101 protein-coding genes and 2 pseudogenes (1 of these 103 running past the window's edge) are annotated in these 115,343 nt (G+C 71.0%); 61 read left to right on the top strand and 42 right to left on the bottom strand.

Features of this window, described 5'->3' with window-relative positions; translation table 11 throughout:
• The 9 genes from FB157_RS29265 to rfbC all read left to right on the top strand — a co-directional run.
• Positions 1–6,289 carry the 3' end of a non-ribosomal peptide synthetase gene (locus FB157_RS29265; protein WP_145883664.1) on the top strand. It extends 11,780 nt beyond the left edge of the window, so 6,289 of the gene's 18,069 nt are visible here — the last part of the coding sequence; the start codon falls outside the window, past its left edge; the stop codon is at positions 6,287–6,289.
• Positions 6,286–7,530 (top strand): crotonyl-CoA carboxylase/reductase, encoded by a 1,245-nt coding sequence (ccrA, locus tag FB157_RS29260; protein ID WP_145883663.1) that lies wholly within the window; start codon positions 6,286–6,288, stop codon positions 7,528–7,530. Before FB157_RS29265 ends, ccrA begins: the two co-directional genes overlap by 4 nt.
• 128 nt (positions 7,531–7,658) lie before the next feature.
• Complete coding sequence (locus FB157_RS29255; RefSeq protein WP_145883662.1) at positions 7,659–8,963, top strand: glycosyltransferase; 1,305 nt, start codon at positions 7,659–7,661, stop codon at positions 8,961–8,963.
• Positions 8,944–10,161 carry a DegT/DnrJ/EryC1/StrS aminotransferase family protein gene (locus FB157_RS29250; protein ID WP_261386591.1) on the top strand — a complete coding sequence of 406 codons (1,218 nt, stop codon included), beginning with the start codon at positions 8,944–8,946 and terminating at the stop codon, positions 10,159–10,161. Before FB157_RS29255 ends, FB157_RS29250 begins: the two co-directional genes overlap by 20 nt.
• Positions 10,162–10,182: 21 nt before the next feature.
• A complete protein-coding gene (locus FB157_RS29245) occupies positions 10,183–11,070 on the top strand; it encodes a hypothetical protein (RefSeq protein ID WP_145883661.1) in 888 nt (295 codons plus the stop codon).
• Positions 11,067–12,134 (top strand): glucose-1-phosphate thymidylyltransferase, encoded by a 1,068-nt coding sequence (locus FB157_RS29240; protein ID WP_145883718.1) that lies wholly within the window; start codon positions 11,067–11,069, stop codon positions 12,132–12,134. Before FB157_RS29245 ends, FB157_RS29240 begins: the two co-directional genes overlap by 4 nt.
• Complete coding sequence (rfbB, locus tag FB157_RS29235; protein ID WP_145883660.1) at positions 12,131–13,114, top strand: dTDP-glucose 4,6-dehydratase; 984 nt, start codon at positions 12,131–12,133, stop codon at positions 13,112–13,114. The genes FB157_RS29240 and rfbB overlap by 4 nt, the downstream gene beginning before the upstream one ends.
• Positions 13,111–13,995, top strand: coding sequence for a dTDP-4-dehydrorhamnose reductase (gene rfbD / locus FB157_RS29230; RefSeq protein ID WP_145883659.1), 885 nt, complete (start codon positions 13,111–13,113; stop codon positions 13,993–13,995). Before rfbB ends, rfbD begins: the two co-directional genes overlap by 4 nt.
• Positions 13,995–14,588 (top strand): dTDP-4-dehydrorhamnose 3,5-epimerase, encoded by a 594-nt coding sequence (gene rfbC, locus FB157_RS29225; RefSeq protein WP_145883716.1) that lies wholly within the window; start codon positions 13,995–13,997, stop codon positions 14,586–14,588. The genes rfbD and rfbC overlap by 1 nt, the downstream gene beginning before the upstream one ends.
• Positions 14,589–14,652: 64 nt before the next feature.
• On the opposite strand, the gene FB157_RS29220 is transcribed toward rfbC, so the two are convergent.
• From FB157_RS29220 to FB157_RS29210, 3 genes are read right to left on the bottom strand one after another with little or no spacing between them, the layout of a single operon-like run.
• Positions 14,653–15,687, bottom strand: a complete 1,035-nt coding sequence (locus FB157_RS29220) for a Gfo/Idh/MocA family protein (RefSeq protein WP_145883658.1) — start codon at positions 15,685–15,687, stop codon at positions 14,653–14,655.
• Positions 15,684–17,066 carry an NDP-hexose 2,3-dehydratase family protein gene (locus FB157_RS29215; protein ID WP_145883657.1) on the bottom strand — a complete coding sequence of 461 codons (1,383 nt, stop codon included), beginning with the start codon at positions 17,064–17,066 and terminating at the stop codon, positions 15,684–15,686. Before FB157_RS29215 ends, FB157_RS29220 begins: the two co-directional genes overlap by 4 nt.
• The gene (locus tag FB157_RS29210) at positions 17,063–18,340 is read right to left on the bottom strand and encodes a glycosyltransferase (RefSeq protein ID WP_145883656.1); all 1,278 of its coding nucleotides are present in this window, start codon (positions 18,338–18,340) and stop codon (positions 17,063–17,065) included. Before FB157_RS29210 ends, FB157_RS29215 begins: the two co-directional genes overlap by 4 nt.
• A gap of 192 nt (positions 18,341–18,532) precedes the next feature.
• Between FB157_RS29210 and FB157_RS29205 the strand changes: the two genes are divergently transcribed.
• From FB157_RS29205 to FB157_RS29125, 17 genes are all read left to right on the top strand, one after another.
• The gene (locus tag FB157_RS29205) at positions 18,533–19,813 is read left to right on the top strand and encodes a glycosyltransferase (protein WP_261386590.1); all 1,281 of its coding nucleotides are present in this window, start codon (positions 18,533–18,535) and stop codon (positions 19,811–19,813) included.
• A gap of 37 nt (positions 19,814–19,850) precedes the next feature.
• Positions 19,851–20,060 (top strand): MbtH family protein, encoded by a 210-nt coding sequence (locus FB157_RS29200; RefSeq protein ID WP_145883654.1) that lies wholly within the window; start codon positions 19,851–19,853, stop codon positions 20,058–20,060.
• Complete coding sequence (locus FB157_RS29195) at positions 20,057–20,749, top strand: 4'-phosphopantetheinyl transferase superfamily protein (RefSeq protein WP_145883653.1); 693 nt, start codon at positions 20,057–20,059, stop codon at positions 20,747–20,749. The genes FB157_RS29200 and FB157_RS29195 overlap by 4 nt, the downstream gene beginning before the upstream one ends.
• Positions 20,750–20,781: 32 nt before the next feature.
• Entirely contained in the window at positions 20,782–24,486 is a 3,705-nt protein-coding gene (locus FB157_RS29190) for an ABC transporter ATP-binding protein (RefSeq protein ID WP_145883652.1), read from the top strand.
• Positions 24,483–25,481: a 4-hydroxy-3-methylbut-2-enyl diphosphate reductase gene (locus FB157_RS29185; RefSeq protein WP_145883651.1), complete on the top strand. Its 999-nt coding sequence runs from the start codon at positions 24,483–24,485 to the stop codon at positions 25,479–25,481. The genes FB157_RS29190 and FB157_RS29185 overlap by 4 nt, the downstream gene beginning before the upstream one ends.
• Positions 25,482–25,489: 8 nt before the next feature.
• Positions 25,490–27,364, top strand: a complete 1,875-nt coding sequence (locus tag FB157_RS29180; RefSeq protein WP_145883650.1) for a 1-deoxy-D-xylulose-5-phosphate synthase — start codon at positions 25,490–25,492, stop codon at positions 27,362–27,364.
• A gap of 39 nt (positions 27,365–27,403) precedes the next feature.
• A complete protein-coding gene (ispG, locus tag FB157_RS29175; RefSeq protein ID WP_145883649.1) occupies positions 27,404–28,531 on the top strand; it encodes a flavodoxin-dependent (E)-4-hydroxy-3-methylbut-2-enyl-diphosphate synthase in 1,128 nt (375 codons plus the stop codon).
• Positions 28,532–28,833: 302 nt separating this feature from the next.
• Positions 28,834–29,274, top strand: coding sequence for a hypothetical protein (locus FB157_RS29170; RefSeq protein WP_145883648.1), 441 nt, complete (start codon positions 28,834–28,836; stop codon positions 29,272–29,274).
• 210 nt (positions 29,275–29,484) lie between these two features.
• Positions 29,485–30,315, top strand: coding sequence for a F0F1 ATP synthase subunit A (atpB, locus tag FB157_RS29165; protein WP_145883647.1), 831 nt, complete (start codon positions 29,485–29,487; stop codon positions 30,313–30,315).
• An 83-nt stretch (positions 30,316–30,398) separates the two neighbouring features.
• On the top strand, positions 30,399–30,641 hold the full coding sequence (gene atpE / locus FB157_RS29160) for an ATP synthase F0 subunit C (protein ID WP_097252404.1): 243 nt from the start codon (positions 30,399–30,401) through the stop codon (positions 30,639–30,641).
• Positions 30,642–30,682: 41 nt separating this feature from the next.
• The gene (locus tag FB157_RS29155; protein ID WP_145883646.1) at positions 30,683–31,228 is read left to right on the top strand and encodes a F0F1 ATP synthase subunit B; all 546 of its coding nucleotides are present in this window, start codon (positions 30,683–30,685) and stop codon (positions 31,226–31,228) included.
• The gene (locus tag FB157_RS29150) at positions 31,225–32,040 is read left to right on the top strand and encodes a F0F1 ATP synthase subunit delta (protein ID WP_145883645.1); all 816 of its coding nucleotides are present in this window, start codon (positions 31,225–31,227) and stop codon (positions 32,038–32,040) included. The genes FB157_RS29155 and FB157_RS29150 overlap by 4 nt, the downstream gene beginning before the upstream one ends.
• Before the next feature lie 129 nt (positions 32,041–32,169).
• Complete coding sequence (gene atpA / locus FB157_RS29145; protein WP_145883644.1) at positions 32,170–33,762, top strand: F0F1 ATP synthase subunit alpha; 1,593 nt, start codon at positions 32,170–32,172, stop codon at positions 33,760–33,762.
• A gap of 21 nt (positions 33,763–33,783) precedes the next feature.
• Positions 33,784–34,701 (top strand): F0F1 ATP synthase subunit gamma, encoded by a 918-nt coding sequence (locus FB157_RS29140; protein WP_145883643.1) that lies wholly within the window; start codon positions 33,784–33,786, stop codon positions 34,699–34,701.
• Positions 34,701–36,137 (top strand): F0F1 ATP synthase subunit beta, encoded by a 1,437-nt coding sequence (atpD, locus tag FB157_RS29135; protein ID WP_145883642.1) that lies wholly within the window; start codon positions 34,701–34,703, stop codon positions 36,135–36,137. Before FB157_RS29140 ends, atpD begins: the two co-directional genes overlap by 1 nt.
• Positions 36,138–36,266: 129 nt before the next feature.
• Complete coding sequence (locus FB157_RS29130; protein ID WP_094216090.1) at positions 36,267–36,644, top strand: F0F1 ATP synthase subunit epsilon; 378 nt, start codon at positions 36,267–36,269, stop codon at positions 36,642–36,644.
• A 138-nt stretch (positions 36,645–36,782) separates the two neighbouring features.
• On the top strand, positions 36,783–37,229 hold the full coding sequence (locus tag FB157_RS29125) for a DUF2550 domain-containing protein (RefSeq protein WP_145883641.1): 447 nt from the start codon (positions 36,783–36,785) through the stop codon (positions 37,227–37,229).
• A gap of 5 nt (positions 37,230–37,234) precedes the next feature.
• Here the strand turns inward: FB157_RS29125 and FB157_RS29120 are convergent, their stop codons facing one another.
• The 3 genes from FB157_RS29120 to FB157_RS29110 form a co-directional block, all read right to left on the bottom strand.
• Positions 37,235–39,055: a glycoside hydrolase family 18 chitinase gene (locus tag FB157_RS29120; protein WP_145883640.1), complete on the bottom strand. Its 1,821-nt coding sequence runs from the start codon at positions 39,053–39,055 to the stop codon at positions 37,235–37,237.
• Positions 39,056–39,181: 126 nt separating this feature from the next.
• Complete coding sequence (locus FB157_RS29115) at positions 39,182–39,832, bottom strand: response regulator transcription factor (RefSeq protein ID WP_145883639.1); 651 nt, start codon at positions 39,830–39,832, stop codon at positions 39,182–39,184.
• The gene (locus FB157_RS29110) at positions 39,829–41,001 is read right to left on the bottom strand and encodes a sensor histidine kinase (RefSeq protein WP_145883638.1); all 1,173 of its coding nucleotides are present in this window, start codon (positions 40,999–41,001) and stop codon (positions 39,829–39,831) included. The genes FB157_RS29115 and FB157_RS29110 overlap by 4 nt, the downstream gene beginning before the upstream one ends.
• A 151-nt stretch (positions 41,002–41,152) precedes the next feature.
• On the opposite strand from FB157_RS29110, the gene FB157_RS29105 reads away from it, so the two are divergent.
• A complete protein-coding gene (locus tag FB157_RS29105) occupies positions 41,153–41,722 on the top strand; it encodes a hypothetical protein (protein ID WP_145883637.1) in 570 nt (189 codons plus the stop codon).
• Here FB157_RS29105 and FB157_RS29100 read toward each other — a convergent pair.
• From FB157_RS29100 to FB157_RS48705, 3 genes and pseudogenes are all read right to left on the bottom strand, one after another.
• Positions 41,719–42,291 (bottom strand): cob(I)yrinic acid a,c-diamide adenosyltransferase, encoded by a 573-nt coding sequence (locus FB157_RS29100; protein WP_145883636.1) that lies wholly within the window; start codon positions 42,289–42,291, stop codon positions 41,719–41,721. The genes FB157_RS29105 and FB157_RS29100 overlap by 4 nt on opposite strands.
• 34 nt (positions 42,292–42,325) lie before the next feature.
• Positions 42,326–43,633 (bottom strand): RNA-guided endonuclease IscB, encoded by a 1,308-nt coding sequence (gene iscB, locus FB157_RS29095; RefSeq protein ID WP_145883715.1) that lies wholly within the window; start codon positions 43,631–43,633, stop codon positions 42,326–42,328.
• A gap of 559 nt (positions 43,634–44,192) precedes the next feature.
• A pseudogene (locus FB157_RS48705) lies at positions 44,193–44,599 on the bottom strand (IS5/IS1182 family transposase); the annotation flags it as partial.
• 34 nt (positions 44,600–44,633) lie between these two features.
• On the opposite strand from FB157_RS48705, the gene FB157_RS29090 reads away from it, so the two are divergent.
• Positions 44,634–45,017 (top strand): GrpB family protein, encoded by a 384-nt coding sequence (locus FB157_RS29090; RefSeq protein WP_145883635.1) that lies wholly within the window; start codon positions 44,634–44,636, stop codon positions 45,015–45,017.
• 108 nt (positions 45,018–45,125) lie between these two features.
• Here FB157_RS29090 and FB157_RS29085 read toward each other — a convergent pair whose 3' ends face one another.
• Positions 45,126–45,875 (bottom strand): ABC transporter permease, encoded by a 750-nt coding sequence (locus FB157_RS29085; RefSeq protein ID WP_145883634.1) that lies wholly within the window; start codon positions 45,873–45,875, stop codon positions 45,126–45,128.
• Between the two features lie 36 nt (positions 45,876–45,911).
• Positions 45,912–46,700 (bottom strand): ABC transporter ATP-binding protein, encoded by a 789-nt coding sequence (locus FB157_RS29080; RefSeq protein WP_145883633.1) that lies wholly within the window; start codon positions 46,698–46,700, stop codon positions 45,912–45,914.
• 79 nt (positions 46,701–46,779) lie between these two features.
• On the opposite strand from FB157_RS29080, the gene FB157_RS29075 reads away from it, so the two are divergent.
• The 5 genes from FB157_RS29075 (at position 46,780) to FB157_RS29055 (ending at position 52,588) form a co-directional block, all read left to right on the top strand.
• Entirely contained in the window at positions 46,780–47,421 is a 642-nt protein-coding gene (locus tag FB157_RS29075) for a TetR/AcrR family transcriptional regulator (RefSeq protein WP_145883632.1), read from the top strand.
• A 78-nt stretch (positions 47,422–47,499) separates the two neighbouring features.
• The gene (locus FB157_RS29070) at positions 47,500–47,823 is read left to right on the top strand and encodes a hypothetical protein (RefSeq protein ID WP_145883631.1); all 324 of its coding nucleotides are present in this window, start codon (positions 47,500–47,502) and stop codon (positions 47,821–47,823) included.
• Between the two features lie 521 nt (positions 47,824–48,344).
• Positions 48,345–49,193 carry a 3-hydroxyacyl-CoA dehydrogenase family protein gene (locus FB157_RS29065; RefSeq protein ID WP_145883630.1) on the top strand — a complete coding sequence of 283 codons (849 nt, stop codon included), beginning with the start codon at positions 48,345–48,347 and terminating at the stop codon, positions 49,191–49,193.
• Between the two features lie 170 nt (positions 49,194–49,363).
• On the top strand, positions 49,364–49,687 hold the full coding sequence (locus FB157_RS29060; protein ID WP_030656141.1) for an STAS domain-containing protein: 324 nt from the start codon (positions 49,364–49,366) through the stop codon (positions 49,685–49,687).
• A 288-nt stretch (positions 49,688–49,975) separates the two neighbouring features.
• The gene (locus FB157_RS29055; RefSeq protein WP_145883629.1) at positions 49,976–52,588 is read left to right on the top strand and encodes an ATP-binding protein; all 2,613 of its coding nucleotides are present in this window, start codon (positions 49,976–49,978) and stop codon (positions 52,586–52,588) included.
• 70 nt (positions 52,589–52,658) lie between these two features.
• Here FB157_RS29055 and nucS read toward each other — a convergent pair whose 3' ends face one another.
• Positions 52,659–53,330, bottom strand: a complete 672-nt coding sequence (gene nucS, locus FB157_RS29050; protein ID WP_031171882.1) for an endonuclease NucS — start codon at positions 53,328–53,330, stop codon at positions 52,659–52,661.
• A 299-nt stretch (positions 53,331–53,629) separates the two neighbouring features.
• On the opposite strand from nucS, the gene FB157_RS29045 reads away from it, so the two are divergent.
• Positions 53,630–54,022 carry an SCO5389 family protein gene (locus FB157_RS29045; RefSeq protein WP_030656147.1) on the top strand — a complete coding sequence of 131 codons (393 nt, stop codon included), beginning with the start codon at positions 53,630–53,632 and terminating at the stop codon, positions 54,020–54,022.
• Between the two features lie 116 nt (positions 54,023–54,138).
• Here the strand turns inward: FB157_RS29045 and FB157_RS29040 are convergent, their stop codons facing one another.
• Complete coding sequence (locus FB157_RS29040) at positions 54,139–55,167, bottom strand: LLM class flavin-dependent oxidoreductase (protein ID WP_145883628.1); 1,029 nt, start codon at positions 55,165–55,167, stop codon at positions 54,139–54,141.
• A gap of 221 nt (positions 55,168–55,388) precedes the next feature.
• Here FB157_RS29040 and FB157_RS29035 point away from each other — a divergent pair, with 221 nt between their 5' ends.
• The gene (locus tag FB157_RS29035) at positions 55,389–55,721 is read left to right on the top strand and encodes an ATP/GTP-binding protein (protein WP_145883627.1); all 333 of its coding nucleotides are present in this window, start codon (positions 55,389–55,391) and stop codon (positions 55,719–55,721) included.
• A gap of 1 nt (position 55,722) precedes the next feature.
• On the opposite strand, the gene FB157_RS29030 is transcribed toward FB157_RS29035, so the two are convergent.
• From FB157_RS29030 to FB157_RS29015, 4 genes are all read right to left on the bottom strand, one after another.
• Positions 55,723–56,601 (bottom strand): ABC transporter permease, encoded by an 879-nt coding sequence (locus FB157_RS29030; RefSeq protein ID WP_145883626.1) that lies wholly within the window; start codon positions 56,599–56,601, stop codon positions 55,723–55,725.
• A complete protein-coding gene (locus tag FB157_RS29025; RefSeq protein ID WP_145883625.1) occupies positions 56,598–57,845 on the bottom strand; it encodes an ABC transporter ATP-binding protein in 1,248 nt (415 codons plus the stop codon). The genes FB157_RS29030 and FB157_RS29025 overlap by 4 nt, the downstream gene beginning before the upstream one ends.
• A 131-nt stretch (positions 57,846–57,976) precedes the next feature.
• Positions 57,977–58,750 carry an ABC transporter permease gene (locus FB157_RS29020; protein ID WP_145883624.1) on the bottom strand — a complete coding sequence of 258 codons (774 nt, stop codon included), beginning with the start codon at positions 58,748–58,750 and terminating at the stop codon, positions 57,977–57,979.
• Between the two features lie 5 nt (positions 58,751–58,755).
• Positions 58,756–59,709, bottom strand: coding sequence for an ATP-binding cassette domain-containing protein (locus tag FB157_RS29015; RefSeq protein ID WP_145883623.1), 954 nt, complete (start codon positions 59,707–59,709; stop codon positions 58,756–58,758).
• Between the two features lie 253 nt (positions 59,710–59,962).
• On the opposite strand from FB157_RS29015, the gene FB157_RS29010 reads away from it, so the two are divergent.
• Complete coding sequence (locus FB157_RS29010) at positions 59,963–60,235, top strand: hypothetical protein (RefSeq protein WP_145883622.1); 273 nt, start codon at positions 59,963–59,965, stop codon at positions 60,233–60,235.
• On the opposite strand, the gene FB157_RS29005 is transcribed toward FB157_RS29010, so the two are convergent.
• The 3 genes from FB157_RS29005 to mce all read right to left on the bottom strand — a co-directional run bounded on the left by FB157_RS29005 (position 60,236) and on the right by mce (position 65,850).
• Positions 60,236–61,171, bottom strand: coding sequence for a cellulose-binding protein (locus FB157_RS29005; RefSeq protein WP_145883621.1), 936 nt, complete (start codon positions 61,169–61,171; stop codon positions 60,236–60,238). It lies immediately after the preceding gene.
• 183 nt (positions 61,172–61,354) lie between these two features.
• Positions 61,355–65,203 (bottom strand): polarized growth protein Scy, encoded by a 3,849-nt coding sequence (gene scy, locus FB157_RS29000; RefSeq protein WP_145883620.1) that lies wholly within the window; start codon positions 65,201–65,203, stop codon positions 61,355–61,357.
• A 206-nt stretch (positions 65,204–65,409) separates the two neighbouring features.
• Positions 65,410–65,850: a methylmalonyl-CoA epimerase gene (mce, locus tag FB157_RS28995; protein WP_145883619.1), complete on the bottom strand. Its 441-nt coding sequence runs from the start codon at positions 65,848–65,850 to the stop codon at positions 65,410–65,412.
• 149 nt (positions 65,851–65,999) lie between these two features.
• Here mce and FB157_RS28990 point away from each other — a divergent pair, with 149 nt between their 5' ends.
• The 3 genes from FB157_RS28990 to FB157_RS28980 all read left to right on the top strand — a co-directional run bounded on the left by FB157_RS28990 (position 66,000) and on the right by FB157_RS28980 (position 69,636).
• On the top strand, positions 66,000–67,199 hold the full coding sequence (locus tag FB157_RS28990) for an acetyl-CoA C-acetyltransferase (protein ID WP_145883618.1): 1,200 nt from the start codon (positions 66,000–66,002) through the stop codon (positions 67,197–67,199).
• Positions 67,200–67,236: 37 nt separating this feature from the next.
• Positions 67,237–68,193, top strand: coding sequence for a methylmalonyl Co-A mutase-associated GTPase MeaB (gene meaB / locus FB157_RS28985; RefSeq protein ID WP_145883617.1), 957 nt, complete (start codon positions 67,237–67,239; stop codon positions 68,191–68,193).
• A 213-nt stretch (positions 68,194–68,406) separates the two neighbouring features.
• Entirely contained in the window at positions 68,407–69,636 is a 1,230-nt protein-coding gene (locus FB157_RS28980) for an MFS transporter (protein WP_145883616.1), read from the top strand.
• A gap of 60 nt (positions 69,637–69,696) precedes the next feature.
• Here the strand turns inward: FB157_RS28980 and FB157_RS28975 are convergent, their stop codons facing one another.
• The 4 genes from FB157_RS28975 to FB157_RS28960 all read right to left on the bottom strand — a co-directional run bounded on the left by FB157_RS28975 (position 69,697) and on the right by FB157_RS28960 (position 72,359).
• Positions 69,697–70,173, bottom strand: coding sequence for a MarR family winged helix-turn-helix transcriptional regulator (locus FB157_RS28975; RefSeq protein ID WP_145883615.1), 477 nt, complete (start codon positions 70,171–70,173; stop codon positions 69,697–69,699).
• A gap of 92 nt (positions 70,174–70,265) precedes the next feature.
• Positions 70,266–71,027, bottom strand: a complete 762-nt coding sequence (locus FB157_RS28970) for an AIM24 family protein (protein ID WP_145883614.1) — start codon at positions 71,025–71,027, stop codon at positions 70,266–70,268.
• Positions 71,028–71,068: 41 nt separating this feature from the next.
• Positions 71,069–71,719, bottom strand: coding sequence for an AIM24 family protein (locus FB157_RS28965; RefSeq protein ID WP_145883613.1), 651 nt, complete (start codon positions 71,717–71,719; stop codon positions 71,069–71,071).
• A 1-nt stretch (position 71,720) separates the two neighbouring features.
• Positions 71,721–72,359, bottom strand: coding sequence for an AIM24 family protein (locus FB157_RS28960; RefSeq protein ID WP_145883612.1), 639 nt, complete (start codon positions 72,357–72,359; stop codon positions 71,721–71,723).
• Positions 72,360–72,558: 199 nt separating this feature from the next.
• Here FB157_RS28960 and FB157_RS28955 point away from each other — a divergent pair, with 199 nt between their 5' ends.
• From FB157_RS28955 to FB157_RS28920, 8 genes and pseudogenes are all read left to right on the top strand, one after another.
• A complete protein-coding gene (locus tag FB157_RS28955) occupies positions 72,559–72,909 on the top strand; it encodes a DUF3817 domain-containing protein (RefSeq protein ID WP_145883611.1) in 351 nt (116 codons plus the stop codon).
• Positions 72,906–73,199 carry an MTH1187 family thiamine-binding protein gene (locus FB157_RS28950; RefSeq protein WP_145883610.1) on the top strand — a complete coding sequence of 98 codons (294 nt, stop codon included), beginning with the start codon at positions 72,906–72,908 and terminating at the stop codon, positions 73,197–73,199. The genes FB157_RS28955 and FB157_RS28950 overlap by 4 nt, the downstream gene beginning before the upstream one ends.
• A 147-nt stretch (positions 73,200–73,346) precedes the next feature.
• Entirely contained in the window at positions 73,347–74,105 is a 759-nt protein-coding gene (locus tag FB157_RS28945) for a hypothetical protein (protein WP_145883609.1), read from the top strand.
• Positions 74,106–74,149: 44 nt separating this feature from the next.
• Positions 74,150–74,308, top strand: a pseudogene (locus FB157_RS47490) (DUF4166 domain-containing protein); the annotation flags it as partial.
• Positions 74,309–74,331: 23 nt separating this feature from the next.
• A complete protein-coding gene (locus FB157_RS28935) occupies positions 74,332–74,982 on the top strand; it encodes a TetR/AcrR family transcriptional regulator (protein WP_145883608.1) in 651 nt (216 codons plus the stop codon).
• Between the two features lie 150 nt (positions 74,983–75,132).
• Entirely contained in the window at positions 75,133–75,642 is a 510-nt protein-coding gene (locus FB157_RS28930; RefSeq protein ID WP_145883607.1) for a MarR family winged helix-turn-helix transcriptional regulator, read from the top strand.
• 43 nt (positions 75,643–75,685) lie between these two features.
• Positions 75,686–76,024, top strand: coding sequence for a DUF3817 domain-containing protein (locus FB157_RS28925; protein WP_145883606.1), 339 nt, complete (start codon positions 75,686–75,688; stop codon positions 76,022–76,024).
• A 96-nt stretch (positions 76,025–76,120) separates the two neighbouring features.
• A complete protein-coding gene (locus FB157_RS28920) occupies positions 76,121–77,821 on the top strand; it encodes a methylmalonyl-CoA mutase (protein WP_145883605.1) in 1,701 nt (566 codons plus the stop codon).
• 81 nt (positions 77,822–77,902) lie between these two features.
• Here the strand turns inward: FB157_RS28920 and FB157_RS28915 are convergent, their stop codons facing one another.
• Complete coding sequence (locus FB157_RS28915; RefSeq protein ID WP_145883604.1) at positions 77,903–78,520, bottom strand: TetR/AcrR family transcriptional regulator; 618 nt, start codon at positions 78,518–78,520, stop codon at positions 77,903–77,905.
• A gap of 210 nt (positions 78,521–78,730) precedes the next feature.
• Here FB157_RS28915 and FB157_RS28910 point away from each other — a divergent pair, with 210 nt between their 5' ends.
• From FB157_RS28910 to FB157_RS28895, 4 genes are all read left to right on the top strand, one after another.
• Positions 78,731–79,702, top strand: a complete 972-nt coding sequence (locus tag FB157_RS28910) for a tetratricopeptide repeat protein (RefSeq protein WP_145883603.1) — start codon at positions 78,731–78,733, stop codon at positions 79,700–79,702.
• Positions 79,703–80,323: 621 nt separating this feature from the next.
• A complete protein-coding gene (locus FB157_RS28905; protein ID WP_145883602.1) occupies positions 80,324–80,971 on the top strand; it encodes a DUF6230 family protein in 648 nt (215 codons plus the stop codon).
• Positions 80,972–81,090: 119 nt separating this feature from the next.
• Complete coding sequence (locus FB157_RS28900) at positions 81,091–81,642, top strand: DUF6114 domain-containing protein (RefSeq protein ID WP_145883601.1); 552 nt, start codon at positions 81,091–81,093, stop codon at positions 81,640–81,642.
• Positions 81,632–82,969, top strand: coding sequence for a hypothetical protein (locus FB157_RS28895; RefSeq protein WP_186581727.1), 1,338 nt, complete (start codon positions 81,632–81,634; stop codon positions 82,967–82,969). Before FB157_RS28900 ends, FB157_RS28895 begins: the two co-directional genes overlap by 11 nt.
• A gap of 229 nt (positions 82,970–83,198) precedes the next feature.
• On the opposite strand, the gene pyk is transcribed toward FB157_RS28895, so the two are convergent.
• The 3 genes from pyk to pta all read right to left on the bottom strand — a co-directional run bounded on the left by pyk (position 83,199) and on the right by pta (position 88,058).
• Complete coding sequence (gene pyk, locus FB157_RS28890; protein WP_145883599.1) at positions 83,199–84,626, bottom strand: pyruvate kinase; 1,428 nt, start codon at positions 84,624–84,626, stop codon at positions 83,199–83,201.
• Positions 84,627–84,738: 112 nt separating this feature from the next.
• A complete protein-coding gene (locus tag FB157_RS28885; RefSeq protein WP_145883598.1) occupies positions 84,739–85,971 on the bottom strand; it encodes an acetate kinase in 1,233 nt (410 codons plus the stop codon).
• The gene (gene pta / locus FB157_RS28880; protein WP_145883597.1) at positions 85,968–88,058 is read right to left on the bottom strand and encodes a phosphate acetyltransferase; all 2,091 of its coding nucleotides are present in this window, start codon (positions 88,056–88,058) and stop codon (positions 85,968–85,970) included. Before pta ends, FB157_RS28885 begins: the two co-directional genes overlap by 4 nt.
• Before the next feature lie 231 nt (positions 88,059–88,289).
• Here pta and FB157_RS28875 point away from each other — a divergent pair, with 231 nt between their 5' ends.
• Positions 88,290–89,315 (top strand): ATP-dependent 6-phosphofructokinase, encoded by a 1,026-nt coding sequence (locus tag FB157_RS28875; RefSeq protein WP_145883596.1) that lies wholly within the window; start codon positions 88,290–88,292, stop codon positions 89,313–89,315.
• 57 nt (positions 89,316–89,372) lie between these two features.
• On the opposite strand, the gene FB157_RS28870 is transcribed toward FB157_RS28875, so the two are convergent.
• From FB157_RS28870 to FB157_RS28845, 6 genes are all read right to left on the bottom strand, one after another.
• Positions 89,373–90,080 carry a helix-turn-helix domain-containing protein gene (locus tag FB157_RS28870; RefSeq protein WP_398947423.1) on the bottom strand — a complete coding sequence of 236 codons (708 nt, stop codon included), beginning with the start codon at positions 90,078–90,080 and terminating at the stop codon, positions 89,373–89,375.
• A 137-nt stretch (positions 90,081–90,217) separates the two neighbouring features.
• On the bottom strand, positions 90,218–91,045 hold the full coding sequence (locus FB157_RS28865; RefSeq protein ID WP_145883594.1) for a carbohydrate ABC transporter permease: 828 nt from the start codon (positions 91,043–91,045) through the stop codon (positions 90,218–90,220).
• Between the two features lie 8 nt (positions 91,046–91,053).
• Positions 91,054–91,917, bottom strand: a complete 864-nt coding sequence (locus tag FB157_RS28860; RefSeq protein WP_145883593.1) for a carbohydrate ABC transporter permease — start codon at positions 91,915–91,917, stop codon at positions 91,054–91,056.
• A complete protein-coding gene (locus FB157_RS28855) occupies positions 91,914–93,281 on the bottom strand; it encodes an extracellular solute-binding protein (RefSeq protein ID WP_145883592.1) in 1,368 nt (455 codons plus the stop codon). Before FB157_RS28855 ends, FB157_RS28860 begins: the two co-directional genes overlap by 4 nt.
• 70 nt (positions 93,282–93,351) lie before the next feature.
• Positions 93,352–95,343: a tetratricopeptide repeat protein gene (locus FB157_RS28850; RefSeq protein ID WP_145883591.1), complete on the bottom strand. Its 1,992-nt coding sequence runs from the start codon at positions 95,341–95,343 to the stop codon at positions 93,352–93,354.
• 52 nt (positions 95,344–95,395) lie between these two features.
• The gene (locus FB157_RS28845) at positions 95,396–96,238 is read right to left on the bottom strand and encodes a 5'-methylthioadenosine/S-adenosylhomocysteine nucleosidase (RefSeq protein ID WP_145883590.1); all 843 of its coding nucleotides are present in this window, start codon (positions 96,236–96,238) and stop codon (positions 95,396–95,398) included.
• 33 nt (positions 96,239–96,271) lie between these two features.
• On the opposite strand from FB157_RS28845, the gene FB157_RS28840 reads away from it, so the two are divergent.
• The gene (locus tag FB157_RS28840) at positions 96,272–96,829 is read left to right on the top strand and encodes a hypothetical protein (protein WP_145883589.1); all 558 of its coding nucleotides are present in this window, start codon (positions 96,272–96,274) and stop codon (positions 96,827–96,829) included.
• A 379-nt stretch (positions 96,830–97,208) separates the two neighbouring features.
• Here FB157_RS28840 and FB157_RS28835 read toward each other — a convergent pair whose 3' ends face one another.
• Positions 97,209–97,904 (bottom strand): response regulator, encoded by a 696-nt coding sequence (locus tag FB157_RS28835; RefSeq protein WP_145883588.1) that lies wholly within the window; start codon positions 97,902–97,904, stop codon positions 97,209–97,211.
• On the bottom strand, positions 97,901–99,529 hold the full coding sequence (locus FB157_RS28830) for a sensor histidine kinase (RefSeq protein WP_145883587.1): 1,629 nt from the start codon (positions 99,527–99,529) through the stop codon (positions 97,901–97,903). The genes FB157_RS28835 and FB157_RS28830 overlap by 4 nt, the downstream gene beginning before the upstream one ends.
• Positions 99,530–99,680: 151 nt before the next feature.
• Here FB157_RS28830 and FB157_RS28825 point away from each other — a divergent pair, with 151 nt between their 5' ends.
• Positions 99,681–101,069, top strand: a complete 1,389-nt coding sequence (locus FB157_RS28825; RefSeq protein WP_145883586.1) for a cation:dicarboxylate symporter family transporter — start codon at positions 99,681–99,683, stop codon at positions 101,067–101,069.
• A 206-nt stretch (positions 101,070–101,275) separates the two neighbouring features.
• Here the strand turns inward: FB157_RS28825 and FB157_RS28820 are convergent, their stop codons facing one another.
• On the bottom strand, positions 101,276–101,899 hold the full coding sequence (locus FB157_RS28820; RefSeq protein ID WP_145883585.1) for a TetR/AcrR family transcriptional regulator: 624 nt from the start codon (positions 101,897–101,899) through the stop codon (positions 101,276–101,278).
• Positions 101,900–102,016: 117 nt separating this feature from the next.
• Between FB157_RS28820 and FB157_RS28815 the strand changes: the two genes are divergently transcribed.
• Positions 102,017–103,708, top strand: coding sequence for an MFS transporter (locus FB157_RS28815; protein ID WP_145883584.1), 1,692 nt, complete (start codon positions 102,017–102,019; stop codon positions 103,706–103,708).
• 100 nt (positions 103,709–103,808) lie between these two features.
• Positions 103,809–104,576 (top strand): DUF2127 domain-containing protein, encoded by a 768-nt coding sequence (locus FB157_RS28810; protein ID WP_145883583.1) that lies wholly within the window; start codon positions 103,809–103,811, stop codon positions 104,574–104,576.
• 21 nt (positions 104,577–104,597) lie between these two features.
• Here FB157_RS28810 and FB157_RS28805 read toward each other — a convergent pair whose 3' ends face one another.
• Entirely contained in the window at positions 104,598–105,491 is an 894-nt protein-coding gene (locus FB157_RS28805; protein ID WP_145883582.1) for an aldo/keto reductase, read from the bottom strand.
• A gap of 1 nt (position 105,492) precedes the next feature.
• Positions 105,493–106,404 (bottom strand): NAD-dependent epimerase/dehydratase family protein, encoded by a 912-nt coding sequence (locus tag FB157_RS28800; protein ID WP_145883581.1) that lies wholly within the window; start codon positions 106,402–106,404, stop codon positions 105,493–105,495.
• A 45-nt stretch (positions 106,405–106,449) separates the two neighbouring features.
• Here FB157_RS28800 and FB157_RS28795 point away from each other — a divergent pair, with 45 nt between their 5' ends.
• The 5 genes from FB157_RS28795 (at position 106,450) to FB157_RS28775 (ending at position 110,894) form a co-directional block, all read left to right on the top strand.
• Entirely contained in the window at positions 106,450–106,971 is a 522-nt protein-coding gene (locus FB157_RS28795) for an Lrp/AsnC family transcriptional regulator (RefSeq protein ID WP_186581726.1), read from the top strand.
• 29 nt (positions 106,972–107,000) lie between these two features.
• On the top strand, positions 107,001–107,429 hold the full coding sequence (locus FB157_RS28790) for a MerR family transcriptional regulator (protein ID WP_145883580.1): 429 nt from the start codon (positions 107,001–107,003) through the stop codon (positions 107,427–107,429).
• Positions 107,402–107,758, top strand: coding sequence for a thioredoxin (trxA, locus tag FB157_RS28785; RefSeq protein ID WP_145883579.1), 357 nt, complete (start codon positions 107,402–107,404; stop codon positions 107,756–107,758). Before FB157_RS28790 ends, trxA begins: the two co-directional genes overlap by 28 nt.
• A gap of 182 nt (positions 107,759–107,940) precedes the next feature.
• The gene (locus FB157_RS28780) at positions 107,941–110,175 is read left to right on the top strand and encodes an AAA family ATPase (protein ID WP_186581725.1); all 2,235 of its coding nucleotides are present in this window, start codon (positions 107,941–107,943) and stop codon (positions 110,173–110,175) included.
• A 239-nt stretch (positions 110,176–110,414) separates the two neighbouring features.
• Positions 110,415–110,894 (top strand): CAP domain-containing protein, encoded by a 480-nt coding sequence (locus FB157_RS28775; RefSeq protein WP_145883578.1) that lies wholly within the window; start codon positions 110,415–110,417, stop codon positions 110,892–110,894.
• A 122-nt stretch (positions 110,895–111,016) separates the two neighbouring features.
• On the opposite strand, the gene glgB is transcribed toward FB157_RS28775, so the two are convergent.
• The 3 genes from glgB to FB157_RS28760 all read right to left on the bottom strand — a co-directional run.
• Positions 111,017–113,512 (bottom strand): 1,4-alpha-glucan branching enzyme, encoded by a 2,496-nt coding sequence (glgB, locus tag FB157_RS28770; RefSeq protein ID WP_145883577.1) that lies wholly within the window; start codon positions 113,510–113,512, stop codon positions 111,017–111,019.
• Entirely contained in the window at positions 113,509–114,933 is a 1,425-nt protein-coding gene (locus FB157_RS28765; RefSeq protein WP_186581724.1) for a maltokinase N-terminal cap-like domain-containing protein, read from the bottom strand. Before FB157_RS28765 ends, glgB begins: the two co-directional genes overlap by 4 nt.
• A 93-nt stretch (positions 114,934–115,026) precedes the next feature.
• On the bottom strand, positions 115,027–115,343 hold a 317-nt coding region (locus FB157_RS28760), incomplete at its 5' end, for an alpha-glucosidase C-terminal domain-containing protein (protein WP_186581723.1).

The following is a 115,343-nucleotide window of genomic DNA, read 5'->3' as shown; positions in this document are numbered from 1 at the left end:
GGCCGTACCCGGCATCCCGCCGATCGGCGGCGCGCTGCCGAACCTGCGCCTGCACGTCCTCGACGAGCGCCTCGAACCGGTGGCCGACGGCGAGCCGGGCGAGCTGTACGTGGCCGGCGCCGGCGTGGCCCGCGGCTACCTCGGCCGGCCCGCGCCGACCGCGGAGCGGTTCGTCGCCGACCCGTTCGGCCCGGCGGGCACCCGGATGTACCGCACGGGTGACGTGGTCCGGCGCCGCCCGGACGGGGCGCTGGAGTTCGTCGGCCGCGCCGACGGCCAGGTCAAGATCAGGGGCCTGCGCATCGAGCTCGGCGAGGTGGAGACGGCGCTCGCGTCCTGCCCCGGGGTGGGACAGGCGGTGGCCGCCGTCCGCGAGGACGAGCCCGGCCGCCCCCGCCTGGTCGGCTATCTCGCCGCGGCCCCCGGCACCGGCCTGGACACCACCGCCGTACGGGCCCGGCTCGCCGAGGTGCTGCCCGAGTACATGGTGCCGTCGGCGCTCGTGGTGCTCGACCGGATCCCGCTGACCGTCAACGGCAAGGTCGACCGGGCGGCGCTGCCCGCCCCGGCCGCGACCGCCGGGGCCGCCGGCCAGGACGGCACCGACGGTGCCCCGCGCACCGACCGCGAGGAACTGCTGTGCCGGGTGATGGCCGGCGTGCTGGGCCTGCCCCGGGTGGGCGTGGCCGACAACTTCTTCTCCCTGGGCGGCGACAGCATCACCGCGCTCCAGGTCGCCAGCCGGGCCCGGGAGGCGGGCCTGGCCGTGTCGCCGCGCGACATGTTCCGGCACCAGACGGTCGCCGAGCTGGCCGCCGCGGTCACCGACACCCGGCCCGGCCCCGCCGCGCCCGCCGACGACGGCGTCGGCGCCGTACCGCCGACCCCGGTCGTGCGCTGGCTCGCGCAGCGGCGCGGCCCCATCGCCGGGCTGAACCAGTCGGTGCTGCTGCGGGTCCCGAGCCTCGGCCGGGACGCCCTCGGCCGTGCGCTCCAGGCGGTCGTCGACCACCACGACGCGCTGCGCATGCGGCTGTCGGGCTCCGCCGCCTCCGTCACCTGGGGCCTCACCGTGCGGCCGGCCGGCGAGGTCCGGGCCGACGAACGCATCACCCGCGTCGACGTGAGCGGCTTCCCCGACGACCCGGCCGACCCCGCGCTGACCGCCCTGGTCACCGCGGAGGGCGAGGCCGCACGCCGCCGCCTCGACCCGGAGGACGGTGTGCTGTTCCAGGTCGTCTGGTTCGACGCAGGCACCGGCCGGCCCGGCTGGCTGCTCGTCGTCGCCCACCATCTGGTCGTGGACGGCGTGTCCTGGCGGATCCTGGTGCCCGACCTGGCCACCGCCTGGCAGGCCGCGGCCGACGGGCGGACCCCGAGCCTCGCGCCCGTCGGAACCTCCCCGCGCCGCTGGGCCCAGCTGCTGCTGGCCGAGGCCCAGACGCCCGAGCGGGCCGCGGAACTCGACCTGTGGACCCGGATGCTGGAGGAGCCCGAACCCCGCCTCGGCGCCGAGGCGTTCCGCGCCGCCCGCGACACCCGCGAGAGCGCCCAGCACCTCTCGGTCAGGCTGCCCGCCGCGACCACCGGCACCCTGCTCACCGCCGTACCGGAACGCTTCCAGGCGCGGATGGACGACGTACTGCTCACCGGTTTCGCCCGCGCCGCGGCGCGCTGGCGCGAGCGCAACGGCTGGGGCTCCGGCTCCGCCGTCCTCGTCGACGTCGAGACCCACGGCCGTGAGGAGATCGCCGACGACGTCGACCTGTCCCGTACGGTCGGCTGGTTCACCGCCATCCACCCGCTGCGCCTCGACCCCGGCGCCCACGGCCCGGCCGCCGCGCTGAAGCGGGTCAAGGAGCAGATCCGGGCCGTGCCCGACAACGGCCTCGGCTACGGGCTGCTGCGCTACCTCAACCCGGACACCGCCGGACTGCTCGCAGCCCACCCCACCCCGCAGATCGGCTTCAACTACCTGGGCCGCGTCAACGCGACGGCACTCGGCGACAGCACCGGACGCGGCGTCCCGGGCTGGTCCGGAGAGCCGCGCATGGACACCCGGGTCGTGCCCGCCGACGCCGGACTGCCGTTCGCGCACCCGCTGGAGATCAGCGCCGTCACCCGTGAGACGGCCGAGGGACCCCTGCTGGACGCCACGTTCTCCTGGCCCGGGGCCCTGTTCACCCGGGACCAGGTCCGGCAGCTCGCCGACGACTGGTTCGCGGCGCTGGGCGAGCTGGCCGCCGCCGCCGAACGTGCGGACGCCGGCGGGCTCACCCCGTCCGATCTGCCGCTGGTCTCCCTCACCCAGGCCGAGATCGACGCGCTGGAGAGCGCGCCGGGCGGCGTCGAGGACGTCCTGCCGCTGTCCCCGCTCCAGGAGGGCCTGCTCTTCCACACCCTCTACACGGACACCGGCCCCGACGTGTACGCGATGCAGCTCAGCGTCGACCTGGAAGGGCCGCTGGACCCCGTGGCGCTGCGCGCGGCCGGGCAGGCCCTGCTGGACCGCCACCCCAACCTGCGGGCCCGCTTCGTCCACCGCGGCGACGGCCACCCCGTCCAGGTCATCGCCCGCCGGGTGGAACTGCCCTTCGAGGAGGCCGACCTGAGCGGCCTCGGCGAGGCGGCCCGGGAGGCCGAGCTGGCCCGGCTCACCGACGCGGCCCGCGACCACCGCTTCGACCTGGCCACCGCCCCGCTGGTGCGGCTGCTGCTGATCCGGCTGGGCGAGGAGCGGCACCGGCTCGTCATCCTCAAGCACCACATCGTGCTCGACGGCTGGTCCATGCCGCTGTTCCTGCGCGACCTGGTCGCCCTCTACCACGGTGAACGGGCCGCCCTGCCGCCGGTCGTGCCCTACCGCGACTACTTCGTCTGGCTGGCCGGACAGGACCGGACGGCCACCCAGGAGGCCTGGCGCCGGGCGCTCGACGGGCTGGGCGAGCCGTCCCTGCTGGCCCCCGCCGGATCCGGGGCGCCCACGCAGATGCCCCAGGACGTCGGCCGGTCGCTGTCCGCCGAGACCACCGCCGCGCTCCAGACGTACGCGGCTCAGAACGCGGTCACCGTCAACACCGTGCTCCAGGGAGCCTGGGCGGTGCTGCTCGGCCGGCTGCTCGGCCGCGACGACGTGGTGTTCGGCACCACGGTCTCCGGCCGTCCCCCGGAGATCCCCGGCATCGAGTCCATCGTCGGGCTGTTCATCAACACCCTGCCCGTCCGGGTCCGCCTCGACCCGGCCGAGGACTGGCGCGCGCTGTTCACCCGGCTGCAGGACGAGCAGTCCGCGCTCACCGCGCACCACCACGTCGGGCTCGCCGACATCCAGCGGCTGACCGGCGTCGCCGGGGACCTCTTCGACACCCTCGTCGTCTACGAGAACTTCCCGACCGCCTCCGGCGGCGGGCGCGAGGGCGCCCTGCGCGCGACGGCCGTGGAGGGACGCGCCGCGGCCCACTATCCGCTGGCCCTGATCGCCTCCGTGGGCGACGGCCGCCTCCGGCTGCGCCTCGACCACCGGCCCGAACTGTTCGACACCCGGACCGTGCAGACGCTGCTCGACCGGCTCGTGCACGTCCTGGAGGGCATCACCGCAGCGCCGGGACAGTCCGTCGCCACCGTCGACATCGCCGCCGCCGACGAGCGGGAACAGCTGATCGACGGCTGGAACGGCGGCCCCCTCGACATCCCCGCCGACCCGCCGACCATGACCCGCCGGTTCGCGCAGGCCGTCGCCGAGGGCCCGGACGACATCGCCGTACGGCTCGGCGACACCCGCCTGACCTACCGCGAGCTCGACGAGCGCGCCAACCGCACGGCCCGCCGGCTCATCGAGCTCGGGGTGCGCCCCGAGACCCGGGTCGGTGTGCTGCTGGACCGCTCGGTCGACCTGATCGTCAGCGTGCTGGCCGTCCTCAAGGCGAGCGCGGTGTACGTGCCGCTGGAGCCGACCTACCCCGACGAGCGGGTGCGGCTGCTGCTCGACGAGACCCGCTCCCCGGTGCTGCTGACCGACGGCGAACGCGCCGCCCACTGGACCGGGCAGCTCTCCGGCAGGGTCACGGTGGTCGCCGTCGACACCGACCCCGGCATCCCGGCCCAGGCGGACACCGCGCCGGACGTGACCGTCCTGCCCGACCAACTGGCCTACGTCATCTACACCTCCGGCTCCACCGGCACCCCCAAGGGCGTCGCGGTCAGCCACCGCGCCGTCGTGGAGCTCGCCGCCGACCACTGGTGGCAACTGGACGCCACCCGGCGCGTGCTGTTCCACTCGCCGCACGCCTGGGACGTGTCCACCCTCGAGTGGTGGGTGCCGCTGCTGAACCACGGCGAGGTCGTCATCGCCCCGCCCGGCAAGGTCGACCTGGAGGCCATCGCCTCCCTCGTCGTCGAGGAGGGCATCACCGGGCTGTGGGCCTCCGGAGGCCTGTTCCGGCTGCTCGCGGAGACCCACCCGGAGTGCTTCCGGGGCCTGGCCGAGATCCGCACCGGGGGTGACGTGGTCCCCGCCTACGCCGTCCGCCGGGCCCTGGAGGCCTGCGTGGGCACGGACACCGTGGTCACCGCCGGCTACGGTCCCACCGAGACCACCGTGTTCTCCACCCGGCACTCGATGCGGCCCGGCGACGAGGTGCCCGAGAGCGTCCCCATCGGCGCCGCGATCGACGCCACCCGGGCCTATGTGCTCAGCCCCGGACTCCGGCCCCAACCGGTCGGCGTGGTCGGTGAGTTGTACCTCGCCGGGACCGGTGTGGCCCGCGGCTACGAGAACAACCCGGGCCTGACCGCCGAGCGCTTCGTCGCCGATCCCTTCGGCGAGCGCGGCACCCGGATGTACCGCACCGGCGACCTGGTCCGGTGGCGCGCCGACGGGCTGATGGAGTTCGTCGGCCGGACCGACGAACAGGTCAAGCTGCGCGGCTTCCGTGTCGAACTGCGCGAGGTCGAGGTGGCGCTCAGCGCCTACCCCGGCATCGGGCAGGCCGTCGCCCTGGTCCGCGAGGACCGCCCCGGCGACAAGCGGCTGGTCGGCTACGTGGTGCCGGACGCCGGCGCCCCGGCCCCCGACCTGGCCGCGCTCCAGGCCCATCTGGCCGTCAGGCTGCCGGAGTTCATGGTGCCGTCCGCGCTGGTGGTCCTCGACAGGCTGCCGCTGACCTCGCACACCAAGCTGGACCGCAAGGCCCTGCCCGCACCCGACCAGCGGCGCAATGACGACTCCGCCGGACGGCCGCGCAGCCCGCAGGAGACGGTGCTGTGCGAGCTGTTCGCGGACGCCCTCGGTGTGCCCGGCCTCGGCATCGACGACGACTTCTTCCTGCTGGGCGGCAACTCCCTGCTGGCCGCCTCCCTGGTCAGCCGCGTCCGCTCGGTGCTCGGCTGCGAGCTGAGCATCCAGGCCCTGTTCACCTCGCCGACCGTGCGCGCGCTCGCCGAACGGCTGGCGGGCGGCGGACCCGACGAGCACAACGCCCTCGACGTGCTGCTGCCGCTGCGCGCCAAGGGGAGCGGCCCCGCCCTGTTCTGCTTCCACGCGGGCGGCGGTCTGAGCTGGCGGTACGCGGGACTGCTGCGCCATCTGCCCGCGTCCGTACCGGTGTACGGCGTGCAGGCCAGGGCGTTCGGCACCCCCGGCTACCGGCCCGGCGGCATCGAGGAGATCGCCGAGCACTTCGCCGAGCGGATCCGGGCCGCCCAGCCCGAGGGCCCCTACCACCTGCTGGGCTGGTCCTTCGGCGGGCTCGTCGCCCAGGCGGTGGCGACCCGGCTGCAGGCGGACGGGGCCGAGGTCGGCCTGGTCGCCGTCCTCGACTCCTTCCCCGTCTCCTCCGCCGTGGCAGCGCCCGCCGCGCCCCCGTCCGGGGAGCAGAACCTGATGGCTGCGCTGCTGGAGGCGACCGGTCTCGGCGAACAGCTGCCCGGCGGCGCCGAACCGGACGAGGAGACGGTCGCCGCGGTGCTGCGCGCCCAGGGCAACCCGCTCACCGACCTGCTGGCCGACCACCTGGTCACGGTGGCGCAGACGTTCCAGGACAACGTGGAGCTGCGCCGGGGCTTCACCCCGAAGGTCTTCCGGGGTGACCTGCTGCTCCTGGCGGCCGGCGCGGACGGCCCCGGCGCCGACGCCGGGACGGCGCGCTGGCAGCCGTACGTCGACGGCCGCGTCGACGCCCGCACCGTCCCCGGCCGGCACGAACAGATGCTGCTGCCCGGACCGATCGCCGAGGTCGGCCGGATCGTCACCGAGCGGCTGGAGAACCTCGGCGAGGAGGAGGGACGATGACCCGCGACATCTACGAGATCGGTGAACTGCCCCCGCTCGGCGAGGTCCCCAGCCACATGTACGCGGCCCTCATCCGGCCCGAGCGGTACGGCCCGCCGCGGCAGGCCATCCAGGTCGAGCCGGTCGAGGTGCCGCCGGTGGGCCGCGGCCAGGTGCTGGTCATGGTGATGGCGGCCGGCGTCAACTACAACGGGGTGTGGGCCGGCCTCGGCACCCCCGCCGACGTGATCGCCGCCCGTCGCAAGCAGGGCGACCCGCACGACTTCCACATCGCCGGCTCCGAGGGCGCCGGCGTGGTGTGGGCGGTCGGCGAGGGCGCCACCCAGTACAAGGTCGGCGACCAGGTGATCATCGCCGGCGTCCAGTGGGACGAGTCGGCCCCCGACATCCGCATGGGTGTCGACCCCACCGCCTCCAAGTCCCAGAAGGCCTGGGGATACGAGCTCAACTTCGGCTCCTTCGCCCAGTTCACGGTCGTCGACGAGTACCAGGTGCACCCCAAGCCGCCGCACCTGACCTGGGAGCAGGCCGGCTGCTTCCTGGGCGGCGGCTCGACCTCGTACCGGATGCTCACCGGCTGGGCCCCGCACACCGTGCAGCCCGGCGACCCCGTCCTGATCTGGGGCGGGTCCGGGGGCCTCGGCTCCATGGCCATCCAGATCACCGACTACTTCGGCGGCATCCCCATCGCTGTGATCTCCGACGACGACAAGGCGGAGCACTGCCTGCGCCTCGGGGCCCGCGGGGTGATCAACCGCCGCGATTTCGACCACTGGGGCAGGCTGCCGGACGCGGGCGACGCCGCGGCGTACCGGCAGTGGCAGTCGGGGGCCCGGGCCTTCGGGCGCCGGATCTGGGACATACTCGGCGAACGCAGATCGCCCCGGATCGTCCTCGAACACCCGGGCCGCGACACCCTCGCCACCTCCGTCTACGTCTGCGACAACGCCGGCATGGTGGTCACCTGCGCGGGCACCAGCGGCTACAACGGCGACATCGACCTGCGGTTCCTGTGGATGTTCCAGAAGCGTCTGCAGGGTTCGCACGCGGCCAACGTCCGGGAGACCCGGGCGGCCATCAACCTGGTGGCCTCCGGCCGGGTCGACCCGTGTCTGAGCCTGACGCTCCCGTTCCGGGAGATCGCCGACGCCCACCAGCTCGTCTACGACAACCGTCATCCGGCGGGCAACACGGCCGTCCTGGTCAACGCCCCCGAACCGGGTCTCACCGCATTGCCCTGACCCTCCGGGACCATGGTCCCTTTTCACCTTCCGCCGGGGGCAGTTGGGCGTCGAGGCGGCGTCCAGCTCCCCGGCACTTCCCTCTCCTAATGTGACAGCGATCCGAATGACGAACAGACGGGGGACGGATGAAGGCGCTTGTCTACTGCCATGGAAGCCGGGGGGACGTCGAGCCTTATCTGGCGCTTTCCGTGGCGCTGCAACAGGCCGGACACAGTGTGGTCCTGGCGGCCCCCCGTCTTTTCTCCCCGTCCGCGGAGAAATACGGAGTTCCGTTCGCGGCGCTGAACGACGAACTCGTCCAGCTCATGACCAGGCCCGAGTTCAGGGACGTCATGCAGCGCAGCGACGCTCTGACGGAAGCCGACCGGGAGCTCAAGAAGAAGATCTTCGTCGAGTCGTTCCCGCGCATGTACCCCGCGGTTCTCAGGGACATGTGGGAGGTGGCCGCGGACGGCGGCGCCGACATTGTCGTCCATTCGCACAACCACCGTGAAGCGGTGCCCCAGATAGCCGAAAGGCTCGGCGTACCGCACGTTCTGGCGACCCTTTACCCCAACTTCGTACCGTCCCGGGAATACACGTTCTTCGAGCGGACCTACCGAATTCCCGAAAAGCCCGGGCAGGAGGAGAACGTCTTCACGGCGCTTCCGGCCCGTGCGCTTGCCGAGTGGCGGTCCGAGATCCTCGGACTGCCGCCGCGGGAGAACGCCCAGGACTTCCGGTACCGCGCCGACGGCACCCCGGCCAGGGTCCTGCACGGCTTCAGCCCGCAGGTGGTGAAACCGTCCGCCGACTGGCCGGAGTGGGTCCACACCACCGGGTTCTGGTCACTCCCCCCGGCCGTCGACTGGACCCCGCCGGAGGATCTGCGGCGGTTCCTGGAGGCCGGTGAGAAGCCGGTGTTCGTCGGTTTCGGGAGTTCCCTGGCCCCGGACCCCAGGGCCACCGGCCGCCTGGTGCAGGAGGCGGTGCGGCGCGCCGGAGTGCGCGCCGTGGTGGTGGCGGGCTGGGGCGGGATCGAGATCCCGGAGCCGGGCACGGACATCCTCACCGTCACCGAGGTCCCCTACGACCGGCTGTTGCCGCGGGTGCGGGCAGCCGTCCACGCGGGCGGCGTCGGCGCCCACAACGCGGCTCTCGAGGCCGGCGTCCCGCAGGTCAGCTGCCCCTTCCACAAGGAACAGCTGGTGTGGGCCGGGCGCCTGCACGAACTCGGCGTCGCTCCCGCGCCCCTGCTGCAGCGCGACCTGACCGCCGACGCCCTCGCCGAGGCCATCCGGGTCGCCGTCACCGATCCCGGCATCGCGCGCACCGTTGCCCGGGTCGCCGCCCTGGTCCGGGAGGAGGACGGCGCCCGGAACGCCGTCCGGGTTCTGGAACGAGTCCACCACGAGCAGACAGGAGCACGCCGTGTCGCTCACCACGCATGACGGCATCGGGAGCGCGGTCGACCAGGAGCGGCCCGTCCCGGCCCCCCTCCGTGAACACCCCGCCTTCGACCGGCCGCTGCACGTCGGCACCCCCAACATTCCGGACCGCCGCCGCCTGTTCGAGCGCATCTCACAGGCCCTCGACCAGGGCTGGCTGACCAACAACGGCCCGCTGGTGCGCGAGTTCGAGGACCGGCTCACCCAACTCACAGGTGCCGCGCACGTCCTGGCCACCAGCAACGGCACCTCCGCCCTGGAGGTACTGGCCCGGGCCCGCGGTCTGACCGGCGAGGTCATCGTGCCGTCGTTCACCTACGTCGCCACCGCCCACGCACTGCAGTGGCAGGGACTGACCCCGGTCTTCGCCGACATCGACCCGCACACCGGCACCCTGGACCCCGCCCACGTGCGCCGGCTCGTCACCCGGCGCACCAGCGGCATCGTCGGCGTTCACCTCTGGGGCCGGATCTGCCCCGACGACGAACTGCGGGCGATCGCGGACGAGCACGGGCTCGGCCTGCTCTACGACGGCGCGCACGCCCTGGGCTGCGAGCTGGACGGCCGCGCGGTCGGCGGCTTCGGCGACGGCGAGATCCTCAGCTTCCACGCGACCAAGTTCATCAACGCGTTCGAGGGCGGCGCCGTCGTCACGAACGACCCCGAACTCGCCGAACGCGTCGACCGCATGCGCAACTTCGGGTTCGGACCCGGCCGGGAGGTCCTCACCTTCGGCACCAACGCCAAGATGAACGAGATCTCCGCGGCCATGGGACTCACCGCCCTCGAGCACATGGACGAGATCACCGCGGCCAACGCCCTGCGGTACGAGCACTACCGGGCCGGGCTCACCGGTGTCCCCGGCGTGCGGCTGCGCGGCCCCGGCCCGGGGGAGCGCAGCAACCACCAGTACGTCGTCATGGAGATCGACGCCACGGTCACCGGAGTCCACCGCGACCGGCTGCTCTCCGCACTCCATCAGGAGAACGTGCTGGTCCAGAGGTACTTCCACCCGGGCTGCCACCGCATGCGGCCCTATGCGCAGCGGGCCGACATCCACACGCCGCTGCCGCTGCCCGGCACCGAGGCACTGGCCGAACGCGTCCTGGTCCTGCCGTCCGGGCCGGCCTTGGCCCCGCAGGACGTGGACCGCGTCTGCGAGGTCGTACGGCAGGCGCTCGGGGCAGCGCCGGCGCACTGACAACCAAGGGAGAAAGACCACATGGCGATCACCACCGAGGCCACCAGCGAAGCCGTCGCCGGGCCCGCCGCCGGCCGCCGGCTCACCGGATTCAGCGGCGACCCCGACTACTTCCGCTTCAAGGAGTACCGCACCTTCGACCCCCGGGCCGTCGTCGACGTGCTCAGGGGCAGGAGCGCGGGCGTCGTCTTCCGCGGAGCGGTCGATCCGGAGATCTGCGCGGAGCTGTCCGCACGCTTCTGGGACAGCGACGACCGGGAGAAGCGGACCGCCGTCGCGCCCAGCTACTACCTGGGCACGTACCACTTCCACAAGACGACCGAGGAGTACCTCGACGAGTCCGAGCGCACCACGCCGGCGCTGGAGGAGGTGCTCGGCATCGAGCGGGATCCGCTGACCGAGTTCTACGACGGACTTGCCGGGGCCCTCGCCCCGCAGGGCGTCACGGTGCGCCGCGCCGAGCACGGTGGCCGCCAGGCGTGCCGAGGGCTGCTGCGCTCCTGGCACGCGGCCGGCGAGTACACCCTGGACCCGCACGAGGACAGCTCCCAGTGCGCCCACCCCGGGCAGGCGGACTTCGAGATCCAGCGCGTGCTCGACCACCAGATCTGCGCGCTCAACATATGCCTGGAGAACGGCGACGGCGGCCGGCTCGCCCTGTGGAACATCCAGCCGGACGAGGCGAGCAAGCGCCGCCTGGGCCTGGAGCACACCGGCTCCCCGTACCCGATGGACACCCTCGACGGCATCGAGTGCCAGTGGCTCGAGATCAACGCCGGTGACATCTACGTCTTCAACGGTGCGCACATCCACGCGGTGGAGCCCAACACCAGCGCCGGGAGCCGCCGCACCACGCTCGCCGGCATCTTCGGCTTCGTCGACCGCGACACGGTTGTGTCGTGGACATGAAGGCCCTCGTCCTGGCGGGCGGCACCGGCAGCCGGCTGCGGCCCATCACCCACACCTCGGCCAAGCAACTGGTCCCCGTCGCCAACAAGCCCGTCCTGTTCTACGTGCTGGAGGCCATCGCCGACGCGGGCGTCAAGGACGTGGGCATCGTCGTCGGGGAGACCGCGGACGAGATCCGTGCGGCCGTCGACGAGGGTGGATTCGACGGCCTGCGCATCACGTATCTGCCCCAGGAGGCCCCGCTGGGTCTCGCCCACGCGGTGCGCATCGCCCGGGACTTCCTCGGTGACGACGACTTCGTGATGTACCTCGGCGACAACTTCGTCGTCGGCGGCATCACCGCACTCGTCGAGGAGTTCCGCACCGGGCGGCCCGACGCGCAGATCCTGCTCACCCGGGTGCCCGACCCCACCGCCTTCGGCGTCGCCGAACTCGACGAGCGGGGAAGGGTGGTGGGCCTCGTGGAGAAGCCCGCCGAACCCAAGAGCGATCTGGCCCTGGTCGGCGTCTACCTGTTCACCCCGGCGATCCACGAAGCGGTCGCCGCCATCACGCCCTCCGCCCGCGGAGAGCTGGAGATCACCGACGCCGTCCAGTGGCTGATCGACCGGCGGCGCGACGTACGCTCCACCACGATCTCCGGCTACTGGAAGGACACCGGCAACGTCGGCGACATGCTGGAGGTCAACCGCACCGTCCTCGAGACCATCGAGCCCATGGTCGCCGGGGACGTCGACGAGGCCACGGAGATCGTCGGCCGGGTGCGGATCGCGGACGGGGCGACGGTCCGCGGCTCCCGGATCGTCGGCCCGGTGGTCATCGCGTCGGGTGTGGAGGTCAGCGGCTCCTACGTGGGTCCCTTCACCTCGATCTCCGAGCGGTGCCGCATCGAGGACAGCGAGATCGAGTTCTCCATCGTGCTGCCCGGTTCCTCCATCACCGGGGTGCGCCGCATCGAGGCGTCCCTGATCGGCCGGAACGTGGAAGTCACCCCGGCGCCCCGGGCTCCCGCAGCACACCGGCTCATCCTCGGCGACCACAGCAAGGTGCAGATCTCCCCATGACGACCAGCATCCTCGTGACGGGCGGAGCCGGTTTCATCGGCTCCCACTACGTACGGACCCTGCTCGGCCCGCAGGGCCCGGGCGACGTCCGCGTCACCGTCCTCGACGCCCTGACCTACGCCGGCAACCCGGCGAACCTCGACCCGGTCAGGCAGGACCCCCGATTCACCTTCGTGCACGGCGACATCTGCGACGCCGCGCTCGTCGGGCCGCTGACGGCCCGCAGCGACCAGGTGGTGCACTTCGCGGCCGAGTCGCACGTGGACCGGTCGATCACGGGCGCCGCGGAGTTCCTGCGCACCAACGCGCTCGGCACCCAGACCCTGCTCGACGCGGCCCTGCGCACGGGTCTTCGCACCTTCGTGCACATCTCCACCGACGAGGTGTACGGCTCGGTGCCGACGGGTTCCACGCCGGAGACCGCGCCGCTGCTCCCCAACTCCCCGTACGCGGCGTCGAAGGCGTCGAGCGACCTGGTCGCACTGTCGTACCACCGCACGCACGGCCTCGACGTCCGGGTCACCCGCTGTTCCAACAACTACGGCCCGCACCACTTCCCGGAGAAGCTCATCCCGCGCTTCGTCACCACGCTCCTGGACGGCGGCGACGTGCCGTTGTTCGGCGACGGCGAGCACGTACGGGACTGGCTGCACGTCGACGATCACGTCCGGGGCATCGAGCTGGTCCGCACCGGTGGCAGGCCCGGCCGGGTCTACAACATCGGGGGCGGTACCGAGCTGACCAACAAGGAGCTCACGTCGATGCTGCTGGAGGCCTGCGGCGCCGGCTGGGACCGCGTCAGTCACGTCGAGGACCGCAAGGGCCACGACCGGCGCTACTCGGTCGACTGGAGCAGGATCCGCGACGAGCTGGGCTACCGGCCGCACAAGGACTTCGCCACCGGCCTGGCGGAGACCGTCCGCTGGTACCGGGACAACCGCTCCTGGTGGGAACCGCTGCTGACGCGGGCGGCCCTGTGAGCGCGCCGTGGCTGGTCGTCGGCGCCACCGGCATGCTGGGCCGCGACGTCACGGCCCAGCTGCGGCGCGACGGCGAGGAGGTGATCGGCCTCGGCAGGGCCGGGCTGGACATCACCGACGCGGCGGCCGTGCGGCGCCTGGTGACCGCCCACCGCCCCGCCGTCCTGGTCAACTGCGCCGCCTGGACCGCCGTCGACGCCGCGGAGGAGCGGGAGCCGGAGGCCCTCCTCGTGAACGGCGCCGCCCCCGGCCACCTGGCCGACGCCTGCCGCTCGACCGGCACCCGGCTGCTGCACGTCTCCACCGACTACGTCTTCCCCGGCGACGCCCGCAGCCCGTACGCCGAGACCGACCCGACCGGGCCGGTCAACGCCTACGGCCGCACCAAACTCGCCGGGGAGCGAGCCGTCCTCGAACGCCTCCCCGACCACGGGCACGTCGTACGCACCGCCTGGCTCTACGGCGCCGGCGGGCCCAACTTCGTGCGCGCGATGATCAGGGCCGAGCGGGACCGGGACACCGTCGACGTCGTCGACGACCAGCACGGGCAGCCGACCTGGAGCGCCGATCTCGCCGGCCTGCTGGTGCGGCTCGGCCGCGCGGCGCTCGCCGGTACCGCCCGGCCGGGCGTCCGGCACGGCACCAGTGCCGGACAGGCCACCTGGTACGGCCTGGCCCGCGAGGTGTTCCGGCTGCTGGACGCGGACCCGGACCGGGTCCGCCCCGTCGCCGGCAGCACCCTGGGGCGCGCGGCACGCCGTCCGGCGTACGGCGTGCTCGCGTGCCGGCGCCGGCAGCCGGGCGTCGAGCCGATCCGAGACTGGCGCGCCGCGCTCGCCGCGGCGCTGCCCGAGATGGTGGAAACGGAGCAGCAGACATGATGCGTGCACTGGACGTCGGTCCCGCCTGGGTCGTGGAGCCCACGGTCCACCAGGACGCCCGCGGCGCCTTCTACGAGTGGTACCGCGCAGCCGAGTTCGGCACGGTGACGGGCCAGGACTTCCGCCTGGTGCAGGCCAACTGCTCCGTCTCGCGACGCGGCACCCTGCGCGGCATCCACTTCGCCCAGGTGCCGCCGGGGCAGGCGAAGTACGTGCAGTGCCTGCGGGGCGCGGTGCTCGACGTGGTCGTCGACGTGCGGGTGGGTTCCCCGACCTACCGCCGGTGGGAGGCCGTACGGCTCGACGACGACAACCGCCGGGCCCTGTACGTGGGAGAGGGGCTCGGGCACGCGTTCCTGGCCCTGACCGACGACGCGACCGTCAGCTATCTCTGCTCCGAGGGGTACGCCCCGCACCGCGAGTACGGCATCGACCCGTTCGACCCGGAGCTGGGCATCGACTGGCCGGCGGACGTCGAACCACTGCTGTCCGAGAAGGACGCCTCGGCCCCCTCCCTGGCCGAGGTGGAGCGTCTGGGGCTGCTGCCCTCGTACGCCGAGGCCCAGGCCCACTACGCCTCGCTGCGCCGTTGAACCCGGCACTCATGCCGAAGGGCCCGCGGGAGCGGGCCCTTCGGCGTTCGGGGAGTGCCCCGGGTCATGCGATCTCCGGACCGCCGTCCTCGCACGGCACCCGCACGGCCCGTTCCCGGACCGCGTCCACCAGCTCCAGCGTCGCCACCGCGTCCGCGTGCCACGCCGCCCGGCCGGTACCGCGGGAGGCGCCGGCCCCGCGGACCGCCGCCGCGAACTCCGCGACGCAGGCCTTGAACTGGTCGGCGGGCGGCAGCAGGAGCTGCTCCACCCGGTCCTGTTCCTCGATCAGCAACTGCGTCGGCAGCTCGGCCGGCGGGCTGACGGCCTGGTCCGCGGTCAGCCGCGCCCGGTCGCCCCACAACGTGTACCGCGCCCCGTAACCGTGCTCGAAGCCGAAGTCCAGCGAGGCGAGGACACCCGAGTCGGCGGCCAGCAGGACCTGCCCGGAGACGTCCAGACCGTCGCCCGGCCGGACCCGGAGGGTGGCGCCGGTCACCCGCAGCCCCCGCCCCAGGAAGCGCACCGCGGTCCGCAGCGGGTAGACGCCCGTGTCCAGCAGCGCGCCACCCCCCAGTTCGCGGGTGTACCGGATGTCGTCGGGGGAGAGCGGGGGGACGCAGAACGACGCGTGCAGCATGCGGAGCCGGCCGATCCGTCCGTCCCGCAGCAGCTCGGAGACGGCCTGGTGGCGCGGGTGATGGAGGAACATGAAGTTCTCCCGCAGCACCAGGCCTCGGCGCTCGGCGAGCGCGGTCAGTTCCCGGGCTTCCGGCGCCGTCGTGGCCATGGGCTTCTCGACCAGCACATGCCGGCCGGCCTCCAGCGCGCGGGCCGCCCACCGGCGGTGCAGCGCCGCGGGCAGCGGAACGTACACCGCCTCGACGTCCGCGCGCTCCAGCAGCGCCTCGTACCCGGTGACGGCCGCGCAGCCGAAGCGGTCGGCGAACCGGCGCGCCCGCCGCGGGTCCCGGGAGGCCACGGCGACGACTTCGACGTCCGGGCAGGCCGTCATCGCGGGCAGTACCCGCCGCCAGGCGATGGAGGCGGCCCCCAGGACCCCGACGCGTACCGGCGGGGTGCCGTGGTCGTGGGTCATCGCACCGTCCTGAGGGCGGCCACGAGCGTCCTGGCCTGGATGTTGAGCTGGCCGCTGTACTTCAGCAGATCCTCCAGCTGGCCCGGACTCAGCCAGCGCATGCCGGCGTTCTCCTCGACCGGGACCCGGTCGTCCACCGAGATGATCATGTACCGGCTCTGCGCCTGGTCGAACCTGCCGCCCTCCTCCGACAGCACGGTGTCGAACAGGGTGTGCGCCCGGTCGGCGCCCAGCACCAGATCCAGCAGGGGCGGCCGGTCGGCGGCGGCCAGGTGGGCATGGCTGTCGGGCACGCACTGCACGGTCGGCCCCAGCTCCACCGTGTCCACGAACCCCGGTTCGACGCGTGCGTGCATCAGCGCGTGCAGGACACCGCCGACGCGCCTGACGAGCAGCGCGGCGATGCCCTGGCCGTGCGGCCGCAGCAGCGGCTGGGTCCAGGACGGCACCTCCCGGCTGCGCGAGCCCACGTGGACCGCGACGACGCTGAAGAACCGTCCCTCCTCGTGCGCGACGGCGTCGGCCGTCCGGTGCCAGCCGGAAACCGCCCGCAGCGGCAGCCGTTCGGTGACGACCTCGTGCGCGACCCGGCGGTCGGTCAGCCAGCTGCGGATCTCCTGTCCGGTGTGCACGGCGCTCCCGGGCCCCTCGACGCGGTCCCAGTCGGGCAGGCACGACAGCACGGTCCGCGCGTCCATGTTGACCAGGTTCTCCCACCGCAGCAGGGAGTTGAGCTGTCCCAGCGTCAGCCAGCAGAAGTCCTCGCCGGCCTGCAGCTCGGGGCCGGCCTCGACCACCATGTTGCGGTTGCGCTTGCGCAGGAACCAGGAGCCCTGCTCGGACTGCAGCACGTCCGCCAGCACCCGCCCGGGCTCGGGCGTGCGGAAGGTGTCCAGGTAGGGCACCGACGAACCGCCGTGCACCCGCGTGTAGTTGCTGCGCGTCGCCTGGACGGTGGGGGAGAGCTGGACACCGTTGACGTTCCCCGGCTCCGACTTGGCCTGCATCAGGAAGTGCAGCACGCCGTCGATCTCACGCACGGCGAGGCCGAGGATGCCGACCTCCGGCTGGCTGATGATCGGCTGGGACCACTCGGGCACCGCACCGAAGTCGGAGCGCACCCGCAGCCCCTGCACCGAGAAGAACCGCCCGCTGGCGTGGCCCAGGTCCCCGGTGTCCGGGTCGAACCCCCACTTGTCGAGTGCGGCGAAGGGTATGCGCTCGGTCTTCTGCGCATGGTGCAGCTGACGCTCGGCAAGCCAGTCGAAGAACGCGGCGGTGCTGGTCACCCCCTCGGTGCACCGGGCCGACAGGGCCAGCCGGGCCGACAGCGCGCTGTCGGTGGGCGAGAGCCGGCTCGCCGTGGCGGCCCCCGTCACCGCTGGATCCTCTCCAGGAACCGCACCGCGGAGGCTGCCCCGTCCTCGGCCCGCAGGCGTTCGCCCAGCCCGGCGGCGGCCGCGGCGATGGCCGGGTCCGTGGCGGCCGTCCCGATCGCCTGCGCCAGGGCGGACGACGTCAGCTCACGCTGCTTCAGCGGCGCGGGCGCCACCCCCAGGCGGTGCAGATGCTCGCCCCACATCAGCTGGTTCACCTCGAACGGGCAGACGACCTGGGGGACTCCCGCCGAGAGGGCGGCGTTGTGCGCGCCCAGCGAGCCGGAGTTGACGGCCACGCACACCCGTGGCAACAGCCATCCGTAGGGCACCTCGTCCAGCGCCAGGACGCCGCCCGGGGCGCCGGCGACGTCCAGGCCGCCCCAGCCGGCCACGATCACCGCCCGTCGGCCGCTCTCCCGCACGGCGTCCAGCACCAGGGCGGTGGTCCGCTCGGGGTCGGTCCCGAGGGCGCTGCCGAAGCCGATGAGAACGGGCTTCTCGCCCTCCTCCAGGAAGCGCAGCAACCGGTCCGGCGGCTGCCAGCCCGGCGGCGGCGGAAGGTGCCAGAAGCCGTCGGTGTGCACCGAGTCGGGCCAGTCGGAGCCCGGGGCGAGGACGTGCGGGCTGAAGCTGTGCAGCACGGGTGCGGGCGCGCCGTCGGCGGCGAACCGGAAGTCGAGGTAGCCCTCCCGCGGCGGAAGTCCGAGGGTGTCCCTGCGCCACTGGTCCACCACCTCGATGACGGCGGGCGGCAGATACGTCCGCACGTCCGTCCGGCTCGTGTCCTCCTTGCCGGAGAACACGTCCGACAGCATGCCGAACGCCGGATAGTCGCGCGAGACCACGAAGTTGGGATAGAGGGAGCCGAGGACGTGCGGAACCTTCAGCCGCTCGGCGATCTGCGGAATCACCTCACGGAACGCGTGCGAGTGGACGATCACGTCGGGACCGCAGTCCGCCGCCTCCCACAGATCACGGAGCACGGCCGCGTAGTGCGGAACCATCTGCCGGCGGACCTCCCGGCGCTGCTCCTCGATCCGGGCGGTCGGCCGGTCGCTGTGCGCCTGGAGGCGGCGGATGTCCGCCCGGGAGCGCACGGTGACGGCGGCGTCGTCCAGCGGGGCGAACGGCACGCCGTACTGGTCGGCGAGCGGTGCGAAGAGACGAGGCGCCGCGAGCACGGGCTCGTGTCCCGCGCGGCGCAGAGCGTAGGCCAGTGCCAGATATGGCTGGACATCGCCTCTATTTCCGTAGCAGTAGACCAGGACTTTCAATGTTTAGCCTCCCGTGCGCGTCGGAACGGCCAACTGTTTCCATTCCGTCGCGGCGCCCGCAAGAGGCATTTGTCCTGTACAGATTTCCTAGAGCCGCTCGATTGCGCCAGGCCCTAACGTGCCGAAGGTACTTCCTCGGGCCATGCCGCTGGTGTCGCGCCCGACTCGTCAGGAACGGGAGGGTTCGAAGCGGTGCGAGCACTGATCTATTCCCATGGAACTCGTGGGGATATGCAGCCCTATCTGGCGCTGGCCTTCGCTCTCGATCAGGCCGGACATTCGGCCAGACTCGTCGGTCCCCGCCTCTACGGCCCCATGGCCGCGGAATACGGAGTGGACTTCGCTCCGGTGGACGACGAGGCCGTGCGGCTCCACCAACGGCCCGACGTGCGGGAGATCCTGGTCAACTCGCAAGGCAAGGGCGACCAGTACGACAAGGCCCGGGAACGCATATTCGCGGAGATATTCCCGCGGCTTTACCCGATCATGCTGAAGGACATGTGGGACGCCGCCGCGGAAGGCGCGGACGTGGTGATCCACTCCCACTCGTCACGTCAGGCCGTCCACCAGATCGCCGAGAAACTCGGGGTTCCGCACGTACTGGCCAGCCTCTACCCGCACTTCGTCGCCTCACGGCGCTACCCCCCCGAGGTCGGCACCTTCGAGCAGCGGCCGGACAACCTGGAGCGGCACGCCCGGGCGAACGACAACCCGATCAAGGGGCCGCTCGCCGAGATGTTCGGCCGCTGGCGGGCCGACGTCCTCGGACTTCCGCCCCGCGAAGGTGCCCTGGACAACAGGTTCCGGGCCGACGGAACGCCGGCGCCGGTGCTCCTCGGTTTCAGCCCGCATGTGATCGAGCCGGCGGACGACTGGCCCGAATGGGTCCACACGACCGGATTCTGGATGCTCCCGAGCGGCACGCGGTGGCAGCCTTCGAAACGGCTGCTGAAATTCCTGGACGACGGCGACGCACCGGTGTTCTTCGGATTCGGCAGTCACATGGGCACGGACCCCGAAGAAGTCGGCCGCATCATTCTGGAGGTCGTCCGCAGAACGGGAGTCCGCGCGATCGTCGTCACGGGCTGGGGCGGCGCGGCCATTCCGAATCCGCCGGAGAACGTCCTGGTGGAGGACGAAATACCGTACGACTGGCTGTTTCCCCGGGTCCGTGCCGTGGTGCACCCGGGCGGAACCGGAGCGCACAACACGGCGCTGCGCGCCGGCGTCCCCCAGGTGATCTGTCCCTTCCAGAAGGAAGCGCTGATGTGGGCCGACCACCTGCACGGCCTGGGCGTCGCACCGCAGCCCGTCCCGCACCGGCACCTGACCGCCGACACCCTCACGAAAGCGGTCGACCAGGCCGTCAAGGACCCGGGCATCGCCCGCGCGGTCGACCGGCTGGCCCGCCTCACTTCCGTGGAGAACGGGGCCGAGAACGCGGTCCGGGTGCTCGAGAAGATCGTTTCCTGACCAGACCCCAGAGCAACAACCAAGAAAAGAGGATGAGATGTCCAATCCCTTCGAGGATGAAGCGGGCCGCTACCTGGTACTCGTCAACGACGAGGGCCAGTACTCCCTGTGGCCCGGTTTCGCCGAGATCCCCGCGGGCTGGGAAGTGGCCCACGCGGAGGACACCAGGCAGGCCTGCCTGGACCACATCGAGAAGAACTGGACCGACATGCGGCCCAAGAGCCTCGTCCGCCAGATGGCGGGATGAGGAAGCAGGTCCCGTTCCCCCGCACCGACGGCCCGCCGGACCCCCCGCGGCCGGCCGTCCGGTGGGGCCCTGCCCCCGAGGGCGACGAGCGCGCTGCCACCCATGCCGCGCTCGTCGCCTCCGCGGCCGAACTGACCGGCAGCCCGGCCCACCTGATCCGGGTGGCACACGACCCCGGTGGCCGCCCCCGGCTCACCGGGCCCGCAGCCGGTGTGCAGGTCAGCCTCAGCCACGCCGCGGGCGTCTTCGCCGTCGCCCTCTCTCGCGGTCCGGCGGCACTCGGCGTGGACATCGAACCCGTCCGGCCGCTGCCCGCCGCCGCACTGGCTCGCCGGTGGCTCGGTGACACCCCTGCCGACTGGATCGCCGGCCTGCCCCGGCACGAGCGCGACGAGGCGTTCCTGGTGCTGTGGACCCGCAAGGAGGCCATCGGCAAGGCCCTCGGACACGGCCTGCGCCGCGGCGGACTCACCCGGCCGGTCGCCGTACCGACCGACTGGCCGCCCGCACGACCGCCCGGCCGCCGACTGCCGTTCCCGCCCGGCACCGGCACCGGCTCCGACACCGTGACCACGGTCGTGACCCCGACCGGGAGCACCCGCGCGGTGCTGTCCATCGCCGTGAGCGGCCGGCCCGCGGCCCCATTCTTCGCGGACCTGGGCGACTGGCGGACAGCCGCGTTCCAGTGACGACCACACGCAAGCTCAGGAAAGGAACCGACGTGGCGCCACCCGCTGTTGACGCGGAAGCCCCCCGCGGCCGTCCCCTGCGGCGCCTGCTCGGCCACTGTCTCCGTCACCGCGGGGCCCTGGCGCAGTCGCTGGCCGGCGCCGTGGGCGCCACGGCGACGAGCGTCGCGGTGCCGCTGATCACCCAGATCGTGCTGGACGACGTGGTCGTCGCGGGCGAGCGCCCCCTGCTCCCCTGGACGATCCTGCTGCTGGCCGTCGCCGCGGCCCGGTACGCGCTGACCTTTCTGCGCCGTTTCCACGCCAGCCGGCTCGCCGCCGACGTCCAGCACGATCTGCGCGTGGCACTGTTCCGGGCGGTGTCCCGCCCGGACGGGCCCGGACAGCAGGACCTGGGCCCCGGGCAGCTCATGGGCCGCGCCACGGTCGACCTGAACGGGGTGCACAGCCTGGTCGCCATGCTGCCCGCCGTGGTCTCCCACGTCACCACCGTCGTCGGGGTGCTCGCCGTGATGGCCGTGCTCTCCCTGCCGCTGACGGCGGTGAGCCTGCTCATGGTCCCCGTGCTGTGGGCCCTGGCCCGGCGCAGCCACCCGCAGCTGCTGGCCGCCACCTGGCAGGCCCAGGACCGGGCGGCCACCGCCGCGGGCGTCGTACAGAGTTCCGTCGCCGGCGTCCAACTCGTCAAGGCCTTCGGCCGCGAGGAGCGGGAGACCGCCCGGTACACGGCGGCTGCCCGGCGGCTGTACGCCGCGCGCATGCGCGTCACCCGGCTGGTCGCCCGCTACCAGCCGCCGCTGCAGGCCGTACCGGCGCTCGCCCAGATCGCCGTCCTGGCCCTCGGCGGCTGGGCGGCGGCCGGGGGCCGGCTGAGCCTCGGCACGTTCGTCGCCTTCTCGATGTACCTCATCCAGCTGGCGGGTCCGCTGGGCATCCTGGCGGGTCTGGCGAACTCCGTCCAGCAGGCCACGGCCGCCGTCGCCCGCGTGCTGGAGCTGACCGACGCACCGCCGCGGCGCGCGGACGGCGCCGCCCGACTGCCCGACGACGGGCCCCTGGCCGTCGAGTTCGACCACGTCGGCTTCCGGTACACGCCCGACCGCCCCGTGCTCGACGACCTGTCGCTGCGGATCGAACCAGGCGAGACGGTCGCCGTCGTCGGCGGGCCGGGGTCCGGCAAGTCCACGCTCGCCCTGCTCCCGGCCCGGTTCCACGAGGCGCGCACGGGCGCCGTCCGGATCGGCGGCACGGACGTACGCGAACTGAGCCTGGAATCGCTGCGTGCCTCCCTCGCCCTGGTGCCGGAGGAGAGTCTCCTGTTCGCCGGGAGCATCCGCGACAACATCGCGCTGGGCCGCCCCGGCGCGGACGACGACGAGATACGTGAGGCGGCACGGCTCGCCCAGGCCGACGGCTTCGTCTCGGCCCTTCCCGACGGCTACCTGACCGAGGTCGGCGAACGGGGCCGGACCCTCTCCGGCGGCCAGCGCCAACGCCTCGCCCTGGCCCGCGCCCTGCTCCTGAGGCCCCGTCTGCTGATCCTCGACGACGCGACCTCCGCGGTGGACCCCGCCGTGGAGGGGGCGATCCACGAGGGCCTGCGCGTCCACGCCGACGGCCGTACGACGCTCGTGGTCGCACGCCGCAGATCGACCCTGGCCCTGGCCGACCGCATAGCCGTGCTGGACCGCGGCCGGCTCGCCGACCTCGGTACCCACGACGAACTGCACGCCCGCTGCGCCCTCTACCGTGCCCACTTCGACGCGGCTCCGGCCGAGCCGTCCGCCCGGCCCGCGCCGCCGACCGGTCCCGCGGCCGGCCCGCACACGCGGTCCGCGTCCGCCTCCGCGCCTGCCTCCGCGTCCGCATCTGCCTCCGCGTCCACGTCCGGGCCCTCCGGTGAGGACGAGGACCCGGCGGTGGACGAGGACGCGCTGGCCCGTGACGTCGGCGGCACGTTCGGGCTCCGCAGGCTCACCCGGGGCTTCCGGCTGCCGCTCGCGGCAGGCCTGGTCCTGGTGTCCGCCGACGTCCTGTGCGGTCTCGCCCAGCCCTACGCCGTGCGCCGGGGCATCGAGAGCATCACCGACGGGGCGGCTCCCGCCGCGCTGGCCGCGGCGTGCGCCGCCGCCCTGGCCGTCACGCTGCTGCGCTGGCTGGTCCAGCGCGGCTCCCTGCGGGTCACCGGACGCACCGGCGAACGCCTGCTGTACGCCCTGCGAGTCCGCATGGCCGCCCAGCTGCACCGGCTGGGCCTGGACCACTACGAGCGGGAGGCCGACGGCCGGACCCTCACCCGGATGACCACCGACGTGGACGCCGTCTCCGGGTTCCTGCAGACAGGGCTGACGGGCTTCCTCGCCGGCCTGCTGACCATGGGCGGGGTACTGGTCGTCCTGCTGGTCGCCAACCCCGTCCTGCTCCTGGCGGCCCTGCTTCTGCTGCCCGCCCTGTACCTGGCCACGGCCGTGTTCCGCCGCCGGTCGCTGGTCGCCTACCGGCTGGCGCGGGAGCGGACCGCCACGGTCAACGCCGCCCTGCAGGAAGGCGCGCAGGGCATGCCCGTCATCCAGGCGTTCCGCCAGGAGGAGGCGTTCCTGCGCCGGTTCGCCGCACACAGCGACGCCGTCCGGCGGGCACGGATCCGCTCGCAGTACCTGATGGCCCTGTACTTCCCCTTCATCGAGTGCCTGGCCGCCGTCTGCGCGGCCGGCCTGCTGGCCTACGGGGCGCACCAGGTCCGGGACGGCTCCATGAGCGCGGGCACACTCGTCGCCTACCTGCTGTACCTGGAGCTGTTCTTCCTCCCCGTCCAGCAGATCTCCCAGCTGTACGACACCTTCCAGCAGGCACGGGTCTCCCTCGACCGGATCGACGAGCTGCTGCGGCTGCCCACCGGCACACCGCAGGCCGCGCGACCCCGCCCCGTGGGCCCGCTGAGCGGCGAGATCGTCCTCCACGACGTCCACTTCCGGTACGCGGACGGCACGCAGGACACCGCGGGCCGCGTGGCACGCCGGGCGGCCGCCCTGACCGGCCTGAGCGTCCGGATCCCCGCCGGGCAGCGGGTGGCCGTCGTCGGCGAGAGCGGGTCGGGCAAGTCGACCCTGCTGAAACTGGTCGCGAGGTTCTACGACCCCACCGCCGGCGCCGTCCTCGTCGACGGGCAGGACGTACGCGAGCTCGACCTGAGCGCCTACCGGCAACGGCTCGGCCTCATCCCCCAGGAGCCGTACCTGTTCGCCGGAACCGTCCGGGACGCCATCGCCTACGGGCGTGCCGACGCCACGGACGACGAGGTCGAGACGGCGGCCCGGATGACCGGCGCCCACTCCTTCATCACCGCGCTGCCCCACGGCTACCGCCACCGGCTCACCGAGGGCGGAGGCAACCTCTCCGTGGGCCAGCGCCAGCTGATCGCCCTCACCCGGACCCGGCTGGCCGCGCCCGCGGTCCTGCTCCTAGACGAGGCGACGTCCGCCCTGGACCCCGCCACCGAGGCCATGGTCGACGCGGCCACCGACCGGCTCGCGGCCCGGCGCACCACGCTGGTCATCACCCACCGGCTCGCCCTGGCGGCCCGTGCCGACCGCGTGCTCGTCCTGCGGGACGGCCGCGTGTGCGAGGACGGAACGCACACCGAACTCCTCGCGCTGGGCGGTCACTACGCCGCCCTGTGGCGCGCCCACGAGGCGCACCCCCGGACAGAACTCCAGACGCAAGGAAGGCCCCTATGACCACCGAGCAGACGACGCCCCGCGGGCGCGTCCTCCTGGCCGAACCCCGCGGCTTCTGCGCGGGCGTACGGCGCGCCATCGGCATCGTCGAGCGCGCCCTGGACCTGTACGGCGCGCCCGTGTACGTCCGCAAGGAGATCGTGCACAACCACCACGTCGTCGGTGAACTGCGGCGCCGCGGCGCGGTCTTCGTGGACAGCGAGGACGAGGTGCCCGAGGGCGCCGTGTGCGTCTTCTCCGCCCACGGCGTCTCCCCGCAGGTGCGGGCGGGCGCGGCCGCACGGCGGCTCGACGTCATCGACGCCACCTGCCCGCTGGTGGCCAAGGTGCACCAGGAGGCGGTCCGCTACGCCCGTGACGGGCGCACCATCCTGCTGGTCGGACACGAGGACCACGAGGAGGTCGAGGGGGTCCGCGGTGAGGCGCCCGCGAGGACCCTGGTCGTGGAGAGCGCCGAGGACGTCGCGCGGCTGGACCTTCCCGACGACACCCCGGTGGCGTACCTGACCCAGACCACCCTGTCCTTCGACGAGACCGCCGAGGTCGTCCAGGCCCTGCACCGGCGCTTCACCGACATCGTCGGCCCGCACGGCGACGACATCTGCTACGCGAGCCAGAACCGGCAGAACGCCGTGAAGGCCCTGGCCCGCTCCTGCGACCTGGTGCTCGTCGTCGGCTCCGAGAACTCCAGCAACTCGCTGCGGATGGTCGAGGTCGCCCGCCGCGAGGGCTGCTCCGCCCATCTGGTCCCCGACGTGACGCACCTGGACGAGCGCTGGCTGGAGTCGGTCGGCACGGTCGGCATCAGTGCCGGCGCCAGCGCGCCGGAGATCCTGGTGCGCGGCCTGGTGGACCGCCTGACCGAGCTCGGGCTCGCCGACGTCCGCACGGACGACGGGACCCCGGAGGACGTGGTCTTCGCCATGCCCTCGCGACTGGCCGACCCGGTCACCGGGCGGGCCCCGCGCACCCCGCTGGCCGACGAGAACCGGTGAGGACCCCCATGACGACCAGTATCGAACGGCCCCTCGCCCCGCTGACCGAGCTGCGCGGCCCCGCGGACCTGCGCGACCTGACCACGGCACAGGTCGAGGAACTCGCGGCCCGGATCCGCGGCTTCCTCGTCGACAAGGTCGGCCGCACCGGAGGCCACCTCGGGCCCAACCTGGGCGTGGTGGAACTGACCCTCGCCCTGCACCGCGTCTTCGACTCGCCCCGGGACACGCTCCTGTGGGACACCGGCCACCAGACCTACGTGCACAAGATCCTCACCGGCCGCGCCGGCGCCTTCGACGCGCTGCGCCGGCCCGAGGGCCTGTCGGGATACCCCTCGCGCGAGGAGTCGGCGCACGACGTCATCGAGAACTCCCACGCCTCGACCGTCCTGTCGTACGCCGACGGACTGGCCCGGGCGCACGCGCTGCGCGGGGTCACCGACCGCAGCGTCGTCGCCGTGATCGGCGACGGCGCCCTCACCGGCGGTATGGCCTGGGAGGCGCTGAACAACATCGCGGCGGCACCGCACCGCCCCGTCGTGATCGTGCTCAACGACAACGGCCGCAGCTACGCGCCGACCGTCGGCGGCATAGCTGAGCACCTCGCGGCCCGCCGGGCCGGCGACCGGGACCCCGGACTGCCCGGCCTGTTCGAGAACCTGGGGCTGGCCCAGCTGGGTCCCGTCGACGGCCATGACGTCGAAGCCCTGGAGGAGGCGCTGCGGCGGGCCGTCGCGCTGGGCCGGCCCGTGGTCGTGCACTGCGTGACCCAGAAGGGACGCGGACACGCCCCGGCCGAGCAGAACGAGGCCGACCGCTGCCACGTGGTCCGCGCCCGGCCCGCCGCGGGCGCCGCCCGGGTGGCGCCCCGGCCGTCCTGGACCTCGGTGTTCGAGGCGGAGCTGGCCGACCTCGGCGAGCGCCGGAGCGACCTCGTCGCCCTCACCGCGGCCATGCTGGAGCCGGCCGGGCTCACCACCTTCGCCCGGCGCTTCCCCGAGCGGACCTTCGACGTGGGCATCGCGGAGCAGCACGCCGTCACCGCGGCCGCCGGACTCGCGCTCGGCGGCGTGCACCCGGTCGTGGCCGTCTACGCCACCTTCCTCAACCGCGGCTTCGACCAGCTGCTCATGGACGTCGCGCTGCACCGCGCGCCGGTCACCTTCGTCCTGGACCGGGCCGGGGCCACCGGCGACGACGGCCCGTCGCACAACGGCATGTGGGACCTGTCCCTGTTCCAGCTCGTGCCCGGGCTGCGGGTGGCCGCTCCGCGCGACGCGGAGACCCTGCGCCGTGCGCTGCGGGAGGCCGTCGCGGTCGACGACGCGCCCACCGCGGTGCGCTTCCCCAAGGGCGCGGCGGCCGACCCCGTACCCGCCCTCGACACGGTCGCCGGCCTGGACGTGCTGCACCGCTCCGGCGCGGACCCCGACGTGCTGCTGGTGTCCGTCGGCCCGCTCGCCCCCGTCTGCCTGGCCGCCGCGGAGCTGCTGCGCGAGCGCGGTGTGGGCGTCACCGTGGTGGACCCGCGCTGGATCCAGCCGGTCGCACCCGCCCTGATCGACCTGGGGCTCGCGCACCGGGCGGTGGTCAGCGTCGAGGACAGCGGCCGGTCCGGCGGTGCCGGGGCCGCCCTGGCCCAGGCGCTCGCGGACGCCGGCGCCCGCCGCCCGGTCCAGGTCATGGGGCTGCCCCAGCGGTTCCTGGCCCAGGGCCGGCGCGAGGACATCCTGGCCCGCGCGGGTCTGACGGCCGAGGGGATCCTCCGCACGGCCCTGCGCGCGCTGGACGGCCCCGGGGACACCACCGGCCCCGCAGGTACCACGGACAGCAAACACACCACGGGCACCACTTCACATCAGGGGCACCACGGTGACCAGTGACACCAGCGTCACCACGCCGACCAGGAGGGAACGAGGAGAATGACGGTCCAGCTCGGAATGCCCGCCGTACCGCCGCAGACCCTGGGGGAGCGCCGCAGGACCCGTGCGCTGCACGTGGGCCCGGTGGGCGTCGGCGGAGACTTCCCCGTCTCGGTGCAGTCGATGACCACGACGGTCACGGCCGACGTGAACGCGACCCTCCAGCAGATCGCCGAGCTGGCGGCGGCGGGCTGCGACATCGTCCGGGTCGCGTGCCCGTCGCAGGACGACGCGGAGGCGCTGCCCGTCATCGCGGCCAAGTCGTCCCTGCCGGTCGTCGCCGACATCCACTTCCAGCCGAAGTACGTCTTCGCCGCCATCGACGCCGGCTGCGCCGGGATCCGGGTGAACCCGGGCAACATCAGGAAGTTCGACGACCAGGTGGCGGCCATCGCCCGCGCGGCCAAGGACCGGGGCACCCCGATCCGGATCGGGGTCAACGCCGGTTCGCTGGACGCCCGCCTGCTGGCCAAGCACGGCAGGGCGACCCCCGAGGCGCTGGTGGAGTCCGCGCTGTGGGAGGCGTCCCTCTTCGCGGAGCACGACTTCCACGATCTGAAGATCTCCGTGAAGCACAACGACCCGGTGGTGATGATCCGCGCCTACGAACTGCTGGCCGAGGCGTGCGACTACCCCCTGCACCTGGGCGTCACCGAGGCCGGCCCCGCCTTCCAGGGCACGGTGAAGTCGGCCGTGGCCTTCGGCGCCCTGCTCCGGCAGGGCATCGGCGACACGATCCGGGTGTCGCTGTCGGCGCCGCCGGTGGAGGAGGTCAAGGTCGGCATCCAGATCCTGCAGGCGCTGGAGCTGCGCCCGCGCAAGCTGGAGATCGTCTCCTGTCCGTCGTGCGGCCGGGCCCAGGTGGACGTCTACCGCCTGGCCGCGGAGGTGACCGCCGCCCTGGAGGGCATGGACGTCCCGCTGCGGGTCGCGGTGATGGGATGTGTGGTCAACGGACCGGGCGAGGCCCGGGAGGCGGACCTGGGTGTGGCCTCCGGCAACGGCAAGGGGCAGATCTTCGTCCGGGGCGAGGTCGTGCGGACCGTGCCCGAATCCAAGATCGCGGAGACCCTGATCGAGGAGGCTCTCAAGCTGGCCGCGTCAGCGGAGGAGGCCGGGACCGAGTAGCTCGGCAAGGGTAAGAATCTGACTAGAGCATTGCCAAGTCGTGGGGGAGCAAAGGGCCCTAATACCAGACAAGACACCCCAGTTTTTGCACAGACGCGCGCTGTCACACTCATGTGTGACAGCGCGCACACCTACCAGGTAAAGACCTCATCAAATAGTTTGTGATACGGTTCACGAGAACCCCGGATAGAGCCGAAGGACCGAAGTGCGTCGGTCCAATGGCGTGAGGTCTCGATCACTCAGCCCGGGACTACGCTCGTCCATGACGACACCTGCCCCCCTGTGAAAGCGGAGTTGCCGCCATGCCGTCCAATGACGCCCGGATCCTGGCCCAGGCCGCCGTACCCACGGCTGTCGTCGGCGCACTCTGCGTCGTCGTCAGCGCAGTGGTCGCGGGCGGCAAGGGGGCGATCGGGGCTGTCGTCGCGACGGCGGTCGTGTGCCTCTTCATGGGGTCCGGTCTCTACGTTCTGCAGCGCATCGCGAAGTCGCTTCCGCAGCTCTTCCAGGGCATGGGGCTGATGCTCTACACGGCCCAGTTGCTCCTGCTGGTCGTCTTCGTGGCCGTGTTCAAGGACACGAACCTGTTCAATCCCCGTGTCTTCGCCATCGTTCTCGTGGTCACCACTCTGGCGTGGATCGTCGCGCAGACCCGTGCCCACATGAAGGCCAAGATTCTCTACGTCGAACCTGATGCCTCGTCGACGGGCGACAAGCCCGAGAAGACAGGGCACTCACGGTGAGAGGTAGGGCCGGGATAAAGGCACGCAGGAGATGCTGCTATCGTCCGGTGCCAACTGCGGCATCGCGGGCGCGGGCATCTGAGCTGACGCCTGTTCAATCGCGAGGCGAGATGCCCCACAGCCGCCCCCACATCCGTAACACCAGTCCCGTGCCGAACCGCGGCCCCGCGTCGCGCCGACACAACGAGGTTGCCGTATCTATGCGCCACGATGAAGGAGCCCGCGGTGAGTGCTGACCCGACGCAGGTGCTCGCCTTCGAGTCCGACTGTCACATCTTCACCGGATGTGGATTCCCGGCTCCCGGCCTGCATTCCTTTGTCTTCAAGCCGCTCTTCACTGTCGGCGGGTTCGAGTTCAACAAGCCGATGCTGCTGGCCCTGCTGGGCACGGTCGCGATCGTCGCTTTCTTCTGGGCCGCGTTCGCCAGGCCCAAGCTCGTGCCGGGCAAGCTCCAGATGATCGGTGAGGCCGGGTACGACTTCGTCCGCCGCGGCATCGTCTACGAGACGCTGGGCAAGCGCGAGGGCGAGAAGTACGTACCCCTCATGGTGTCGCTGTTCTTCTTCATCTGGATCATGAACCTGTGGTCCGTGATCCCGCTGGCACAGTTCCCCGTGACCTCCATGATCGCCTTCCCGGCAGGGCTGGCGGCCATCGTCTACATCCTGTGGATGTTCCTGACGTTCAAGAAGCACGGGTTCCTCGGCGGTCTGAAGAACATCACCGGTTACGACAAGTCGCTCGGCGCCGTACTGCCGGTGATCGTGATCATCGACTTCTTCTCGAACGTCCTGATCCGCCCCTTCACGCACGCGGTCCGACTGTTCGCGAACATGTTCGCCGGCCACCTGCTGCTGCTGACCTTCACCATCGGCAGCTGGTACCTGCTGAACGGAGTCGGCATCATCTACGCTGGCGCCTCGTTCGTGATGACCGTGCTGCTCACGGCGTTCGAGCTCTTCATCCAGGCTGTTCAGGCGTACGTCTTCGTACTCCTCGCCTGCAACTACGTTCAGGGCGCTCTCGCCGAGCACCACTGAGCCTCCTCGCCCTCCCTGTCCAACCTGACTGTCCGGTGGCCAACCCCCACCGGTACGCGTAAAGAAGAGAAGGAAGAACCGGCATGTCCGCTCTCCAGACCCTCGCCGCTGACGGCCTCTCCGGCAACCTCGGTTCGGTCGGCTACGGCCTCGCTGCGATCGGCCCCGGCATCGGCGTCGGCATCATCTTCGGTAACGGCACCCAGGCCCTCGCCCGCCAGCCCGAGGCTGCCGGTCTGATCCGCGCCAACCAGATCATGGGTTTCGCCTTCTGTGAGGCCCTGGCGCTGATCGGTATCGTCATGGGCTTCCTCTTCCGTAGCTGAAGCGCGCTTCGACGCAACTCCCTTAGACGGAAGGCACTGATGTGAACGCCCTGGTAACGCTGGCGGCGACAGAGGAGCAGAATCCTCTGATCCCCGAGATCCCAGAGCTTGTCATCGGCCTGATTGCTTTCGCCATCGTCTTCATCTTCCTCGCCAAGAAGCTCCTCCCGACCATCAACAAGGTTCTGGAAGAGCGTCGCGAGGCCATCGAGGGCGGTATTGAGAAGGCCGAGGCCGCGCAGACCGAGGCCCAGAGCGTCCTCGAGCAGTACAAGGCCCAGCTCGCCGAGGCCCGGCACGAGGCCGCGCGCCTGCGCCAGGAGGCGCAGGAGCAGGGTGCCGCCCTCATCGCCGAGATGCGGGCCGAGGGCCAGCGGCAGCGCGAGGAGATCGTCGCCGCCGGTCACGCCCAGATCGAGGCCGACCGCAAGGCTGCCGCGGGCGCCCTGCGTCAGGACGTCGGCAAGCTCGCCACCGACCTGGCCGGCAAGCTCGTCGGTGAGTCCCTCGAGGACCACGCCCGGCAGAGCCGTGTGATCGACCGCTTCCTCGACGAGCTCGAGGAGAAGGCCGAGGCCACGCGATGAACGGAGCGAGCCGCGAGGCCCTGGCAGCCGCACGTGAGCGTCTCGACGCGCTGACGGACTCCACGTCCGTGGACGCCGTCCAGCTCGCGGACGAGCTGGCGGCCGTCACCGCGCTGCTCGACCGCGAGCCCAGCCTGCGTCGGGTCTTCACCGACCCGGCGCAGCCCGGTGAGGCCAAGGCCGAGCTGGTCCGGCGCCTCATCGGCGGCCAGGTCGGCGAGACCACGGTCGACGTCGTGTCCGGCATGGTCCGTTCCCGCTGGTCGCAGTCGCGTGACCTGGTGGACTCGCTGGAGGAGCTGGCGAACATCGCCGACCTCACGGCGGCGGAGAAGGCGAACACGCTCGACGACGTCGAGGACGAGCTGTTCCGGTTCGGCCGGATCGTCGCCTCGAACACCGAGCTGCGCGCAGCGCTCACCGACCGCTCCGCGAGCGCCTCGGCCAAGGTCGAGCTGCTGCACCGGCTCCTCGGCGGCCGGGCCAAGCCCGCCACCGAGCGTCTGGTGACGCGCCTCGTGACCGCGCCGCGTGGACGTAGCCTGGAATCGGGACTGGAGTCCCTGTCCAAGCTCGCCGCCGAGCGCCGGGACCGCATGGTCGCCGTCGTCACCTCGGCGGTGCCGCTGAGCGACGGCCAGAAGCAGCGCCTCGGCGCCGCCCTGACCAAGCTCTACGGCCGCCGGATGCACCTCAACCTGGACGTCGACCCCGAGGTCGTCGGCGGGATCCGGGTGCAGGTCGGTGACGAGGTCATCAACGGTTCCCTCGCGGACCGGCTGGAGGACGCGGCCCGCCGCATGGCGAGCTAGCAGCACCTCGGCATTCGAGAAAAGCAGTACGTACTTACGGCCCTGGTTGGGCCGTGAAGAGGATTCCTGGGGGTCGCCCCCAGACCCCCACCGAAACTTCGGGCCCAACAAGGAGAGCAGGGAACCCAGATGGCGGAGCTCACGATCCGGCCGGAGGAGATCCGGGACGCGCTGGAGAACTTTGTCCAGTCGTACAAGCCGGACGCGGCCTCGCGCGAGGAGGTCGGTACGGTCACCCTTGCCGGCGACGGCATCGCGAAGGTCGAGGGCCTGCCCTCGGCCATGGCCAACGAACTGCTGAAGTTCGAGGACGGCACCCTCGGCCTCGCCCTCAACCTCGAGGAGCGCGAGATCGGTGCCATCGTCCTCGGTGAGTTCAGTGGCATCGAGGAGGGTCAGCCGGTCACGCGTACCGGTGAGGTCCTCTCCGTCGCGGTCGGCGAGGGCTACCTCGGCCGTGTCGTCGACCCGCTCGGCAACCCGATCGACGGCCTCGGCGAGATCGAGACGTCCGGCCGCCGCGCCCTCGAGCTGCAGGCCCCCACGGTCATGCAGCGCAAGTCGGTGCACGAGCCGATGGAGACGGGCTACAAGGCCGTCGACGCGATGACCCCGATCGGCCGTGGTCAGCGTCAGCTGATCATCGGTGACCGCCAGACCGGCAAGACCGCCCTGGCCGTCGACACGATCATCAACCAGCGCGACAACTGGCGCTCGGGCGACCCGAAGAAGCAGGTCCGCTGCATCTACGTCGCCATCGGCCAGAAGGGCTCCACCATCGCCGGCGTGCGCCGCGCGCTGGAGGAGAACGGCGCCCTGGAGTACACGACCATCGTCGCCGCCCCGGCGTCCGACCCGGCCGGCTTCAAGTACCTGGCGCCGTACACCGGTTCGGCCATCGGTCAGCAGTGGATGTACGAGGGCAAGCACGTCCTCATCATCTTCGACGACCTCTCGAAGCAGGCCGACGCCTACCGCGCCGTGTCCCTGCTGCTGCGCCGCCCGCCGGGCCGTGAGGCCTACCCGGGTGACGTCTTCTACCTGCACTCCCGTCTGCTGGAGCGCTGCGCCAAGCTCTCCGACGACATGGGTGCCGGCTCGATGACCGGTCTGCCGATCGTCGAGACCAAGGCCAACGACGTCTCGGCGTTCATCCCGACCAACGTCATCTCCATCACCGACGGCCAGTGCTTCCTGGAGTCGGACCTGTTCAACGCCGGTCAGCGTCCCGCGCTGAACGTCGGTATCTCCGTCTCCCGAGTCGGTGGTTCCGCGCAGCACAAGGCGATGCGCCAGGTCTCCGGCCGTCTCCGCGTGGACCTCGCCCAGTTCCGTGAGCTGGAGGCGTTCGCCGCCTTCGGATCCGACCTGGACGCCGCGTCGAAGCAGCAGCTGGAGCGCGGTCAGCGCATGGTCGAGCTGCTGAAGCAGGACCAGTACCAGCCGATGGCCACCGAGGACCAGGTCGTCTCCGTCTGGGCCGGCACCAACGGCCGTATGGACGACGTTCCGGTCGTCGACATCCGCCGCTTCGAGAAGGAGCTGCTGGACTACCTGCACCGCAAGGAGTCGGGCCTGCTCACCTCGATCCGCGAGGGCGCCAAGATGTCGAACGACACCATCCAGGCGATCGACGACGCCATCGCGGAGTTCAAGAAGCAGTTCGAGACCTCGGACGGCAAGCTGCTCGGCGAGGACGTTCCTGCCGCTGCCGCCAAGTGACGTAAGGAAGGGACCTGACTCATGGGAGCCCAGCTCCGGGTCTACAAGCGTCGCATCCGATCCGTCAGCGCGACCAAGAAGATCACGAAGGCGATGGAGATGATCGCCGCCTCGCGCGTCGTCAAGGCGCAGCGCAAGGTGGCGGCCTCCACGCCGTACGCGACCGAGCTGACGCGCGCGGTCACGGCGGTCGGTACGGGTTCGAACACCAAGCACCCGCTCACCACGGAGGCGGAGAACCCGACCCGTGCCGCGGTCCTGCTCCTCACGAGCGACCGCGGTCTGGCCGGCGCCTTCAACTCCAACGCCATCAAGGCGGCGGAGCAGCTGACCGAGCGCCTGGAGCGCGAGGGCAAGCAGGTGGACACGTACATCGTCGGCCGCCGTGGTGTCGCCCACTACAACTTCCGTGAGCGCAAGATCTCGGAGTCGTGGACGGGCTTCACCGACGAGCCGTCGTACGCGGACGCCAAGAAGGTGGCGGAGCCTCTGATCGAGGCCATCGAGAAGGACTCGGCCGAGGGCGGCGTGGACGAACTCCACATCGTCTACACCGAGTTCGTCTCGATGATGACGCAGACCGCGCTCGACGCACGGCTGCTGCCGCTGCGTCTCGAAGAGGTCGCGGAAGAGGCCGTCCCCACGGGCGAGATCCTCCCGCTGTACGACTTCGAGCCCTCGGCGGAGGACGTCCTCGACGCCCTGCTGCCGCGCTACGTGGAAAGCCGTATCTACAACGCGCTGCTCCAGTCGGCCGCTTCGAAGCACGCCGCCACGCGGCGCGCGATGAAGTCGGCCACCGACAACGCGGGCGAGCTGATCAACACGCTCTCCCGTCTTGCCAACGCGGCCCGCCAGGCCGAAATCACCCAGGAAATCAGCGAGATCGTCGGTGGCGCGAGCGCCCTGGCCGACGCGACCGCGGGGAGTGACCGATAATGACCACCACTGTTGAGACCGCGGCGGCTACGGGCCGCGTCGCCCGGGTCATCGGCCCGGTCGTCGACGTGGAGTTCCCCGTCGACGCGATGCCGGAGATCTACAACGCCCTTCACGTCGAGGTGGCCGACCCGGCCAACGCCGGCGAGAAGAAGACGCTGACCCTCGAGGTCGCCCAGCACCTGGGCGACGGCCTGGTCCGCACCATCTCCATGCAGCCCACCGACGGTCTGGTCCGCCAGGCCGCGGTCACCGACACCGGCAACTCCATCACGGTGCCCGTCGGTGACTTCACCAAGGGCAAGGTGTTCAACACCCTCGGTGAGGTGCTGAACGTCGACGAGAAGTACGAGGGCGAGCGCTGGGGCATCCACCGCAAGGCCCCGAACTTCGACGAGCTCGAGTCGAAGACCGAGATGTTCGAGACCGGCGTCAAGGTCATCGACCTGCTGACCCCGTACGTCAAGGGCGGCAAGATCGGTCTGTTCGGTGGTGCCGGCGTCGGCAAGACGGTGCTCATCCAGGAGATGATCTACCGCGTCGCCAACAACCACGACGGTGTCTCCGTGTTCGCCGGTGTCGGTGAGCGCACCCGTGAGGGCAACGACCTCATCGAGGAGATGACCGACTCGGGCGTCATCGACAAGACCGCCCTGGTCTTCGGTCAGATGGACGAGCCCCCGGGCACCCGTCTGCGCGTCGCGCTGGCCGGCCTCACCATGGCCGAGTACTTCCGTGACGTCCAGAAGCAGGACGTGCTGTTCTTCATCGACAACATCTTCCGCTTCACGCAGGCCGGTTCCGAGGTGTCGACCCTGCTCGGCCGTATGCCCTCCGCGGTGGGCTACCAGCCGAACCTGGCCGACGAGATGGGTCTCCTCCAGGAGCGCATCACCTCGACCCGTGGTCACTCGATCACCTCGATGCAGGCGATCTACGTCCCCGCGGACGACCTGACCGACCCGGCCCCGGCCACCACCTTCGCCCACCTCGACGCGACGACGGTTCTGTCCCGTCCGATCTCCGAGAAGGGCATCTACCCGGCCGTGGACCCGCTGGACTCCACGTCCCGGATCCTGGACCCGCGCTACATCGCTGCGGATCACTACAACGCGGCCATGCGCGTGAAGACGATCCTGCAGAAGTACAAGGACCTCCAGGACATCATCGCGATCCTCGGTATCGACGAGCTGGGCGAGGAGGACAAGCTCGTTGTCCACCGTGCCCGTCGTGTGGAGCGCTTCCTGTCCCAGAACACCCACGTCGCCAAGCAGTTCACCGGCGTGGACGGCTCGGACGTGCCGCTCGACGAGTCGATCGCCGCGTTCAACGCGATCTGCGACGGTGAGTACGACCACTTCCCCGAGCAGGCGTTCTTCATGTGCGGTGGCATCGAGGACCTCAAGGCCAACGCCAAGGAGCTGGGCGTCTCCTGAGCCTCGCGCTCATCTGAGAGGGGCGCGGACCCACCCTTCCCGGGGTGTGTCCAGCCCCTCTCTCCACGCCCATTAGAATTGACCCCAACACCCGGCACTACCGCCGGGTGGTGACCCGAGGAGCCACCCATGGCTGCTGAGCTGCACGTCGAGCTGGTCGCCGCCGACCGCCAGGTCTGGTCCGGTGAGGCCACCCTGGTCGTCGCGCGCACCACGTCCGGCGACATCGGCGTCATGCCCGGTCACCAGCCGCTGCTCGGTGTGCTGGAGTCGGGCCCGGTGACCATCCGTACGAGTGATGGTGGAACGGTCGTCGCCGCGGTGCACGGCGGTTTCATCTCGTTCGCGGACAACAAGCTGTCGCTGCTGGCGGAGATCGCCGAGCTGTCGGACGAGATCGATGTCCAGCGCACGGAGCGCGAGCTCGAGCGCGCGAAGGCGGAGGACGACGCCGAAGCCGAGCGTCGTGCGGATGTCCGCCTGCGGGCGGCGACCGCGGCGCGCTGATCCAGCGCGCAGTATGACGTCACTCAGCCGCGGCCGGCCCGGAGCAATCCGGTGCCGGTCGCGGCTGAGGCAGATGTGGGTGTTTTTTCCTTTTCATTACTCAGTTTCATCGCTTAGGAGACGAGGAGGTCGGTGCCGATGGTCCTCGCTCTGACTGTGTGCGGGATCGTGATCGCGCTCGTGGTGGTGGGACTGTTCCTGTTCGGACTGCGCCGCAGACTGATCCAGCGCTCCGGCGGTACCTTCGACTGCTCGCTGCGCTGGGACGTGCCCGAGAAACCGGACACCAACGGCAAGGGCTGGAGCTACGGCGTCGCCCGTTACAACGGCGACCGCATCGAGTGGTACCGCGTCTTCTCCTACGCCCCCCGCCCGCGCCGCACGCTGGAGCGCGCCGCCATCGAGGTGGCCGGCCGCCGGCTGCCCGAGGGCGAGGAGGAGCTGGCGCTGCTCTCCGACGCGGTGGTCCTCGCCTGTACCCACCGGGGCACGCGCCTCGAACTGGCGATGAGCGAAGACGCGCTGACCGGTTTCCTCGCGTGGCTCGAAGCAGCCCCGCCCGGTCAGCGCGTCAATGTTGCTTAGGCGTTCTACAGGTTGTTGCTGATGGCGCTCACCAGCTCGCCGTTGCTGGTGTCACCGCTGAACTCCCAGAAGAACGCGCCGCCGAGGCCCTGGTTCTTGGCCCACGCCATCTTCGTCGCGATGGTGGCGGGGGTGTCGTACGACCACCAGTTGCTGCCGCAGTGCGCGTACGCCGTACCCGCGACCGTGCCGGTCGCCGGGCAGGACGTCTTCAGCACCTTGTAGTCCTCGATGCCCTGCTCGTAGGTGCCGGCCGCGGGACCCGTGGCCGTGCCGCCCGGGGCGTCCTGCGTCACACCGGTCCAGCCGCGGCCGTAGAAGCCGATGCCGATGAGCAGCTTGCTCGCGGGGACACCGATCGCCTTGTACTTGGCCATCGCGTCGGCGGTGGTGAAGCCCGCCTTCGGGATGCCGCTGTACGAGGTGAGCGGGGAGTGCGGGGCCGTCGGGCCCTGGGCGTCCCAGGCACCGAAGAAGTCGTACGTCATCACGTTGTACCAGTCGACGTACTGGGCGGCGCCCGCGTAGTCGGCGGCCTCGATCTTGCCGCCGGAGGAGCCGTCGGCCGTGACGGCCGAGGTGACCAGGTTCTTCGAGCCGAACTTGGCGCGGAGCGCGGCGATCACGTTCTTGTAGGCCGCGGCCCCGCTGGTGTCGCAGCTCAGGCCGCAGGCGTTCGGGTACTCCCAGTCGATGTCGATGCCGTCGAAGACGTCGGCCCAGCGCGGGTCCTCGACCAGGTCGTAGCAGGACTGCGCGAACGCGGCCGGGTTCTTGGCGGCCTCGCCGAAGCCACCGGACCAGGTCCAGCCGCCGAAGGACCACAGCACCTTGATGTTCGGGTACTTCGCCTTCAGCTCGCGCAGCTGGTTGAAGTTGCCGCGCAGTGGCTGGTCCCAGGTGTCCGCGACGCCGCTGACCGACTGGTCGGCGGTGAACGCCTTGTCGTAGTCGGCGTAGGAGTCGCCGATCGCGCACTTGCCGCCGGTGACGTTGCCGAAGGCGTAGTTGATGTGCGTGATCTTCGACGCCGAGCCGGACGTCACCAGGTTCTTGACGTTGTAGTTGCGCCCGTAGATGCCCCACTCGGTGAAGTAGCCGAGCTTGACCTTGTTGCCGGTGGGCGGGGGAGTGGTGCCGCCGCCGGTGGTGTGCACGGCGACGGCGCCGCTGACCGGTCCGGTCTGGTCGGCGGTGTCGCGGGCCTGCACGGTGTAGGAGTAGTCGGTGCCTGCGGTGAGGCCGGTGTCCGTGTACGACGTGGTCGTCACGGTGCCGACGACCTTGCCGTCGCGCAGCACGTCGTAGTTCTTGACGCCCTTGTCGTCGGTGGCCGCGCTCCAGCCGAGCTTCACCGAGGTGTCGGTGACGGAGGACGCGGTCGGGGTGCCGGGCGCCGAGGGGGCCGCGTCACCGGGGACCGTGGTGCCGTCGCAGCTGTCGCCGTTGAGCTTGCAGTTGGACGGCGAGCCGGAACCGGCGCCGTTGAAGCCGAAGGAGACGGTGGCGCCCGGGGCCAGGGTGCCGTTGTACGACTTGTTCTTGGCGGTCCAGTGGGTACCGGAGTTGGTGACGTCCGCGTCCCATGCGGAGGTGACCGACGTACCGGAGGGGAAGTCCCACTCGACGGTCCAGGAACTGATGCTGCTGGTGCCGGTGTTCTTGATGGTCCACTGACCGCCGAAGCCGGTTCCCCAGTCGCTGGACTTGGTGTAGGTGGCGGTGGCGTTCGTCGCGGCCTGGGCGGTGCCCGCGAGGCCGACCAGGCCGGCCAGGGGGAGCAACAGGGTCGCGAACCCTGCCGCGGCTCTGTGTCTGAAGCGCATGCTGCGCCTCCCTCTTGTGTCGGGGGTGTCAGGGGCATGACTGAGCCTTCACGCCCACGGTGCCGCGAGAATAGAAAGGTCTGGACCACAGGTCAATAGGTCTGGACCACTTGCCGGACGGGCCCGCTAGATCCCCAACTCCTGTGCCAGCACCGCGGCTTGGACCCGGCTGCGCAGCTCCAGCTTCGCCAGCAGACGGCTGACGTGCGTCTTCACCGTGCCCTCCGCCATCTCCAGCCGTGCCGCGATCTCGGCGTTGGACAGCCCCTCGCCGATGCGCGACAGCACCTCGCGCTCACGCCGCGTGAGACTGTCCAGCACGGCCGGGTCGGCCGTCGGCTCGCGCACCGGCTTCGCCGCGAACTCGGCGATCAGCCGCCGGGTGACGGCCGGTGCGACGATCCCCTCGCCGCGCGCCACCGTCCGTACGGCCTCCAGCAGATCGCGCGCCTCGGTGTTCTTCAGCAGGAACCCGGCCGCCCCCGCCCGCAGGGCCCCGAACACGTACTCGTCGAGGTCGAAGGTGGTCAGCACCAGGACGTCCGCCGTCCCTTCCGCGACGATCTGCCGGGTCGCCGACACCCCGTCCAGCAACGGCATCTGAACGTCCATCAGCACCACGTCGGGCCGCAGCTCCCGGGCCAGCTCGACCGCCTGCTGCCCGTCCGCCGCCTCTCCGGCCACCTCGATGTCGGGCGCGCTGCCGAGGATGAGGACCAGACCGGCGCGTACGGCGGACTGGTCCTCGGCCACGAGCACCCGGACGGCGCGGTTCATGCGGGGTCTCCTTCGGTGAGCGGAAGAGCGGCGCGTACGGCCCAGCGGCCGCCCTCGGGCCCGGCCTCGAAGCTGCCGCCGAGCAGCGCGGCCCGCTCCCGCATCCCGGTGAGACCGGCGCCGGAGCCGGGGGCACGAGGGCTGTCGCCGGGCCGGTACGGGCTGGTCACCCGCACCTGAAGTGTGCCGTCCTCCTGCCGCAGGGCGACATGGACACGCCCCTTCGCCGCATGCTTCAGGGCGTTGGTCAGCGACTCCTGCACGATCCGGTAGGCGGCCAGCTCGACCGGCACGGGCACGCTGTCATGGCCGGCGTCGAGGGTCACCTCCAGACCGTTCGAGCGGGCGCCCTCGACCAGGGCACCGAGGCCGTCGAGCGTGGGTGACGCGGCGGGCTCCCGGTCGCCGGAGCCGTCCCGCAGGATCCCGATCAGCCGCCGCATCTCGGCCAGCCCCTCGACGCTGTTCTCCCGGATGACCGCCAGCGCGTCCATGGAGGTCTTCGGGTCGTCCAGGGAGAGCGCGGCCGTCGAGTGGATGGCTATCGCCGACAGGTGGTTGGCCACCATGTCGTGCAACTCCCGGGCGAACCGGGCCCGTTCGGCGGTGACCGCCTGGGTGCGGTCCATCTCGGCCAGCAGCGCGGTCTGTTCGGCGCGCAGCCGGGCCGTCTCGGCCGCGTCGCGGTGGTTGCGCACCACCCAGGCCGTGGAGGCCGGCGCGAACGCGACCACGCCGACGCCCACACCGATCAACAGCGCCTGCGGGTCGCGCCACAGGGCGGCGGGCACGACTCCGCCGAGGACCGTCAGCATCCCGGTGATCCAGGGGATCCGCCGGGCGGCGGCGGGGCTGCCGTACAGGACGGCCGCGTACACCAGGTCGGTGTAGAGCACGACCGTGACGACACTGCCGAGGGTCACCGTGTCCAGGGTCAGTGCGACGGTGCCGGCCAACAGGCCGACACGCGGCCGGATGCGGCGCAGCGGTTCACAGGCGGCGGTCATCACGAGCGGAACCAGCGGGGCCCAGGGCGCCTGCCACAGCACGAGATGGTCCGAGGCCGCGCGCGGGTGGATCCCGAGCACCCACAGCAGCACCCCGCCGAGCAGTCCGCCCACGGTGATGCGCAGGTCGTCGCGGTGCGGGAGGGGGAGTGCGAGGGGCATGACCCCATCCAACACGGCCCGCGGCCACCACGCGTGCGCCTGGGGAAGGGTCCCCGACTGCAACTTTCGATTACGGCGCGTTCGCCCGCGCCGACGATGATGCGCGGTCCGGCCGACGGCAGCCTGGAAGGGTGAGCGAAGGGGGAGAGCCTTGATCGTCGGGTTGATCGTCGCCTGTGAGGTGGCCTTCTGGGTGCTGCTGGCCGCCGGGCTGGCCTTCCGCTACCTGTGGCGCATGCCCCGCACGGGCCTCGCGCTGCTGCTGTGCGAGCCGCTGCTGGAGGTCGTGCTGTTCGTGGTGACCGCGATCGACCTCAAGAACGGCGCGGAACCCGACTGGCGGCACGGCCTCGCCGCCGTCTACATCGGCTTCACCGCCGGCCTCGGCCGTTCCACGGTCAGGTGGGCGGACGCCCGCGTCGCCCACCGCTTCGCCGGTGGCCCGCCGCCCGTGAAGCCCCCGAAGTACGGCACGGCCCGCGCCGTCCACGAGTGGAAGGTCGCGGGCCGCTGGATCCTGTCCGCGCTCGTCGCCCTCGCCCTGCTGCAGGGCGCGGCCTGGTACGTCGGCGACGACGGCGACACCGGCTCGCTGCGGGCGTGGCAGCTGAGGATGGTGTGGGTGATCGGGATCAACGTGGTGATCGCCGCGAGCTACACGCTGTTCCCCAGACTCCCCGAGGCGACCGAGGCCGCCGACGCCTCCGAGCGGGAGCGCTAACGCTCCCCGCCCGGCACCCACAGCACGTCCCCGGTCTCCTTGTTCGCGGTCCTGGCCAGAATGAACAGCAGATCGGAGAGCCGGTTCAGGTAGGTCGCGGTGAGCGGGTTCATGTGCTCGCCGTGCACCTCGAGGGCCGCCCAGGTGGAGCGCTCGGCGCGGCGGACCACCGTGCAGGCCTGGTGCAGCAGGGCCGCGCCGGGGGTGCCGCCGGGGAGGATGAAGGAGCGCAGCTTCTCCAGGCGCTCGTTGAAGCGGTCGCAGTCCGCCTCCAGCCGGTCGATGTAGAACTGCTCGACCCGCAGCGGCGGGAACTCCGGGTTCTCCACCACCGGCGTCGACAGGTCCGCGCCCACGTCGAACAGGTCGTTCTGGACGCGGGTGAGGACCTCGACGACCTCCTCCTCCAGGCCGCCCAGCGCGATCGCGGTGCCGATCACCGCGTTGGCCTCGTTGGCGTCGGCGTACGCCGAGATCCTGAGGTCGGTCTTGGTGACCCGGCTCATGTCACCGAGGGCGGTGGTGCCCTTGTCGCCGGTCCTGGTGTAGATGCGCGTCAGATTGACCATGAGAAACTTGCGCGAACATTCCGGCTTCAAGCCGTTATGCCCGCGTGTTCTCCTTCCTTGTGATGTAGGCGTATCCATCGGCCCGCTGGAGGAGACGGACGTGTCGGTGATGAATGTCGGTGACTGTGCCGTGGGCCGTTCTGATGTTGAACGTGCCGCGGGTGCGGACCGCGACACGGCCGGTGTACCTGCCCGCCTTGGTGCCTGTGGGGACGATCGCACGGACGAGATCCCCTGTGGCGAAACCGTGAAACCGCTTCTGCCTGGGCAATCGCAGACGGGGGAAGCCAAACGCGTCGGCACGGGTACGGCTATAGGTGCCGCGCCCGGTTGCGGTAGCAGCAAGGACGTCTGCCGGGTGCTGATCGACGGTGCCGACCTGGCCGACACACAATGCATCCAGAGTGTGGGATTTGGGGAGGCGGGCGCGTTGTCGGTTCCACTTCGTGCGGCCGCCTGAAGAGGCATGTACCACTGTGGGGAACTCGGCTTTAAGCGCATGGAACAGTTCCCAGCGGGTGGCGTTGATCGCCGCCGTGTCCCGCAGCGGGGCCTTGGCCTGGGCCAGGACTCTTGCAAGGACCTTGGGCCGATGCCGCAGGAAGTCCTCCACGGCATGGCTGCCTTTGGCCTGGTTGCACGGGGCACACGCTATAGCCAGGTTGTCGACGCGGCTGGACCCGCCGCGTGAGCGCGGCCGGATGTGGTCGACGTTCAGTGGCACCCCGGTAGTGCCGCAGTACACGCAGGCCCGGCCCCACTTGGCCAACAGGTACTCACGGATCTCCGTGCCGTGCAGTGTGCCGTGCTGGTACTCGACACCTTCCAGAGGTCTTCCTGCGCTGAGAGCGTGGGTGTCGAACGCGGCCAACTCCACGTGAACCGCGACCACAGGTGCCCACCGGGCCAGCCGAACAGCCCATGTCATGGTCGTGTCCACGCGGTGCCGCAACGAAGGGGGCAGCCAGCCTTCAGGTCGGGCACGGTTGCAGAAGCGGGGTGGACGGTACCGCACGTTGCGGGACCTGCGACCGCACCGGTAGCTCGCTCGTCGGGCCAGACTGTCCCGGACCTGTGCGCCCCTATGGGTGAGTTCCACGTGGTACAGCCCACGACGGTTCCCATGCCTGGCCGTGAACACGGATAGGCCGGTGTGCTTGCTACCAGGGTCAATCCCCAGTTCGACACCGTCCACCTGGGATCTCTCGACGGTGCGGTCCTTGAGCCGGATCACGAAGGGAGTGTGCCGGTGCACCACCGCCCGCCCGCAGCTGAGCAGCTTCCGCGCCCTGGCCGGCGAGGTTGGCTGCATAGGGAGGCCGTGTCGGTCGAGTACGAACACGACCGGATCGACGGCACGGGCCTCACGGCCCTTCTCCCGACCCTCGCGGGCCGGGGTGACGTCACCGGTAGCAGGTGAACCACCGATGATCTCCCCTCGCACATGTTCTACGCCGGGTGCCTTACGGCCTTCGAATCCCGTTTCGTCCCTGTTCCCGGGGGTGTCTGCTGAGTCGAATTCCAGAGCAGGCCGCTGAGGAAGCACGGCCTGGTGGGTCTGCTGTCCTGCGTGGAACGTAGCCAACTTCGGTCACCTCCTTCAGCGAGTTGACTGGTGCTGGTCACACGGGAGCCTGCTCTGCTGGGCAGGCTCTGGCCGATAGAGCCAGGGAACGTGTGACACGGCCAGCGTAGTTACGTCCAGACTCATAGCCTCCACCTTCGTGGACGCGTGAGCTAGGAGCGAACACTCGTGCCTTGCGTTGTGAGCAACGTCCATCGGCGCAGAAAGTCACGCCAACACACGAAAATGGATGAGGGGCTCACCGCTAGACCTGTCTCGTAACTGATCTCCGATCTGATGTGGGCATGGTCGGTCGAGGACCGTCCAGCTCGCTTATCCGGTGCGGGATGACCAGCCCGTTCCGCCGGGAGCCGTCGTCGGCAATGGCGGTCGTGGCGTCGACGGCGTCCTCCACACCGGACCTGCTCCAGGCCCGGCAGTCGTTGCTGTCACCTGGCAGCTACCGTCCGACCACCATGAACAGAGGATGTCGGCATCGACGACAACTTGGTGGTTGGTTGACGACGGTGAGCACGGTGTCCTTGCGGAACCGTCGGCGTGGCCGCAGCGCGAGCAGCGGGGGAGGTGATCGACGATCCGGTCCGCCGAGGACTTCGACACCCCGAACAGCGAGGTCAATTGACACATGGCCGGTCCGTGAAGAACTTGCCGAAGGAGCGCCGGCTCAGCCGGGTGAACGGAACTATGCGAGAAGGGGCCCGATGCCGTGATCACACCAGCCACAGCACAAGATCATCCAACTCCAGGGCCCCAGGACATGGCTGAGGCGAACCGTGGAACACTCCTCATTGTGGGAGAGCCAGTCGAGATCGTGCCTTACGACTCTGCTTGGCCAGCGACGTTCGCCAAGTGGGGCGTGGGCCTACGTGCTGCTCTCGGTGATGCTGTAGCTCGTATCGACCACATCGGGTCCACCTCGGTGCCAGGACTGGCGGCCAAACCGGTGATCGACATCCAGATCTCAGTGGTATCGCTGGAGTTGACGGACGCGTACCTGGGCTCGCTGACGGGCATCGGCTTCGTATACCGGGCGGACAATCCGGAACGGACCAAGCGGTACTTCCGGGAACCTCACGGTCAGCACCGCACACACCTGCACGTGCGACAGCTAGGTCGTATGGGACATCGTCAGACGGGCTGACGCCTGGGCCCAGCACACCGGCTGGATCCCCGCTCCCAGTGACGCCTGAACCTCGCCTCCGGATCACAGCTGGAGCCGAGTTCGTCGCAGTTATGGGAGAACCCGTGCTTACGCTCCGGCCGTCCGGAACACACGTGTGCCCACTGTCACGGCGAGCCCCGCGAAGCCGACCGCGACGAGGACGCCGTACAGCATGTGCGCGCTCGTGTACTGACCGACGTACGCGTCGCGCACCGCGTCCACCAGGTAGCGGAACGGGACGAAGTGCGAGAGCACGTCCAGCCAGGCGGGCGCGAGGGTCATCGGGAGCATCAGGCCGGACAGCAGCATCGACGGCATCGACAGCGCGTTGATCAGCGGACCGAACTCCTGCGGGGTGCGGACCCGCATGCCCAGCGCGTACGACAGCGAGGCCAGCGAGAGCGTGAGCAGGGCGACGAAGCCGAAGCCGATGAGGATGCCCGGCAGGGGTGCGCGCAGGCCCATCACCACCGCGGCGAGCACCAGCAGCACCGCCTGGAAGACGAAGACCGTGGCGTCGCGCAGCACCCGGCCCAGGAGCAGGGCGAGCCGGCTGACCGGCGTCACCCGCATCCGCTCCACCACCCCCTGGGCGTTCTCCATGATGATCGTGAAGCCCGCGAACAGCGCCCCGAAAAGCCCGAGTTGGAGCAGCAGCCCGGGCACCAGCACCTGCCAGGAACTGCCCTTCCCGCCGAGCGGCAGGTCGGTGAGGAGCGGGCCGAAGAACAGGAGATAGAGGAGCGGGGTCAGCACGCCGAAGAGCAGCGCGAAGCGGGAGCGCAGGGACTGGCGGAGGTAACGGCCGTAGACGAGGCCGGTGTCGTGAAGAAGCATCTCTCTGATTCCGTGAGCGATCCGACGTGAACGGTCCTATACGGCGACGGGGGCGGTGTCGGCCGTCGGAGCAGGGCCGCGGCCGGTGATAGCGAGGAAGGTGTCCTGGAGGGTGGCGTCGATCGAGCCGCCGTGGGCGAGCTTGAGCGCGCTCGGCGTGCCGTCGGCCACGACGACGCCCCGGTCGACGACCACCAGCCGGTCGGCGAGCGCGTCGGCCTCGTCCAGGTAGTGGGTGGTCAGGAAGACCGTGGTGCCGTGCTCGTCGCGCAGCCGGCGGACCAGGTCCCACAGGTCGGCCCGGCTGCCCGGGTCCAGTCCGGTCGTCGGCTCGTCCAGGAACAGCACCTTCGGCCGGTGGGTGAGCGCCATCGCGATGTCGAGGCGCCGCCGCTGCCCGCCGGACAGGGCACCCGTCTTCCGGTCGAGCAGTTCGGTGAGGCCCAGTTCCCGGGCGAGTTCCGCGGCGCGTTCGACTGCCTCGGCCTTCGGCAGGCGGTACATCCGGGCCTGGGTGACCAGCTCCTCCCGGACGGTGATCTGCGGGTCCACCCCGCCGGACTGGGCGACGTAGCCGGAGGCCCGGCGCACTCCGGCCGCATCGGTCGCCAGGTCGCACCCGGCGACGGTGGCCGCGCCGCCGCCGGGTTTCAGCAGCGTGGTGAGCATGCGCAGGGTGGTCGTCTTGCCGGCGCCGTTGGGGCCGAGGAAGCCGAGGATCTCGCCCTCGCGGACGGTGAGGTCGACGCATCGCACGGCCTCCACCGGGCCGGATCTCGTCTGGAAGGTGCGGGCCAGTCCGGCCGCGCTGATGACTGCTGCCATGCCCTCAGAAAAACAGAGTCTCTGAAATTTTGCAATGACCCCAAGTTTTCAATGGGTCCAGCAAAGCTAGGATGCGGACATGACCGAGGGACTCAGGGAGCGGAAGAAGCGGCAGACCAGGCAGTACATCTCGGATGTCGCCACGGGGCTGTTCCTGGAGCGGGGCTTCGACGCCGTGACGGTCGCGGAGATCGCCGAGGCCGCGAACGTCTCCGTCAACACCGTCTACAACTACTTCCCCGCGAAGGAGGACCTCTTCTTCGACCGCTCCGCGGGCATGGCCGACCGGCTCGCCCGCTGGGTGCGGGGCCGCCCCGCCGGCGAGTCCGCGATCGGCGCGGTCCTGCGCGAGCTGCGCGAGGAGGTCGAGGCGGTCTCGCCCCGGGTCGGTCTGATCCCCGGGTACGCGAGCTTCATGCGGGTCATCGAGGAGGCCCCCGCGCTGCGCTCCCGGCTGTGGGCCATCGCCCAGGAGGTCCAGGCCAACCTGGAACAGGCGCTGCGCGAGGAGACCGGCGCCGCCGACGGCGACGAACTGCCCACTCTGATGGCAGGTCAGATCGGCTGGGTGCACAGTACGGTCATGGCGGTCATCTCGCGCGAGATGGTCAAGGGGGGCGAACCGCGCGAAGTGTCACGAGAGGTGCTCGTTCTCCTCGACGACATCGAGGACCTGCTGAGCGAAAAGGTCCTCAACTACGCCGTCCGGGGCGCCTCCTGAGCCGGATGTCATTGGGGTCAAGAGGTCGCGGTTCACATCCTGCAGGCCCGAAGACCTGCCTCGCCGCGCTTCCCTCTGGTGGGGGGCAAGCTTCTGGAGCGGAGCGACACGGCCAGGGGGCGTGCGAAGAAGGAGACCCCGCGTTCGATCGCCGATCTCGCGGCGGCGGCCGAACAGCAGGCGGGGCACTGGCTCGACCGCGAGGTGTGGTGGCGCGTCGCGATGGCTGCGGGCAGCGGCGCGAAGGCCGCGAAGTACTTCGCCCTCGCCCGGGACGCCCACCGGGCTGAGGGCACCCACCGCGCCGAGGGCATCAGGCGTGACACCTACTACGCACTCCTCGCGCGCTACGACGAAATCAGAACCTCCCCCGAGCCGGCACTCCCCGCGCTCGCCCCGTGACGGTCCACCCACAAGGTCCTCGCGCATGGCGAACCCCTGCCTGGCTCCGAACGGGAAACAGTGTGCGGAAAACACCACGCCACTCTCGCGTATCAGTTCTGTTGTCGCACCCGTGTCCTCAGGGTGTGAGGCATCGTTACCCCGATGGAAGGTGGGCAGTCTTCGGCGGAGGGAGGTAGGTCGTGCTGCTCGGCAGGAAGTCTCGGCTTGAACCGTGCCATCCTCGACAAAGGGTGGCACTCCCATCCGGACAATCGCGGGTCACAGGGCGTGGAGACCTCGGCGCAGGCCGGTCTGTGAAGCGCCAACCAGTGTGAACCCGCAAGGAATTAGCACTGCGACCGCGAGGTCTTAATCCCTCCGGCCTCGGTCGGCGGGAGTATCGCCAAGTCCGTCAATTGAGACGTGATGGGCGTCTCACGCGTTGAGACGTGACGCGCGTTACTTACCGCTCACACAGCGGCTCCGGAGCGCTATGGTCCGCCGAAGAGCCAGACGTCAACAGCGTTGAGGGAGTCGGAGTGGCACGGAAGCTCGCCGTCATCGGGGCCGGTCTCATGGGATCCGGCATCGCCCAGGTCGCCGCACAGGCGGGCTGGGACGTCGTTCTGCGCGACGTCACCGACGAGGCAATCAAGCGTGGCACCGACGGCATCAAGGCCTCGTACGACAAGTTCGTGGGCAAGGGCAAGCTGGCGGCGCACGACGCCGAGGCCGCCCTCGCCCGCATCACCGCCACCACCGACCTGGACGCCGCCGCCGACGCCGACATCGTCGTGGAGGCCGTCTTCGAGAAACTGGAGGTCAAGCACGAGATCTTCCGCGCGCTCGACAAGATCGTGCGCCCGGAGACCGTGCTCGCCTCCAACACCTCCGCCATCCCGATCACCAAGATCGCGGCGGCCACCGAGCACCCCGAGCGGGTCGTCGGTGTGCACTTCTTCTCGCCGGTGCCGATGATGCAGCTCGTCGAGCTCGTCCGCGGCTACAAGACCAGCGACGAAACCCTCGCCACCGCGCGGGAGTTCGCCGAGTCCGTCGGCAAGACCTGCATCGTCGTCAACCGCGATGTCGCCGGGTTCGTGACCACCCGGCTCATCTCCGCGCTCGTCGTCGAGGCGACCAAGCTCTACGAGTCCGGCGTCGCGACCGCCGAGGACATCGACCTCGCCTGCAAGCTGGGCTTCGGCCACGCCATGGGCCCGCTGGCCACCGCGGACCTGACCGGCGTCGACATCCTGCTGCACGCCACCAGCAACATCTACACCGAGTCCCAGGACGAGAAGTTCGCCGCGCCGGAGCTGATGCGCCGGATGGTGGACGCCGGTGACATCGGGCGCAAGAGCGGGCAGGGCTTCTACAAGTACTGATCCGTACACGACCGGACGCACACCCCGGGAGCTTCACTCCCGGGGGTGAATTCGGTATCGGTTCGCTTACAAGCAGCAACCGCTCTGCCGTCCAGGCAGTCAGACGTTGCACAGCACCAGCACCAGCACCGTCACGGAGTACGCCACACCGCACTCAACGGGGAGCGCATATGTACATCAGGGGCGACCACGCCGAGCTGGTCGTCGGGGGCCGCCTCGACGTCCGCAGCGCGGCGGACGCCCGTACGGCCCTGCACTCGGCCGTCGACACCGGAGTCGGCGACCTGGTGCTCGACCTGTCCGAACTGGACTCCTGGGACGCCACCGGACTCGGGGTGATCATGGGTGCCCACCGGCGGGCCGGCCGCTGCGGGCGCCGTCTGGTGCTGCGCGGTGTCCCGCCGCAGATGCAGCGCCTCCTGGTGGCCACCCGGCTGCACCGCATCCTCGCCATCGAGGGCGGCATCGGGGTGGAGTCGCTCCCCCGCGTGTGACGCGTCCCGGGTGAACACCCCGATCGGGTGTGAACCGGGCGACAGGGGAGACCCGGACGCAGCTGCCGAAGCGCACGTCGAGGGCAATCCTCACCGGACTGTGATGCTTCGGACCGCGCGGCACCCCGCCCTGTCGTAGATACTGTGCGAAGGTTTAGGGTTCGGTCGCCCGCTGCCTCGCATCCCTCGATCGAGCGGGCCCGGACCAGACGCGACAGCGCGGTGTGCAGCAAGGCCGGGAGGGGCCGGTACGTCCGGGCACACGACGCTCTTGGGGGGCTTGAACCTATGGACCCGATCACTCCGGGACCCGGGGAGCACGGCCAGGCTCAGAGCCGCCGCCCGCCCCGGGAATCCCTCACCTCCGACTTCGGCCAGAGCACGCCCGCGCTCGCCCGCACGGCGCAGCTGGTCTCCGGCGACTTCCTGCTGACCGTCAATCCGGTCGACGGCAGCGAGATAGAACCCTGCCCGCCGCACCAGCGGCCGGGGTCCCCGCGCAAGCGGACCGCCGCCGAGCGCGCCGAGACCGAGCGCGCCGCCCGCCCGCCGGTGCCGGCGGGTCCGGCGCAGCCCACGCTCGCCCTCCTCGAGCGCCAGGACGACCGCGAGCGCCTGGTCCGCCTCCTCGCCCGCGGCCGGTCCGCGCGCCTCACCGGCCCCGCCGGCTCCGGCCGCACCGCGCTGCTCGACCTGGTCGCCGAGGACTGCCTGGACCTCGCCCCCGACGGCGTGGTCCACCTCACCGGCTTCCGCCGCACGGCCACCGACCTCCTGCACGACCTCTTCCACGCCGTCTACGACGCCCCCCTGTACCGGCCCGAACGAGGCCGGTTGCTCGAACTGGTCGCCGAGATCGGCGCGGTCGTGGTCGTGGACGACCTCGAACTCGGCGGCGCCGCCCTGGACGAACTGCTCGCCGCCACCCCCGAGTGCGCCTTCCTGCTCGCCGCCACCCCGGACGTCCCCGCGCCCGCCGCCGACTCCGACGTCGAGGAGGTCTTCCTCACCGGCCTGGACCGCGCGGCCGGCGTGGAGCTCCTGGAGCGCGCCGTGGGCCGGGTCCTCACCGAGGACGAGGCCAACTGGGCCGGCGACCTGTGGTTCGAGTCCGAGGGGCTGCCGCTGCGGTTCGTCCAGGCCGGCGCCCTGCTCCGGCAGCGCGAGCAAGTGCGCGCCAGCACCGGCGCGGTGGACGCGTACGGCGTCTTCGAGGACGTACGCATTCCGGTCGAGGAACCCCTGGACGCGGCGGAGGCGGAGGACGTCCCGCTGCCGTCCCTCGGCGAGGCCGCCGCGCCCGCGCCGCTGCTCGCCTCCCGGCTCAGCGCCTCCGCCCGCGCCACCCTGCGCTTCGCCGTCGCCCTCGGCGGCGAGGTGCCGCACCAGGCACATCTGCCCGCGCTGGTCGGCGACACCCACGCGGACGCCGCGCTCGGTGAACTCGCGAGCTGCGGACTGGTCTCTCCGGTCGGCTCCCGCTACCGCCTCGCGGCCGGGGTGCCCGCCCAGCTCGAGGCCGCCGGGTACGCCGCCGACGCGGCTGCCCAGGCCCTGACCGCAGCCGAGCACTACGCCTGGTGGGCCGGGCACCCCTCGGTCACGCCCGAGCGGGTGTCCGCCGAGGCCGACGCGGTCCTCGCCGCGCTCGCGGTCGTGGTGCCGGACACCGTGCCACCGGTCGAGGGCGAGGAGAGCGTCGCGGTACGGCTCGCCCGCACGGCCGCGCCCGCCTTCGCCGCCGGGCTGCACTGGAGCGCCTGGGAACGGGCGCTGCGGTCCGGTGCCGAGGCCTCCCGGCTCTCCGCCGAGGTCTCCGAACAGGCCTGGTTCCACCACGAGTTGGGCATACTCGCGCTCTGCGGCGGACAGCTCGACCGGGCCCGCGCCGAGCTGGAGTCCTCGAGCGGCCTGCGCGCGGCACTCGCCGACAAGCGGGGCACCGTGGCCGGACGCCGGGCCCTTGCCCTGGTCGCCGACCTCGCGGGCGATGTGCCCGGGTCGATGGCGGGCGAGGAGATACCGGACGCCCGGCACGAGGAGTCGGCGTCGCCTCCCGGCGGGCTGGCGGTGCCCTACCAGCCGACGTACGCCCCCGCCGACGACACCCTGGTCACGCACCAGCCCCCGGCCCTCAAGTCGCTGGGCGGCATCCGCCGTCTGGCCCGGCGCAACATGGTCGCGGCCGGCTCCGGCGCCCTGCTCGCCGCCGTCCTCGGCACGGTCGTCACGCTCGGCATGACGTCCCACGAGAGCGCGGACAAGAACCCGGCCGGACAGGTCGGCGTCAATCCGTCCGCGACCCAGGGACTGGACGACGGGGGCCTGGGCGCGGACCCGAAGAAGGACAGCGGCTCGACCGGCAGCGCCGGCACGCCCGCCGACACCCCGACGGACCCGGACACCGCCGGCACCTCGGACGACCCGTCGTCGGCCTCGGCCACGACCCGGCCCTCCGGCAGCGGCAAGCCGACCGGTGGCAAGACCTCGGGCACGCCGTCCAGGACGCCCAGGCCGTCGGGCTCGTCCAGCTCGCCGGGCGGCGGCTCGACCGGCGGGAGCACCGGTGGCTCCACGGGCGGCTCGACCGGCGGCTCGACGGGTGGGACGACGGGCGGCTCCACGGGCGGCTCGACCGGCGGGAGCACCGGCGGCTCCACGGGCGGCACGACCGGCGGGAGCACCGGCGGCTCCACCGGTGGGACCACGGGCGGCACGTCGGGAGGCACCACCGGCGGTTCGACCACGGGCGGCACGTCGGGCGGAAGCACCACCGGCGGTTCGACCACGGGCGGCACCGACGCCGGCACGACCGGGAGCACGACGACCGGCTCGTCGTCCCCCACCTCGAGCGACTCGGCGAGCGCGCCGGTGGGCAGCGGTCAGGCCGTCGTGATGTGACGTCCTGCACGCACGGCAGAAGGGCGGGTCCGGTCCGGACCCGCCCTTCTGCTCGTACCCGGCCGGCCGGTCAGAACAGCCGCAGCTTGTCGTCCTCGATCCCGCGCATCGCGTCGTAGTCCAGGACCTGGCAGTTGATGCCGCGGTCCGTGGCGAGGACCCGGGCCTGGGGCTTGATCTCCTGGGCCGCGAAGACGCCGCGGACCGGCGCGAGATGCGGGTCGCGGTTCAACAGCTCCAGGTAGCGGGTGAGTTGCTCCACGCCGTCGATCTCACCGCGGCGCTTGATCTCCACGGCGACCGTCTGCCCGTCCGCGTCCCGGCACAGGATGTCCACCGGGCCGATCGCGGTCATGTACTCGCGGCGGATGAGGGTGTAGCCCTCGCCGAGCGTCTCGATGCGGTCGGCGAGCAGCTCCTGCAGGTGCGCTTCCACGCCGTCCTTGATCAGACCGGGGTCCACACCGAGCTCGTGCGAGGAGTCGTGGAGGATCTCCTCCATCGTGATGATCAGTTTCTCGCCCGCCTTGTTGACGACGGTCCACACGCCCTCGTCCTCGCCCGTGCCCTCCTTGAGGGTGCAGGGCGGCGACATCCAGTTGAGGGGCTTGTAGGCCCGGTCGTCCGCGTGGATGGAGACGCTGCCGTCCGCCTTGACCAGGATCAGGCGGGGCGCCGAGGGCAGGTGGGCGGTGAGCCGGCCGGCGTAGTCGACCGAGCATCGGGCAATGACGAGACGCATGGTCGGCAACGCTACTCGACACCCATGGGTGGACGCGATTCGCCCTCCCCACCGCCCGCCCCCGGCGTCAATCGTGACCCGGTGGGTCACCCCATTCATCCGGGAAACTCGTGTTCATCCCTGGCCGATTGTGTGCCCAAAGGGACCGTTCCATATACGCATTCTGCTGGTGTGGTCACCGACCGTTGCCTACCGTAGTAAACGGGAGGTCGCGACCTGTGTACCGAGCGTGTTCGAAATCGCGAACTTCCTTATCTGTCAGGCAACCCCTGCTCGTCGGGGGTGCGAGAGGAGAACCCATGTCGCTCGACGTCTCACCGGCCCTACTCGAACAGGCCGAGCGAGGCGAGGTCGACGAAGCAGCTTTCGTCGACTGCGTCCGGACCTCCCTGCCCTACGCGTGGGAGATGATCAGCTCCCTGGTGGCCCAGCTGAAGGTGGACGGCGGTCCCTTCGCCGACAACCAGACGCCCCCGCCGGACGAGCAGGCACGCGGTCAGCTGCTGCGTGCGCTCGCGAGTGACGCCATACGCGGAGCGCTGCAGCGGCACTTCGGTGTGCGGCTGGCCTTCCAGAACTGCCACCGGGTGGCGGTGTTCCCTCTGGACGCCTCGGTTGACGAGACATTGGCCCGCTTCACCTCGGTGCGCAGCCAGTTGCTGAACCAGTCGCCGGAGCTTCGGGACTGCTGACACGCGGCTGCCGTGCTCCCGACTCTGTGAGCCGCTTGCTTGCCGCTCCACCCGCGGGGAGGTGCGTTCGTACTGGGGCGGCAAGCGCCCTACGGCGGAAGGGAGTCGGCGGCCGGTCAGCGCAGCTGGGGCAGCACCTCGGCGCCCAGTCGCCGCAGGTTCTCCTCCGTCGCGGCGAGGTCGCCCGACCCCTCGACGAGCAGGGCGAACCGGGAGATTCCGGTCCGCTCCGAAGTGGCTGCGAGCCGGTCGGCGGCCAGCCGCGGGGTACCCACCGGGTGCAGACCGCAGAGCAGTTCGGTGTACGCGAGCGGATCGCGCATCGCACGCGTCCGGCCGTCGACCGTGATGTGGGCGTCGAGGCCCTGTTTCAGCCACCCCGGCATCGCCTTCAGCAGCGTCTCCGCCGCGTCCGTGCGCCGGTCCGCGATCTGGCAGACCCCGGCCGAGACATGGGCCGCACCCGCGATCTCCTCGGCGGGCCGTCCCGCGGCCCGCGCGAACTGCCGCCACAGGGCGACCATCTCGGCCTTTTCCTCGTCCCCGACGTGCATGCCGAGCAGCATCGGCAGTCCGCGCTCGGCGGCCAGCCGCACGCTCGCCGGCGAGGTGCAGGCTACGACCACCTCGGGCCCCGGCGTCTCCGTCAGCGCCTCCGACGGGCGCGGCACGACGGGCACCTCACGGAAGGAGAACCGTTTACCCGAGGCCGACACCGACGGTTCGCGCAGCCAGCGAACCAGCAGATCGAGTGATTCCGGGAACCCGTGCTCGTACGCGTCCAGGCCCGTGCCGAACACTTCCAGGTCCACCCACGGGCCGCCGCGCCCCACGCCCAGCGTGAACCGGCCGCCGCTCGTCATGTGCAGCAGGGCCGCCTGTTCGCCGAGGGCGACCGGGTGTGCGGTCGGCAGCACACTGACCGCCGTCCCGATCCGGATACGCTGGGTGCGGCCGAGCAGCAGCGCGGCCAGGGTGATCGCCGACGGGCATGTGCCGTACGGCACGAAGTGGTGCTCGGCCAGCCACACCGTGTCCAGCCCGGCCTCCTCGGAGACCTCCGCCGAGCGGACCGCCCGGTAGAGGGCCTCCCCCGGCCCCTGGCCCGGGAACTGGGCCGCCAGCACAAAACTTCCTACGTGCATCGCTCTTCCTGCTTCCTTGGCTCCGACCGGAGCTCCCCCGACCGGCATAACCGTCTGACACGTGCCTAGGACACGGCCTGGCGGGGAGATTTGCGGATTGTCTGCAGAATGAGCCGCCCGGGAGGGGGACTTGTACGGGTTGGTGCGCTACGGGTACCCCCCTCCGGGCCGCGTAGGCTGGATGCAGCCCGTGCTCCCTGCATAGCCCCGAGAGGTGTCCCGTGTCCCCGCGTCGCAACCGACCGAAGGCAGCCGGGTCGTCCGGCCTGAGCGCCGAGGACGACCGTGCCGGCCGGTACGGCGGCTGGCAGTCCACGGAGAGCTGGCAGGGCGAGGAGTGGAGCGTGCGCCATGTCGCCGGGGCGAGCGTCGAGGGCAAGACCTACCGCTGCCCCGGCTGCGACCAGATGATCCCCTCCGGTGTCCCGCACGTGGTGGCCTGGCCGGAGCACTCGGGCGTCGACGACCGCCGCCACTGGCACAAGGCGTGCTGGAACGCGAAGGACCGCCGCACCACCCGGGTGCAGCGGTCCCGTAACGCGCCGAGGTTCTGAGCTACACGTCCCGGCTCTGCAGCAGCGCGTAGGCGCCGGCGTACGCGGCAGCCGTCACGCCCAGGATGATCCACAGCGGGTCCCAGCCCGTCGGGCCGGACTGGCTCAGGGTGTTGTCGTAGAAGACGCCCATCTGGCTCGGGATCGAGTACTCGAGCAGCGCCTTCTGCACCTTCTGCAGCGACTCCGCGTTCATGAACAGCGCGAGCACCAGCGGGGCGAGCACCGTGCCGATCATGATCGTGATGGCGCCCGCGGAGTGCCGGATGATCGAGCCGACGAGCAGCGAGAGCAGCCCGAGCAGAGCGATGTAGAGGCTGATGCCGAACGTGGCCTTCAGCCACTCCCCGCTGGACGGGGTGCCCGCGCCGTGGCCCTTCAGCATCGACGCCTGCACCATCGCCACGAACGACACGGTGGCCAGCGTGACCACGAAGGCGATCACGAAGAACACGATCGACTTGGCCGCCAGCACCCGGCCCCGGCTCGGGCACGCGGTCATCGTCGTACGGATCATGCCCGTGCCGTACTCGGAGGCCGTGGTCAGCACGCCGAGCGTGATGATGCACATGATGCCGATCAGCAGACCGAAGAAGCCGAGGGTGAGCGGGCTCTCGCCGCCCAGGTCGGAGCTGGAGTTCGACACGGTGACACCGGCCAGCAGGCCGATGCCGACCACGAGCAGGACGAAGACGCCGAGCGTCCACATCGTCGACCGCACCGACTTGATCTTCGTCCACTCGGACGCCAGCGCATGCCCGAGGTGGGTGCGCACGACCGGGATCGGCGAGTTGTAACCGGGGTACGGACCGCCGGGCGCCGCCTGCCACTCGGGCGCGGCTGCGGGTGCCTGCGGCATCGGGGGCTGGTGGGTGCTCATCGGGCGTCCTCGGACTTGGTCAGGTCGGCGGCCGGGGCCGCGGGAGCGGGCTGGGACGGTGCTGTGGCCGGGGCCGGGGGAGCGGCCACCGGGGGCTGCCCCTGCGGGGCCGCGTACGGGTTGGGCGCACCCGCGCCCGGAGCGCCCTGCGCGCCGGCGGGCGCGGCGCCGTACGGCCCCGCGGCGGGCGCCGGCATCGCGAACGGCTGTGCGCCGCCCTGCTGGGGCGGCGGCGGGGCGTACCAGCCCGGCTGGCCCTGGCCGGGAACCGGCATGGGCGGCTGGGCGCCGGGCGGCAGGGGCTGCTGCAGGCCCGTCTTCTGGTCGATGGTCGAGCGGTAGTCGACCGCGCCCTGCGTCATCCGCATGTACGCCTCCTCCAGCGAGGCCTGGTGCGGCGAGAGCTCCCACAGCCGTACGTCCGCCTCGTGCGCCAGATCGCTGATCCGGGGCAGCGGCAGCCCGGTCACGCGCAGCGCGCCGTCCTGCTCCGGCAGCACGTGGCCGCCCGCCTCGGTGAGCGCGGAGGACAGCTTCTCGCGCAGCTGGGGCTCGGTGTCCGGGGTGCGCACCCGCGCGAAGTCGGCGGAGTTGGCGGAGATGAAGTCCGTCACGCTCATGTCGGCGAGCAGCTGTCCGCGCCCGATCACGATGAGGTGGTCGGCGGTCAGCGCCATCTCGCTCATCAGGTGCGAGGAGACGAAGACCGTACGGCCCTCGGCCGCGAGCGCCTTCATCAGGTTGCGCACCCAGAGGATGCCCTCGGGGTCGAGGCCGTTGACCGGCTCGTCGAAGAGCAGCACCTGGGGGTCGCCGAGCAGCGCGGCGGCGATGCCGAGGCGCTGGCCCATGCCGAGCGAGAAGCCCTTGGAACGTTTCTTCGCCACCTCCTGCAGGCCGACGACCCCGAGCACCTCGTCCACCCGCCGGGCCGGGATGCCCGACAGCTGGGCGAGGCTCAGCAGGTGGCTGCGGGCGGCCCGGCCGCCGTGCACCGCCTTGGCGTCGAGCAGCGCGCCCACCTGGCGGGGGGCGTTGGGCAGCTTGCGGTACGGGTAGCCGCCGATGGTCACCGCGCCGGACGTCGGGTTGTCAAGCCCGAGGATCATCCGCATGGTCGTCGACTTGCCCGATCCGTTGGGTCCGAGGAAGCCGGTCACGGCTCCCGGTCGCACCTGGAAGGAAAGGTTGTACACGGCGGTCTTGTCGCCGTAGCGCTTGGTAAGGCCTACAGCCTCGATCATGCTCCGCACCCATCGAAAGGTTCAGGACAGCGGGGCACACGCCCCCGTAAGGGTTAGGAGGATATCCGGGCGCTGACGGTTCCGCCCAAGAGTAAGTAAAGCCGAGGCGATGCGGAACGTGGCCCGGATGCCTACTGGGCGTCCCGGTGCCGCAGCAGGACGTAACCGCCCGCGACCGCGGCGATCACCCACAGCGCCATGATCCCCAGCCCGCCCCAGGGGCCGTAGGGCGTGTCGTCGCCGATCCTCGGCACCACCTGCATGATCCGGCTGCCGGCCTGGTCGGGCAGGAAGCGGCCGACCTTCTTCGTGGCGTCGACGTTGCCGAGGATGTTGGAGATGAGGAAGAAGAACGGCATCAGGATGCCGAGCGACAGCATGGGGGAGCGCAGCATCGTGGCGATGCCCATGGAGAACATCGCGATGAGGGCCATGTAGAGCCCGCCGCCGATCACCGCGCGCAGTACGCCGGGGGCGTCGATCCGGGTGCCGAGGCCGCCGAGCATCGCCTGCCCGAGGAAGAAGGCGGCGAAGCTGGTGACCATCCCGACGGCCAGGGCGAGCGCGCCCGCCACGGAGATCTTGCTGAACAGGAAGGTGCCGCGCCTGGGCACCGCGGCCAGTGAGACGCGGATCATGCCGGTGCTGTACTCGTTGGAGACGACGAGCACCCCGAACACGATCATGGCGAGCTGGCCGAGGGTCATGCCCGCGAAGCTGATGACCGTCGGGTCGAAGGAGAGCCGCTCCCGCAGCGGCATGTTCTCGTACTGGCTCCTCGACAGCGCGGAGATGAGCGTCCCGAGGGCGAGTGTGACCACCACGGCGAGCGACAGTGTCCACACCGTGGAGGCGACGGACCGGATCTTGGTCCATTCCGAACGGACGACCTGACGGGCTGCCACGGGCCTCAGGCCCCCTTCCAGCCGGCGCCCCAGTCCTGCGGGGCGGGAGCGGGCGCGGCGTGCGCGTGGTACTCCACCGACTCCGCCGTCAGCTGCATGAACGCCTCCTCCAGCGATGCCTGCTGCGGGCTCAGCTCGTGCAGCACGATCCCGTACCGCGTGGCCAGCTCCCCGATCCGCTCGGCCTTGCCGCCCGCCACCTCCAGCGCGTCGCCGCCCGCCTCCACGACGGTGATGCCGTCCTCGTGCAGCACGTCCAGCAGCCGTTCACGCTGCGGGGAACGGATACGTACATAACTGCGCGCGTTCTGCCGGACGAAGTCCGTCATGGAGGTGTCGGCGAGCAGCCGCCCCTGCCCGATGACCACCAGATGATCCGCGGTCAGCGCCATCTCGCTCATCAGGTGACTCGAGACGAACACGGTCCGTCCCTGCGCGGCCAGCGACTTCATCAGGTTCCGGATCCAGTGGATGCCCTCGGGGTCGAGCCCGTTGACGGGCTCGTCGAACATCAGGATCCGCGGATCACCGAGCAGCGCGGCGGCGATCCCGAGCCGCTGGCCCATCCCGTACGAGAACGCCTTGGCCTTCTTGCGGGCCACGGCGGTGAGCCCGACGACGTCGAGCACCTCGTCCACCCGCCGCCTCGGGATCCCGTTGCTCTGCGCGAGACACAGCAGATGGTTGAACGCGGTGCGCCCGCCGTGCACGGCCTTCGCGTCCAGCAGCGCCCCGATGTACGTCAGCGGGTCCTTCAGCTGGGCGTAGTGCAGCCCGTCGATCCGGACGTCCCCGGCGGTGGGCCGGTCCAGCCCGAGGACCATCCGCATGGTCGTGGACTTGCCGGCGCCGTTGGGCCCGAGAAACCCGGTGACGATGCCCGGCCTGACCGTGAAGGTGAGGCTGTCGACCGCCAGCTTCTCGCCGTACCGCTTGGTCAGCCCCGCCAGCTCGATCATGCGGCCACGCTAAGACGGGTGTTGGGCGGCTGCCACTCGAGCGGTGGGAGTCCGTGGGCCCCGGCCGGCGGGGTTGTGCTCCAGCTCCCCTGATCGACGGGGGCGGTGCTGGGGAGCGCCGGAAAGCAGAACACGGGCGGGGCGGAAGTGGTTGAGGACGGCAGACCGCGCGGCGGGCCGGGCGCGGTGTGAGCCGGACCGGCGGTCCTGGCGGCGGGGGCCGCGGTCGGGCTCGCGGTGGAGTTCCATGTCCTTGGGCGGACGTCCGTTCCCGGCGGCGGGCGCGGCGGTGACTCGACGCCCTGTCCCGGCCCACGGCCGCGGCACCGGCGAGGACGACGGCACGGCGGTGCGCACGGACCGGTACGCCACCGGCGGCCGGCTGCTGCGGGCCGGTGACACCTGGGTCGTCGTCAACGGAGACGGCACGAACGGACCGCCCCTGCTGGGGCTCCGCCAGGGCATGCGGAAGGGGCGGCGGGACCGGGTCCCACCGCCCCTCACGGCGTCGTACGACTACCCGTGACTAGCGGGACTGCTGCGCCGGAACGCCCCGGGAGATCGGCTCGTCCTCGGCGGGGGAGCCGGCCGCGGCCACCGCGGCGCCGGTCAGCGTGGCGAGCATCTCGCGGACGTTCGTCAGCTGGGCGTTGATGCTGTCGCGGCGGTTGGTGAGGGCCGCGAGCTCGCGCTCGGATTCCGAGCGGATGCGGTCGGCCTTGGCGTTGGCGTCGGCCACGATGTCCTCGGCCTGGCGCTGGGCCGTCTCCACCGTCTGGCGGGCGCGGCGCTCGGCGTCCGTGCGCAGCTTCTCCGCCTCCAGGCGGAGCTGCTCGGCGCGGTGCTCGATCTCGGCGAGGCGCTTCTCGGCCTTCTGCTGGCGGGAGGCCAGGTCGCGCTCGGACTGCTCGCGGCGCTTGGCGAGGTTCGTCTCGAAGTCGGCGGCGGCCTGCGCGGCCTTGGCGCGGGTCTCCTCGAAGAGGGCGTCCGCCTCCTCACGCTTGGACTGCGCGTCCTTCTGCGCCTCGGAACGCAGCTGGGCGGCGTCACTCTTGGCCTTCTCGACGATCCGGACACCCTCGTCCTCGGCCTTGGCCTTGCGCTCCGCAGCGAACGATTCTGCGTCGTTGCGCACCTGCTGGGCCGCCGACTCGGCCAGCTCGCGGTGCTGCTCGGCCGCGCGCCGGGCCTCCTCGCGCAGATCCTTGGCCTCTTCCTCGGCGAGGCGCAGGATCTTCTCGACACGCGCACCGAGACCGGCGTACGACGGCTCGGCGTCGGTCACCTGGGCCTGGGCGTTCTGCGTCTCGAGGTGGAGCTCCTCGATGCGCTTTTCCAGAGCGGTGATGCGGGCGAGAGCGCTGTCACGGTCGGAGACGAGCTTGGAGATTCGTTCGTCCACCTGAGCGCGGTCGTACCCACGCCGCACAAGCTCGAAGCCGTAGGGGGAAGTGTCGCTCATGGGGTTCCTGTCGAAAGAGACCGGTGAGGTGATAGGGGGAATCCTAGGGGCCGAAGCGGTGTGTCATCGAGCGGATACGTGTTTGATCTGGAGAATGACACCTCTTTTGAGTGGCTGACCGCGGGACGGCTTGCCAAAGACCGGGACAAAGCCCCCACAAGGCACCGGAATCCGTGCCGCCGGCTAGCCGTCCGACGGCTTGCCACCCGATCGGGGGGCGCCCACGCTGGCGCCCGCCTTGACTCCGCCGTCCTTGCCGGCCGACGGCGCCTCGAAGGACTCCAGCGCCTCCAGCACGTCCTGGACCCGCGAGATCTCGGCGTTGATGTCCTCGCGCCGGCGCACCAGAATCTCCAGTTCGCGCTTTCCTTCCTCGACCGTGCGCCGGGCCTCGCGGATGGCCTCGCCCTTCAGCTCCTCGGCCTCCTTGATCAAGGACGCCTTCTTCTGCTCGGCCTCCTTGAGCAGACCCTCCGCCTTCTTGACGGCCGCGATCCGGACCTTGCCCGCCTCGGAGTTGGCATCCGACACCAGCTCCTTGGCCTTCGCCTGAGCCTTGGCCAGCTGCTCCTCGGCCGCCTTGATCAGCGCGTCGCAGCGGTCGCCGGTGGACTTCATGGTCTCGGCGGCCTCGCGGCGGGCCCGCTCGTGCAGCTCCTCGATCTCGGTCGTGATGCGGTCGCGCAGCTCCTGTGCGCGTTCCCTTATGGCGGTCGCGTCCCGACGGGCGCCGACCAGCAGCTCGTCCGCGTCGGTACGGGACTTCTCGACCAGCGAGTTGCCCTCGACGGTCGCCTCGGAGACCAGCCGGTCGGCCTCGCTGCGGGCCGCCCCCACCATCGCGTCGGCCTGCGACTCCGCGTCCGCGGTGGTCTTCAGCGCCTGCTGCTGGGCCTCGGTGAGCAGCTTGTCCGCCTCGGCCGTGGTCTCCGTGATGAGCGTGTCGACCTGCTCGGCCGCCTCCGAGCGCCGCTTGTTGGCGTCCTTGCGGGCCTCGTCGAGGGTCCGCTCGGACTCCTCGCGCGCCGCGTTGACGAGCCGCTCGGCCTCCGCCTCCGCGTCCGCCCGCAGCCGCTCGGCCTCGCCCCGCAGCCGCTCCGCGTGCTGCTGGGCCGAGCCGACCGTCTCGGCGGCCTCGGCGCGCAGCCGCTCCGCGTCGTCGGTGGCGTCCGCCATCAGCTGCTCGGCGCCCGCGAGGGCCTCGGCACGCACCCGGTCCGCCTCGGCGACCGTCTCCGTCTGGAGCCGCTCCGCCTCGCTGCGCGCCTCGGTGATGAGCGTGTCCGCCTGCGTCGCCGCGTCCGAGCGGATGCGGTTGGCGTCCTCGCGGGCGTCCGCCCGGGTGCGCGCCGCGGCCTGGTCGGCCTCGGCGAGCGCGTCCGACGCCTCCGTGCGCACCCGCTGGGCGTGCGCGGACGCGTCCGAGCGCAGCCGCTCGGACTCCGCGAGCGCTTCCGCGACCGTACGCTCGGCGAGCGCCTTGGCGGCCTCCGCCTCCTCGCTCGCCTCGCGCCGGACCCGCGACGCGTCCTCGCTCGCCCGCTCCCGCTCGGCATAGGCGTCGGCGCGGACCCGGTCCGCCTCCTCCTCGGCCTCCCTGCGGGTACGGTCCGCCGCGTGCTCGGCGGCCGAGCGCAGCCCGGTGATCTCCTCCTGCGCCTGCTCGTGCAGCCCGGTGACGGAGTCCCGCACCTGCTGCGCGTGCTGCTCGGCGGCGGCCACCATCTCGGTGGCGCGCCGGTCGGCCTCCTCGACCAGCCGGGTCGCCTCGGTCTGGGCGTCCTCCACGCGCCTGCGCGCCGAGGCCAGCAGCTCCTCGCTCTGCTCGCGGGCCCGCTCGCGCTCCTGGTCGGCCTCGGACCGCGCGGCACCGAGCAGTTCCTCGGCCTCGCGGCGGCGCCGGGTGGCCTCCTCCTGTGCGGCGGCCAGCGTCTCGGACGCCTCCGTGCCGAGCCGCTCGGCGGCGGCCTGGGCCTCCGCACGGACCCGGTCGGCGGTGTCCTGGGCCTCAGCCTTGAGCCGCTCGGCCTCGGCGGCGGCCTCCGAACGCAGGCGTACGGCGATGACCTCGCCCTCGGCGCGCGAGGCGGACGCGTCGGCCGCGGCCTCCGTGCGCAGCCGGTCGGCCTCGGCCTCGGCCTGCTGCTGGAGCGTACGGATCCGCTCGGCGGCCTCGGCGCGCAGCCGCTCGGTCTCCTCGGCGGCCTCCCGGCGGATCCGGGCAGCCTCCTCGCGGGCGTCGACGAGCGCCTGCTCGGCCGCCGCCAGCCGCTCCTGGGACTCCGTCTGCAGCCGGCTCAGTTCCTCGGCGGCCTCGGCGCGGCGGGCCTCGACCCCGCGCTCGGTCTCCTCGCGCAGCTCGCGCGCGGCCTGCTCGGCGTCCGACCTGACCGTCTCGGCCTGCTCACCGGCCTCCTCGCGGAGCCGCTCGGCCTCCTTGCGGGTGCGGTCCAGGGTCTCCTCGGCCTGCCGGCGCAGTGCCGTGGCCCGCTCGATGGCCTCGGTGCGGACCTTCTCGCTGTCCGTGGTCGCCTTCTGCCGCAGCTCGTCGGCGTCCGCCTTGGCCTTGGCCAGCAGCTCCTCGGCGGACTTCGCCGCCTCCTCGATCTGCACCACGGCCTCGCGGCGGGCCTCGGCGCGGATGGACTCGCCCTCGGCGACCGCGTCGGCGCGCAGCTGCTCGGCCTCGCCGCGCAGCCTGCGCGCCTCCTCCTGCAGCTCGACCGTCTTGGCGCGGTACTCCTTGGTGTCGTCCTTCGCCGCGCCCTTGAGCTGCACGGCGATGTCGTGCGCCTCGGCGCGCAGCCGGTCCGCCTCGGCCTCGGCCTCCGTGCGGATCCGCTCGGCCTCCTCGGCGGCGGCCTTGGTGGTGTTCTTGGCCTCCTCCGAGGCCTTGTTGAGGACGTCCTCGGCGGTCTTGGCGGCCTTGGACAGCTGGGTCGCGCTCTCCTCGGCGGTGATCGTGCGGGCCTTCTCGGCGGCCTCCGCGACGATCTTCTCGGCCTCGGCACGGGCGTCCGCGACCAGCTGCTCGGCGTCCGCCTTGGTGGTCTCGGCCTCCTTGGTGGCCTCGCTGACCAGCCGGGCGACCTGCTCCTTGGCCGTACGCGTACGGGCCTCGCCCGCGGCCTCGGCGCTCGACAGGGTCTTGGCGGCGGCCTGCTCGGCCTCCGTGACCAGCTTCTCGGCCTCGGACTGCGCCTTGCGCAGCGCCTCCTCGGCCTGCGCCATGCGCTCCTCGGCGGCCCGGCTCAGCTCGGTGGCCTGCCGGCGGGCGGCGTCCGACTCGTTGGCGGTGGAGCTGCGCAGCTGCTCGGCGTGGTCGGTGGCCTCCTGCGCCTGCGTGGAGGCGGCGTTCAGCAGCCGCTCGGCGTCCGTGCGGGCGCGGCGCAGGATCTGCTCGGCCTCGGCACGTGCCGTCTCGGCGTCGTTCTGCAGCCGTTGCCGGGCCTCGTTCGTCACCCGTTCGGCCTCGGCCCGGGCGGCGGTCAAGGCCTGCTCGGCCTCGGCGCGTGACTCGTCGAGGAGCCGGCGTGCCTGCGACTCGCTGCGGGCACGCAGCTGCTCGGCCCACGCCACGTTCTCGTTGACGTGCGACTCGACGGTCTGCCGGCGCTCGGCCAGCTCCTGGTCCAGCTGCTGCCGGCGGGTGACCGCCTCCTGGTGCAGCTCGGCCTGGAGCCGGGCGGCCTGCTCGGCGTGCTCCTGCAGGATGCGCTGGGTCTGCGCCCGGGCCTGGCTCAGCTCCCGCTCGGCGTCCTGGCGCAGCTGGTCGGCCTGGATCTGGGCATTACGGAGCAACTGCTCGGCCTGATAACCGATGTCACCGCCGTCATAGGCGGGCCGGGTCATCAGAGTGCGCCGCGCCTCGTGCAGCTTGGCGCGCAGCACCTCGACCTGGTAGCCGAGGTCCTCGGCGTGCTGGATCGCCTTTTCCCGCTCGGTCTTCAGCCGCTTCATCTCGGCCTCGAACCGAGAGAGGTGGTCGACGTCAGCCGCCGGCTCTCGCTCCTGGCTCTCGTAGCCCCGCACTGCGCGGTCCCATCCGTCCCCTGGTCAGCTTCTCCAACGAGCACCGTCCATCCGCCGAACGGGGCCCCCGGGGAATGGTGTCAGATCAACGGCGGAGCACGGGCTGCCGCCCCGACGCTCGTCCCCCGAAACCCGGACCCCGGCCTGCGGTCGTCCCGGTTGTGGCGACGACCGCCCCCAACCCTACCGGCCCTTATGTACGAGGGTCAGTGCTCGGGCGACTCAACCGGGGCCGAAGTGACCAGTTCTGTCAGGACACCGTGGCAATCCTTGGGGTGCAGGAAGGTGATCCGCGACCCCATGGAGCCGCGTCGTGGCTCGTCGTACAGAACGCGTACGCCCTTGCCGCGGATCTCCTCGGAGTCCCCGTCCACATCCGCCGTACCGAAAGCGATGTGGTGGACGCCCTCCCCGTTCTTCGCCAGCCACTTGCCGACCGCGGAGTCCTCGCGGGTCGGCTCCAGCAGCTGGAGGTAGGAGGCGCCGCCGTCGGACGTCTCGTTGATCTTGAGCATGGCCTCCCGCACGCCCTGCTCCTCGTTGACCTCGGTGTGGAACACCTCGAAGCCGTAGGTGGCCTTGTAGAACTCGACGGTGGCGTCGAGGTCGTGACAGGCGATCCCGATGTGGTCGATTCGCGTCAGCATGGATTCAGTGCAGCGCTACGGAGGTGGTTACGCAACGTGCGCGCGATCACACCGACGGGCCGGTGACGGCACGGAGTGCCACTCAGTACATTCGAAGTAAACCCTCGTTCACTCCTCGGCTTCTTGCAGCTGGAAGGGGATCGCAGCTCATGTCTTCTGGAACGACCAGCTCGGTGATCGTCGCGGGCGCCCGTACGCCCATGGGGCGACTGCTGGGCTCGCTGAAGTCCTTCTCCGGAGCCGACCTCGGCGGCTTCGCGATCAAGGCCGCCCTCGACCGTGCGGGGATCGGCGGCGACCAGGTGCAGTACGTGATCATGGGGCAGGTGCTCCAGGCCGGGGCGGGGCAGATCCCGGCCCGCCAGGCCGCGGTCAAGGCCGGCATCCCGATGAACGTCCCGGCGCTCACCATCAACAAGGTGTGTCTCTCCGGTCTGGACGCGATCGCCCTCGCCGACCAGCTGATCCGCGCGGGCGAGTTCGACATCGTGGTCGCAGGCGGCCAGGAGTCCATGACCAACGCCCCCCACCTGCTGCCGAAGTCCCGCGAGGGCTTCAAGTACGGCGCGGTGGAGATGCTCGACGCGATGGCCTACGACGGCCTGACCGACTCCTTCGAGGGCGTCGCCATGGGCGAGTCGACGGAGAAGCACAACACGCGCCTCGGCATCCGGCGCCCCGAGCAGGACGAGATCGCCGCCCTGTCCCACCAGCGGGCCGCCGCCGCGCAGAAGAACGGCGTCTTCGAGGCCGAGATCACCCCGGTCGAGATCCCGCAGCGCAAGGGCGAGCCGGTCGTCTTCAGCAAGGACGAGGGCATCCGCGGCGACACCACCGTGGAGTCCCTGGCCAAGCTGCGCCCGGCCTTCGCCAAGGACGGCACGATCACCGCCGGCACCTCCTCCCAGATCTCGGACGGTGCGGCGGCCGTGGTCGTGATGAGCAAGGCCAAGGCCGAGGAGCTGGGCCTGGAGTGGCTCGCCGAGATCGGCGCCCACGGCAACGTGGCCGGACCGGACAACTCGCTGCAGTCCCAGCCGTCCAACGCCATCCGGCACGCCCTGAAGAAGGAGGGCCTGGAGGCCTCCGACCTGGACCTCATCGAGATCAACGAGGCCTTCGCCGCGGTCGCCGTGCAGTCAATGAAGGACCTCGGCGTTTCCACGGAAAAGGTGAACGTCAACGGTGGCGCCATCGCGCTGGGCCACCCGATCGGTATGTCCGGCGCCCGTGTCGTGCTCCACTTGGCGCTGGAGCTCAAGCGCCGGGGCGGCGGCGTCGGCGCGGCCGCGCTGTGCGGTGGCGGCGGTCAGGGTGACGCACTGATCGTGCGGGTACCGAAGGCCTGATTTTCAGTTACGTCTGTGAAGTGAACGGAGCTGTTTGATGCAGGACGTCTCCTCTCTGGTGGCCCAGGCCAGGGAAGGCCGGCCGCGGGCCGTGGCCCGGCTCATCTCCCTGGTGGAGGGGGCGTCCCCGCAGCTCAGGGAGGTCATGGCGGCGCTGGCCCCGCTCACCGGCAACGCCTACGTGGTCGGTCTGACCGGTTCGCCCGGTGTCGGCAAGTCGACCTCCACCTCCGCGCTCGTCACGGCGTACCGCAAGCAGGGCAGGCGGGTCGGCGTCCTGGCCGTCGACCCGTCGTCCCCGTTCTCCGGCGGCGCCCTGCTCGGCGACCGGGTGCGCATGTCGGACCACGCCTCCGACCCCGGCGTCTACATCCGCTCCATGGCCACGCGCGGCCACCTCGGCGGGCTCGCCTGGGCCGCGCCCCAGGCGATCCGCGTCCTGGACGCGGCGGGCTGCGACGTGATCCTGGTCGAGACGGTCGGCGTCGGCCAGTCGGAGGTGGAGATCGCCTCCCAGGCGGACACCTCGGTGGTCCTGCTGGCCCCCGGCATGGGTGACGGCATCCAGGCGGCGAAGGCCGGCATCCTCGAGATCGGCGACGTCTACGTCGTCAACAAGGCGGACCGGGACGGTGCCGACGCCACCGCCCGCGAGCTGAACCACATGCTGGGCCTGGGCGAGGCCCGCGGTCCCGGCGACTGGCGCCCGCCCATCGTCAAGACGGTCGCGGCCCGCGCCGAGGGCGTCGACGAGGTGGTCGAGGCCCTGGAGAAGCACCGCGCCTGGATGGAGGAGCACGGCGTCCTCGACGAGCGCCGCAGGGCACGCGCGGCCCGCGAGGTGGAGACCATCGCGGTCACGGCCCTGCGCGAACGCATCGGCGACCTCCACGGCGACCGCCGCCTGAGCACCCTCGCGGAACGCATCGTGGCGGGCGAACTGGACCCGTACCGCGCGGCGGACGAACTGGTGACGGGGCTCACCGAGGGCTGACGAACCGGGGGCCGAAGGACGTCGACCCGGTCGTGCACCCGCCCGCTCGCCCGCTCGCCCGCTCAATTCGGTCGTCAACTCGGGCGAGCTGCTGCTAGGTTGACCGGCATGTCCCTCTCCTTGGCGTAGAGCGCACCGGATCGCGGGGCCTGACAACAGGCTGCCGTGTCCCTCCGGTGTCCCTTCTCCGCCTCACGCAGAGGAACTCCAGCGTTGTCCACGCACCCGGCGCGGCCCTCGTACGCCGCCGTCCTGCGTGTCCCGCACGCGCGCCGCACCTTCGGCGCCGCCCTGGTGGCACGCCTGTCCTACGGCACGGTCTCCCTGGCCGTCCTGCTCTCCGTCGCCCGCGCCACCGGGTCCTACGCCGTCTCCGGTGCCGTGATGTCCGTGTTCGGCGGCGCGACGGTCTTCCTGATGCCCCTGCGGGCGTCCCTGGTCGACCGGCACGGTCCGCGCCGCGCCCTGCTCCCGATGGCCACCCTCCACGGCACTTTCCTGTGTGCTCTGGCGGCCCTCACCTGGCGGCCCGGGGCACCGGCGCCCCTCATCGCCGCGGCCGCCGTCCTCGCCGGCGCCTGCGCACCCCCACTGGGCCCCACCATGCGCGCCCTGTGGGCCGAACTGGTCACCGACCGGAGCCTGCTGCCGCGCGCCTACAGCCTCGACGGCGTCGCCGAGGAACTGCTGTTCGTCTCCGGTCCGGCGCTGGTCGGCGTGCTGGTGGGATTCGCGCCGCCGGCCTCCGGAATCCTGCTGAGCGCGCTGCTGAACACCGCCGGCACCTGCGCGTTCGTGACCTCCCCGACGATGCCCGGACCGCGTCCCGCGCCCCGCGGGAAGGGCCTCGGCGGCGTCCGCGGCCTGCTGCCCCCGGTCGCCGTGGCCACGGGCGTCGGGCTGACCCTCAGCGGCATCGAACTGCTCGTGCTGGCCTTCGCCGCCGAACAGTCGTACGACACCGCCCTGGTGCCCTGGGTGCTGGGCGCGCTCTCGGCGGGCAGCGCGGTGGGCGGGCTGGTCAACGGGGCGGTGCGGTGGCGTACGCCCGCCCGGGCCAGGCTGTGCCGCTTCGCGGCCGGCCTCGGTCTGACGATCGCCGCCGCGGGGCTCGCACCGGACCTGTGGACCCTCACTGCGGCCATGGCCTGCGCGGGCGCGTTCATCGCTCCGGCCCTGACGACGGCCTATCTCCTCGCCGACGAGACCGCGGCGGAGGGCGCCCGGACCCGGGCCGGGGCATGGGTGAACACCGGGGTGAACGCGGGTAGCTCGGGGGGAGCGCTGGTGACGGGGATACTGATCGGCCGCATGCCGCTGGCACTGTGCTTCGCTCTGGCGGGCGGGACCGCCCTGGTCGCCGCCGTGGCTGCGGGCGGCCGTGCCTTCCCCGGTGCCTCAAGGGCCTGGGGGGACCCCCGGGCGGCGCGGGTGGGCCGCTGACGCCGGGTCGTGCGCCCCACCCCCCGCCCAGCTGCTGCTCCCTGAGGTTCCCGGAGAGCCTCAGGGGCGCCCCCGCTGCCCCCTCAGATGCTCGGCGATCGGCTTCAGTCCCTTGTCCAGCTCTATCAACGCCTCCGGCGACAGCAGATCGATGAAGTGCTTCCGCACCGACGCCACGTGATGCGGCGCGACCTTCTTCATCGTCTCCATGCCGTGGTCCGTCAGCACGGCGAACAGACCCCGCCGGTCGGACTCGCAGTTCTCGCGGCGCACCAGGTTCGCGTTCTCCATCCGCGTGATCTGGTGCGAGAGCCGGCTCTTGGACTGCAGCGTCGCGGAGGCCAGATCGCTCATCCGCATGCGCACGTCCTCCGACTCGGACAGGTTCACGAGGATCTCGTAGTCGTTCATAGTCAGGCCGAACGGCTGCAGATCCTTTTCGAGCTGGTACGTCAACAGCCTGTTGACCTCCAGGTGGGTGCGCCAGGCGCACTGCTCCGCATCGGTCAGCCAGCGCGTGGCCGTCTCGGTCTCCATGAATGAAGTCTACCTAAGAAGTTGAATGACGAACTACTTCGGGTGGTGTGACTGTGCGCACGCGTTCGACGTCACACTCCGCAGACTACCGCTCACAGCCCGAAGCGACGCTGGAGGTCCCCCAGCTGTCCGGGAAGGCGCGGTACGCCCGCCGATTGCGGACCGTGTCCGGACGGTGCCGCTCCGCCACCACCGGGCACCCCCGGTTCGGCCGGAACCGCGCCCGTCGCCGACTCGGCCATCAGGGTCTCGCTCGACTGCAGCAGGACCGTCCCGGCGCCCACGAACTCGAACTGGTGCTCCTCGCCGGAGGCCCCGCCCAGGCCCGTCATCGCACGTAGACCGCCCATCACGCCCGTCAGGTACCCGTGGTCGTAGTGGTGACACGGTGACGGGCAGTCGGCCCACCCGACCAGCGCCTGGGGGTCCACCCGGATCGGAGGTTCCATGAACACCACCGGACCGTTAGATGCGGCCACAAACTTTCCGGTTCCGATAAGGGTCAGAAAACCTGGAACGATCGACTGTTTGAGCGCGAGACTTGGCTGAAAAGCGAGCAGGTTGCCCGCGCGAATGGTCAAGTTCCCGTCGTCCAGGTCGTAGGAGTTGACGTCGAAGGCCCGGTCGGCCAGCAGCATCTTGCCCGAGCCCTGCGCCACGACCCAGTCGCTCGCGTGCAGTGGCGAATGGAACGACGAACGGACAAGTCGGTCGAGTCGGCCGTGCCCGATGCCGTTGAACTCGATCGCCCCGTAGTAGGCGATCATCTTCCCCTTCTGCAGGAACCACTGTCCGCTCTTGAGCTCGACGCAGAAGGTGTACCTGTTCACGTTGTCGTCGACGGGCAGCGTCATCGGGTCGTGCACCACCGGGCCGCCGGGGGCTCCGTACGCGCTCACAGCTTCTCCTCCGAGGCCTGGACGTAGACCGTGCCGCTGCCGCTCAGCTCCAGCTGGAACGCCTCGCCGGAGCCACGGCCCACCATGTCGCGCCAGCCGAGCGCCGTGGACAGCTTGTTGCGCACGTCACCGTGATGGGCGACGTACGCCTGCGGGTCCACATGGACCGGGCGCTGGGGCGTGACGGGGATCTCGAAGACGCCGCCGTGCGCCATCACGGCCACCGACCCGTGTCCCTGGAGGGTGGTGGTGAACAGGCCCTGCCCGGTGACCTGGCCCCGGACCAGGCCCATGACCCCGCCCTGCGAGCCCATGAACATCGTTCCCTGCTGCAGGGTGCCCTCGAAGGCGAGCAGCCGGTCGGCCTCGACGTACAGGGTGTCGCCGGAGAGGCCGATGACGTGCACGTGGTGGCCGCCGTGCCCGAAGTAGACGGTGCCGCTGCCCTCGACGGTCATCAGCGGGGTCGCCTCGCCGGCCACCCGCCGCCCGAGCATGGACATCAGCCCGCCCTGGCCGCCCTGGAGGTTGGGCGTGAAGGACACGTCCCCCTTGTACGCGAGCATCGCGCCGCGCTGGCTGTACAGCCGACGGCCGGGCTGCACGGTCGCCTCGACCATCTTGGAGTTGATCTCCCGGAAGCTCATCTCACAGGTCCCCCGCGATCGTGTTCCGCTCGCTCGGCTGCACATAGACCAGTCCGTCGCCCTCGAAGCGGATCTGGAAGGCCTCGCCGCCGCCCTCCCCGAAGAACGTGCGGAACGTCACACCGGACTGGAAGGACTGCCGTACGTTCCCCTGGTGGGCGATGTAGGCGCCCGGGTCGACGATCAGGGGGTACTGCGGGCTGACCCGCAGCACCACGGCCGGGCCGTCCGAGACGATCGCCGCCCGGCCGTGTCCCTCGACGGTCGTCGTGAACAGTCCGTTGCCCTGCGAGGCGCCGCGCAGCCCGGTGAACGTCGTGCCCGTCCGGAGCCCGGCGTCCGTCGCGAGCAGATTGCTCGACTCGACGTAGAGCTTGTCGCCCTGGAGGCCGACCAGGTTGATCTCCGACGCACGGTCCGCGAACCAGCACGTCCCGTGGCCTCTCACCTCCATCACCGTCATCTGCTCGCCGGTGAGCCGCCGGGTCACCATCCCGCGCAGCCCCTCGCCACCACCACTCAGCTTCTTGAAGGCCATCTGCCCGTCGTACGCGACCATCGAGCCGTTCTTCGCCTTCACGGCGTCCCCGGTCATGTCGACGGCGAGCACCTTGCTCCCTTGGAGCCGGAACGTCGCCACGCTGCGAAAGTAGCGGCGCCACGGGCGGGCGGAACAGGGCCCGTGGGTGGAGAGCGACCCTGAGCGCACCCCCAGGGGCGCCGTTTGCCACAATGGGTGAGCGCTTGTGCTTCTGTTCACAAAGCGGACCGCCAAGCCGATCAGCAAGCCGATCACCAAGTGACCGCGCCCTCAGCGACACTCCCACCGAAGGTGACCCGTGGACCTCAAGACAGCATCCGCCATCCGCCGCCTCCGTCTGATCTCCGTGCCGGAGGGCATCTCCTGGATCGTTCTCGCGACCTGCACGATCATCAAGTACACGGTCGCCTCGGGCTTCGACGTCGCACCGGTGCTGGGCCCGATCCACGGCGTGCTGTTCATCCTCTACGTGCTCTTCTGGGCGGACGCCTGGAACCGCACCAAGTGGGCCAAGGGCAAGGCCGCCCTCTACTTCGCGTACTCGATCATCCCGGGCGGCGGTTTCATCATCGAGCGATCGCTGCGCCGTGAGGCCGAGGACGCCGTCATCGCGGCCCGCGCCCGCAAGGAAGGGGTCGTGAACGCATGATCGTCGCCTTCTCCGTGACACCGCTGGGTGTCGGCGAGGACGTGGGGGAGTACGTCGCCGACGCCGTCCGTGTGGTGCGCGAGTCGGGCCTGCCCAACCGCACCGACGCGATGTTCACCTCCGTCGAGGGGGAGTGGGACGAGGTCATGGACGTGGTCAAGCGGGCCGTGGCCGCCGTCGAGGGGCGGGCACCGCGCGTGTCGCTCGTCCTCAAGGCCGACATCCGGCCCGGCGTGACCGACGGGCTCACCTCCAAGGTCGAGACCGTCGAGCGGCACCTGGCCGGCTGAACCGGCCGACCCGCGCACAGAACCCCGGTCCTCAAGGACCGGGGTTTTGTCAACCGCTTTCTTTGAGCGGTCGCTCAAAGGGCGGTACTTTCCCACCCAGACAGTTTGAGCAGTCGCTCAAGCGCCACTCTGACGTGGGGGAACACCATGGGTCTCTACATAGAGACGCATATCCGCACCGACCTGGACGATCTCTGGGCGCGCACCCAGGACCCCGCGCAGCACCTGCGCTGGGACCTGCGGGTGAGCGAGATCGACTACCTCCCGCGGACCGAGGGCGAACCGCAGCGCTTCCGGTACGCCGCGCGTGTGCTGCCGTTCCTCACGGTGTCCGGCTCCGGCGTCGCCGCGGGCGAGAAGGAGCGTCCCGACGGCACCCGCACCGCCGCCCTGCGCTTCGCCTCACCGCACCCCTTCTCCCTGCCCGCCGAGGGCAGCGGTTACTGGCGCTACGTGCCCGAGGCGCAGGGCGTCCGTTTCCTCACCGGCTACGACTACCGCCCCCGCTGGGGCGCTTTCGGCGTGCTCGCCGACCGGCTGGTGTTCCGGCCGCTGATGGGCTGGGCCACCGCCTGGTCCTTCGACCGGCTGCGGCTGTGGCTGGAGCGCGGCATCACCCCCGAGCGCGCCCTGGCCAACTGGCTGACCGAGCTGGCCGTGCGCGCGCTGGTGCTCACGGCGTGCCTGTCCGGTCTGGGCCTGGAGCCCGGCATCCGCGTCTTCGGCCCGTTCGCGGCGACCGCGGCCTTCCTGTGCCCGCTGCTGCTGATGATCGCGCTCTCGCTCGCCCTCCTCAAGGCGCCGCTCGCCTGCACCCCGGCCGCCCGCCGCTGCCTGCGCGCCCCGGTCACCCAGGCCCGCACCCCCCGCCTCCTGCGCACCCTGACCCTGGAGAAGCACGGGTGATCCCGGCGCGCCACTCCCCGGCGGCTCCGGCGAACGGGGAGGTCCGCACCGGCCGGGACATCTCCGTCGTGATCGAGAACATGCCGTACGCCGACCCCCTCGGCCGTGAGACGGTGACCCTCGTGCGCACCTTCGACCTGCCCGGCCGCTCCCGCGGCTTCGCCCCCCGGACAGTGCCCGGCCCCCGGAGCGACCGCAGCCTCGTCGTGCGGGAGGAGACGCGCGCATGACCCCGGAGACGGTGAAGGCCCAGGAGACCAAGACCCGGCTCCTGGAGGGCGCGCTGCGCACGCTCACCGAGCAGGGCATCGCCAGGACGTCGGCCCGTACGGTGGCCTCCGCGGCCGGGGTCAACCAGGCGCTGGTCTTCTATCACTTCGGCTCGGTCGACGAGCTGCTCGCCGCCGCCTGCCGCTACGGCGCCGAGAAGTCCGTGGCGCGGTATCGCGGCCGGCTCGCCTCCGTGGCCTCCCTCTCCGAGCTGCTCGCCGTCGGCCGGGAGATACACGAGCAGGAGCGGGCCGGCGGGCGCGTCACCCTCCTCGGCCAGCTCCTGGCGGGCGCCCAGACCCACGCCGTCCTCGGTCCGGCCACAGCCGCCGGCCTCGACCTGTGGATCGCCGAGATCGAGCAGGTGCTGCGCCGGGTTCTCGCCTCGACCCCCTTAGACGGGTTCGCCGACCCGACGGGCCTGGCCCGCGCCGTCGCCGCCTCCTTCGTCGGCATGGAGCTGTACGAGGGCGTGGACGAGGCCGGCGCACACGCGGCCCTGGAGGCCCTGGAACAGCTGGGCGCGCTGGTCGCGGCCCTGGAGGAGCTGGGCCCGGTCGCCCAGCGCGCGGTCCGCCACCACCTGCGCCGCACCGGCCGCCGCTGACCACCGTAAGCACATCAAGCAGCTTTCCATGACGAAACGTGACGTATCGTCGCCGGATCGTCGTGACGGGCATCACCGGAGTGCCGGCCGGGCGACCGAAGACCGAGACGGGGCTGACCGGCATATGACCGGCCGGTAGGGTCTGATGACGTGCCGAAGCCTCTCAGCCTCCCCTTCGACCCCATCGCCCGTGCCGACGAGCTCTGGAAGCAGCGCTGGGGAAGCGTGCCCTCGATGGCCGCGATCACCTCGATCATGCGGGCCCAGCAGATCCTGCTGGCCGAGGTCGACGCGGTGGTCAAGCCGTACGGACTGACCTTCGCGCGCTACGAGGCGCTGGTGCTGCTCACCTTCTCCAAGGCCGGTGAGCTGCCTATGTCCAAGATCGGCGAGCGGCTGATGGTGCACCCCACGTCCGTGACGAACACCGTGGACCGGCTGGTGCGGTCCGGCCTGGTGGCCAAGCGCCCCAATCCCAACGACGGCCGCGGCACGCTCGCCGTCATCACCGACAAGGGGCGCGAGGTGGTCGACGCGGCCACCCGCGACCTGATGGCGATGGACTTCGGCCTCGGGGCCTACGACGCCGAGGAATGCGCGGAGATCTTCGCGATGCTGCGTCCGCTGCGGATCTCGGCACACGACTTCGACGAGGAGTGACCCGGGGCAAGATCTCCCGGAACGGACGGTTACGCTCGACCGCATGAAGAAGAGCGTGCTGACCCGCTACCGCGTCCTGGCCTACGTCACCGGTGTGCTGCTGGTCCTGCTGTGCCTGAGCATGATCGCCAAGTACGGGATGGACGTCGACGGTGCCGCCGACTTCACCCGGGTCGTCGCCATCGCGCACGGCTGGCTGTACGTCGTCTACCTGGTCTTCGCCTTCGACCTGGGCTCCAAGGCGAAGTGGCCGGTCGGCAAGCAGCTGTGGGTGCTGCTGGCGGGGACGATCCCGACGGCCGCCTTCTTCGTCGAGCGGAAGATCAGCCGCGAGCTGGAGGCCAGGGTCACCGAGCCGGCCCCGGCCGTCGCCAAGGTGTAGTTCCCGCCGCGATCCGCTGCGGTTCCACCGCCGTACGACCCCCGTACGGCGGTTGCCCATCGACATTTACTAGGACGTCCAAGTAAATTCGATGGTATGGACGCTCACGCCATCGAGGAGGGCCGCCGACGCTGGCAGGCCCGATACGACGCCGCGCGCAAGCGCGACGCAGACTTCACCACGCTCTCCGGCGATCCCGTGGAGCCGGTGTACGGCCCCCGACCGGGTGACACGTACGAGGGATTCGAGCGGATCGGCTGGCCCGGGGAGTACCCCTTCACGCGCGGGCTCCATCCGACCGGCTACCGAGGCCGCACCTGGACGATCCGCCAGTTCGCCGGGTTCGGCAACGCCGAGCAGACCAACGAGCGCTACAAGATGATCCTCGCCGCCGGTGGCGGGGGCCTGAGTGTGGCCTTCGACATGCCGACCCTGATGGGCCGCGACTCCGACGAGCCGCGCTCGCTGGGCGAGGTCGGGCACTGCGGGGTGGCGATCGACTCGGCCGCCGACATGGAGGTCCTGTTCAAGGACATCCCGCTCGGTGAGGTCACGACGTCGATGACCATCAGCGGGCCCGCCGTCCCCGTCTTCTGCATGTACCTGGTCGCCGCCGAACGGCAGGGTGTGGATCCGGGGGTGCTCAACGGGACCCTCCAGACCGACATCTTCAAGGAGTACATCGCGCAGAAGGAGTGGCTCTTCCAGCCGGAGCCCCATCTGCGCCTCATCGGCGACCTCATGGAGTACTGCGCCGCCGGCATCCCCGCCTACAAGCCGCTCTCCGTCTCCGGCTACCACATCCGTGAGGCCGGGGCCACGGCCGCACAGGAGCTGGCGTACACGCTCGCCGACGGGTTCGGGTACGTGGAGCTGGGGCTCTCGCGCGGGCTCGACGTGGACGTGTTCGCGCCCGGGCTGTCCTTCTTCTTCGACGCCCACCTCGACTTCTTCGAGGAGATCGCCAAGTTCCGTGCGGCCCGGCGCATCTGGGCCCGCTGGATGCGGGACGTGTACGGGGCGAAGAGCGAGAAGGCGCAGTGGCTGCGGTTCCACACGCAGACCGCCGGTGTCTCGCTGACCGCGCAGCAGCCGTACAACAACGTGGTGCGTACGGCCGTGGAGGCGCTCGCCGCCGTGCTCGGCGGGACCAACTCGCTGCACACCAACGCCCTGGACGAGACCCTCGCGCTGCCGAGCGAGCAGGCCGCGGAGATCGCCCTGCGGACGCAGCAGGTGCTGATGGAGGAGACCGGGGTCGCCAACGTGGCCGACCCGCTGGGCGGCTCGTGGTACATCGAGCAGCTGACGGACCGGATCGAGGCGGACGCGGAGAAGATCTTCGAGCAGATCAGGGAGCGGGGGCTCAGGGCTCACCCGGACGGGCGACACCCGATCGGGCCGATCACCTCCGGGATCCTGCGCGGGATCGAGGACGGCTGGTTCACCGGGGAGATCGCGGAGTCCGCGTTCCGGTACCAGCAGTCGCTGGAGAAGGGTGAGAAGAAGGTCGTCGGCGTCAACGTCAACACCGGCTCGGTGACCGGGGACCTGGAGATCCTGCGGGTCAGCCATGAGGTGGAGCGGGAGCAGGTCCGGGCGCTGGGCGCCCGGAAGGACGCGCGGGACGAGGCGGCGGTCCGGGGAGCGCTGGACGAGATGCTGGCTGCGGCCCGCTCCGGCGCGAACATGATCGAGCCGATGCTGGACGCGGTGCGCGCCGAGGCGACCCTCGGCGAGATCTGCGGGGTGCTGCGGGAGGAGTGGGGGGTGTACACGGAGCCCGCCGGCTTCTAGGCGCCGTCGCCTCGTGCGGGCGTACCAGGGGGCTCCGCCCCGTGGTACGCCCGTTCTGCTGTCCACCCGCCCCGAGACGGCTCACTGCTGGGACGCGAGGCCCGTCAGCAGTACCCGGGTGAAGCTCCGGACCCATTCCTCGTCCGCCGGCTTGCCGCTCACCAGGGTGCGGTGGACCACCGCACCCGCGACCATGTCGAAGATGAGGTCCCCCGTTCGGGCGGATTCCGCGGGGTCCGGCTCCGGGGGGAGTTCCCCGCGGCACTGGGCGCGGGCGCGGCCCTCCAGGACCAGGCGCATCTGGCGGTCCACGATGGAGGCGCGGATACGTTCCCGCAGGGCGTCGTCCCGGGTCGACTCCGCGACCACCGCCATCAGGCCGCTGCGGGCCTCCGGGCGGTCCAGGATCGACGCGAACTGCAGGACCACACCCTCGATGTCGGCGGCCAGGCTGCCGCGGTCGGGCAGTTCCAGTTCGTCGAAGAGTTCGGCGACCGCGTCGACCACCAGTTCGTGCTTGCCGGCCCAGCGGCGGTAGAGCGTCGTCTTCGCAACCCCGGCCCGCGTCGCCACGTCTCCGAGAGTGAGCTTGGACCAGCCGAGTTCCACCAGCGCCGCGCGCGTGGCCGCCAGGATCGCGGCGTCAGCGGCGGCGCTGCGCGGGCGTCCGGTACGGCTGGCGGGGGTGCGGCTCTGCATCCCACGACCATAACCGGCCGTTTCCGTGCTGCCGTGAGGGAGATCACCGGCGTGTGGTGTCGCGGCGACCCCCCGTGCCATTACGCTACGACTCGTAGCGAAAGCTCGTGACGGACGTACACGGGCGACGACGGCCGGCGTGGGGTGGGGACCCCGGCGCCAACCACAACGCTTTTTCATTCATACGCGCAAACGGGGGAGGATAGACGCATGCAGCCACGGAACATGTCCATGAGCGGCGTCGTCGACCTCGCCGCGGTGAAGGCGGCCCAGGAGGCCAGGAGCAAGGCCGAGCAGGCGCGCGCCGAAGCCGCCCGACAGGGCGGCGCGGGGGCCGTCTCTCCGGCCGATCTCGTCATCGACGTCGACGAAGCCGGCTTTGAGCGCGATGTCCTGCAGCGCTCCGCCGAAGTCCCCGTCGTCATCGACTTCTGGGCCGAGTGGTGTCAGCCCTGCAAGCAGCTGAGCCCGGTCCTGGAGCGACTGGCCGTCGAGTACGACGGGCGCTTCCTGCTCGCCAAGATCGACGTCGACGCCAACCAGATGTTGATGCAGCAGTTCGGGGTGCAGGGCATCCCGGCCGTGTTCGCGGTCGTCGCCGGGCAGGCGCTGCCGCTCTTCCAGGGTGCCGCCGCGGAGCAGCAGATCCGGCAGACCCTCGACCAGTTGGTGCAGGTCGCGGAGCAGCGCTTCGGGCTGACAGGCCTGACCGTCGACCCGGACGCGCAGCCCGGCGCCGTCGTCGAGCGCGAGGTGCCGGCCGGCCCGTACGACGCCCTGCTGGAGGCCGCCGTACAGGCGCTGGACGCGGGCGACCTGGGCGGGGCGATCCAGGCGTACAAGAACGTACTGGCCGACGACCCGGCCAACACGGAGGCCAACCTCGGTCTCGCGCAGGCCGAGTTGCTCCAGCGGGTGCAGGGCGCGGACCCGCAGCGGGTGCGCAAGGAGGCCGCCGAGAAGCCGGGCGACGTGGAGGCGCAGATCGCGGCCGCCGACCTCGACCTGGTGGGCGGTCACGTGGAGGACGCCTTCGGGCGGCTCATCGAGACCGTGCAGCGCACGGTGGGTGACGACCGGGACGCGGTGCGGCGTCGGCTGCTGGAGCTGTTCGAGGTCGTGGGACCCGAGGATCCGCGGGTGATCGGGGCGCGCCGCGCGCTGGCCCGAGCCCTGTTCTGACCAGTTACTAAACGCCACGGCTTGTGATGCCGGGGTGAAAGATTTGCCGACGAGGCGTCAGGGCGGCCGCGCTTTACCAAATCTTGGTAATCGCGGCCGCTGTTACTCGTAGTAAATCAGGGCCTTTGACCTGTCTGGTTTTGTCCTGAAATAAATGGCATTGCTCTGCCCCCTGGAGCCACCCAGGGTGGCCTTCCGAGACCAGCGGGTCGTTGTTCGGTTATCCGGCCGTTACTAGCGAGTAACGAACCCCCTTGTGTCCGGCGCGAGAATGCACCACGATCGGCGACGCTCGGTCCATTCCCGTACCCCGACAGCCGGTCGGGTCGCGGGAGACTCTGGGTCCCCACCGAGCAGAGCCGGCGGCAGTGGCGCCGGCTCTTGGGCAGGGGGGTCTTCGCCTCGTCGGCGAAGCCTGTCCAGAGGTTGTGCGTGATGTGTGTCAGGCGCGACCAGTGGTTGTCGCTCGGGGGTGATCGCCGGTGATTCGGGCGCAGTTCGCGCCTCCGGGTACAGGCGCTCTCCTTCCCGAGGACGTAGCACTTCTCCCATCCCTGCCTGGCTGAGCCGCCGACTGGGGCGAGTCCGGGCCAGGAGATGTACGTCCGAGAAGGAGGAAATATGGAGTCCCAGGTGCGTGGCGGGACCAGATGGAAGCGGTTCGCTGTGGTCATGGTGCCCAGCGTCGCCGCTACGGCCGCGATAGGTGTCGCCCTCGCGCAGGGCGCTCTCGCAGCTTCGTTCAGCGTTTCGGGTCAGCAGTTCAAGGTGACGGCCGACAGCCTCCACGGCGAGGGCTTCGCCCAGTACGGGGCGGTCGACAGCGGCTACACGCTCGACGGGAAGAAGACGGCCCACGCGGTCGCAGTCTCGTCGTTCAACGACGCCACGATCACCAACATGTGCCAGTCCGTGGTCACCCCGGACGTGCCGTTCCTCGGGTCGATCACCCTCCGTCTGGAGGCCGGCGGCGCGGGTCACGACAAGGTACAGGCCCACAACCTCTACATCGACGTCGACGACCTGAAGGCCGATGCGGTCTTCAACGGCATCGACATCGGTGTGGCCGCCAAGGACGCCAGCAAGGGTCCGGGCATGAAGGGCAACGGTGAGCAGGCCAACCCGTTCGGCTTCGCTCAGCAGGCGGACTCGGCGGACCTGACCAACGTGCAGCAGACGGCGTGGGCCACCACCGCCGGCACGTTCAAGCTCAGCGGTCTGCACATGTCGCTGCACAAGGGCGACGGCAAGGGAATCGAGTGCTACTAGGCACTCGGTGATCGGGCGGGGGCGCCGACGGCACCCCCGCCCGACCCGCACTCCGGCCGCGTGTTCACACGCGGCACACATCACCACCACAGCAACGCCGCACCAGGGAGCTGTTTTCCATGAGCGCCGAGACTCCTGCCGCCGACCCCGGCCAGTTCACCCACCGGAGGCTGCAGTTCCGCGCATGGCGGGGCGCCCGTCCGTTCTGGGCCGGGCTGTACGTCCTGCTCAGCGGCCTTCCGATCATGTACTTCCCGTACTTCCACCTCCAGCTCGGTCATCTGACGCTGGCGATGGCGACCACGGCGGGGGCCGGCTCCCTGATCATCGGCGTGCTGCTCATCGTGCTGGGCGTCAGCCTCTGGTTCCAGAAGCACGTACGGACGTTCGCGGGAGTCGCCGCGATCCTGCTGGCGCTGGTGTCACTCCCCGTATCCAACTTCGGCGGCTTTATCGTGGGCTTCCTGCTCGCCCTCGTCGGCGGAGCGATGGCTGTGGCGTGGGTGCCGGGCGCGGAGCCGGAGGCGCAGGCCGGGCCCGGCCCGGTCAAGGGCGCAGCCCCCGAAGCCGCACCGCTGCCGCCGCAGGCCGCGGACGGGGTGAGCGAGTCGTACGACCTGTCAGGGACGAGCCCGGCCAACGAGGCGAACGGGAGGCACAGTGCCGGCTGACGAGGTGGCCCGCGGGACCGACGTGGACGGGTCCCGTGCAAGAACCGGGCCACGCCACGCGGCACCCAGGAAGCCGCTGTTCACCAGATTTCACATGCCGGGCGGCAAGGCGATAGCTTCCGTGGCCATGCCCACGGCGGTCATCGTGGGCATGGGGTTCACCTCGACCCTCGCCCTCGCCGACAACGGCAGCACGCCGTCGACGTCCAACAGCCAGAAGGCCGCGGACTACAAGGACTGCGTCAAGGCGCTGGACGGCTCCGACGACGCCACGGCCTCGCCGTCGCCGTCCGCGAGCGCGTCCACGGCCACGGCCACGCCGACCCCCACGGCGTCCGCCGAGACCCAGGCCGGCAAGACGACGGGCAAGACCTCTTCGTCGGATTCAGGTTCCGGCGACCAGGCCACGCCCACGCCGACGGCGACCTCCGGGTCGGGTTCGGACTCCGGCTCCTCGGGCTCCGGTGGCGGCAGCACCGCCACGCCGGCCCCGTCGGCGTCCCAGAGCAGCGGTGGCACCATCCTGGACACGATCGGCGACACGATCGGCGACATCGGTGACGTCCTCACCGGCAGCAAGAAGGACTCCGGTACGTCCGCGAGCCCGACGCCGTCCGCGTCCGAGTCCTCGTCGCCGGCCACGTCGTCCTCGTCCGGCTCCTCGGGCACGGGCGGCGCCGCCGACACCGTCAAGGACACCGCGACCAAGGCCGCCAAGACGGTCACGGACACGGTGAAGAACACCACCGACACGGTCTCCAAAACGGCCGGGGACGCCACCCAGGCGGTCAAGGACGCGACCGAGTCGGCGACGCCCAGTCCCTCCGCGAGCTCCTCGACGTCCCCGGACGACTGTCCGGCGGCCACCGACGACGTGAGCGGTGTCGACAACAAGGTGCCGGTGGCGGACGACCCCTGGTACCTGAACGCCAGCTCGCTGCTGCTGAAGGGTGCCGACTACCAGGGCATCGTCGAGGTGAAGACGGCCGACGGCACCAAGAAGAAGGTGCTGAAGTACGTCATCTCCGGCGGGACCGACATCGGTGACCTGCACCAGACGGTCAACGACAAGCAGTCCGGCAAGGTCTACCACGTGCAGGCCGCCGGTGGCTCGACGTCCACCATCCGCAACGGCGACACCGTGATGTACACCCAGAGCATCTCGGGCAACCTGTTCGGCCTGATCCCGGTGACGTTCAGCCCCGACAGCCCGCCGCCGCTCAACATCCCGCTGATCTACTTCACCCACGTGAAGGTGACGCAGGCAGCCCAGTTCGGTGGCGATCTCCACGTGCCAGGCATGCACGTGTACACCACCGACAACTGAGCACCCCCTCGACCCGTTCGGGAGCCGCACGCCGTGGCCCGGTCCTCCACTTGTGAAGGGCCGGGCCACGGGCATTTTCGCCAACGGTGATCCGGTTCCGGACCAGGAGGGAGGATCGAGGACATGGCAGATTTCATCCGCGCTGGCGTGAAGCCGAGGAGGAACCGCCGAGGGCGCCCCCTGCCACAGGGGGCGCCCTCGGTGTCGTACAAGGCCCTTGCGCGGAGCGTTACTTGCTCACGCCGCCCACGTGGTGGACCCGGACCATGTTGGTGGTGCCGGGGACGCCGGGGGGCGAGCCGGCGGTGATGACGACCGTGTCGCCGGGGTTGAAGCGGCTCAGCTGGGCCAGCTCCTGGTCGACCATGTCCACCATCTCGTCAGTGGTGTTGACGAAGGGGACGACGTGGGGCTCGACGCCCCAGCTGAGCGTCAGCTGGTTGCGGGTGCCCTCGTCGGTGGTGAAGGCGAGGATCGGCTGGGCCGCGCGGTAGCGGGACAGGCGGCGGGCGGTGTCGCCGGACTGGGTGAAGGCGATCAGCCCCTTGCCGCCGAGGAAGTCGGCGATCTCGCAGGCCGCACGGGCGACCGATCCGCCCTGGGTGCGCGGCTTCTTGCCGGGGACCAGCGGCTGCAGGCCCTTGGAGAGCAGCTCCTGCTCGGCCGCGGTGACGATCTTCGACATGGTCTTGACGGTCTCGACCGGGTAGGCGCCCACCGAGGACTCCGCCGAGAGCATGACCGCGTCGGCACCGTCCAGGATCGCGTTGGCCACGTCGGAGGCCTCGGCGCGGGTCGGCCGGGAGTTGGTGATCATCGACTCCATCATCTGGGTCGCCACGATCACCGGCTTGGCGTTGCGCCGGCACATCTCCACCAGGCGCTTCTGCACCATCGGGACCTTCTCCAGCGGGTACTCCACGGCGAGGTCGCCGCGGGCCACCATGACGGCGTCGAACGCCGCGACGACTTCCTCCATGTTCTCGACCGCCTGCGGCTTCTCCACCTTGGCGATCACCGGGACCCGGCGGCCCTCCTCGTCCATCACGCGGTGGACGTCGTGCACGTCCTTGGCGTCGCGGACGAAGGACAGCGCGACCATGTCGCAGCCCATGCGGAGGGCGAAGCGCAGGTCCTCGATGTCCTTCTCGGACAGCGCAGGGACGTTGACCGCCGCGCCGGGCAGGTTGATGCCCTTGTGGTCGGAGACGACACCGCCCTCGATGACGATCGTCCGCACCCGCGGACCCTCGACGTCCAGGACCTTCAGCTCGACGTTGCCGTCGTTGATGAGGATCTGGTCACCGCGCGAGACGTCGGCCGGCAGCCCCTTGTACGTCGTACCGCAGATGTGCTTGTCGCCCGGCACGTCCTCGGTCGTGATGACGAACTCGTCACCGCGCTCCAGCTCGACCGGACCCTCGGCGAAGGTCTCCAGGCGGATCTTCGGGCCCTGCAGGTCGGCGAGGACACCGATGGCCCGGCCGGTCTCCTTCGAGGCCGCACGGACGCGGTCGTACCGCGACTGGTGCTCGGCGTGGGTGCCGTGGCTGAAGTTGAAGCGGGCCACATTCATACCCGCCTCGATCATGGCGACGAGCATCTCGTGGGAGTCGACCGCGGGGCCGAGAGTACAGACGATTTTCGAACGGCGCATGGGGCGATCCTATCGGTTTGTTTCGCTGCGGAATATTCCGTCTGGCGGAAGATACAAATGGGCGGACATGCGCTCAGGCGTGTTACTGCCGTGTATTACTCAGTTCCACTGCTCAGCTGTACTGCCTTTTGCTCAACTGGCTCTTTCCGACCAGTGCGTAGGTCTGCGTGGCGATCTCCAGTTCCTCGTCGGTCGGCACCACGGCGACCGCGACCCGCGCGGACTCGGGCGAGATCAGTCGCGGCTCGTCGCCGCGTACGGCGTTCAGCTCGCCGTCGACCGCCAGGCCCAGCCCCTCCAGGCCCGCGATCGCAGCCTCCCGCACCGGCGCCGCGTTCTCACCGACCCCCGCCGTGAACGCGACCGCGTCCACCCGGCCGAGCACCGCGTAATAGGCGCCGATGTACTTCTTGAGCCGGTGAATGTAAATGTCGAAGGCGAGCGCGGCCGCATCGTCGCCCTCGTCGACGCGGCGGCGGATCTCCCGCATGTCATTGTCCCCGCACAGGCCGAACAGACCGCTCCTCTTGTTGAGAAGAGTGTCGATCTCATCCATGGACATTCCGCCAACACGCGCCAAATGGAAGATGACGGCGGGATCCAGGTCGCCGGAGCGGGTACCCATGACGAGGCCCTCCAGCGGCGTCAGCCCCATGGAGGTGTCCACGCACCGGCCCTTCTCCACCGCCGACGCGGAGGCGCCGTTGCCGAGGTGCAGCACGATCACGTTCACCTCGGACGGGTCCTTGCCCAGCAGCCGCGCGGTCTCGCGGGAGACGTACGCGTGCGAGGTGCCGTGGAAGCCGTAACGGCGGATGCGGTGCCGATCCGCGATCTTCGGATCGATCGCGTAGCGGGCCGCGGACTCCGGCATTGTCGTGTGGAACGCCGTGTCGAACACCGCGACCTGCGGCAGATCGGGGCGCAGCGCCTGTGCGGTACGGATTCCCGTGAGGTTGGCCGGGTTGTGCAGCGGCGCGACGGGGATCAGCCGCTCGATCTCGGCGAGCACCTCGTCGTCGATGACGGTGGGCTCGGTGAAGAACATGCCGCCGTGCACCACCCGGTGCCCGATCGCGGCCAGCTCCGGCGAGTCCAGGCCCAGGCCGTCCCGGCCCAGCTCCTCGGCGACCGCCTTGAGGGCCGCGTCGTGGTCGGCGATCGGGCCGGTGTGCTCACGGGTCCCGCCCGTGGTGCGGCAGGTGTGCTTGAGCCGGGAGGTCTGCTCGCCGATCCGCTCGACCAGACCCACCGCCAGCCGGCTGCTGTCCCGCATGTCCAGCAGCTGGTACTTCACCGACGAGGAGCCGGAGTTGAGGACGAGGACACGGGTCGGGGAGGTCACAGCTCGGACGCCTTCTCGCTGGGGTTCTGGGCCTGGATCGCCGTGATGGCGACGGTGGAGACGATGTCCTGGACGAGTGCGCCCCGGGACAGGTCGTTGACCGGCTTGCGCAGCCCCTGCAGAACCGGCCCGACGGCGATCGCGCCGGCCGAGCGCTGCACGGCCTTGTAGGTGTTGTTGCCGGTGTTGAGGTCGGGGAAGATCAGCACGCTGGCCTGCCCGGCGACATCGGAGTCCGGCAGCTTGGTCGCGGCGATGGACGGCTCGACCGCGGCGTCGTACTGGATCGGCCCCTCGATCTTCAGGTCGGGACGGCGCGAGCGCGCCAGCTCGGTGGCCTCGCGCACCTTGTCGACGTCGGCACCCGAGCCCGACGTACCGGTCGAGTACGACAGCATCGCGATCCGGGGCTCCACGCCGAACTGCGCCGCCGTGGCCGCCGACTGGATGGCGATGTCCGCCAGCTGCTCGGCGTTCGGGTCCGGGTTGACCGCGCAGTCGCCGTAGACCAGCACCTTGTCGGCCAGGCACATGAAGAAGACGGACGACACGATCGAGGAGTCCGGCCTGGTCTTGATGATCTCGAAGGCGGGCCGGATGGTGGCCGCGGTGGAGTGCACCGACCCCGACACCATGCCGTCGGCCAGCCCCTCCTGGACCATCAGGGTGCCGAAGTAGTTCACGTCGGAGACGACGTCGTAGGCCAGTTCCACCGTCACGCCCTTGTGGGCGCGCAGCAGGGAGTACTGCTCGGCGAAGGCGTCGCGCAGCTCGCTGGTGGCCGGGTCGATCAGCTGGGTGTCGCCGAGGTCGATGCCCAGGTCGGCGGCCTTCTTGCGGATCAGGTCGACCGGGCCGAGCAGGGTCAGGTCGCACACGCCCCGGCGCAGCAGCACCTCGGCCGCGTGCAGCACCCGCTCCTCGGTGCCCTCCGGGAGGACGACCCTTCGCTTGTCGGAGCGGGCCTGTTCGAGCAGCTTGTGCTCGAACATCATCGGAGTGACCCGGTCGCTGCTCGGTGCCGAGACCCGGCGGGCCAGCTCGGCGGTGTCGGCGTACCGCTCGAACAGGCCGAGCGCGGTCTCCGCCTTGCGCGGGGTGGCCGCGGTCATCTTCCCCTCGAGGGAGAAGAGGTGCTCGGCGGTGGGGAAACTGGTGCCGGACACGGAGAGCACCGGGGTGCCCGGGGCGAGCCGGGCGGCCAGCGTGAGGATCTCCTGGCTCGGCACCTCGTTCAGGGTGAGCAGCACGCCGGCTATCGGCGGGGTGCCGGCGCTGTGCGCGGCCAGCGAGCCGACGACCAGGTCGGCGCGGTCGCCGGGGGTCACGACCAGGCAGCCCGGGGTCAGGGCGCTCAGGAAGTTCGGCAGCATCGCACCGCCGAAGACGAAGCCCAGCGCGTCCCGGGCGAGCCCGGAGTCGTCCCCGAGCAGCACCTTGGCGCCGAGGGTCTGGGCGATCTGCGCCACGGTCGGCGCGGACAGGGCGGGCTCGTCGGGCACCACGTAGCAGGGCACCGGCAGACGGTCCGCGAGCCGCTCGGCGATCGCGTCGCGGTCCTCGCGGGCCACCCGGTTGGTGACCATGGCGAGGACGTCGCAGCCCAGTCCGTCGTACGCGCGGTAGGCGTTGCGCGTCTCGGCCAGCACGGACTCGGCCGTCTGTCCGCGGCCGCCGACCACCGGGATCACGGACGCGCCGAACTCGTTGGCGAGGCGGGCGTTCAGGGACAGCTCGTCCGGCAGCTGGGTGCCGGCGAAGTCGGTGCCGAGGACGAGGACGACGTCGTAGTCCCGGGCCACCAGGTGGAAGCGGTCGACCAGCGCGGAGACCAGCTCGTCCGTGCCCTGCTCGGCCTGGAGCGCGGACGCCTCCAGATAGTCCATGCCGTAGACGGTCGCCGGGTCCTGGGAGAGGCGGTACCGCGACCGCAGCAGTTCGAACATCCGGTCGGGCCGGTCGTGCACGAGCGGGCGGAAGACGCCCACCCGGTCGACCTGCCGGGTCAGGAGCTCCATGATCCCCAGCTCCACGACCTGACGGCCGTCGCCGCGGTCGATCCCGGTCACGTACACGCTGCGCGTCACGTGTGCACTCCGTTTCCTGTGGCTCGTCGGTGATGCTTCGGCGGTGTTGTCATGCCTGCGGCGGTGCTGTCATGTCTACGGCATAAAAATCGCCCACCAAGGTGAGCAGAACCCTCTTGACAATACCCCCGGTGCCGGATAAGGCGCCCGTCAGGACTTCACCGCTCCGGTGAACGTGAAAGAATCGGCAGTGGCTCACCGGCACCGAAAGCGAGCAGGAGACACAGCACGATGCGCATCGGAGTTCTCACCGCAGGCGGCGACTGCCCCGGCCTGAACGCCGTGATCCGGTCGGTCGTGCACCGGGCGGTGGCGCAGTACGGCGACGAGGTCATCGGTTTCGAGGACGGCTACCGGGGTCTGCTCGACCGCCACTACCGCACCCTCGACCTGGACGCGGTCAGCGGCATCCTGGCCCGCGGCGGCACCATCCTCGGCTCCTCCCGCCTGGAGCGCGACCGGCTGCGCGAGGCCTGCGAGCGCGCCACCGACATGGCCGAGGAGTTCGGCATCGACGCGCTGATCCCGATCGGCGGCGAGGGCACGCTGACCGCGGCCCGCATGCTCTCCGACGCGGGCCTGCCGGTCGTCGGCGTCCCCAAGACCATCGACAACGACATCTCCTCCACGGACCGCACCTTCGGCTTCGACACCGCCGTCGGCGTCGCCACCGAGGCCATGGACCGTCTGAAGACCACCGCAGAGTCCCACCAGCGCGTGATGGTCGTCGAGGTCATGGGCCGGCACGCCGGCTGGATCGCCCTGGAGTCCGGCATGGCCGCCGGCGCCCACGGCATCTGCCTGCCCGAGCGCCCCTTCGACCCCGCCGACCTGATCAAGATGGTCGAGGAGCGGTTCTCCCGCGGCAAGAAGTTCGCGGTCGTCTGCGTCGCCGAGGGCGCCCACCCCGTCGACGGCACCATGGACTACGGCAAGGGCGAGATCGACCAGTACGGCCACGAGCGCTTCCAGGGCATCGGCACCGCGCTCGCCTACGAGCTGGAGCGGCGCCTCGGCAAGGAGGCCAAGCCGGTCATCCTCGGCCACGTCCAGCGCGGCGGCGTCCCGACCGCGTACGACCGCGTCCTCGCCACCCGCTTCGGCTGGCACGCCGTCGAGGCCGCACACCGCGGCGACTTCGGCAAGATGACCGCGCTGCGCGGCACCGACGTCCGGATGGTGCCGCTGGCGGAGGCGGTCACCGAGCTGAAGACGGTCCCGAAGGACCGCATGGACGAGGCCGAGTCGGTCTTCTAGCCGTACCTGTTCTCTTCCAGCCGTACCTGTTCTCTTCTGGGCTGTACCTGTTCTCGGCTAGCGTTTCCTGTTCTCGACGGCCGTCCAGAAGTTCTCCACGATCCGGCCGATGAAGTCCTGGCCGGACTCGCTGGCGTCGCTGGTGCCGCCGCCCCAGCTCAGGGTGGCGGCCATGTGCCCCTGGTAGTCCTGGTGCAGCTCCTGCAGCACGTGCTCCAGGACTGCCCGGTCCAGGGGCGCGATCTTCGCCACCGGGCGCACATAGGCCTGCCAGCGGGTGGTCACCGCGCTGTGCAGCAGCTCGGCGAGCTTCGTCTCGCGGCCCGTGACGGTCACGAAGTCGGGCAGGGGCAGCTCCAGCACCTGGGCGAGCGCGGCGGACTGGCGCTCGTTGCCCCGCCACTCCCCGCTCTCCTCCATGCGCAGATACCCGGACAGGTCCATGCCGAGGGCGTGGGCCACGTCCTCGGGCGCGATCTGACGGGCGACGCGGTGCTCGCGCAGGGTACGGGGCCTGCCGATCAGTTCACCCGGAGAACACCACAGCACACCCGCGAGGGCGGTGAGCTCGGGATTGTCGGGAAAGGCGATCCCACGTTCCCAGGCGACGACGAGGTCCGGGGTGACGTACGGCATCCCGTACGACGCACGCATCCCGTAGGCGACGTGCTCGGGCCCCATGCCGAGGGCGGCACGGAGCCGGCGGGCGGCCGGGGCGTTGAACGGGGGAGCCGAGGGGTTCGGTTGGGCTGAGGGTTGGCGCACTCCGCACAAGCTAGGGAGCTACCCGCGGGTTGACTACGGGCCGTTCCGACAGGATCACTGATTGTAGGAACGTACGGTTCCGGCCGTTCGGTACGTCCCGGCCGTTCGGTGGGTAACGGGCGGATCACCCCTGCCCGCTATCCCTTGACCGCGCCACCGAGTGCGAACCCGCCCCCGAGCCGCCGCGCCACGAGCACGTACAGGAGGATCACCGGCGTCGAGTAGATCACGGAGAACGCGGCGAGCTGCCCGTACGCCACCATGCCCCGGTTGCCGAAGAAGTCGTTGATGCTGACCGAGGCCGGCATCTGGTCCGGGCTGAGCAGCAGCATGAAGGGAACGAAGAAGTTCCCCCACATCATCACGAACGAGAAGACGGTCACGACCGCGAGCCCCGGCCCCATCAACGGCAGCACGATCCGGACGAGTGACTGCAGTGACGACGCCCCGTCCGTCCAGGCCGCCTCCTCCAGCTCCTTCGGCACCCCGTCCATGAAGTTCTTCATCAGCCAGATGGCGAACGGGAGTTGGGACGCGGCGAAGAAGAAGATCGTCCCCTGCATCGTGTCGATCAGGTTCACCCGCACGAACAGCGCGTACACCGGCACCATGATCGCGGTGATCGGCAGACTCGTCGCGAACAGGATCGTCAGCAGGAACGGCCGGTTCAGCCGGGACCGGAACCGGGAGAGCGGATAGGCGGCGAGGGCCGCGCAGACGACGGTCAGCGCGGTGGCCCCGCCGCACAGGATCAGGCTGTTGAGCAGCGGGGTGTAGGTGATGTCCGGGGTGAGGATCGCGTCGAAGTTGCCGAGCGTGAGCCCGTCGGGCACCTTGACCTTCAGGTCCGCGTGCGGGTCCACGGAGGACAGCAGCACCCAGGCGAGCGGCAGCGCGAAGGCGAGGGCGACGACGAGCAGCCCGGCGTCGGCGGCGAGGCGACGCGAGGGACGATGTCGGGGCATGACCGGTGCTACACCTCCGTCCGCAGCAGACGCAGATAGACGACGGAGAACAGGGAGCCCACGAGCAGCAGGAGCAGGGCGACGGCGGTGCCGTACCCGATCATGCTGTTCTGGAAGGCCTGTTCGTACATGAACAGCGGCAGGGTCTGGCTCCTGTCGCCGGGCCCGCCCCTGGTCATCACCCAGATCAGCCCGAACACGGAGAGCGTCTGCAGGGTGTTGAGCATGAGGTTGGTCCCGATGGAACGCCGGATCATCGGCAGGGTGATGTGCCACATGCGCCGCCATCCGCCCGCACCGTCCACTTCCGCGGCCTCGCTGATCTCGCTCGGTATCTCGTCGAGCGCGGCCGAGTAGACGAGCATCGAGAACGCCGTACCGCGCCAGACGTTGGCGAAGGAGACGGCGAGGACGGGAAGGGTGAACAGCCAGTTCTGCGAGGGCAGATGGAGGTAGTGGAGGATGGCGTTCAAGGTGCCCTCGCGCCGGAAGAAGGCGTAGAGCAGGAACCCGGCGACGACCTCCGGCAGTACCCAGGCGGTGATCACGACCGCGCCGGTGATGGTGCGCACGGGCTTGGAGGCCCGTTTCATCAGCGCCGCGAGAGCGAGGCCCAGGGTGTTCTGCCCGACGAGCGAGGACAGCACCGTGAACACCAGTGTCAGCCACACCGCGTTGAGGAACGCGTCGTCGTGGAAGGCCCTGCGGAAGTTGTCGAGGCCGACGAAGGAGGAGTGGGCCTGGCCGGTCAGCTGGAGGTCGGTGAAGGCGATGTAGACGCAGTAGGCGATGGGGCCGGCGAGGAAGAGAAGCAGGAGGATCAGGGCGGGGGTGAGGGGAAGGGCGCGGGTGACCGGGTGCCGGCGCCTCACTTCTGGATCACTTGGTCGCCGGTGACGTCCTTGAGCGTCGCGTCGTAACCGCCGGCCGCCTTCTCCACGGACTGATCACCGGTGCTGACCCCCTCCATGGCGTCCTGGACGGCGGTCGACACCTTCGGGTACGCGGGGTAGGCGGGCCGGTAGTGGGTGCTGGCCACGAGGTCGGTGAAGAACTTGATGCCGGGCTGGGCGGTGGCGTACGCCGGGTCGCTCGCCACATCCTTGCGCACCGCGATACCGGAGTTGGCGATGTACCACTTCCGGGCGTTGTCCTTCGTCTGCATGGTCCTGATGAAGTCGAAGGCGAGGTCCGGATGGGCGGCCTTGGCCGGGACGGCCCAGGTCCAGCCGCCGGACATGCTCACCTTCCCCGGGGCCTGGCCGTGCTGGGTGGGCATGTACGCGAGCCCCAGTTGCCCGGCCCAGCCCTTCCACTCGTGCCCGCTGCCCGGCAGCCAGGCCTGCGGGAGCCAGGAGCCGTCGAGGTCGATGCCGAGCCTGCCCTGGGGGAGGAGCTCGCCGTTGACGGTGGTGGCGAAGTTCGGATCGAGCGCGTCGGAGACGTCGGGGCCGAGCTTCTCCTTGTACACGGTCTCGACGAACTTCAGCGAGTCCTTGAACCCCTGGCTCCCGGCGATCCACTTCTTGCTGCCGCTGTCGTACAGGGGGTCCGACGTCCCGTCGCCGGTGCCGTACAGGAGCATCTCGAACCCCTGCATGGTGGCCCGCTCGCCCGCCGGCTTGCCGGTGTAGACGTTGAGCGGGGTGACGCCGGGGACCTTCTGCTTGATGGTGCGCGCGGCGCTGAGGACGTCGTCCCAGGTCTTGGGCTGCCAGTCGGTGGGGAGACCGGCTTTGCGGAAGACGCGCCTGTCGAACCACAGGCCCCGGGTGTCGGTGCCGTCGGGCACGCCGTACGTCTTCCCGTCCTCGCCCTTCGCCGCGCTCTTCGCCGTGTCGATGAACTGCCGCCAGTCCGGCCACTTGGCGAGGTACGGGTCGAGGGGCTTCAAGTACCCGCTCGTGATGTCCGAGTTGATGAGGAAGGTGTCCTCGTACACCAGGTCCGGGGCGGTCCTGGGGGAGCGGAGCATCTGCTGCAGCTTGGTGTAGTACTCCGAGTCCGGCGCCTTGATGGGGACCAGCTCCACCTTCTTGCCGGGGTACTTCTTCTCGAACTGCTTCTTGATGCCGGCGAGGTAGGTGTCCATCACCTTGATGGAGTTGTCCGTCGACTGCTTGAAGGAGACCTTGATGGTGTTCGGGCTGCTGCCGGAACCGTTGCCGCAGGCGGTGAGGGCGGTTGCGGCGAGGGTGAGTGCTGCGAGGGCGGTGGCGGTGGGGCGCACGGGCATGACCTCCTGCGAACGCACTGGGTGGTGGCGCGGGGATGGCTGCCGTGTGAACGTAAGAGGAGTGGTCTAGTCAGGTCAATGCGTCTGCGGCGGATTGGGCGTTGGTGGCTTCGGCGGGGGCGTCTGCTTGGGCGTATGCGTCAGCGGCCTCGAGGTAGTGGGTGCGGGCCTGAGCGAGGAGGCCGGCGGACTTGTACGCGATGGCCAAGTTGTTGGCCGTCTTGCCGATTTCGTACCAGTGCCCGAACTCCCGCTTGATGCGCAGTGACACCTCGAACGCCGCGATGGCCTCTGCCATCTGATCCGTGGCTTCGAGGGCCAGGCCCAGGTTGTTCCACGCGGTGGCCTCCAGGTAGCGGTCCTTCTCGGCCTGGAACAGATCACGAGCCCGGGCATGAGCCTCCACCGCCTCGTACGGTCGGCCGGCAAACCGGAGAGCGAGGCCAAGGTTGTTGGTTTCCATGGCCTCGTCGCGACGTTCGCCGATGGCTCGGAGCAACTCGCGTGCGTGCGTATGTGCATCGATGGCCTGCTCTGCTGCGTCCGTGTTCTGCAGAGCAAGACCGAGACCGCCCCAGGCGCCGGCCTCCCCGCGCTGTTCGCCCTCGGCCTGGTAGAGGTCGCGAGCTCGCGTGAAGGCCGCAATGGTCTCCTGCGTTCGTTCGGTCTCCAGCAGGGCGTTACCCAGGCTGAGCCAAGCGCCCGCCTCGGCAGCGCGGTTACCGGTGTGACCGGCGGCTTCCAGGGCGGCCTCGGCCACAGTGAGCCAGTCGTCGAAATATCGCCGCCAGTCCAGGTACTCGGTCAGGCACGCGGCCAGTCTCCCCGCCAGTGCCGCGTACCGCTTCTCCCGCGCCCACTGCACTGCGCCCACCAGTCCTGCTCGTTCCTCGTCCAGCCACGTCAGCGCCTGTGCCCGGTCCGCGAACCCCTCCGGCTCTTTCCTGCCGGGCAGCCAGTGGAGCCGGTCGTCGGCTGCATCGGCCCACCGCCAGTAGAAGGACAGCAGCCGTTCCCGTGCCGCCTCGGCCTCCTCACGCAGCCTGGCGTTGCCGTCCGCCACTCCTGCCCCGAACGACCGGACCAGGTCATGCAGCCGCCATCGAATCGTGGAGGTTCCCCGCACCGGGGTCACGAGATAGGTGGCGGCCAGGTCCTCCAGCAGACGCAGCGCGGCATCCTCGGTCAGGTCTGCCAACGCGGCAGCGGTTTCCGTACGCGCGTCCTCGCCGGGGGCGAGGGCGAGCAGGCGCAGCAGCCGGGCCTGTTCGGACGGCAACCGGCGGTACGACGTCTCCAGCACCGGACGCAGGGCCAAGGACCGGCCGTACAGATCCGTGCCGGGGCTGCCGTTGTCCAGAACCCGGGTCGGGTCCCCGGCCGTCCTGATCTCTGTCACCAGCGAGGCGATGTCCCGCAGGCGGCGGCGCCGGAGCATCGCGGCGGCGATCTGCAGCGCCATGGGCAAGTGGCCGCACAGGGAAGCGAGTTCGTACAGTGCTGACGGCTCCCGCTCCGGTCGGTCGTCGCGCTCGTCGGCGTTGTGCAGCGCGCGGGTCAGAAGGGCCACCGAGTCGGCCGGGTCCAGCGTTTCAAGGTCGACGTGCCGGATGGGCAGGGTGTCCTGGCGGTCTCGTGAGGTGATCAGGACCCTGTGGTGGTCGGCGCCGGGCAGCAGCTCGCGGAACTGTTCCGGGTCCGACGCGTTGTCGAGGACGAGCAGTGTCCGGGCACGGCCGGTGAGGCGGTCACCGTACACGTCGTACTGACGTGCCGACGTCGTGGGCAGATCCGCACCCTGCACGCCAAGCGCGTCGAGCAGGGCCAGGACCGCCTGGTCGGCGGTGACCGGGTTGTCGTCGTAGCCGCGCAGGTCCACGAACAGCGTCCCGCCCGGGAACCAACCCTGCGCGCACGCCCGGTGTGCTGCCTCGATCGCGAGCGCGGTCTTGCCGATGCCGCCCATGCCGGCGAGCGCCGAGATCAGGATGGGCGTCCCGGCGCCTTCCGGTGCAGGGGCGAGCAAGGGAAGCAGGCGGCGCAGCTCGTCCTCTCGGCCCATGAAGCCGATGGGCCGGGGCGGCAGCGTGGCGCTCGCGCGGGGTACCGGGCCCCTACCGGTTTCCGGTCTGCTTGCCGATGACGGGCCCGTGAAAGGTACCGCCCCGGAAGTCGATGTGGTCGCCCCCGTATCCCCCTTGAGGTCCCTCCTCGGAGCCGTCGGAACCCCCGTCGCGAGGCAGATGCTTGCGCAGTACCGCCACCGTCACCGAAGCCGCCTGTGCCGCTGCCCGCTTCTGCGAGCCGCCGGCGTCGGCCTTGCGCTTGTTCGCGTCCGCGCGGTCGCTGATGCCCCGGATGACGAGGGCGTCCAGCTGTCCGCTGAAGTGGGCGGCGTTGGCCGCGCCCGATCCCTCCATCTCGATCGCCCCGGCGTCGTTGTAGTGCGACTCGATGTGCCGTGCGATGTCGGACTCCGCGTCGGCCAGCACCACGTCGCCGGTGGCGATCGGCGCGAAGTGCACCTCCACGCCCTCCAGGTCCCGCGCCGCCGACCGGGCCGCCTGTTCCAGGGCGTGGGAGCTGGGCAGGGCCTTGGGGCGCACCTGGAAGCCCTTGTCCGTCTGCTTGCCGCCGTGGATCTCGTACACCTGGGTGCCGACCACGACATCACCGATGGCGATGTCGTCCTTCAGACTGCCGGCCACCCCCACGAAGAACACGGCCTGTGGCTGCAGCCACTCGATGAGCTGCGTCGCGAGCGCCGCGGCACGCTCGGCGCCCACGCCCAACTCGCCGACCGCGACCTGCCAGGGGCTGTCGGGGAGCCTGCCGATCTCGACGCGGGTTCCCTTCGGGTGGACGCGTTCCTCGCGGTCCTCGATGTACGAGCGCACGGCTGTGTACTCCAGCGCCAGTGCGGTCAGGATCAGAACAGTCGGCTTCGTCTGCGGCACACTCTTAAGGTACTGCCGGGGGAAGGGGCACGAGTGGCAGAACGGGACGTTACGGTGGGGCAGTTGCTCCTCACCGAGTACCAGACGATCAAGGACGAGCAGAAGACGCGGATCGGGTTCCGGGACAATCTGCTGTACGTCACCCTCACCGTCGTGGCCGCCGTGATCGCCGCCGCCGCGCAGGCCAAGCAGGCCGCGATGCTGCTGGCGCTGCCGCCGGTGTGTGTCGTGCTCGGGTGGACGTATCTCGTCAATGACCAGAAGATCTCGGCCATCGGGGCCTATGTGCGGGGGGAACTGGGGCCCCGGCTCGCCGAGATGGTCCAGGTGGAGGGGGGCGATGTCTTCAAGTGGGAGGTCGCCCACCGAGGGGACGCGCGACGGGTCTCGCGGAAGATCGCGCAGTGTGTGATCGACCTGCTGGCCTTCTGTGTCGTGCCGCTGAGTGCGCTCGTCGTGTACTGGGCGGGGGATGACCTCTCGGCGGGGTTGGTGGTGCTGTCCGTGCTGGAGGCGGTCTCGGTGGTCGGGCTGGGGGTGTACATCGTTCAGTACGCCGTGCCGTTCGGGGTGAGGGGCACTGAGGGATGAGCGATCACGTCGGCTTCCATGGCGGGGCCTTCTACGGGCCCGTCACAGGGAAGGCGGAGTACCGGCAGCAGGCGCCGGCGCCCCCGTGACCTGTTCCGGGCCGTCGGAGACCGCCGTCGCGAGGCCATGGCGTGGGGCAACCTCGGCGTCGCCCTGCGAGTGGCGGGTCGGACGGAGGAAGTGATCGAGGCGTCCAGTAGGGCCCTCAAGGTCTTCCGAGAGTTCGAGGATTGGTACGGGGCAGGCCGTGCCCTGAGCAACCTGGCCGAAGCCCACAGCCCCGTTTACGCCCGCGCACACTGGCTCCAGGCTGCCGGCGCCTGCACCCGGGGGAACGCCCCGGCCGAAGCCACCCGAGCCCGAGCCCGCGCCGAAGCCCTCACCGCCCCTGCGGCGCCCACCGATAAACCAGCTCCGGCCTCCCCACCTGCCCGTACAACGGACTCCGCCCAGCCCGCCCCGCCTCCACAAGGTGCTCCAGGTACCGCCGCGCGGTGATCCGCGAAATCCCGACCGCCTCCGCGACCCCCGCCGCCGTAAGCCCCTGCGACGCCTCCCGAAGCACCCCGGTGACCCGTTCCAGCGTCGGCCCGCTCAACCCCTTCGGCAGCGCCGCAGGCGAAGGCGCACGCAGCGATGCCAACGCCCGGTCCACCTCGTCCTGCCCGCTCGCCTCCCCCACCGCCGCATGGAACTCGGCGTACCGCACCAGGCGGTCCCGCAGCGTCGCGAACGTGAACGGCTTCAGGACGTACTGGACGACCCCGAGCGAGACCCCTTCCCGCACCACCGCCAGATCGCGCGCCGACGTCACCGCTATCACGTCCGCTTGATGCCCCGCCGCCCGCAGCGACCGCGCCAACTGCAGCCCGTGCACATCCGGCAGGTGCAGGTCCAGCAGGAGCAGGTCCACGGGCGTGCGGTCCAGGAAGCGGCGCGCCTCCGCGCCCGTGTGCGCCTTGCCCACCGCTACGAAACCCGGCACCCGGCCGACGTACATCACATGTGCGTCCGCGGCCACCGGGTCGTCCTCGACGACGAGGACCCGAATGGGTTGCGGAACCGAACCCGTCATCCGCCGTCACCCACCGATGTGCGCAACGGCAACCGCACCTCGAACACCGCTCCGCCCGCCCCTTCCTCGTCGGACTCCGCCACCGTCAACGTTCCGTCGAGGCGGGTCACCGCCTGCCGGACCAGGGCCAGGCCGAGGCCCCGCCCGCCGGGTCCCGCCGGCTTCGTCGTGAACCCCCGTTGGAATACCAGGTCGGCATGGGCGGGGTCGACACCAGGTCCCGTGTCGGACACGCGCAGCACCAGTTCGGCGGCCGAGGCGTACGCCGTCACGGTCACCCGTGCCAAGACACTGCCCTGGGCCGCGTCGACCGCGTTGTCGATCAGGTTGCCGAGGACGGTGACCAGGTCCCGGGGCGACAGCTCGGCGGGGAGCACGCCGTCGTCCAGCCGGCTGTCCGGCGACACCACCAGCTCGACGCCCCGCTCGTTCGCCTGGGCCGTCTTGCCCAGCAGCAGGGCGGCCAGCACCGGCTCGCTCACGGCGGCCACCACCTGGTCGGTGAGGGCCTGGGCCAGCTCCAGTTCCGCCGTCGCGAAGTCCACGGCCTCCTGCGCCCGGCCCAGCTCGATCAGCGAGACGACCGTGTGGAGGCGGTTCGCCGCCTCGTGGGCCTGCGAGCGCAGGGCCTGTGTGAAGCCCCGCTCCGAGTCCAACTCGCCCATGAGGGACTGGAGTTCCGTGACATCCCTGAGCGTCGCCACCGTCCCGCGCCGCTCTCCCCCCGACACCGGTGAGGTGTTCACCACCAACACCCGGGACGCCGTCAGGTGCACCTCGTCCACACGCGGCTCCGACGACAGCAGCGCCCCGGTCAGCGGAGCGGGCAGCCCGAGGCCGGCCACCGAGCTGCCGATCACGTCCTCCTCGTCGCCGACCCCGAGCAGCTCCCGGCCGCCGTCGTTGATCAGCGCCACCCTGAACTGCCCGTCCAGCATCAGCAGCCCCTCGCGGACCGCGTGCAGTGCCGCCTGGTGGTAGTCGTGCATCCGGCTCAGCTCGGCCGCGTTCATGCCGTGGGTGTGGCGGCGCAGACGGGCGTTGACCACGTACGTGCCGACGGCGCCCAGCAGCAGTGCGACACCGGCCACCCCGAGCAGGGCCGCGACCTGGCCCCGGACCCGTTCGCTGATCGCCTCGACCTTGATGCCGGCGCTGACCAGGCCGATGACCCGGCCGTTCTCCTCCACCGGGGTGACCGCGCGGACGGACGCGCCGAGGGTTCCGGTGTAGGTCTCGGTGAAGGTGCGGCCGTGCTGGGCGGGGCCGATGCGGCCGAGGAAGTGCTTGCCGATCTGCTTCTCGTCGGGGTGGGTCCAGCGGATGCCGGACGGGGTCATGATCGTCACGAAGTCGACGTTCGCGTCGCGCATGACCTGCAGCGCGTAGGGCTGGAGGTCCTTGGTCGGATCGGGGGTGTGGATCGCCGTGCGGACGGAGGGGGAGTCCGCGATCGAGCGGGCCACGGCCGTGGCGTGGCGGGCCGCCGCGTCCTCGGCCTGCCGTTCGTCGCTGACGTAGGTGAACAGCGCGTACCCGGCCACGACCACCGCTATCAGCACGGCCTGCATGGCGAACAGCTGGCCGGCCAGGCTGCGCGGGCGGGGGAGGGGCGGGAAGCGCATGTCAGCAGTGTGCCCCTCGGGTCAAGCATGAACTAAATGAACGGAAGGGTGACCGCCCTCACAGACCGGGAGATAGTCACGGCATCCCCCACAACCCCCGGACGTGAGCCGCACGCCGGTGATGCCGACGAAGACGTCAAGGAGGGCAGCCGTGGCCGCCAGTTCCCCCGATACGGCACCTGCCGCACCCCGCGTGAAGCGGGACCGGACCCACTACCTGTACATCGCCGTCATCGTGGCGGTCGCTCTCGGTATCGCCGTGGGGCTCATCTGGCCCGATGCCGGAGTCGAGCTGAAGCCGCTGGGCACCGGCTTCGTGAACCTGATCAAGATGATGATCTCGCCGATCATCTTCTGCACGATCGTGCTCGGCATCGGTTCCGTACGGAAGGCCGCGAAGGTCGGCGCTGTCGGCGGTATCGCCCTCGGCTACTTCCTCGTGATGTCGCTGGTCGCGCTGGCCATCGGCCTCGTCGTCGGCAACGTGCTGCACCCGGGTGACGGGCTGCACATCACCAACGCCATCAAGGCGACCGGGCACGACCAGGTGTCCCCGGACGCGCTGCCGCCGGTCGACTTCGTCCTGTCGATCATTCCCATGACCTTCGTGTCCGCGTTCACCGAGGGCCAGGTGCTGCAGACCCTGCTGGTCGCGCTGCTCGCCGGGTTCGCGCTGCAGGCCATGGGGCCGGTCGGGCAGCCGGTGCTGCGGGGCGTCGAGCACATCCAGCGGCTGGTCTTCCGCATCCTGTCCATGGTCATGTGGGCCGCGCCGATCGGTGCCTTCGGTGCCATCGCGGCCGTCGTCGGCTCCGCGGGTCTGGACGCGCTGAAGAGCCTCGCCGTGCTGATGCTCGGGTTCTACGTGACCTGCTTCCTGTTCGTCTTCATCGTGCTCGGCGCGCTGCTGCGGATCGTCGCGGGGCTGAACATCTTCACACTCTTCAAGTACCTCGCCCGCGAGTTCCTGCTGATCCTGTCGACCTCGTCCTCCGAGTCCGCGCTGCCGCGGCTCATCGCGAAGATGGAGCACCTGGGCGTCAGCAAGCCGGTCGTCGGCATCACCGTGCCGACCGGCTACTCCTTCAACCTCGACGGCACCATGATCTACATGACCATGGCGTCCCTCTACATCGCCGACGCCCTGGGCACCCCGATGTCCATCGGCGAGCAGATCCCGCTGCTGCTCTTCCTGCTGCTGGCCTCCAAGGGCGCGGCGGGCGTCAGCGGTGCGGGTCTGGCCACGCTGGCCGGCGGGCTCCAGTCGCACAAGCCCGCCCTGGTCGACGGCGTCGGCCTGATCGTCGGCATCGACCGCTTCATGAGCGAGGCGCGTGCGCTGACCAACTTCGCGGGCAACGCGGTGGCGACGGTGCTGGTCGGCACGTGGACGAAGGAGATCGACAAGGCGCGGGTCAGGCAGGTCCTCGCGGGTGAGCTGCCGTTCGACGAGACGACCCTGCTGGACGAGCACCAGGCCGCGGTCAAGGACCTTCCCGAGCCCCGTGAGGACGGGGAGAAGGAGCTGGCCAAGGCGTAAGCGCTCCGCTGGGCGAGCCGGTTCCGTATCCGCGGGCCGGTGGGGGCTGGTCGCGCAGTTCCCCGCGCCCCCAAGGGGCGCGAAACGCCCCCCATGCTCCGGACGTCCGGCCCGGCCTGAACCCGGGCCGGGCGTCCGGGAACCGCCGCCGGGCGGCTGGGTCGCCCCCGTTCACCCGGCCGCCCGGCTTCCAGCTCATCCGGGGTCTACGACTCCGCGCTCACCTCGGCCACCAGCTCGGCGGCCGCGGAGGCGGGTACGCCCGCCGCGGTCAGTACGGTGACCGTGGCCGAGCGGCCCGCCTCCTCGGCCGTCACCAGGCCGTCGTTCACCGCCTCCGTGACCGCGAACAGCATCTGCTCATGCACGTACGCGAGGGCCGGTGCGGGCAGCGGGGAGCTGAAGACGCCTTCGTCCAGGCCGCGTTGGAGCAGCTGTACCTTGTTCTCGCGCAGGGGTGCGAGGCGTTCGCGGATGCCCTGCACGGTGACCGTGCGCTGGGCCAGGGCGACCAGCAGCCGGTAGCGGTCGGCGATCTCCCAGATCGCGAGCACCGACCGGGCCACTGCCCGAGCCGGGTCGGCCACCCCCGCGCGGGCCCCCGCGTCCGCCTCCGCCAGCGCCTGCACCGCTTCGTCGACGAGCGTGCTGATCAGCGCCTCACGGCTCGGGAAGTGCCCGTACACGGTCCGTCGTACGACCCCCGCGGCGCGCGCGATCTGGTCCATCGAGGCGTCGGGGTCGCGCAGCAGCTCGGCGAGGGCGACGTCGAGGATGCGGCGCCGGTTGGCGTCGGCGCGGCTGGAGTTACCCGTGGTCATGGCAGTCATTCTGCACGCCCCTCCTTGACTTGCACAGTGCTGTGCAACGGCGTACATTGCACACGGTTGTGCAATTGCACGCCGCTGTGCAATTCCCGTCGCGCACCGAGGAAGGCGACCCCTGCCATGCGACTCGTCATGAACGAACCGGTCGAAAGGACGGACCGGCCCTACGCCCGGCGCTGGTGGGCACTCCTCGTGCTCTGCCTGAGCCTGCTGATCATCGTGATGGCCAACACCGCCCTCACGGTCGCGGCCCCCGACATGACCCGGGACCTCGGTCTGTCCAGCGCCGACCTGCAGTGGGTGATCGACGGCTACACCGTCCCGTACGCCGCGCTGATGCTGCTGCTCGGCGCGATCGGCGACAAGTACAGCCGCCGCGGCGCCCTCGTCCTCGGCCTCGTCGTCTTCGGCGGCGGAGCGGTCGCCGGCTACCTCGCCGACAGCTCCACCGCGGTCATCGCGGCCCGCGCCGTGATGGGTGTCGGCGCCGCGCTGATCATGCCCGCCACGCTCTCCCTCCTCGCCGCGACCTTCCCGCGCGCCGAGCGCGCCAAGGCCATCACGCTGTGGACCGCCACCGCCGGGCTCGCCATCGCCGCCGGACCCGTGGTCGCGGGCGCCCTGCTGCGCGACCACGGCTGGTCCTCGACCTTCCTGATCAACGTGCCCGTCGCCGTGCTGGCGATCATCGGCGCCCTCGTCCTCGTACCGCCGTCCAAGGCCGGGCACCACGACCGCATCGACTACGTCGGCGGACTGCTGTCGGTGATCTGGACCGGATCGCTGGTCTACATGATCATCGAAGGGCCGCACTTCGGCTGGGGCACCAAGGCCGTCAGCGCCGCCGTCCTCGCGGGCCTGGGCCTGGTCGCCTTCGTCGCCTGGGAGCTGCGCCACCCCCGCCCCATCCTGGACGTGCGCCGCTTCACCGACCGCCGCTTCGCCGGCTCCAACCTCGCCGTCGCCCTGTTCTTCCTCGCGGTCTTCGGCGCCTTCTACTACCTGACCCAGCACCTGCAGTTCGTCCTCGGCTACGACGCCCTGGAGACCGGCGTGCGCATGCTGCCGCTGGCCGGCGCGGTCTTCGTCGGCTCGGCCCTCACCGGCTGGCTCACCCCGCGCGTCGGCATGAGGCTCACCGTCACCGCGGGCATGGTCGGCGGTACGACGGCCCTGGCACTGCTCACGCGGGTCGACGCGGGCTCGGCGTACACCGACTTCCTGGCCCCGCTGATCATCCTGGGCCTCGCCATCGGCCTCGCCCTCTCGCCCTGCACCGACGCGATCATGGGTGCCTTCCCGGAGTCCGAGCTGGGCGTCGGCGGCGCGGTCAACGACACCTCGCTGGAGCTCGGCGGCTCGCTCGGCATCGCGATCCTCGGCTCCCTGCTCGCCACCTCGTACGGCGACCACCTCGCCGACGCCACCGCCGGCAGCAAGCTCCCGGCGGGCGCCCTCGCGACCGCACAGGACTCCGTCGGCGCCGGGTACGCCGTCGCGCAGGGCATCGGCGGCAAGGCGCACCAGCTGGCCGCGCAGGCCGCACGGACGAGCGACCCGCAGCAGGCCGCCCAGCTCGAGCAGCAGGCCCGGCAGCTCGCCTCCGGCGCCCACCGGATGGCCGACGCGGTCGGCTCCGCCTTCTCCGACGCCGTCGCCCACACCAGCCTGATCGGCGCGGTGGTCCTCGGCATCGGCACGCTCCTGGTGGCGGTGCTGCTGCCGCGCCACGAGTCCGCCGTACAGGACGAGGCCGCCGTGGCGGAGCAGAATGCCGAGGAGCAGGAACTGGCGGAGAGCGCAGCCGGCTGACCCCGCACGGCGTCTTCTCCCCCGCGTCCACTAGCGTGCCGTGCCGGAACCGGAACGGCACGTTCGTGCGTGTTCCCGAACGAGCATGGAGGCACGGGGGATGAAGATCGACTGGGACCGGCGGACCTGCGCGCGGAAGGGGCATGTGACCTACGCGCCCGATGACCCCCGGCTGCGGGTACGGCTGCACGCGCAGACCGCGCTCGGCGACGTGTGGCGCTGCCTGCGCTGCGGGGACTTCGTGCTGGGCGAGCCACACGGCTCGGGGCCGGCCGACGAGGCACCGCTGGTGGCGCGCGGGAAGGTGCTGCGGGACCTGTTCATCCTGCGCTTCCTCGCGATCGAGCGGGCGGTGCGCGGGGTGTTCATCGTGCTGGTCGCGGTCGCGGTGTGGAAGTTCAGCAACAGCCAGGACGCGGTACGGAAGCTCTTCAACAACTACCTGGACGTCTTCCGGCCGGTGTTCCGGCACTTCCACTACGACCTCGACCACTCACCGGTCGTCGGCTCCATCCAGAAGGCCTTCGGCTACAAGCACTCCACGCTGATGCTGGTCGCGGCCCTGCTCCTCGCGTACGCGGTGGTCGAGCTGGTCGAGGCGGTCGGCCTCTGGTACGCCAAGCGCTGGGCGGAGTATCTGACGGTGGTGGCCACCGCCGCCTTCCTCCCGCTGGAGATCTACGAACTCACCGAGCACATCAGCTGGTTGAAGATCTCCACCCTCGTCCTCAACATCCTCGCGGTCCTCTACATCGCGCTGGCCAAGCGCCTGTTCGGGCTGCGCGGCGGTCGCAGGAAGTTCGAGGAGGAGCGGCACAGCGCGTCCCTCATGGAGGTGGAGGAGTCGGCCGGGGTGGGCGTCGGCTGAGCCGACCCCCGCACCGGGGATTCACCGCGTCCGTGTGGACCGCGTCAGCCGGGTCAGCTCCTCTTCGCCCAGTACCAGGTCCGCCGCCCCGGCCGAGTTCCGGGCCGTCTCCGGGCGGCTCGCGCCCGGGATCGGGACCACGGCCGGGGAGCGGGACAGCAGCCAGGCGAGGGCGACCTGCTGGGGGCTCGCCCCGCGTTCCCGGGCCACCTCGTGGAACGCCGCGAAGCGTGCGCCGCCCTCCAGCACCGACGGCCCGTCCAGAGAGCTGCGCGAGATCCCGCCCAGCGGGCTCCAGGGCAGGAACGCCAGCCCCAGCTCCGCGCACAGCCGCAACTCGGCCTCGCTGTCGCGGATCTCGGGGGAGTAGCGGTTCTGGACCGACGCCAGCCGGTCGCCGAGGATCGCGCGGGCGCGGTGTATCTGGTCCGTGGTCACGTTGGAGAGGCCGGCCAGGCGGATCTTGCCCTCGTCCAGCAGGTCGCGCAGGGCGCCGACGGAGTCCTCGAACGGCACGGCCGGGTCGGGCTTGTGCAGTTGGTAGAGACCGATCGCCTCGACACCGAGCCGCTGCAGGGAGGCCTCGGCGGCCGCCTTGAGGTGCCGGGGCGAGCCCGTCACCGTCCAGCTGCCGTCGGCGGGGCGGCCCCGGCCGCCCTTGGTGGCCACGAGCACGCCGTCGGTGTCACCGCCGTAGGCCGCGAGGGCGCGGGCGAGGAGGAGCTCGTTGTGGCCGGGGTCCTGGCCCGGCAGGTGGTAGGAGTCGGCCGTGTCCAGCAGGGTCACGCCGGCGTCGAGGGCCGCGTGCACCGTGTCCAGGGCGCGCCGCTCGTCCGGCCGGCCCTCGATCGACAGCGGCATGGCACCGAGCCCGACCGCGCTCACCTTCAGTCCGCCAAGGGTGCGGTACCGCACGTCAGCCGTCCTCTCCGAGAGTCTCGGCGACGGCCTTCGGCAGCCACTGCCGTACGTCACCGAAGGTGAAACCGAGCCGCGTGGCCCGGGAGTTGTCCATGCCGTAGCGGCGGCGGAAGGCGAAGGGGGAGACCTCGCCGGTCTCGGTCACCTCGAACACCGGCGCGCCGCCGGGTAGCTCTGCCGCCACGGCCGTCGTCAGCTCCTCCAGTGCCAGCAGGCCGTGGGAGGCGGCGTTCACCGGGCCCGTGAAGTCCTCTCCGGCCGCCCAGTACAGGAAGTCCGCGATCTCCTCGACATGGATGTACGTCGCCGGGTGCGTGACCGGTGGTACGGCGACGGGGGCGCCGGAGCGGACGCGGTCGGCGTAGTGCTGGAGGCGGCCGGTGAAGTCGTCGTCGCCGCCGAGGACGTGGGCCACCCGGACGGACACGAACGGGAACGCGGGGTCCGTCGTGAACACCGCCTCCGCCTGCCGCTTGCCCTCGCCGTAATGGGACTCCAGGAACCCGGGTTCGTCCCACGGCAGTTCCAGGTCCACGGCCACCGTCGCCGGGTCCACCGCGCGCTCCGGCACCAGTTCCGCGGAGTCCTCGTGCTCGTACACCTCGACCGTCGAGGTCATCACGTAGCGGCCGGTGTGTCCGGCGAGGACGCGCCGGGCGACGGCCGCCTGGCGCGGGGTGTAGCAGACCTGGTCGATGACGACGTCGAACACGCGGGTGCCGACGGCCTCGGCCAGGGCCTTCTCGTCGTCGCGGTCGGCCACCAGATGCACCGCACCCGGCGGTGGTGCGGACGAACCCCGATTCAGGACCGTGACCCGGTCGCCGGCCGCCAGCAGACGGGCGATCAGCCGCTTGCCGAAATAGCGGTTGCCGCCGATGACCAGTACCTCTCGTGCCTTTCGCATGGCCATAATTCTCCGGGCCACACATCCGTTCCTGAAGGGGGAGACATGGGAGATACGGTCACCGCACCGAAAGAACAACGGCATCTGCGGGCCGTCACCAACGAAACACCACTGGCCTTCGACGCGGTGGACCGGCAGCTTCTCGAACTGCTCCAGACCGACGGCCGGATCAAGCTCAGCGAGCTGGGCCGGCGGATCAGCCTGAGCCCGGCGGCCGTCGCCGAGAGGGTGCGCCGGCTGGAGGCGGCCGGGGTGGTCGAGGGGTACGGCGCGCAGGTCGCGGCAGCCCGCCTCGGCTACGGCATCCAGGCCTTCATCCGGGTCAACCCGCACGGCGGCTACACCCTCAAGCACCCGAGGACCCTGGAACTGCTCGACCGCCCGGAGATCACCGAGGTGCACCACGTCGTCGGGGAGGACTGCTGGATCCTCAAGGTCGCCGTGACCGACACCGTGCACCTGGAGGACGTCCTGGAGCAGACCTCGGCGCTGGGCCGTACGACGACCTCGATCGTGCTGTCCTCACCGGTGCGCCGGAAGCCGCTGCTGCCGCCCGTCTTGCCTTGACGCCGACGTCAACACCTACGGTCGTGGACATGCGAATCGGCGAGCTGGCCGCACGGGCCGGGACCACCACCCGCACCCTGCGCTACTACGAGGCACGGGGGCTGCTGCCCGCCCGGCGCGACGACAAGGGACACCGCACCTACGACGAGGCCGACGTCAGGCTGCTCCGGCAGATCCGGACGCTGCAGGACTTCGGGTTCGACCTGGAGGAGACGCGGCCGTTCGTGGACTGCCTGCGGTCCGGGCACCCGGAGGGCGACTCCTGCCCGGCGTCCCTCGTGGTCTACCGGCGCAAGCTGGACGAGCTGGACGCGCTCATCGGACAGCTGACGGCGGTGCGGGAGCAGGTCGCGGGGCAGTTGCGGCGGGCCGAGGAGGCCCGGGACGAGCTGGCCGCCGAGGCGCGGGTTCCGGGAGGTCCGGAACCGGCATGCGAACTGGGAGGGCTGACGCGGTGAGTTTGGTGAGCGGACTGGCCGAGGTGACGGACGCGGACTTCGCGGCGGAGGTGATCGGCGCGGACCTTCCGGTGCTGGTGCAGTTCACCGCCGACTGGTGCGGGCCGTGCCGGCAGTTGGCGCCCGTGCTGAAGGACATCGCCTTCGAGGAGGGCGACCGGCTGAAGATCGTCCAGCTGGACGTGGACCGCAATCCGCAGACGACGGTCGCATACGGCGTGCTGTCCACGCCGACCCTCATGGTCTTCCGGGACGGTGAGCCGGTGCGGTCGATGGTGGGGGCCCGGCCCAAGCGGCGGCTGCTGGAGGAGCTGGGCGACGTGCTGTGACGCCAGGGCGGTAAAGCGGGACGGGCCACGAAAAATCCCCCGAGCAATTGCGCTCGGGGGATTTCTGTGCGTATATTCAGTGGTTCGCGACTTCAATTCGGAATGGTCGCGGAGAAGTTCAGTGAGCACAGTATATCCGGGCGGGAGCGGAATTGTCAAACACCGAATTTCCAGACGATGAATTGCGCCACGAACAGGAATTCATCGACGGACTGTACGCGCGCGTGGACGTGCTGCTCGGCGAGGCCGAGACCTCGGTCGCGGACGCGCTCGCCCAGGGCGACAAGCCCATGCAGGCCCGGCTGGAGCGGGACATCCTGGTCGCCGAGCGCTCGGGCCTGCTCGCCGCGCTGAACGCCGTCGACGGCTCGCTCTGCTTCGGCCGGATCGACCTGGCCGACGGCACGGTCCACCACATCGGCCGGATCGGGCTGCGCGAGGACGACGCAGAACACACACCCGTCCTCATCGACTGGCGGGCCGACGTCGCCCGGCCCTTCTATCTGGCCACCGGTCACACCCCGATGGGCCTGCGCCGCCGCCGGCACATCGCCACCCAGGACCGGACGGTGACCTCGCTGCACGACGAGATCCTGGACCTCGGCGACGCCACCCGCACCGGTCACGAGGATCCGACCGGGGACGCCGTGCTGCTGGCCGCGCTCAACTCGGCGCGCACCGGCCGGATGGGCGACATCGTGCAGACCATCCAGGCCGACCAGGACCGCATCATCCGGGCGCCGCACCGCGGGGTGCTGGTCGTCGAGGGCGGCCCCGGCACCGGCAAGACGGCGGTCGCGCTGCACCGGGCGGCGTACCTCCTCTACGAACACCGGGAGCTGCTGGCCCGCCGTGCGGTCCTCATCGTCGGACCCAACCCGGCCTTCCTCGGCTACATCGGTGAGGTGCTGCCCTCCCTCGGCGAGACCGGAGTGCTGCTGGCCACCGTCGGCGAGCTGTTCCCCGGTGTGCGGGCGACGGCGGCCGACGGCCGGGAAGCGGCCGCGGTGAAGGGCCGCGCCGACATGGCGGCCGTACTCGCCGAGGTCGTGCAGGACTGGCAGTCGCTGCCCGATCCGGTGATCGCGATCGAGCACGACCGCGAGATCCTGATGCTCGACGACGGCCTGGTGAAGGTCGCCCGCGAGCGCACCCGCGCCGCCAAGCTGCCGCACAACGTGGCCCGGGAGTACTTCGAGGGCCACATCCTCAACACACTCACCGAGCTGTACGCCGAGCGCGTGGGCACCGACCCGTACGACGGCAGCAGCCTGCTGGACGCCTCCGACGTCACCCAGATCCGCGACGAGCTGGCCGAGAACCCCGAGGTCTGGGCGGCCATCGACCAGCTGTGGCCGCGCCTGACGCCGCAGCGCCTGGTCGCGGACTTCCTGGCCGACCCGATGGGCTACGTCTCCGACGACGACGCGGCCGCCATCCGCCGGCCGGTGACCCGGGAATGGACCGTGTCGGACGTACCGCTGCTGGACGAGGCGGCCGAGCTGCTCGGCGTGGACGAGCGGTGGGCGCGGGCGCGGGCGGAGCGCGAGCGGGAGACACAGGTGGCCTACGCGCAGGGCGTGCTCGACGTCTCCTACGCCTCCCGCACCTACGAGTTCGAGGACAAGGAGGACGGTGACCCCGAAGCCTCCGAGGTCCTGTCCGCCCACGACATCATCGACGCCGAGCGGTTCGCCGAGCGCCACGAGGAGGCGGACCACCGCAGCGCCGCCGAGCGGGCCGCGGCCGACCGGACCTGGGCGTTCGGGCACATCATCGTCGACGAGGCACAGGAGCTGTCGCCGATGGCGTGGCGGCTGCTCATGCGGCGCAGCCCCACCCGCTCGATGACCCTGGTCGGTGATCCGGCCCAGACGGCGGAGCCGGCGGGTGTCGGCTCCTGGGCCGACATCCTCGAGCCGTATGTCGAGGACCGCTGGGAGCACACCCGGCTGGGCGTCAACTACCGCACCCCGTCCGAGGTCATGGACCTGGCCGCGGCCGTGGTCCGCGCCGAGAACCCGGAGTTCGAGCCCCCGGGCTCGGTCCGCTCCACGGGGGTACGGCCCCGGGTGTGGGACGCGGGCGACGATCTGCCCGGCGCGGTGGCCGAGGCCGTCGCCGAACTGACCCCGGTGGAGGGACGGTTGGCGGTGATCGCCCCGCGTGAACTGCACCGCCGGCTGACGGTCCGGCTGGACGGCGTCACCGCGGGTGCCGAACCCGACCTGACGCGGAAGGTCGTCCTGCTCGACCCGCGCCAGTCCAAGGGGCTCGAATTCGACTCCGTCCTGGTGGTCGAACCCAGGCGGTACGGCACCAGCGACCTGTACGTGGCCCTGACCAGGGCCACGCAGCGACTGGGCGTGGTGCACACGAAGGGGTTGCCGAAGGCGCTGGCCGAGGCCTTCGGGTAACGCGCAGACAGCGGGAGGTGACAGGTGGTGTCCCGGCCGCCGGACTCGTGGGTCCACCGTGACGGGCGTACGGTGGACAGGTACGAGCGCAGGCGCCGGGCACCTTCCGAGGAACCGCCGGTGACCCAGGGTTCTGCGGGCGCTCGCTTGCCGTGTCCGTGCCACCGCGCGAACCCTTCACACATCTCACGGAGTTCCGGGGGGATTTCTCGCCGCCACTTCCGAACGAAGGCATTTCCATGCGGACCACGACCACACTCATACGCCGTCTGTGCGCCGCCGCCTGCGCGGCCCCCCTGCTGTTCGCCGGAGCGGCCGGCGCCGGGGCCGCGGTGACCCTCGCCCCCGCCGCCTCGTCCGGCGAGATCCTGCAGCTGATCAACGCCGAGCGGTCCAAGGCCAACTGTCCCGCCCTGCAGGAGAACGCACAGCTGACCAAGGCCGCCCAGACGTTCGCGGACGACGCGAGCAAGAACCACCTGACCAACCACACCGGTTCCGACGGCTCCAGTTACACCCAGCGCATCAAGGACGCCGGCTACAACGCGGGGCCGTCGGCGGAGAACATGTCCTGGGGGACCACGGACGCCAAGACGATCGTCGACGGCTGGATGAACAGCTCGGGCCACCGCGGCAACATCGTGAACTGCAGCTTCAAGGACACCGGCGTCGCCGTCAGCGGCGACTACGCCGTCCAGGTCTTCGCGTCGCCCGGGTGACGCGGCCCGCTAGGTCCTGTCGTCAAATTCCCGTCGTCGCCCGAAGGGCGGCCTCGCGGCGCCCGGTGCGGCGAGAGTGCGTGCCAGGCGTCGTGGGGCAGACGGGAATTTGACGACAGGGCCTAGGCCGGCCGCAGCCATACCGTGGCCAGCGGAGGCAGGGTGAGCCGGATGCTCGCCGGACGTCCGTGGGCGCCCGGCGGCTCCGGTTTGACCGGGTCGGGGTGGACCACGTCGCTGCCGCCGTAGCGGGCCGCGTCGGTGTTCAGGACCTCCAGCCAGGCCGGGACGTCCTCGGGGACGCCGATGCGGTAGTCGTGGCGGACCACGGGGGCCAGATGGGAGACGGCCAGCAGCGGGGTGCCGTCGGCGGCGTGACGCAGGAACGCGAAGACGTTGTCGTCCGCCGCGTCCCCCGTGAGCCATTGGAAGCCCGCCGGATCGGTGTCGCGCTGCCACAGGGCCGGGGCGGCGCGGTAGCCGGCGTTCAGGTCGCGCACCAGGTCCCGGACGCCCCGGTGGTCCGCCTCCGCGCCGTACGACGGGTCGAGCAGCCACCAGTCCGGGCCGTGCGCCTCGGACCACTCGGCGCCCTGGGCGAACTCCTGCCCCATGAAGAGCAGTTGCTTGCCGGGGTGGGCCCACATGAAGCCGAGGTAGGCGCGGTGGCCCGCGCGCTGCTGCCACCAGTCGCCCGGCATCTTCGAGACGAGGGACCGCTTGCCGTGCACGACCTCGTCGTGGGAGATCGGCAGCACGTAGTTCTCGCTGTACGCGTACACCATCGAGAAGGTCATCTCGTGGTGGTGGTACCTGCGGTGGACGGGGTCGTGGCTCATGTACTGGAGCGAGTCGTGCATCCAGCCCATGTTCCACTTCAGACCGAAGCCCAGACCGCCGAAGCCGCTCGGACCCCTGTGGTGGGTGGGGCGGGTGACCCCGTCCCAGGCCGTGGACTCCTCCGCGATGGTCACCACCCCGGGGCAGCGCCGGTAGACGGTGGCGTTCATCTCCTGCAGGAAGGCCACCGCGTCCAGGTTCTCCCGGCCGCCGTGCTCGTTGGGCGTCCACTGGCCGGGCTCGCGCGAGTAGTCGAGGTAGAGCATGGAGGCGACGGCGTCCACCCGCAGCCCGTCGATGTGGAACTCCTCGCACCAGAACACGGCGTTCGCCACCAGGAAGTTGCGCACCTCGCGACGGCCGAAGTCGAACTCCAGGGTGCCCCAGTCGGGGTGCGCGGCCCGCAGCGGATCGTGGTGCTCGTACAGCGGGCGCCCGTCGAACTCGGCCAGCGCCCAGTCGTCCCGCGGGAAGTGCGCCGGCACCCAGTCCATCAGGACACCGATGCCGGCCTGGTGCAGCCGGTCCACCAGGTACTTGAAGTCGTCCGGGGTGCCGAGCCGGGCCGTCGGGGCGTAGAAGCCGGTGACCTGGTAGCCCCAGGAGCCGCCGAAGGGGTGCTCGGCCACCGGCATCAGCTCCACGTGCGTGAAGCCCATCTCCGTGACGTAGGCAGGGAGTTGTTCGGCCAGCTGGCGGTACGTCAGGCCGGGACGCCAGGAGGCCAGATGGACCTCGTACACGGACAGCGGTGCCTCGTGCACGGGGGTGTCGGCGCGGTGGGCCATCCACTCCGCGTCGCCCCACTCGTGGTGCGAGGCGTGCACGACCGACGAGGTGGCGGGCGGGACCTCGGTACGGCGGGCCAGCGGATCGGCCCGCAGGGTGCGCGAGCCGTCCGGGCGGGTGATCTCGAACTTGTACAGCTCGCCCTCGCCGATGCCGGGCACGAAGAGCTCCCACACCCCCGAGGAGCCGAGCGAGCGCATCGCGTGCCCGCCGGCGTCCCAGAAGTTGAAGTTCCCCGCTACGCGCACACCCCGCGCGTTCGGTGCCCACACCGAGAACCGGGTCCCGGTCACGCCCTGGTGGGTCAGGACGTGCGCGCCGAGCACCCGCCACAGCTGCTCGTGCCGGCCCTCGCCGATCAGGTGCAGGTCCAGTTCGCCGAGCGTGGGCAGGAAACGGTAGGCGTCCTCGGTCTCGTGGACGGTGCCGTCGTACGTCACCAGCAGCCGGTGGGCGGGGACCTCGGAGAGCGGGAGCAGCCCGGAGAAGAAGCCGTCCCCGTCGTCGTGCAGGTCGGCCCGCAGGTCGCCGGAGACCACGGTGACCGCCTGCGCGTAGGGCCGGAAGGCGCGGAAGGCGATCCCGCCCGGGACCGGGTGGGCGCCGAGGACGGAGTGCGGGTCGTGGTGGACGCCGTGCAGCAGCCGCTCACGGTCGTGGGCGTCGAGCGCGGGGGAGACGGCGACCTCGGCAGGGCGCTCCCGGGCGGGCGGTTCGGGCTTGCGGGCGCGCGGGACGGTGACGGAACCGCTCTTCGCGGCAGAACCGGACTTCCCGGCGGCACCGGTCCTCTTGGCCGTGCCCGCTTTGGCCGTGCCCGTTTTCGCCGGGGCCTTTCTGGCCGTGACCTTCTTGGCTGCGGTCTTCTTGGCCGCGGCCTTCTTCGGGGCCCTGGCCTGCTCGGTCGTGCTCTTCTCCTCTCTGCTCTGCTCGGCCTTGCTGGTGCCGGACTTGTCGTTCTTCGAGGTGGCAGGCTTCTTGGACGTCACGGACGGGTCTCCCGGGCGAGGGTCGGGTCGGACGTGGCGAGGCGGCGGACCGCGGCAAGGGGTACGGGCAGCCAGTCGGGGCGGTGGCGGGCTTCGTAGACGACTTCGTAGACGGCCTTGTCGGTCTCGTAGGCCCGCAGCAGCACGGGGTCGGTGCGCGGGTCGCGGCCGGCCGTCTCCGCGTAACCGGAGCAGTACGCGGCCCGGCAGCGCTCGGCCCAGCCCGGTGCGGACGGGCCGGCCGAGCGGGCGGCGTAGTCGAAGGAGCGCAGCATCCCGGCGATGTCCCGCACCGGCGGCTGCGGCAGGCGCCGTTCGGCCAGCGGCCGGGCCGGTTCGCCCTCGAAGTCGATCAGCGACCAGGCGCCGGACGGCGAGCGCAGACACTGGCCGAGATGCAGGTCGCCGTGGATGCGCTGGGCGGTCCAGGTGTGCCCCTCGGCGGCCAGGTCGTCCAGCGCCGCATAGGCGGAGCGCAGCCCCTGCTCGTACGGCCGGAGCGCCGGCACCGCCTGGACGGCGGCCGTCAGCCGCTCGGTCATGCCGTCCACCAGCAGCCGCAGCTGGGCATGGCCCAGGGTGACCGTCGGCAGGGCGTGGGCGAGGGCGGTGTGCACCTCGGCGGTGGCCCGGCCCAGCGCCCGGGCCTCGGCGGCGAAGTCCTCGCCCTTGGACAGCTCGCGCAGTGCCAGCTCCCAGCCGTCGGCGGCGCCGCTCACGAACGGCTGGAGCACGGCCAGGACGTACGACGCGCCGGCCTCGTCGGGGGGCTCGGTCCGCAGCCACGCCGTCGGCGCGGGCACCCGGGCGCAGCCCTCGCGGGCCAGGGCGCGCGGTATCTCCAGATCGGGGTTGACGCCGGGGACCACTCGGCGCAACAGCTTCAGGATGAACGTATCGCCGTAGACGATCGACGAGTTGGACTGCTCGCCGGTCATCGGACGGGCCACCAGTCCCTCCCGGATCTCCTGGTCCGGGTCCCGTTCGAACCGAAGCCCGCCGACGCGCGCCTGGGTGCGCAGGGCCTCCAGGAGGACGTCGGCGGGCCGGGGGTCGTACAGGGCCTCGTACACCGTGCGGCCGGCGAGCGGCCCCTCGGTGACATGTCCGATGAGCGCGGGCGCCAGCCGGGGCGGCAGCGCCTCGCGCACGCCTATCAGCAGCTGGTAGCAGTCTCCGGGGTGCGCCGGGGCGCCGAGCACGGGCGGCTGGTGGGCGCGCAGGAGCAGGTGGTGGAGCCCCAGCCGACCGTCGTGGGGCAGTAGTTCGGTGGCCGCCACCTGGGTGAACCCGGTGACCGGGCGGCCCTTGCCCGCGAACCAGCGCTGTCTGGGCAGCCACTCGCGCAACAGGGGTTCGAGCGAGGCGAGGAGGCGACCGGAAGTGGGAGTCGTACCGGAAGGGGTGACCGTATCCGCCATGGGCGTCACGTCCTTTCCCCGGATCGTCGGGGTGTGACTGATGGGTGCCCCGGGCGGGACGGCGGAAACCGGCCGCCGTCCCGCCCGGCCGGACTACGCGGCGTCCCGGCGCAGCCGGAACCAGTAGAAGCCGTGGCCCGCCAGGGTCAGCAGGTAGGGCAGTTCACCGATCGCCGGGAACCGCACCCCGCCGAACAGCTCGACCGGATGCCGCCCGCCGAACCGCCTCAGGTCCAGCTCCGTGGGCTGTGCGAAGCGGGAGAAGTTGTGCACGCACAGCACCAGGTCGTCCCCTCCCTCCTCTGACAAGGGGGCTTCGCGGAGGAAGGCGAGGACGGCGGGGTTGGAGGACTGCAGTTCGGTGTAGGTGCCGAGTCCGAAGGCGGGGTTCTGCTTGCGGATCTCGATCA

This window comes from Streptomyces sp. BK340 (assembly GCF_007827595.1).
Taxonomy (GTDB): domain Bacteria; phylum Actinomycetota; class Actinomycetes; order Streptomycetales; family Streptomycetaceae; genus Streptomyces.
Note: the sequence above shows the minus strand (reverse complement) of the source record. Positions and strands in the feature narration are given on the sequence as shown.

Coding starts and splice junctions, on each gene's coding strand:
- ccrA (WP_145883663.1), top strand. CDS start 6,286: ATGACCCGCGACATCTACGAGATCGGTGAACTGCCCCCGCTCGGCGAG.
- FB157_RS29255 (WP_145883662.1), top strand. CDS start 7,659: ATGAAGGCGCTTGTCTACTGCCATGGAAGCCGGGGGGACGTCGAGCCT.
- FB157_RS29245 (WP_145883661.1), top strand. CDS start 10,183: ATGGCGATCACCACCGAGGCCACCAGCGAAGCCGTCGCCGGGCCCGCC.
- FB157_RS29240 (WP_145883718.1), top strand. CDS start 11,067: ATGAAGGCCCTCGTCCTGGCGGGCGGCACCGGCAGCCGGCTGCGGCCC.
- rfbB (WP_145883660.1), top strand. CDS start 12,131: ATGACGACCAGCATCCTCGTGACGGGCGGAGCCGGTTTCATCGGCTCC.
- rfbC (WP_145883716.1), top strand. CDS start 13,995: ATGCGTGCACTGGACGTCGGTCCCGCCTGGGTCGTGGAGCCCACGGTC.
- FB157_RS29220 (WP_145883658.1), bottom strand. CDS start 15,687: ATGACCCACGACCACGGCACCCCGCCGGTACGCGTCGGGGTCCTGGGG.
- FB157_RS29200 (WP_145883654.1), top strand. CDS start 19,851: ATGTCCAATCCCTTCGAGGATGAAGCGGGCCGCTACCTGGTACTCGTC.
- FB157_RS29195 (WP_145883653.1), top strand. CDS start 20,057: ATGAGGAAGCAGGTCCCGTTCCCCCGCACCGACGGCCCGCCGGACCCC.
- FB157_RS29185 (WP_145883651.1), top strand. CDS start 24,483: ATGACCACCGAGCAGACGACGCCCCGCGGGCGCGTCCTCCTGGCCGAA.
- FB157_RS29180 (WP_145883650.1), top strand. CDS start 25,490: ATGACGACCAGTATCGAACGGCCCCTCGCCCCGCTGACCGAGCTGCGC.
- ispG (WP_145883649.1), top strand. CDS start 27,404: ATGACGGTCCAGCTCGGAATGCCCGCCGTACCGCCGCAGACCCTGGGG.
- FB157_RS29170 (WP_145883648.1), top strand. CDS start 28,834: ATGCCGTCCAATGACGCCCGGATCCTGGCCCAGGCCGCCGTACCCACG.
- atpB (WP_145883647.1), top strand. CDS start 29,485: ATGAAGGAGCCCGCGGTGAGTGCTGACCCGACGCAGGTGCTCGCCTTC.
- atpE (WP_097252404.1), top strand. CDS start 30,399: ATGTCCGCTCTCCAGACCCTCGCCGCTGACGGCCTCTCCGGCAACCTC.
- FB157_RS29150 (WP_145883645.1), top strand. CDS start 31,225: ATGAACGGAGCGAGCCGCGAGGCCCTGGCAGCCGCACGTGAGCGTCTC.
- atpA (WP_145883644.1), top strand. CDS start 32,170: ATGGCGGAGCTCACGATCCGGCCGGAGGAGATCCGGGACGCGCTGGAG.
- FB157_RS29140 (WP_145883643.1), top strand. CDS start 33,784: ATGGGAGCCCAGCTCCGGGTCTACAAGCGTCGCATCCGATCCGTCAGC.
- atpD (WP_145883642.1), top strand. CDS start 34,701: ATGACCACCACTGTTGAGACCGCGGCGGCTACGGGCCGCGTCGCCCGG.
- FB157_RS29130 (WP_094216090.1), top strand. CDS start 36,267: ATGGCTGCTGAGCTGCACGTCGAGCTGGTCGCCGCCGACCGCCAGGTC.
- FB157_RS29125 (WP_145883641.1), top strand. CDS start 36,783: ATGGTCCTCGCTCTGACTGTGTGCGGGATCGTGATCGCGCTCGTGGTG.
- FB157_RS29120 (WP_145883640.1), bottom strand. CDS start 39,055: ATGCGCTTCAGACACAGAGCCGCGGCAGGGTTCGCGACCCTGTTGCTC.
- FB157_RS29115 (WP_145883639.1), bottom strand. CDS start 39,832: ATGAACCGCGCCGTCCGGGTGCTCGTGGCCGAGGACCAGTCCGCCGTA.
- FB157_RS29110 (WP_145883638.1), bottom strand. CDS start 41,001: ATGCCCCTCGCACTCCCCCTCCCGCACCGCGACGACCTGCGCATCACC.
- FB157_RS29100 (WP_145883636.1), bottom strand. CDS start 42,291: ATGGTCAATCTGACGCGCATCTACACCAGGACCGGCGACAAGGGCACC.
- FB157_RS29090 (WP_145883635.1), top strand. CDS start 44,634: ATGGCTGAGGCGAACCGTGGAACACTCCTCATTGTGGGAGAGCCAGTC.
- FB157_RS29085 (WP_145883634.1), bottom strand. CDS start 45,875: ATGCTTCTTCACGACACCGGCCTCGTCTACGGCCGTTACCTCCGCCAG.
- FB157_RS29080 (WP_145883633.1), bottom strand. CDS start 46,700: ATGGCAGCAGTCATCAGCGCGGCCGGACTGGCCCGCACCTTCCAGACG.
- FB157_RS29075 (WP_145883632.1), top strand. CDS start 46,780: ATGACCGAGGGACTCAGGGAGCGGAAGAAGCGGCAGACCAGGCAGTAC.
- FB157_RS29060 (WP_030656141.1), top strand. CDS start 49,364: ATGTACATCAGGGGCGACCACGCCGAGCTGGTCGTCGGGGGCCGCCTC.
- FB157_RS29055 (WP_145883629.1), top strand. CDS start 49,976: ATGGACCCGATCACTCCGGGACCCGGGGAGCACGGCCAGGCTCAGAGC.
- nucS (WP_031171882.1), bottom strand. CDS start 53,330: ATGCGTCTCGTCATTGCCCGATGCTCGGTCGACTACGCCGGCCGGCTC.
- FB157_RS29045 (WP_030656147.1), top strand. CDS start 53,630: ATGTCGCTCGACGTCTCACCGGCCCTACTCGAACAGGCCGAGCGAGGC.
- FB157_RS29040 (WP_145883628.1), bottom strand. CDS start 55,167: ATGCACGTAGGAAGTTTTGTGCTGGCGGCCCAGTTCCCGGGCCAGGGG.
- FB157_RS29030 (WP_145883626.1), bottom strand. CDS start 56,601: ATGAGCACCCACCAGCCCCCGATGCCGCAGGCACCCGCAGCCGCGCCC.
- FB157_RS29025 (WP_145883625.1), bottom strand. CDS start 57,845: ATGATCGAGGCTGTAGGCCTTACCAAGCGCTACGGCGACAAGACCGCC.
- FB157_RS29015 (WP_145883623.1), bottom strand. CDS start 59,709: ATGATCGAGCTGGCGGGGCTGACCAAGCGGTACGGCGAGAAGCTGGCG.
- FB157_RS29005 (WP_145883621.1), bottom strand. CDS start 61,171: ATGAGCGACACTTCCCCCTACGGCTTCGAGCTTGTGCGGCGTGGGTAC.
- mce (WP_145883619.1), bottom strand. CDS start 65,850: ATGCTGACGCGAATCGACCACATCGGGATCGCCTGTCACGACCTCGAC.
- FB157_RS28990 (WP_145883618.1), top strand. CDS start 66,000: ATGTCTTCTGGAACGACCAGCTCGGTGATCGTCGCGGGCGCCCGTACG.
- meaB (WP_145883617.1), top strand. CDS start 67,237: ATGCAGGACGTCTCCTCTCTGGTGGCCCAGGCCAGGGAAGGCCGGCCG.
- FB157_RS28975 (WP_145883615.1), bottom strand. CDS start 70,173: ATGGAGACCGAGACGGCCACGCGCTGGCTGACCGATGCGGAGCAGTGC.
- FB157_RS28970 (WP_145883614.1), bottom strand. CDS start 71,027: ATGACGCTGCCCGTCGACGACAACGTGAACAGGTACACCTTCTGCGTC.
- FB157_RS28965 (WP_145883613.1), bottom strand. CDS start 71,719: ATGAGCTTCCGGGAGATCAACTCCAAGATGGTCGAGGCGACCGTGCAG.
- FB157_RS28950 (WP_145883610.1), top strand. CDS start 72,906: ATGATCGTCGCCTTCTCCGTGACACCGCTGGGTGTCGGCGAGGACGTG.
- FB157_RS28945 (WP_145883609.1), top strand. CDS start 73,347: ATGGGTCTCTACATAGAGACGCATATCCGCACCGACCTGGACGATCTC.
- FB157_RS28935 (WP_145883608.1), top strand. CDS start 74,332: ATGACCCCGGAGACGGTGAAGGCCCAGGAGACCAAGACCCGGCTCCTG.
- FB157_RS28925 (WP_145883606.1), top strand. CDS start 75,686: ATGAAGAAGAGCGTGCTGACCCGCTACCGCGTCCTGGCCTACGTCACC.
- FB157_RS28920 (WP_145883605.1), top strand. CDS start 76,121: ATGGACGCTCACGCCATCGAGGAGGGCCGCCGACGCTGGCAGGCCCGA.
- FB157_RS28915 (WP_145883604.1), bottom strand. CDS start 78,520: ATGCAGAGCCGCACCCCCGCCAGCCGTACCGGACGCCCGCGCAGCGCC.
- FB157_RS28910 (WP_145883603.1), top strand. CDS start 78,731: ATGCAGCCACGGAACATGTCCATGAGCGGCGTCGTCGACCTCGCCGCG.
- FB157_RS28905 (WP_145883602.1), top strand. CDS start 80,324: ATGGAGTCCCAGGTGCGTGGCGGGACCAGATGGAAGCGGTTCGCTGTG.
- FB157_RS28900 (WP_145883601.1), top strand. CDS start 81,091: ATGAGCGCCGAGACTCCTGCCGCCGACCCCGGCCAGTTCACCCACCGG.
- pyk (WP_145883599.1), bottom strand. CDS start 84,626: ATGCGCCGTTCGAAAATCGTCTGTACTCTCGGCCCCGCGGTCGACTCC.
- FB157_RS28875 (WP_145883596.1), top strand. CDS start 88,290: ATGCGCATCGGAGTTCTCACCGCAGGCGGCGACTGCCCCGGCCTGAAC.
- FB157_RS28865 (WP_145883594.1), bottom strand. CDS start 91,045: ATGCCCCGACATCGTCCCTCGCGTCGCCTCGCCGCCGACGCCGGGCTG.
- FB157_RS28855 (WP_145883592.1), bottom strand. CDS start 93,281: ATGCCCGTGCGCCCCACCGCCACCGCCCTCGCAGCACTCACCCTCGCC.
- FB157_RS28850 (WP_145883591.1), bottom strand. CDS start 95,343: ATGGGCCGAGAGGACGAGCTGCGCCGCCTGCTTCCCTTGCTCGCCCCT.
- FB157_RS28835 (WP_145883588.1), bottom strand. CDS start 97,904: ATGACGGGTTCGGTTCCGCAACCCATTCGGGTCCTCGTCGTCGAGGAC.
- FB157_RS28830 (WP_145883587.1), bottom strand. CDS start 99,529: ATGCGCTTCCCGCCCCTCCCCCGCCCGCGCAGCCTGGCCGGCCAGCTG.
- FB157_RS28820 (WP_145883585.1), bottom strand. CDS start 101,899: ATGACTGCCATGACCACGGGTAACTCCAGCCGCGCCGACGCCAACCGG.
- FB157_RS28815 (WP_145883584.1), top strand. CDS start 102,017: ATGCGACTCGTCATGAACGAACCGGTCGAAAGGACGGACCGGCCCTAC.
- FB157_RS28810 (WP_145883583.1), top strand. CDS start 103,809: ATGAAGATCGACTGGGACCGGCGGACCTGCGCGCGGAAGGGGCATGTG.
- FB157_RS28800 (WP_145883581.1), bottom strand. CDS start 106,404: ATGCGAAAGGCACGAGAGGTACTGGTCATCGGCGGCAACCGCTATTTC.
- FB157_RS28795 (WP_186581726.1), top strand. CDS start 106,450: ATGGGAGATACGGTCACCGCACCGAAAGAACAACGGCATCTGCGGGCC.
- FB157_RS28790 (WP_145883580.1), top strand. CDS start 107,001: ATGCGAATCGGCGAGCTGGCCGCACGGGCCGGGACCACCACCCGCACC.
- trxA (WP_145883579.1), top strand. CDS start 107,402: ATGCGAACTGGGAGGGCTGACGCGGTGAGTTTGGTGAGCGGACTGGCC.
- FB157_RS28775 (WP_145883578.1), top strand. CDS start 110,415: ATGCGGACCACGACCACACTCATACGCCGTCTGTGCGCCGCCGCCTGC.
- FB157_RS28765 (WP_186581724.1), bottom strand. CDS start 114,933: ATGGCGGATACGGTCACCCCTTCCGGTACGACTCCCACTTCCGGTCGC.